The sequence below is a fragment of the Cupriavidus basilensis OR16 genome (assembly GCF_000243095.1).
In the GTDB taxonomy this organism is placed as follows: Bacteria; Pseudomonadota; Gammaproteobacteria; order Burkholderiales; family Burkholderiaceae; genus Cupriavidus; species Cupriavidus basilensis_D.
This window is the reverse complement of the sequence record NZ_AHJE01000045.1, coordinates 1-100,830: the sequence shown is the minus strand read 5'-3', so window position 1 is coordinate 100,830 and position 100,830 is coordinate 1. Positions and strand designations below refer to the sequence as shown.

At 62.8% G+C, this 100,830-nt stretch carries 83 protein-coding genes and 12 pseudogenes; 43 read left to right on the top strand and 52 right to left on the bottom strand.

The window, feature by feature from the left end; all coding sequences use genetic code 11:
* Positions 1-383: pseudogene (locus OR16_RS17740) on the top strand (alpha/beta hydrolase); the annotation flags it as partial.
* 213 nt (positions 384-596) lie between these two features.
* Positions 597-1,628: a phosphate ABC transporter substrate-binding protein PstS gene (pstS, locus tag OR16_RS17735; protein WP_006159322.1), complete on the top strand. Its 1,032-nt coding sequence runs from the start codon at positions 597-599 to the stop codon at positions 1,626-1,628.
* A 41-nt stretch (positions 1,629-1,669) separates the two neighbouring features.
* On the opposite strand, the gene OR16_RS17730 is transcribed toward pstS, so the two are convergent.
* Both OR16_RS17730 and OR16_RS17725 read right to left on the bottom strand, forming a co-directional pair.
* Positions 1,670-1,924, bottom strand: coding sequence for a hypothetical protein (locus OR16_RS17730; protein WP_006159321.1), 255 nt, complete (start codon positions 1,922-1,924; stop codon positions 1,670-1,672).
* A gap of 89 nt (positions 1,925-2,013) precedes the next feature.
* On the bottom strand, positions 2,014-2,820 hold the full coding sequence (locus tag OR16_RS17725) for a CDP-diacylglycerol diphosphatase (protein WP_100227916.1): 807 nt from the start codon (positions 2,818-2,820) through the stop codon (positions 2,014-2,016).
* Positions 2,821-3,331: 511 nt separating this feature from the next.
* On the opposite strand from OR16_RS17725, the gene OR16_RS17720 reads away from it, so the two are divergent.
* The 6 genes and pseudogenes from OR16_RS17720 (at position 3,332) to OR16_RS17705 (ending at position 6,610) form a co-directional block, all read left to right on the top strand.
* Entirely contained in the window at positions 3,332-3,712 is a 381-nt protein-coding gene (locus OR16_RS17720; RefSeq protein WP_006159319.1) for an OsmC family protein, read from the top strand.
* Positions 3,713-3,791: 79 nt separating this feature from the next.
* A pseudogene (locus OR16_RS45945) lies at positions 3,792-4,097 on the top strand (cyclic nucleotide-binding domain-containing protein); the annotation flags it as partial.
* 293 nt (positions 4,098-4,390) lie between these two features.
* Positions 4,391-4,639: pseudogene (locus OR16_RS45940) on the top strand (FAD-dependent oxidoreductase); the annotation flags it as partial.
* Positions 4,636-4,938, top strand: a complete 303-nt coding sequence (locus OR16_RS41435; RefSeq protein WP_006159317.1) for a UBP-type zinc finger domain-containing protein — start codon at positions 4,636-4,638, stop codon at positions 4,936-4,938. The pseudogene OR16_RS45940 and the gene OR16_RS41435, both read left to right, overlap by 4 nt.
* Before the next feature lie 247 nt (positions 4,939-5,185).
* Positions 5,186-5,884, top strand: coding sequence for a hydrolase (locus tag OR16_RS17710; RefSeq protein WP_006159316.1), 699 nt, complete (start codon positions 5,186-5,188; stop codon positions 5,882-5,884).
* Positions 5,885-5,983: 99 nt separating this feature from the next.
* On the top strand, positions 5,984-6,610 hold the full coding sequence (locus tag OR16_RS17705; RefSeq protein WP_006159315.1) for a hydrolase: 627 nt from the start codon (positions 5,984-5,986) through the stop codon (positions 6,608-6,610).
* Positions 6,611-6,767: 157 nt separating this feature from the next.
* On the opposite strand, the gene OR16_RS17700 is transcribed toward OR16_RS17705, so the two are convergent.
* From OR16_RS17700 to OR16_RS17685, 4 genes are all read right to left on the bottom strand, one after another.
* A complete protein-coding gene (locus OR16_RS17700) occupies positions 6,768-7,307 on the bottom strand; it encodes a TlpA disulfide reductase family protein (RefSeq protein WP_043420167.1) in 540 nt (179 codons plus the stop codon).
* Positions 7,297-8,340: a hypothetical protein gene (locus OR16_RS17695; RefSeq protein ID WP_006159313.1), complete on the bottom strand. Its 1,044-nt coding sequence runs from the start codon at positions 8,338-8,340 to the stop codon at positions 7,297-7,299. Before OR16_RS17695 ends, OR16_RS17700 begins: the two co-directional genes overlap by 11 nt.
* A gap of 90 nt (positions 8,341-8,430) precedes the next feature.
* On the bottom strand, positions 8,431-8,814 hold the full coding sequence (locus tag OR16_RS17690) for a DUF2946 family protein (RefSeq protein WP_006159312.1): 384 nt from the start codon (positions 8,812-8,814) through the stop codon (positions 8,431-8,433).
* A gap of 325 nt (positions 8,815-9,139) precedes the next feature.
* Complete coding sequence (locus OR16_RS17685; protein ID WP_006159311.1) at positions 9,140-9,871, bottom strand: hypothetical protein; 732 nt, start codon at positions 9,869-9,871, stop codon at positions 9,140-9,142.
* A gap of 88 nt (positions 9,872-9,959) precedes the next feature.
* Here OR16_RS17685 and OR16_RS17680 point away from each other — a divergent pair, with 88 nt between their 5' ends.
* The gene (locus OR16_RS17680) at positions 9,960-10,568 is read left to right on the top strand and encodes a TetR/AcrR family transcriptional regulator (protein WP_006159310.1); all 609 of its coding nucleotides are present in this window, start codon (positions 9,960-9,962) and stop codon (positions 10,566-10,568) included.
* 109 nt (positions 10,569-10,677) lie between these two features.
* Here OR16_RS17680 and OR16_RS17675 read toward each other — a convergent pair whose 3' ends face one another.
* Positions 10,678-11,592 (bottom strand): LysR family transcriptional regulator, encoded by a 915-nt coding sequence (locus OR16_RS17675; protein WP_050983011.1) that lies wholly within the window; start codon positions 11,590-11,592, stop codon positions 10,678-10,680.
* Between the two features lie 85 nt (positions 11,593-11,677).
* Here OR16_RS17675 and OR16_RS17670 point away from each other — a divergent pair, with 85 nt between their 5' ends.
* The 3 genes from OR16_RS17670 (at position 11,678) to OR16_RS17665 (ending at position 14,138) form a co-directional block, all read left to right on the top strand.
* Positions 11,678-12,595: a hypothetical protein gene (locus OR16_RS17670; RefSeq protein ID WP_050983010.1), complete on the top strand. Its 918-nt coding sequence runs from the start codon at positions 11,678-11,680 to the stop codon at positions 12,593-12,595.
* Positions 12,592-12,846 (top strand): hypothetical protein, encoded by a 255-nt coding sequence (locus tag OR16_RS44885; protein WP_050983009.1) that lies wholly within the window; start codon positions 12,592-12,594, stop codon positions 12,844-12,846. Before OR16_RS17670 ends, OR16_RS44885 begins: the two co-directional genes overlap by 4 nt.
* 89 nt (positions 12,847-12,935) lie before the next feature.
* On the top strand, positions 12,936-14,138 hold the full coding sequence (locus tag OR16_RS17665) for a M20 aminoacylase family protein (RefSeq protein ID WP_006159308.1): 1,203 nt from the start codon (positions 12,936-12,938) through the stop codon (positions 14,136-14,138).
* Between the two features lie 79 nt (positions 14,139-14,217).
* Here OR16_RS17665 and OR16_RS17660 read toward each other — a convergent pair whose 3' ends face one another.
* Together OR16_RS17660 and OR16_RS17655 are read right to left on the bottom strand one after the other, a co-directional pair.
* Positions 14,218-15,210, bottom strand: coding sequence for a virginiamycin B lyase family protein (locus OR16_RS17660; RefSeq protein WP_043420166.1), 993 nt, complete (start codon positions 15,208-15,210; stop codon positions 14,218-14,220).
* A gap of 199 nt (positions 15,211-15,409) precedes the next feature.
* Positions 15,410-16,324, bottom strand: coding sequence for a LysR family transcriptional regulator (locus OR16_RS17655; RefSeq protein ID WP_006159306.1), 915 nt, complete (start codon positions 16,322-16,324; stop codon positions 15,410-15,412).
* A 134-nt stretch (positions 16,325-16,458) separates the two neighbouring features.
* Here OR16_RS17655 and OR16_RS17650 point away from each other — a divergent pair, with 134 nt between their 5' ends.
* The 3 genes from OR16_RS17650 to OR16_RS17640 all read left to right on the top strand — a co-directional run bounded on the left by OR16_RS17650 (position 16,459) and on the right by OR16_RS17640 (position 18,175).
* Positions 16,459-17,088: a glutathione S-transferase family protein gene (locus OR16_RS17650; RefSeq protein WP_006159305.1), complete on the top strand. Its 630-nt coding sequence runs from the start codon at positions 16,459-16,461 to the stop codon at positions 17,086-17,088.
* Between the two features lie 84 nt (positions 17,089-17,172).
* On the top strand, positions 17,173-17,535 hold the full coding sequence (locus tag OR16_RS17645; RefSeq protein ID WP_006159304.1) for a nuclear transport factor 2 family protein: 363 nt from the start codon (positions 17,173-17,175) through the stop codon (positions 17,533-17,535).
* A gap of 160 nt (positions 17,536-17,695) precedes the next feature.
* Positions 17,696-18,175, top strand: a complete 480-nt coding sequence (locus OR16_RS17640; protein WP_006159303.1) for a VOC family protein — start codon at positions 17,696-17,698, stop codon at positions 18,173-18,175.
* Positions 18,176-18,292: 117 nt separating this feature from the next.
* Here the strand turns inward: OR16_RS17640 and OR16_RS17635 are convergent, their stop codons facing one another.
* Positions 18,293-19,042: a carbon-nitrogen hydrolase family protein gene (locus OR16_RS17635; RefSeq protein ID WP_043420165.1), complete on the bottom strand. Its 750-nt coding sequence runs from the start codon at positions 19,040-19,042 to the stop codon at positions 18,293-18,295.
* A 214-nt stretch (positions 19,043-19,256) separates the two neighbouring features.
* Here OR16_RS17635 and OR16_RS44100 point away from each other — a divergent pair, with 214 nt between their 5' ends.
* Positions 19,257-19,418, top strand: coding sequence for a hypothetical protein (locus OR16_RS44100; protein ID WP_158001368.1), 162 nt, complete (start codon positions 19,257-19,259; stop codon positions 19,416-19,418).
* Between the two features lie 248 nt (positions 19,419-19,666).
* Positions 19,667-20,233 (top strand): antibiotic biosynthesis monooxygenase, encoded by a 567-nt coding sequence (locus OR16_RS17630; protein ID WP_006159301.1) that lies wholly within the window; start codon positions 19,667-19,669, stop codon positions 20,231-20,233.
* Here the strand turns inward: OR16_RS17630 and OR16_RS45935 are convergent.
* Positions 20,197-20,412: pseudogene (locus OR16_RS45935) on the bottom strand (transposase); the annotation flags it as partial. The gene OR16_RS17630 and the pseudogene OR16_RS45935 overlap by 37 nt on opposite strands.
* Positions 20,373-20,510: a GntR family transcriptional regulator gene (locus OR16_RS17625; protein ID WP_237717103.1), complete on the bottom strand. Its 138-nt coding sequence runs from the start codon at positions 20,508-20,510 to the stop codon at positions 20,373-20,375. The pseudogene OR16_RS45935 and the gene OR16_RS17625, both read right to left, overlap by 40 nt.
* 624 nt (positions 20,511-21,134) lie before the next feature.
* On the opposite strand from OR16_RS17625, the gene OR16_RS17620 reads away from it, so the two are divergent.
* The 4 genes from OR16_RS17620 to OR16_RS17605 all read left to right on the top strand — a co-directional run bounded on the left by OR16_RS17620 (position 21,135) and on the right by OR16_RS17605 (position 25,200).
* The gene (locus OR16_RS17620; protein ID WP_006159298.1) at positions 21,135-21,677 is read left to right on the top strand and encodes an alpha/beta hydrolase; all 543 of its coding nucleotides are present in this window, start codon (positions 21,135-21,137) and stop codon (positions 21,675-21,677) included.
* A 360-nt stretch (positions 21,678-22,037) separates the two neighbouring features.
* The gene (locus tag OR16_RS17615) at positions 22,038-22,886 is read left to right on the top strand and encodes a DUF3626 domain-containing protein (protein ID WP_050983008.1); all 849 of its coding nucleotides are present in this window, start codon (positions 22,038-22,040) and stop codon (positions 22,884-22,886) included.
* Positions 22,887-23,133: 247 nt separating this feature from the next.
* A complete protein-coding gene (locus OR16_RS17610) occupies positions 23,134-24,009 on the top strand; it encodes a tyrosine-type recombinase/integrase (RefSeq protein WP_006159296.1) in 876 nt (291 codons plus the stop codon).
* Between the two features lie 21 nt (positions 24,010-24,030).
* Complete coding sequence (locus OR16_RS17605) at positions 24,031-25,200, top strand: IS91 family transposase (protein ID WP_043420163.1); 1,170 nt, start codon at positions 24,031-24,033, stop codon at positions 25,198-25,200.
* Between the two features lie 436 nt (positions 25,201-25,636).
* On the opposite strand, the gene OR16_RS17600 is transcribed toward OR16_RS17605, so the two are convergent.
* Positions 25,637-25,930, bottom strand: a complete 294-nt coding sequence (locus tag OR16_RS17600; protein WP_006159294.1) for a DUF1330 domain-containing protein — start codon at positions 25,928-25,930, stop codon at positions 25,637-25,639.
* Positions 25,931-25,994: 64 nt separating this feature from the next.
* Here OR16_RS17600 and OR16_RS41425 point away from each other — a divergent pair, with 64 nt between their 5' ends.
* On the top strand, positions 25,995-26,453 hold the full coding sequence (locus OR16_RS41425) for a MarR family winged helix-turn-helix transcriptional regulator (protein ID WP_081488808.1): 459 nt from the start codon (positions 25,995-25,997) through the stop codon (positions 26,451-26,453).
* A gap of 516 nt (positions 26,454-26,969) precedes the next feature.
* Here OR16_RS41425 and OR16_RS17595 read toward each other — a convergent pair.
* Positions 26,970-27,872, bottom strand: a complete 903-nt coding sequence (locus OR16_RS17595) for a LysR family transcriptional regulator (RefSeq protein ID WP_006159292.1) — start codon at positions 27,870-27,872, stop codon at positions 26,970-26,972.
* Positions 27,873-28,122: 250 nt separating this feature from the next.
* On the opposite strand from OR16_RS17595, the gene OR16_RS17590 reads away from it, so the two are divergent.
* Together OR16_RS17590 and OR16_RS17585 are read left to right on the top strand one after the other, a co-directional pair.
* Complete coding sequence (locus OR16_RS17590; RefSeq protein ID WP_006159291.1) at positions 28,123-28,476, top strand: cyclophilin-like fold protein; 354 nt, start codon at positions 28,123-28,125, stop codon at positions 28,474-28,476.
* Positions 28,477-28,724: 248 nt separating this feature from the next.
* Positions 28,725-29,861 carry an MFS transporter gene (locus OR16_RS17585; RefSeq protein WP_006159290.1) on the top strand — a complete coding sequence of 379 codons (1,137 nt, stop codon included), beginning with the start codon at positions 28,725-28,727 and terminating at the stop codon, positions 29,859-29,861.
* Positions 29,862-30,459: 598 nt separating this feature from the next.
* Here OR16_RS17585 and OR16_RS17580 read toward each other — a convergent pair.
* A complete protein-coding gene (locus OR16_RS17580) occupies positions 30,460-31,503 on the bottom strand; it encodes a YncE family protein (RefSeq protein ID WP_006159289.1) in 1,044 nt (347 codons plus the stop codon).
* A gap of 462 nt (positions 31,504-31,965) precedes the next feature.
* Positions 31,966-32,352 (bottom strand): annotated as a pseudogene (locus OR16_RS17575) (transposase); the annotation flags it as partial.
* 556 nt (positions 32,353-32,908) lie between these two features.
* On the opposite strand from OR16_RS17575, the gene OR16_RS17570 reads away from it, so the two are divergent.
* From OR16_RS17570 to OR16_RS45930, 4 genes and pseudogenes are all read left to right on the top strand, one after another.
* Positions 32,909-33,997 carry a hypothetical protein gene (locus tag OR16_RS17570; protein WP_237717101.1) on the top strand — a complete coding sequence of 363 codons (1,089 nt, stop codon included), beginning with the start codon at positions 32,909-32,911 and terminating at the stop codon, positions 33,995-33,997.
* Positions 33,998-34,052: 55 nt separating this feature from the next.
* Positions 34,053-34,211: pseudogene (locus tag OR16_RS41420) on the top strand (EamA family transporter); the annotation flags it as partial.
* 653 nt (positions 34,212-34,864) lie between these two features.
* The gene (locus OR16_RS17565) at positions 34,865-36,199 is read left to right on the top strand and encodes an HdeD family acid-resistance protein (protein ID WP_006159287.1); all 1,335 of its coding nucleotides are present in this window, start codon (positions 34,865-34,867) and stop codon (positions 36,197-36,199) included.
* 122 nt (positions 36,200-36,321) lie between these two features.
* Positions 36,322-36,450, top strand: a pseudogene (locus tag OR16_RS45930) (VOC family protein); the annotation flags it as partial.
* Between the two features lie 196 nt (positions 36,451-36,646).
* Here OR16_RS45930 and OR16_RS17560 read toward each other — a convergent pair.
* A complete protein-coding gene (locus tag OR16_RS17560; RefSeq protein ID WP_006159286.1) occupies positions 36,647-36,937 on the bottom strand; it encodes a hypothetical protein in 291 nt (96 codons plus the stop codon).
* A 453-nt stretch (positions 36,938-37,390) separates the two neighbouring features.
* On the bottom strand, positions 37,391-37,633 hold the full coding sequence (locus tag OR16_RS17555) for a hypothetical protein (protein ID WP_006159285.1): 243 nt from the start codon (positions 37,631-37,633) through the stop codon (positions 37,391-37,393).
* A 280-nt stretch (positions 37,634-37,913) separates the two neighbouring features.
* Here OR16_RS17555 and OR16_RS17550 point away from each other — a divergent pair, with 280 nt between their 5' ends.
* A complete protein-coding gene (locus OR16_RS17550) occupies positions 37,914-38,567 on the top strand; it encodes a LysE family translocator (RefSeq protein ID WP_006159284.1) in 654 nt (217 codons plus the stop codon).
* Positions 38,568-38,643: 76 nt separating this feature from the next.
* Complete coding sequence (locus OR16_RS17545) at positions 38,644-39,447, top strand: BPL-N domain-containing protein (RefSeq protein WP_006159283.1); 804 nt, start codon at positions 38,644-38,646, stop codon at positions 39,445-39,447.
* Positions 39,448-39,559: 112 nt separating this feature from the next.
* Here the strand turns inward: OR16_RS17545 and OR16_RS17540 are convergent, their stop codons facing one another.
* The 11 genes and pseudogenes from OR16_RS17540 to OR16_RS17485 form a co-directional block, all read right to left on the bottom strand.
* Positions 39,560-40,834, bottom strand: a complete 1,275-nt coding sequence (locus OR16_RS17540) for a type II toxin-antitoxin system HipA family toxin (RefSeq protein WP_006159282.1) — start codon at positions 40,832-40,834, stop codon at positions 39,560-39,562.
* Complete coding sequence (locus tag OR16_RS17535; RefSeq protein WP_006159281.1) at positions 40,831-41,295, bottom strand: helix-turn-helix domain-containing protein; 465 nt, start codon at positions 41,293-41,295, stop codon at positions 40,831-40,833. Before OR16_RS17535 ends, OR16_RS17540 begins: the two co-directional genes overlap by 4 nt.
* A 222-nt stretch (positions 41,296-41,517) precedes the next feature.
* Positions 41,518-42,383: pseudogene (locus OR16_RS17530) on the bottom strand (glutaminase).
* Between the two features lie 58 nt (positions 42,384-42,441).
* Positions 42,442-43,359: pseudogene (locus OR16_RS41410) on the bottom strand (MFS transporter); the annotation flags it as partial.
* A 457-nt stretch (positions 43,360-43,816) separates the two neighbouring features.
* Positions 43,817-45,230 (bottom strand): annotated as a pseudogene (locus OR16_RS17515) (isocitrate lyase).
* A 538-nt stretch (positions 45,231-45,768) separates the two neighbouring features.
* Positions 45,769-46,146, bottom strand: a complete 378-nt coding sequence (locus OR16_RS17510) for a hypothetical protein (protein WP_006159278.1) — start codon at positions 46,144-46,146, stop codon at positions 45,769-45,771.
* Positions 46,147-46,564: 418 nt separating this feature from the next.
* The gene (locus tag OR16_RS17505) at positions 46,565-46,918 is read right to left on the bottom strand and encodes a nuclear transport factor 2 family protein (RefSeq protein ID WP_006159277.1); all 354 of its coding nucleotides are present in this window, start codon (positions 46,916-46,918) and stop codon (positions 46,565-46,567) included.
* A 137-nt stretch (positions 46,919-47,055) separates the two neighbouring features.
* On the bottom strand, positions 47,056-47,733 hold the full coding sequence (locus OR16_RS17500; protein ID WP_006159276.1) for an NAD(P)H-binding protein: 678 nt from the start codon (positions 47,731-47,733) through the stop codon (positions 47,056-47,058).
* Positions 47,734-47,913: 180 nt separating this feature from the next.
* Positions 47,914-49,341, bottom strand: coding sequence for an aldehyde dehydrogenase family protein (locus tag OR16_RS17495; RefSeq protein WP_043420153.1), 1,428 nt, complete (start codon positions 49,339-49,341; stop codon positions 47,914-47,916).
* 126 nt (positions 49,342-49,467) lie between these two features.
* Positions 49,468-50,037, bottom strand: coding sequence for a TetR/AcrR family transcriptional regulator (locus OR16_RS17490; protein ID WP_043420152.1), 570 nt, complete (start codon positions 50,035-50,037; stop codon positions 49,468-49,470).
* Positions 50,038-50,400: 363 nt separating this feature from the next.
* Complete coding sequence (locus tag OR16_RS17485; RefSeq protein WP_006159273.1) at positions 50,401-50,694, bottom strand: DUF1330 domain-containing protein; 294 nt, start codon at positions 50,692-50,694, stop codon at positions 50,401-50,403.
* A gap of 65 nt (positions 50,695-50,759) precedes the next feature.
* Between OR16_RS17485 and OR16_RS17480 the strand changes: the two genes are divergently transcribed.
* Both OR16_RS17480 and OR16_RS17475 read left to right on the top strand, forming a co-directional pair.
* On the top strand, positions 50,760-51,218 hold the full coding sequence (locus tag OR16_RS17480; RefSeq protein WP_043420189.1) for a MarR family winged helix-turn-helix transcriptional regulator: 459 nt from the start codon (positions 50,760-50,762) through the stop codon (positions 51,216-51,218).
* Between the two features lie 378 nt (positions 51,219-51,596).
* Positions 51,597-53,183, top strand: a complete 1,587-nt coding sequence (locus OR16_RS17475) for a hypothetical protein (protein ID WP_006159271.1) — start codon at positions 51,597-51,599, stop codon at positions 53,181-53,183.
* A gap of 50 nt (positions 53,184-53,233) precedes the next feature.
* On the opposite strand, the gene OR16_RS17470 is transcribed toward OR16_RS17475, so the two are convergent.
* The gene (locus OR16_RS17470; RefSeq protein WP_006159270.1) at positions 53,234-54,136 is read right to left on the bottom strand and encodes a LysR substrate-binding domain-containing protein; all 903 of its coding nucleotides are present in this window, start codon (positions 54,134-54,136) and stop codon (positions 53,234-53,236) included.
* Between the two features lie 136 nt (positions 54,137-54,272).
* Between OR16_RS17470 and OR16_RS17465 the strand changes: the two genes are divergently transcribed.
* Genes OR16_RS17465 through OR16_RS17455 form a run of 3 tightly spaced genes read left to right on the top strand, consistent with a single transcriptional unit; the run spans position 54,273 to position 56,906 of the window.
* Positions 54,273-54,800, top strand: coding sequence for a cysteine dioxygenase family protein (locus tag OR16_RS17465; RefSeq protein WP_006159269.1), 528 nt, complete (start codon positions 54,273-54,275; stop codon positions 54,798-54,800).
* Between the two features lie 38 nt (positions 54,801-54,838).
* Positions 54,839-55,849 (top strand): uroporphyrinogen decarboxylase family protein, encoded by a 1,011-nt coding sequence (locus OR16_RS17460; RefSeq protein WP_006159268.1) that lies wholly within the window; start codon positions 54,839-54,841, stop codon positions 55,847-55,849.
* Positions 55,842-56,906, top strand: a complete 1,065-nt coding sequence (locus OR16_RS17455) for a Bug family tripartite tricarboxylate transporter substrate binding protein (protein ID WP_237717100.1) — start codon at positions 55,842-55,844, stop codon at positions 56,904-56,906. The genes OR16_RS17460 and OR16_RS17455 overlap by 8 nt, the downstream gene beginning before the upstream one ends.
* Before the next feature lie 182 nt (positions 56,907-57,088).
* Here the strand turns inward: OR16_RS17455 and OR16_RS17450 are convergent, their stop codons facing one another.
* Together OR16_RS17450 and OR16_RS17445 are read right to left on the bottom strand one after the other, a co-directional pair.
* Positions 57,089-57,781, bottom strand: coding sequence for an LrgB family protein (locus OR16_RS17450; protein ID WP_006159266.1), 693 nt, complete (start codon positions 57,779-57,781; stop codon positions 57,089-57,091).
* Positions 57,774-58,244 (bottom strand): CidA/LrgA family protein, encoded by a 471-nt coding sequence (locus tag OR16_RS17445; RefSeq protein WP_043420150.1) that lies wholly within the window; start codon positions 58,242-58,244, stop codon positions 57,774-57,776. Before OR16_RS17445 ends, OR16_RS17450 begins: the two co-directional genes overlap by 8 nt.
* Positions 58,245-58,400: 156 nt before the next feature.
* Here OR16_RS17445 and OR16_RS17440 point away from each other — a divergent pair, with 156 nt between their 5' ends.
* Both OR16_RS17440 and OR16_RS17435 read left to right on the top strand, forming a co-directional pair.
* Entirely contained in the window at positions 58,401-59,297 is an 897-nt protein-coding gene (locus OR16_RS17440; RefSeq protein WP_006159264.1) for a LysR family transcriptional regulator, read from the top strand.
* A gap of 48 nt (positions 59,298-59,345) precedes the next feature.
* Entirely contained in the window at positions 59,346-59,858 is a 513-nt protein-coding gene (locus OR16_RS17435) for a GrpB family protein (protein WP_006159263.1), read from the top strand.
* Between the two features lie 157 nt (positions 59,859-60,015).
* Here the strand turns inward: OR16_RS17435 and OR16_RS17430 are convergent, their stop codons facing one another.
* The 15 genes from OR16_RS17430 to OR16_RS17395 form a co-directional block, all read right to left on the bottom strand.
* Positions 60,016-60,444, bottom strand: coding sequence for an NUDIX hydrolase (locus tag OR16_RS17430; RefSeq protein ID WP_006159262.1), 429 nt, complete (start codon positions 60,442-60,444; stop codon positions 60,016-60,018).
* A gap of 601 nt (positions 60,445-61,045) precedes the next feature.
* Positions 61,046-61,495 (bottom strand): hypothetical protein, encoded by a 450-nt coding sequence (locus tag OR16_RS43555; RefSeq protein WP_141639885.1) that lies wholly within the window; start codon positions 61,493-61,495, stop codon positions 61,046-61,048.
* A gap of 162 nt (positions 61,496-61,657) precedes the next feature.
* Positions 61,658-63,430: a ShlB/FhaC/HecB family hemolysin secretion/activation protein gene (locus tag OR16_RS17425; RefSeq protein ID WP_043420149.1), complete on the bottom strand. Its 1,773-nt coding sequence runs from the start codon at positions 63,428-63,430 to the stop codon at positions 61,658-61,660.
* A gap of 71 nt (positions 63,431-63,501) precedes the next feature.
* A complete protein-coding gene (locus OR16_RS17420; RefSeq protein ID WP_141639884.1) occupies positions 63,502-63,990 on the bottom strand; it encodes a hypothetical protein in 489 nt (162 codons plus the stop codon).
* A gap of 173 nt (positions 63,991-64,163) precedes the next feature.
* Positions 64,164-64,808, bottom strand: a complete 645-nt coding sequence (locus OR16_RS39825) for a hypothetical protein (RefSeq protein ID WP_237717099.1) — start codon at positions 64,806-64,808, stop codon at positions 64,164-64,166.
* 141 nt (positions 64,809-64,949) lie between these two features.
* Entirely contained in the window at positions 64,950-65,231 is a 282-nt protein-coding gene (locus OR16_RS48285) for an Imm42 family immunity protein (RefSeq protein WP_158001367.1), read from the bottom strand.
* 35 nt (positions 65,232-65,266) lie between these two features.
* The gene (locus tag OR16_RS48280) at positions 65,267-65,458 is read right to left on the bottom strand and encodes an Imm42 family immunity protein (RefSeq protein ID WP_423739663.1); all 192 of its coding nucleotides are present in this window, start codon (positions 65,456-65,458) and stop codon (positions 65,267-65,269) included.
* Between the two features lie 233 nt (positions 65,459-65,691).
* Entirely contained in the window at positions 65,692-66,012 is a 321-nt protein-coding gene (locus OR16_RS44880; RefSeq protein WP_202801086.1) for a hypothetical protein, read from the bottom strand.
* Between the two features lie 143 nt (positions 66,013-66,155).
* Positions 66,156-66,611, bottom strand: coding sequence for a hypothetical protein (locus tag OR16_RS43545; protein WP_006159258.1), 456 nt, complete (start codon positions 66,609-66,611; stop codon positions 66,156-66,158).
* A gap of 200 nt (positions 66,612-66,811) precedes the next feature.
* On the bottom strand, positions 66,812-67,225 hold the full coding sequence (locus OR16_RS43540) for a hypothetical protein (protein WP_141639882.1): 414 nt from the start codon (positions 67,223-67,225) through the stop codon (positions 66,812-66,814).
* A 644-nt stretch (positions 67,226-67,869) separates the two neighbouring features.
* Positions 67,870-68,187, bottom strand: coding sequence for a hypothetical protein (locus OR16_RS17410; protein ID WP_043420148.1), 318 nt, complete (start codon positions 68,185-68,187; stop codon positions 67,870-67,872).
* A gap of 173 nt (positions 68,188-68,360) precedes the next feature.
* Complete coding sequence (locus tag OR16_RS44600; RefSeq protein WP_006159257.1) at positions 68,361-73,247, bottom strand: hemagglutinin repeat-containing protein; 4,887 nt, start codon at positions 73,245-73,247, stop codon at positions 68,361-68,363.
* Complete coding sequence (locus OR16_RS47310) at positions 73,181-79,054, bottom strand: filamentous hemagglutinin N-terminal domain-containing protein (protein ID WP_006159256.1); 5,874 nt, start codon at positions 79,052-79,054, stop codon at positions 73,181-73,183. The genes OR16_RS44600 and OR16_RS47310 overlap by 67 nt, the downstream gene beginning before the upstream one ends.
* A 456-nt stretch (positions 79,055-79,510) precedes the next feature.
* The gene (locus tag OR16_RS17400) at positions 79,511-80,530 is read right to left on the bottom strand and encodes a M20/M25/M40 family metallo-hydrolase (protein ID WP_006159255.1); all 1,020 of its coding nucleotides are present in this window, start codon (positions 80,528-80,530) and stop codon (positions 79,511-79,513) included.
* Positions 80,531-80,676: 146 nt separating this feature from the next.
* Positions 80,677-81,936, bottom strand: coding sequence for a M20/M25/M40 family metallo-hydrolase (locus OR16_RS17395; protein ID WP_006159254.1), 1,260 nt, complete (start codon positions 81,934-81,936; stop codon positions 80,677-80,679).
* Between the two features lie 207 nt (positions 81,937-82,143).
* Between OR16_RS17395 and OR16_RS17390 the strand changes: the two genes are divergently transcribed.
* A complete protein-coding gene (locus OR16_RS17390) occupies positions 82,144-83,190 on the top strand; it encodes a GlxA family transcriptional regulator (RefSeq protein WP_006159253.1) in 1,047 nt (348 codons plus the stop codon).
* A 60-nt stretch (positions 83,191-83,250) separates the two neighbouring features.
* On the opposite strand, the gene OR16_RS17385 is transcribed toward OR16_RS17390, so the two are convergent.
* Together OR16_RS17385 and OR16_RS17380 are read right to left on the bottom strand one after the other, a co-directional pair.
* On the bottom strand, positions 83,251-83,982 hold the full coding sequence (locus tag OR16_RS17385; protein WP_043420180.1) for a BON domain-containing protein: 732 nt from the start codon (positions 83,980-83,982) through the stop codon (positions 83,251-83,253).
* A 181-nt stretch (positions 83,983-84,163) separates the two neighbouring features.
* Positions 84,164-84,589: an OsmC family protein gene (locus OR16_RS17380; RefSeq protein WP_006159251.1), complete on the bottom strand. Its 426-nt coding sequence runs from the start codon at positions 84,587-84,589 to the stop codon at positions 84,164-84,166.
* A 457-nt stretch (positions 84,590-85,046) separates the two neighbouring features.
* Here OR16_RS17380 and OR16_RS17375 point away from each other — a divergent pair, with 457 nt between their 5' ends.
* From OR16_RS17375 to OR16_RS17350, 5 genes are all read left to right on the top strand, one after another.
* Positions 85,047-86,132 (top strand): calcium:proton antiporter, encoded by a 1,086-nt coding sequence (locus tag OR16_RS17375; protein ID WP_006159250.1) that lies wholly within the window; start codon positions 85,047-85,049, stop codon positions 86,130-86,132.
* Between the two features lie 119 nt (positions 86,133-86,251).
* Complete coding sequence (locus tag OR16_RS17370) at positions 86,252-87,481, top strand: FAD-dependent oxidoreductase (RefSeq protein ID WP_158001366.1); 1,230 nt, start codon at positions 86,252-86,254, stop codon at positions 87,479-87,481.
* Positions 87,482-87,550: 69 nt separating this feature from the next.
* Positions 87,551-88,474: a LysR family transcriptional regulator gene (locus tag OR16_RS17365; RefSeq protein ID WP_006159248.1), complete on the top strand. Its 924-nt coding sequence runs from the start codon at positions 87,551-87,553 to the stop codon at positions 88,472-88,474.
* A gap of 391 nt (positions 88,475-88,865) precedes the next feature.
* Positions 88,866-89,939: a porin gene (locus OR16_RS17355; protein WP_043420176.1), complete on the top strand. Its 1,074-nt coding sequence runs from the start codon at positions 88,866-88,868 to the stop codon at positions 89,937-89,939.
* A 274-nt stretch (positions 89,940-90,213) separates the two neighbouring features.
* The gene (locus OR16_RS17350; protein ID WP_063709596.1) at positions 90,214-90,876 is read left to right on the top strand and encodes a uracil-DNA glycosylase family protein; all 663 of its coding nucleotides are present in this window, start codon (positions 90,214-90,216) and stop codon (positions 90,874-90,876) included.
* Between the two features lie 109 nt (positions 90,877-90,985).
* Here the strand turns inward: OR16_RS17350 and phaP are convergent, their stop codons facing one another.
* The 3 genes and pseudogenes from phaP to OR16_RS45920 form a co-directional block, all read right to left on the bottom strand.
* Positions 90,986-91,489: a TIGR01841 family phasin gene (gene phaP / locus OR16_RS17345; RefSeq protein WP_006159243.1), complete on the bottom strand. Its 504-nt coding sequence runs from the start codon at positions 91,487-91,489 to the stop codon at positions 90,986-90,988.
* A gap of 193 nt (positions 91,490-91,682) precedes the next feature.
* Positions 91,683-100,093: pseudogene (locus OR16_RS17340) on the bottom strand (GH36-type glycosyl hydrolase domain-containing protein).
* Between the two features lie 138 nt (positions 100,094-100,231).
* A pseudogene (locus OR16_RS45920) lies at positions 100,232-100,330 on the bottom strand (DUF3309 family protein); the annotation flags it as partial.
* Positions 100,331-100,830: the final 500 nt, after the last annotated feature.

Sequence of the window (100,830 nt, the reverse complement as noted above, 5' to 3'; positions counted from 1 at the left end):
GGCTGGTCGGCACCAGCCGCGGCACCCAGTCGGTGGCGGCCACCGCTATCCGGCTGGCGGACGGTGGCGGCCCCGACGGCATCGTGCTGACCGCCACCATCCTGCGCGACGATCGCGGCCAACAAGTGCCGGCGATGGACCTCGAGAAACTCTCGATACCCGTGCTCGTCGTCCATCACGAACAGGACGGCTGCAAGCAGTGCCCGTACGGCGAGGTGCAAGGACTGATGGACAAGCTCGCCAAAACCCCCAAGGCCGGACTGATCCACTTCGCTGGCGGCAGGAATGTGGGCGATCCGTGCGAGGCCATGGCATATCACGGGTTCAACGGGATCGAGCCACAAGTGGTGCAGGCCGTGGCACGCTGGATAGCCGAAAAATAGGGCCCCGGCAAGCCATCATGACAACGCGGCGACGCCCCCATGACAGAACGGTGACGCACCGTTGCCCGCGCCATCGCAATGGCAAAAAAACGCCTTGCTGGTTACAAGGCTGCGAGTGCTAGGATAGGAAAAAGGCCTCCCCGGCGGACCGCGCTGCGGATGCGCTACGTGCAGGACATGCGCTCCTCACTGACAAGCCTGAGAGGTTGCAAAATGGCTCCGATCCTCTTCTGGCAGAACGTGAAGCGCCACGCCACGCTCGCCTGCCTGCTCGCTGGCTGTGCGCTGTCCGCGCATGCTGGCGATATCACCGGCGCAGGCTCCACCTTCGTCTACCCCCTGCTGGTCAAATGGGCCGCCACCTACTACACCAAGACCGGCCTGGAGGTGAACTACCAGCCCACCGGCTCGGGCAATGGCATCCGGCAGATCAAGGCCGCCAATGTCACCTTCGGCGCCTCCGACATGCCGCTCAAGCCGGACGAATTACGCGCCGCCGGGCTGGTCCAGTTTCCGCTGGTAGTTGGCGGCGTAGTGCCCATTGTCAATCTGGATGGCGTGGCCGCGGGCCAGGTCCGTTTTACGGGCAAGGTGCTGGCGGATATCTACCTGGGCAAGATCGCCAACTGGGATGACCCCGCCATCAGCGGGATCAACCCCGGCATCCAATTCCCCAATCAGAAGATCCTGGTCGTGCATCGCAGCGACAGTTCCGGCACGACCTTCAACTGGGCCGACTACCTGTCCAAGGTCAGCGACGAATGGAAAGGCAGCGTGGGCGCGGGCACCACCGTCAAATGGCCGGCAGGCGTCGGCGCCAATGGCAACGAGGGCGTGGCCACCTACATCAAGAATGTCAAAGGGGCCATTGGCTATGTCGAGTTGACTTACGCGCTGCAACGCAAGCTGCCCTACACATCCGTGCGAAACCGGGAGGGTGCGTTTGTCGAGCCGGCACGGGAGAGCTTCAGCGCAGCGGTGGCGTCAGCGGACTGGAGCCAGCACTCCGACTTCTATCAAGTCATCACCGACGCGCCCGGCGCGCGAGCGTGGCCAATCACCGGCGCCGTGTTCGTCATCATGCCCAAGGACCCGAAAAATGCCGCCAACTCCAAGGCAGCACTCGCGTTTTTCCGGTGGGCACTGAATGACGGGCAGGCTGATGCCGCGGCAGAGCACTACGTGGCACTGCCACCCGGGCTGGTCAAGCAGATCGAAGCCTACTGGGGAGAAAACCTGAAGTGAATGCGGCAAGCCCGACGCTGCGACGGGTTCCTGGTTTCCGCTCAATGCTCCGTACCGGGGGCGTGGGCGCTCCAGTCAATATGGTCCGAGAGATAGTGCCTGTAGGCGTACTCGACATCGGCGTCGGCATCCTCATGGGCCTGGAGCGGATTGTCCCTGCACATGGGGCAAGTGTGGCGAGATGACGCTTGCGTTTGCGCCCCCTCCGTCATGGTCACAAACCCTCTGTAGCGCCCCCAGGGGAGCTCCTCAACAGAAGTGACGAGAAACAGATCGCCGCGCTGATACGTTGCCATGGCTGCACTCCTGCTTGCTGAACGGGGAAATCCATTCTAGCAACGGTTCCCGCGAGCGCAACCCCGGATTAGCGGCAGCGCAGCCGATGTTACTCGCGCGCCGCCGGCGTGTCCTCAGGCGCCAGCTTGCACTGGCGATCCAGGAAATCGCTGGCATGGCCATTACTGCCTGCCTCGCGATCAACTGGCTGGTCCACGATGACAAAACCGCTGGTGCCCGCAGCATCCGGCACATAGGTGACGAACACGCCCCGGTCCGGCACGACGGGCGCCGCGTCGCCAAGACGATGCTTGATTAGCAGGAATGGATTCACAGACATCGATGCCTCGGGAGACGGCACGAAGATGGCCTGCACCGGCTTGCCCATGAACCGCAGCGCCGTCCAGGTGGTCCCGATGCGCGCATTGGCGCCGGAGACAAAATCCCTGGCATCACGACTGATGCAGTCCAGATGGATATGCATCTGCTCCTGGCTGCGCGACGCCTTTGCATTGATCGCCAGCCCCAGGATGGCGTCGGGCAACGGCCGCCCGCGCGCCTGCCCGACAAACTGCCTCGCGTCCCAGCCAAATGCCCACGGGTTCGGCCCGCCGTCCTCCCACACGCCACGCTCCTCCACGCCGGTCACGCGGTGATCCGGGATGACGAGAAAATGCGAGCGGCCAATGGCATCCTTGTAGAGCACCAAGCCTTTTGCACGATCCACCACCGCGCAATCCGGATGATGCGGCGCACCAGGCGCCAGGCAACGCGCCTGCACATTGCGCCACAGCCCATCCTTGGCAAACAGCGAGAGGAAACCGGCGTCCGCATCGCCCCAGGCACTCGGCGCCATGCATAGCGCCAGCAGCATGGCCGATATCCGCGCCGTGGCACTCGAAACAAAATGAGCCATCAACCTATCCACATCAGTCGGCATGGCCCTCATTGTGCCGGACAAGGATGGCAAGACGAAGGCGCGCCGGTGAGACCGGGGGTGTTTCTCTGCTATCCAGGCCACCAGCAGATCATGCCGAAGTTGCGCGCGTTCATCGATCATCTTAAGAGCCGCACGGCAGGCGATGGCAAGACCCGGGCACAAGCTGACGCGAGGCGCGCCGGGCCGCGAAAAAAAGGGGGATAGCCTGCGTGAATGCCATGCATGGGACCGCGTTCGACTCGTCCCTGCTTGATTCACCCTGCGAGCTACCAGATTCGTGAGACGGAAGTTCAGCTCCAACCAAGACAAGACGAGCGTTAATGCGTTGAGAACCGATAGCGACGGAACGTCGTCGCGGCGAGATGCCGCCGAGCCAATCGACCATACCAAAGGAAGATTGGTATATCAGACGCTTTGCGAAGATACTCCAGCAGAACCAGCTCATCCAACATCCCACATCCCGCATCGTGCAGTGGAGACAGGAACCATGACACACGGCACCGCACAGATTGGATCGACGCCCTATCGCACGAACATCGTCGTCTCCGGCCACGCGATCACGGCCGATGAACCCCGCGCTCGCGGCGGGCAAGGGGCTGGACCGGCCCCTTACGATTTATTGCTTGCAAGCCTGGGAGCGTGCACCGCCATCACGCTCAAGATGTATGCCGAACGCAAAGGTTGGGCCCTTGAGTCGCTCGATGTCTCCCTGCGGTTAGTCGGCACGGACGAGTGGCGCATCGAGCGGACGCTTGTCATCAAGGGCCTGGAGGACAGCCAGAAAGCGCGTCTGGCGGAAATTGCCGAGCGCACGCCCATAACGAAAACGTTGAGATCCGGGTTGCCGATCGAAACTCGCCTCGCGTGACGCTGATCTGCTTCACACGAAGCTGACGGCTCCTGGCAATGAATCTACCGGACGCCGCACGCGATAGGAAAACGCGCATATGATCCAGCAGCACGCAGACGGTGTCGGAGAGCGCAGGCACCAGATTTTCCCCGTCCTGACACCGATCCAGGTTGAGGCGGCGCGCCGGTTCGCAAGCGCTCCGCCGCGGTATTTTGCGGCGGGTGAGATTGTCTTCGCCACGGCCGACAGGAATGTGCCCGTCTGGCTCGTGCTGGATGGCTCGATCGACGTTCTGCGCCGGGATGGCCTTGACGAGAAAGCGCCAATCACCACCCATCGCGCAGGGCAGTTCACGGGAGAAGTCAGCCAGATTGACGGCCGTACGTCGCTCGCCTCGGCGCGAGCCGGTCGTGACGGCGCTACCCTGCTTCCATTCGATCCGCCGTATTTGCGAGCTCTGATGATCGGATCGGCGGAGGTCGGTGAGATCGTCATGCGCGCGCTGATCTTGCGCCGTGTCAGACTGATCGAACACGGCGGCTCGGGCACGATCCTGATTGGTGCGCCAGATGACGCGCATCTTCTGCGCCTCCAAGGCTTCCTGACCCGCAGCGGCTCCCAACCACGTCATGGATCCCAAAGTGGATGGTGGGGGCCGCAGCTTTATCGAGCGGATGGCGCTTCTCCCCGGCGACCCTGTTCCTGTTCATCGGAGCGACGCCGCATACCCGCTGGCTCAACGACTCGATTGCGACGGATGACAAGGGCTTCATTCTCACTGGCGCATCGGACGCATCGCTCGAGACCAGCATGCCTGGCGTCTATGCAATCGGCGACGTCCGCGCCGGCTCGACCAAGCGAGTTGCCGCCGCAGTCGGCGATGGAGCCGCGGCCATCGCCCAAATCCACAATTACCTCAGCAGACTGTCAAAGGAAGTCGCATGAAGACCTGTGACCATACAGATACGATCCGCGATGTCGTGCCAAGCGCTCTGGGTTGCGAAGAGTGCCTCAAGGTGGGCAGCCCGTGGGTGCATCTTCGGCTGTGCCGAAGCTGCGGTCACGTTGGCTGCTGTGACAACTCTCCCCTCAAGCATGCCCGCGCGCATTTCAAGGAAACCGCGCATCCAATCATTGAGGGATATGACCCCCCTGAAGGATGGGGTTGGTGCTACGTCGACCGGGAAGAGATCGCGCTCCCAAACCAGATTCCGCAGCGAGGACCCATCCCACGGTTCGTCTGACGGAGCGCCAATTGGGCTTGTAAGAACGCGTAGGTCTAGCAGGTGCTCAGCCCTATCCCTCACCGGCCTCCGGAGTGTCCGCTTGGTGAATTTATATATTCAAAATATTTGAATAATGTGTCCTCTAATCGATCACTTTAAGCAAAACTATCGCCGCTATAGTTCCGTCCATGGCATCGCAACAACAAATTGACGCCGCCAAACAACATCAACCGAATTGAATTACCTTGAAGAGAGAGAGAACACCATGTCCAACGCCAAGCTCGAAGTCCTGACCCCGCACAACAGCCAGCTCATCTTCATCGACCATCAGCCCCAGATGGCCTTCGGAGTCCAGTCGATGGACCGCCAGGCCATGAAGAACAACGTGGTGGGCCTGGCCAAGGCGGCCAAGATCTTCGACATCCCGACCACCATCACCACGGTCGAGTCTGACTCGTTCTCGGGCTATACCTACCCCGAACTGCTCGACGTGTTCCCGGGCAAGCAGACGCTCGAGCGCACCTCGATGAACTCGTGGGACGACCAGAAGGTGCGCGACGCGCTGGCCGCCAATGGCCGCAAGAAGGTGATCGTCGCCGGCCTGTGGACCGAAGTCTGCAACACCACGTTCGCGCTGTGCGCGATGCTCGAAGGCAACTACGAGATCTACATGGTGGCCGACGCCTCGGGCGGCACCAGCAAGGAAGCGCACGACTACGCGATGCAGCGCATGGTGCAGGCCGGCGTGGTGCCGGTGACCTGGCAGCAGGTGCTGCTGGAATGGCAGCGCGACTGGAAGAACCGTGACACGTACGACGCGGTGATGAAGGTGGCCAAGGAACACTCGGGGGCTTACGGCATGGGCGTGGACTACGCCTACACGATGGTCCACAAGGCCGAGCAGCGCACCGCCACAAAGCACGAGTCGCTGGCGCCGGTCCATGCACAGGTGATCGAGCGCTAAACCTGCAGGCATCCTCACTGGCACGCTAGCGGTAGGCGGATTGATCGCAGACCGCGGCATGAAACAAGATCGCGGTCTCAAATGAACAAGAGAACTCCCATGTCCAAACTACCGTTGCTCGACCCCGCCGATTGTGCATTGATCCTCGTTGACGAACAGGCCGGCCTCGCGTTCGCCGCGGGTTCCCAGGACCCCCAGATTCTGCGCAGCAATGGCCTTGCGGTCGCGAAGACGGCGGTCGCCTTTGACTTGCCGGTTGTGGTCTCCACGTCAGCCTCGAAGGTGTACAGCGGCCCATTGATGCCGGCTTTTAGAGATGTGCTGCCAAACGTCACGCCGATTGAACGCCACAACATGAACCTTTGGGAAGACGATGCAGTGCGCGGCGCGATTACGGCTACCGGAAAGCGTACGCTGATCATCGCGGGCATGCTGACGGAGGCCTGCGTGAGCTTCCCGGTTCTTTCTGCGCTGTCCGAGGGATATCAGGTATACGTCGCGGCCGACGCTTGCGGTGGGCTGACACCAACAAGCCATGATCTTGCGTTGCGACGGATGGCTTCTGCGGGCGCAGTCATGACTTCCTGGCTCCAACTCCTTCTCGAATTCCAGAGGGACTGGACCCGTCATGACACCTATGAGAAGGCTCGCTCGATCGTGGTCGAGCATGGTGGCGGGTATGGCACGGGCCTCGCCTATGCGCGTGACATGATTAAGCCGGCATGAACGTCCTCAATGCAGGCGCTTAACGCGCTGTGAGCTGCCCGCTTATTGATCGACTTTCCGAGTCCGTCGGGAAAGGGCCCACTTATGCCGGGAGCGTGGTCGCGACAGGGATGAACCCTGTTTGGCTGGACGGCAAAAAGAAGCCGGCTCTGCCCAGTTACCGCTTCAGCAAAGGCGTGACGACCTGCTCCAGCCGCTCGGCTGTCCAGGCCGGGCTGGCATCATCCCAACCGTTATCGGCGAGCATCCCCGCGCGGTCGATGGTGAAGTTCACTGGAAGACGCCAGACCCGGCCGTAGCCGCCCGCGTAGGCACTACCCAGGAGCCCTACCGGAAAGGCGAGGCTGGCAGCCATCTTGCGCACGTCGGCGAGCGAGTCCGGCGTGTCCAGGCTGAAGCCGAGCACGGTCAGCCCCTCGCCGGCGTGAGCCGCCGCATAGGCCGACAAGACAGGAAGCTCCGTGTGGCATGGGCCGCACCATGTCGCCCAGAACGTGAGCACCACTACCCGGCCTTGCAGGCTCCGCGTATCGATGGTGCGCCCGTCGAGCGTGCGCAGCACCAGCGGCGGCGCAGGCCGCCCCACCGCCAGGCTCTCCGCGCTCGCCGATGTGTGCCAGCCAACAAGTGACGGTCCACAGGCAAGCGTGGCGGCCTTCCGGATCCAGTCGCGACGAGACGTGAGGTCAGAACGCATAGGACACCCCCAAGTTGCCAGTCCAGCGAGGGAAGAGTTGATACCCCTGAAGATTGCTATAGATTGACTTCTGCACAAACGCGTACAGGTGCACATGCTCGCTCACGGCGACGGTAACCCCGGGGCTCAGGTAGAGCACGCTACCTCCCGTACTGATGGTATCGGCAAGTGCACCCTGGTCTGCGCTCTTGTGGGTGAAATTGAACTGCAGTTGGGGCACCACCTTTGGGTTGGCCACGTAGCGCAGGCCGGTGCTTACGGTCAGGAGATTGCCGGGACGATAGTCCGCATTGACGTCGTGCAGCCGTTGCATCACCGCCGCCTGGAATTGGCCATTGATGAAGGCGTCGAAATTCTGGCTGACCGGCTGGTAATAGTACGCGCCAAGAATCAGGTCGGTGCTGCCGGTACCGGGCTGCAGGCTGGCGTCGAGCGCCTGGCCCGCTGCCGCATTCGGGCCTGACGAGAAGAACACCGGGCTGCGCCCCACAGTGGCGCCGGTGGCAACATTCTGGCCTCCGTAGGCGCCCGTGGGCAGCTTCACGCCCAGTTGCACCCCCAGGTTTCGGGTGGGCAGGAAACCCTGGTAGGTGCCGATGAGCTTGATATCGCCCAGGCCACTGGCGGTCACACCACTCACGTTGTCAGGCGTGAGTTGGTCGGAGGTCGCGTTGCCGTACGTGGTGTGGCTGCGGTCGATGATGGGGACGATCGTGCTGAAGTTCCAACTACTATTCGGGCTGTAGCTCAGGCCCAGGTTGTAGTAACGGTTGATTGTCTGCTTCTCCACCTCCTGGTTGCCACCAACGTCGTTGATGGCGGCAGCCTGCGTGGCGGGGACGGATCCGGTCCCATGGCGCAGTTGGTTCTGGTTGATGAAGCTGTAGTCGAAGCTGATGCGCCAGCCCGGCATTGCAGAGTAGCCCATGGCGGCATCGGCGCTGAGTGAGCAGCCGCAGGTGGCGCAGGCGAACGCAAACGGGGGAAGCAGCAAGGCGGCACCTGCGGTGCCGGCGCGAACGATCGGATTCATGGTGTTCAGGGCAATACGGGGGCGGACCGGTGGTCCGCCCGTGGCATGGGCGCGCGCCCGTGGAGCGCGCGGGCGATCAAGCGAAGCCGATCATGCCAAGGGCGGCGCTCGGGCCGTCGCGCGAAGAATGCCCGGAGGCCGATAGGCATCCGGCTGCGACACCGGCCGCACAAGGCCAAGCTGCCTCAGGTGAGGCTGAAAGACAAACGGCACGTGCGGTATTGCAACGGTGCTGCCGAGGGCCGCGCAGACCAGGCAGCAGAGGGAGTCGTCGAGGCTCTGGTGATTGCCAGGGGCGTCCTGATCGAGGGACGTTTGATCGTCTACCGAGACGACACGTATGCCGCTGGCACTACAGATCGAGTGATCTACCATTCCCCCGGCCGCTTGCCCGTGGGCCATCGGCGGCCATGGCGAGTGCAACGCCATGCCCAGCAGCGCGAGCCAGAAGACGAGCCGACGGGTGAAGGACATGTCGCGTCGTGAAAATGGGTGGCTGATTATAGTGGCGAGCCGCCGCCTGAAAGGACGTCTTGGGCTTGACTCAGCTAGACCGGGATGTGACACCGCGTCGCACCCACTGCCGCCGGAGCGGCATTTGCGCCGGATGTCATCGCAAATGGCCCCTGCCCCTGTCCATTCATATTGTCAGCTTACGCCGCATCTCCCCGCACTCTGTGCGCTACGCCACGCTCTTCCAAGAAGCCAGCCGCGCTGTCACCCGTCGTCGTTTCGCCCATTAAGCCACCCGTGCGGCGCGCGCTGTAATACCGCACGCCGGTCGCATCCCCGGATGCCGTCAGTTCCTGTACGGCTGCGACACAGGTTGAGCCTGCTCGCTGGCTGCACCAGAACGCCGCAGCCGCTGAAAGATCAGAAGATGCGAGTGCGCGAGCAACGGCACGATGAAGCATGGGATAAGAATCCAGGGCAACATCGTCATCGGATCGCTGTTTGCACCCTGACTCCCCAAACCAAAGGGAACGCCTGGAGCAGAAGCCGCGCCCAGCGCAATGGCGTCCGCCAGATCGAACAGCCCCAGCGCATTCCAGACCAGCGTTACGGTGCGCCACGCCGGCGCCCTGGTTGCGGCCAGATACGCGACAGGCAGCGCGGTGGCACCGATCAGCATATCTCCCCAGCCCGCGGCGGGTGCGAATGGCGCGGGTAGCCGGCCTTCCCAAAAGAGCAGAACAAAGAACACGCCGAGCAAGCGCATTGCGTGCACGCCGATCAGTACCGGCAAGGGAATCGCGCCAAGTGCTTCGCCGAGCATGCCTGTCCGCATACTGAAATACGAAAACACCGCAAGCGGCAGCAAGACCGCGATGCCCAATCCCGCAGGTCCAATGCCGTGCGCTGCGCCAAGGACGCCGGTCGCGCCACACGCCACCACCAGCGCAAACCACGCGCCAATGACGCCGGCCACGGCCCCCCGTCGCCCGTTGCTGAACGCAAGCCAATGGATGTAGACAAAGACCACGAGCGCTGAAGCTGCCCCCAAGGCAACCGCGCCAATCAAGTCAATCATGGCACACCTCCGTCCAACAATATGATGCCGGTCATATTGACAAAATATGTTGCCGATCATATTTTGTCAATAAAACCAGGAGGAATTCATGCCGTGGAGTGAAGACCACAAGCAGGCCACGCGGGAGCGGATCGTTGCCGCTGCGGCCAGTGCAATCCGCGAGCGCGGCCCCGACGGTGTTAGCGTGGCAGCCATCATGAAAAGTGCGGGCCTGACGCACGGGGGCTTCTACGCGCACTTTGCATCGAAGGAGGCGCTCATCGCCGAGGCGCTTGCGCACGCGACAGCCGAAACATTCGCCTTTCTCGAGAGAACCGCCGCGGATGCAGCGGACGGGCAGCCCCCAGGGCTGGTGGAAATTGCCGACGCCTACCTCAGCACCGTTCACTGCGAGCACCCCGAGCGGGGCTGTGTGCTTGCCGCGTGCGGCACGGAGCTCGCGCGGAATGAGGACGTGGTGCGCACCACCTGCAGCGAAAACGTTAGCGCCTATTTGCAGTGGCTCGGGCAGCGCAGTCAAGCCGCGCAACCCAACGCACGGACATGCGAGGCAACGGGTGCGCTCGCGGCGATGGTCGGCGGAATGATCCTCGCGCGCGCCACGGAAGACCCGGCGCAAGCACGTGAGATCCTGGCTGCGGTGCGGTCTTTCGTGCGAGGCGCGTTGAAGAATGGCGACGGTCCGGAATCGGCCTGATTTGCTGACATTCGGGCCGCCCTTCCCGATCATCAGGCCGGCTCCTTGCACTTGTGCAGTTTGCGCAGTTTGTGCATCCAGCGAAGCTCGGGCTTGCCGGCCTTGCCTGCTAGACGGAGGACATCAGGCGCACTATCTCCTTCCACAGGAAGTTGGCCGCAGGACTCAGTTTTCGTCCCACGCGCGTTGCCACATAGCGATCGAACGTATTGGCGATCGGATGTTGAAGCGGCACCGCCACCACGAGTCCGGCGTCGACTTTTTCCTTTGCCGCCCACTTCGTCATGAACGCAATGCCCAGCCCTTGCGCAGCGAGCGACGATGCAACGGTAAAGAGATCACAGGTGAATGTCGGCGTGATACTCAGGTCGGCGTCCCAGAACATGGCATTCACGTAGCCCTGCACCGCGAACTTGCCCGACATGAAAATGAGCGGATCGTGCACCAGATCTTCGATGCGCACGGAGGTTCTCGAAGCTAGCGGATGGCCGACAGGCACGATCGCGCACAACGGTTCGCGCTGGAACAAGCGGGCATTCAGGAGCGGATCGCGCGAGGTACCGATCGAGACGCAGATGTCGGCCTCATCGTCCCGAACCATGCGAATCAAATCCGGCAATGCGCCCGTGCGGATATCAATGGCGATATCCGGGTACTTTTGATGGAAACGTGTGATCACCACTGAGATCAGGCTCCCGACCAGCCCCTCACCAGCCGCCAACGTGACGTGCCCGCGTCGGAGGTCGCGATACTCGGCGAGCTGTGCGCGAAAGCGCTTTGCATGACGCTCCCGCTCCTGGCCGTACTCGACGGCGGCAAGCCCCACTTGCGTGAGCGAGATACTTCGCCCTCGCCGCGACACCAGCGACAGTCTCAGGTGACGTTCCGTCGATGCGATCTGCCGGCTGATGGTTGAAACGTTCACGCCCAGAGACTCGGCGGCCTGCCGCATTCCCCCATGTTTTGCCACCGCTCCCAGGTACTCGAGCGTGCGCTCGCTGATCCCCTCGCCCTCTGTCGGCATGCGCGCCTCCTGTTGCATCCAATGCAACATTTTCGCACATTCGGATGTCAGCTTTTACCTCCGTTTCTGGCACATACTCCGAGGCATGGTACTGCTGCTCGCGGCGATCGCCACATGGATCATTCCCGCCGGTGAATTCGACCGTGTGGTCAAGAATGGCATCAGCTTCGTGGTTCCCAATAGCCTCAAGCGCGTTCCGCAGAACGGCATCGGTCTCGGGGCGGTCTTCCTGGCAATCGCGAAAGGCATGATCGCCTCGGCGCCGATCATCTTCCTGATTCTGTTTACCGGCGGTGCACTGGCCGTGCTGGAGAAAACCGGCGCGGTAAAGGCCGCACTCGGTCGCATCGGCGCCGGATCCAATGCGCAGGATGTCTCGGTCATTCTCACCGTCTGCATCATCTTCTCGCTGTTGGGGACCGTGGGCGTAGTCACCAATTCGGTGGTGGCGTTCGTGCCGCTGGGCCTCCTGATCGCGCGTTCGTTGCGCCTGCCCGCCGTCTTCGGCGTGGCCTTCATCTACCTGGGGACATATTCGGGTTTCAACAGTGCCGTTCTCAATCCGGCGACAACGGGCATATCGCAACGCCTGGCGGAATTGCCCATGTTCTCCGGGATCGGGTTTCGCGCCGTGGTGTACGCCCTCTTTGTCATTGCGACGATGGGATTCCTCATTCTCAAGGTCCGGGCATATCGGCGGAATCCGCTTGCGCCGAGATTCCTGATCGCCGATGAGGAGGCCATCACGACTGTGCCGGTGGAAAGCACCACACGGCTGACGTGGCGGCAGATCGCCGCGATCACCTTATCCACCGTCGCGCTCTGTACCTTTGTCTTCGGCGCCATAGAACTGCACTGGGGCGAGGTCGAGATGATCTCGATGTTCATGATCATCGCCATTGGCTCGGGTCTGATCTGCAGAGTGCGGCCCACCTGGGGGGGGTACGGGAAAACTGATCCGACGTTGCGATCTCGTCAGGGTCGGGGGAGTCGGCGGCATTGATCCCCATTTTCGCGCCGCTGGGAGACGCCCTTCACCTGACGCGCCAGGTCACCGTGCAAGCCGTTCTCCTGGGCGAAGGGATCATGAATTGCTTCAATCCAACGTCCGGGGTCTTGATGGCCGTGCTCGCGACCGCGCGGATTCCCTACGGACAATGGGTGCGATTCGTCATGCCGCTCATCCTGCTGTGGGGCGTCGTCTGCATTGGCGCATTGATAGTCGGTGTCCTTATTCATTGGGGACCGTTCTGAGCCGTCGCAGCTCGCCCCGCGTCGACGCAAGGACAGCCCATGGCGCCGCGCAACCGTCGTCCTCAACCCATCGTTCGTAGAGACTCTCAATGCCGTTCAAGCTTTTTACATCCCTGACCGATATGGCGCCGCATGAGCCGGATCTCGCACGCTTGCGCTATCAATTGCACTGCAACCCGGAACTGGCTTTCAGCGAGAACGAGACCTCGGATCTCGTGGCCGAGCGGCTGCAAGCCTACGGTTTTCAGGTTCACAGGCATATCGCGAAGACGGGGCTGGTCGGAACGCTCACGGTAGGCAACGGTCGCCGCACGATCGGCATCCGGGCCGATCTCGACGCGTTGCCGATTCATGAAGCGAACACCTTCGCACACGCGAGCAGGAATCCCGGGAAAATGCATGCGTGTGGCCATGATGGCCACACGGCAATGCTACTGGGCGCGGCGAAGCATCTCGCGCAAACGCGGCGGTTTGACGGCACGGTGAACCTGATCTTTCAGCCGGCGGAAGAACGCGGGTTCGACAGCGGCGCCAAGCTGATGGTTGCCGAGGGGCTTTTCGAGCGGTTCCCATGCGACGCCGTCTTTGCCTTGCATAACCACCCGGGCAAGCCAGCCGGCACGTTCATGTTTCGCTCGGGCGCATTCATGGCGGCAGGCGATCGCGTATATATCAAGATCGTCGGCCAGGGCGGGCATGCGGCCAGGCCGCATCTCGCCCACGATCCCATCGTCGCCGCATCCAGCATTGTGATGGGGTTGCAGACCATTATTGCGCGAAACGTCGACCCGACGAAGGCGGCCGTGATCACGGTCGGGAAAATCGCGGGGGGAGAAGCCCCCAACGTTATCCCCGGCCAGGTCGAGCTGAGCTTGAGCGTACGATCGTTTGACCCGGCCGTTCGAGCCTTGCTGAAGGACAGGATCGTCGCGCTCGTGAATGCCCAAGCCAAGAGCTTCGAAGTCGACGCGATCATCGACTATGTCGAAGGGTACCCGGTTGTCAGCAATACCGACGAAGAGACGCGCTTCGCCATCGAGGTCGCCAGGGAGCTGGTAGGGAGCGACGCAGTGAACGACAACATGGAAATGCTCATGGGCAGCGAGGATTTCGCCTATATGCTGCAAGCGCGTCCGGGTTGTTTTCTGCGCATCGGGAACGGTCCTGCCGATCATGGACGGGGCCTGCATAGTCCGCACTACGACTTCAACAATCAGAACCTTACGGTAGGCGCTGCGTTCTGGTCCCGGCTCGTTGAGCGCTATCTCGACCCGGATCGCTCGACGACCTGACGATCACCCCGCGCTCTCAGGTTATAGCCGCTGACCGCCGGACCGAGTTTGGTCGGTTGCAGATAATGTCGGTTCGCGACTACTCCCGCGCCCCCTCCTTGAAACGATAGACGACCAACTGGTCAGTCCCCGACTCAGCCGTCCAGACTTCGCCCGGGCGGCCGAGCATTTGCCGCACGTTGGCGTGCGGCCGCGAACTGGTGAAGCGCTCAAAGCGACCAGTTTGCGGATCGAAGCGCAAGACGGCATTCGCGCCCCAGTCGCTTAGCCACACTTTGTCTCGTTCATCGACATACACGGCATAAGCGTGAGGGCCGTCACCGGGCAGGCGCCACTCGCGCCAGCGCTCGGTGGCTGGATCGTAGGCGCCAAGCTTGCCGGCGGTCCATTCGCTGACCCACAAGGTGCCTTTGGAGTCCGACCAGATGCGGCGTGGGCCCGCGTACGGCGTGGGCGGCACGATGACATGCGCGGCGCCGGTAGCCTTATCGATGCGGGCAATATAGTTGCCAGCCAGTGAAGCGTAATAGACATCGCCGCCTGGTGTGATGGTGATGCCGTATGGCCCCGCCCCATTAGGGGCATCAAAAATACGTATGCGGCCTATGGGGTCGAGTTCCCCGTAAACGCCGTTTTGCCCGGTAAACCAAAGGTGCCCCTGCGCGTCGAACACGGCGGTGTTCAAATTGGCATTCGGGTGCCCGGCTGGGAGGGGGAATCGCTTCAAGGCGCGCGTGGCGGGGTCGACTCGTACGATTGCGTTCTGGCCACCGTCCGTGATCCAGGCCGCTCCGTCCGGCCCGACGATGACGCCGTGCGGCGCGGCATCGCGACCGAGCGGGATGTGCGTGGTCTTGCCGGTCGCCGGATCCAGCCGCCCGAGCGCGCCAAGTGGCTGGGCCGTGTACCACACGGAGCCATCCTGGGCGGGCGCTACGTCATGGGGATGCGCGCCGGCCGGCACCGCGTAGCTCTGGATGCGCACCGATGCGGCCCCCTGGGCGCCAGCCAGAGAGGCAACTCCAGCCAGAACGCACGCAGCGAGTACCGTTGAGAGAGCCGGTGCGCGCATTGCCGCCTCCTTCCTGATGACGCCTTATTATAGTTTTTGCACGGTCCGGTAAGCGCCCGTGCCCAATGATCCGTCTTCAGCAAGCGGACTGCCCAAAGGCCGTCGCTCACGCAATCAAGGGTGGCAAGGTGCTGCTCGACTTGCGCACATCGAACTAGATGTCTCCCAAGTGCCGTGCTCCTGGACACGCATCACGCCATCACTTTGCGCGCCAATCTGCCGTGGTCAGCTTGGCGATGAAGAAGTCGGCCAGCGCGCTAACCTTTGCCGGTCGCGCACGGGCAGTGGGCGTGACGAAATAAAGCCCGCCTTCGGGCAAGCGCCAGTCAGTCAAGATCGGTTCAAGTTGATTGTCGGAAAAATACTGCGTCGCAACAAACTCAGGGATCTCAGTGATGGCAAGTCCCGCGAGGACAGCGGGCAGCAAAGCTTCCACGCTCGTTCCTCGCAACGCCCCGCTTGGTGCAACCGCGCATTCCTCGCCACTTTCGTGGGTAAAGCGCCAAACATCGCGCTTACTCCTGTTCATGTAAGTAAGACACTGGTGGGCGCTCAGATCTTGCGGGTGCTGCGGACGACCATAGCGAGCCAGGTAGGCGGGGGATGCCACGACAAACCGACGCACATGTGCAATGTGACGCGCGACGAGCGATGAATCTTCCATGATGGCGATGCGCAGGGCGGCATCGAAGCCTTCGCCAATCAGATCGGCATGGGCATCCGTGAGATGAAGATCCACGGAAATATCCGGGTAGGTCCGGAAGAACTCGGGCAACAGCGGGGCTACCCACCGAGCGCCAAAAGTGAACGGCGCAGCGAGCTTGACCAGACCGCGCGGTCGGCTTGACGTCTCACGGGCGAAATCCTCGGCCTCCTCGGCATCGGCATAGATTTTCGCCGCTCGTTCGGCGAGTGTGTGGCCATAGTCCGTGAGTGCCAGTCTTCGGGAGGTACGGTTGAACAGCCGGCCCCCGAGCCGCTCTTCAAGGCGGGTAACGGCCCGAGAGACAGTGGCGACCGAGACACCCATGGCCGTGGCCGCCGCAGCGAACGAGCCTTCTTCGGCGACCTTCGCGAACATCGCTAGCCCTTCGAAATCCGGGAGCTTTGACATCGACAATCCTGCAACGATGGTTTTCAATCATTTCTATTTCAAAAAATAGCATACCGCCATAAATTTGTCTTACCCCACTGGGATCCCGGAGCGGCTTGGGCCGCTCCAGTCCGCCACAAGGAAAAAATACGACAATGATTGAAGTTCTCGCATTCCCCACGCCCAACAGCGTCAAAGTCCCGATCGCATTGGAAGAGATGGGGCTCGACTATCGGCTCGTTCCCGTCAACCTGCGCCAGGGCGAGCAGAGGACCGACGCCTTCAAGGCGATGAATCCCAACGCGAAAGTCCCCGTTCTCATCGACCGCTCCGTTCTCGGAGACGGCGATGTGGTCCTCAGCGAATCCGCCGCGATCCTGGTCTACCTTGCTGAGAAGACCGGACAACTTCTTCCGAAGAATGGCCCCCGCCGGGGCAAGGTCTTCGAGCAACTCTTCTTCCACGCGTCCGGCCTTAGCCCTGCGTTCCTCCAAGCGTTTCTGGTCGCGAATCAGTCGTCGCCCCAACCCGAGGCCCAAGCGCGCGCGCTATCGGAGGTTGAGCGGGCACTGGGCGTGCTCAATCACGGCCTTCAGCATCAACCGTACGTCGCAGGTGACGCCTACAGCATTGCGGACATCGCCCATTTCGGGTGGGTGTGGCGCCATCAGGCCGTCGGCGCGACCCTCGACAAGTTCCCATTCGTCGCGCGATGGTACGCCGAGATCTCGGCTCGACCTGCCGTCGCCAGAGGCATCGAAAAGACCTTGGCGCTTGCTCAGTAATCCGACCACCGCGTCGCTGTAGCTAGCATCGATCTACAGTGATAGGCGGTTGATAGACAACTACCTGCCTGAAGGAGGCAACCCATGTCCAACAGCATTTCAACACTACTGAGGCGCAATCTCGACGTCTTCGGTGAGAGCGATCCCGCGCGTCGGCGCGCGGTCATCGATGAAATCTTCATCGAGGATTGCGTATTCCATGACCCCAACACCGGCATCTTCCGCGGCCGTAACGAGATCGATCGAATCGCGGGCGAGATCAAGGCAACCCACCCTGACTTCCAGTACCAGCCAATCGCCGAGCCCGAAGTGTTGGGCGATGGCGGGCGGATCCGATGGGTATCCGGCCGTCCAGGCGAGGCTCCCGCTTACGCTGGAACTGACTTCATCATTGCCCGCGAAGGCCGCATAGCCGCCGTTTATCTCTTCTTCGACCCGCTGCCCTGAACGGGTCGCCACCGCGCTGGCTCACTCGGATCGACGAAGTGATTCCTCCCGGGCCGCGCGAGGTGGAGAAGCTGGTTGCGTTTCCGAGGCTATGATGTCAACGATTGGAGTTATCCTGACGGTGGCGGATGCCGGTGCTCAACTCTTCAGGAGACTCGAAATGACCAGCAAGAACACGATCTGTTTGTGGTACGAAGCCGACGCCGTTGACGCCGCAAACTTCTATGCCGAAACATTCCCCGACAGCGCTGTCGGCGCCGTCCACCGCGCACCGGGCGACTATCCCGACGGCAAGCAAGGCGATGTCCTGACGGTTGAGTTCACCGTCGTCGGCATCCCTTGCCTCGGGCTGAACGGCGGCCCGCATTTCAAGCACAACGAGGCCTTCTCTTTTCAAATCGCAACGGACGACCAGGCCGAAACCGACCGCTTGTGGAACGCAATCGTCGGCAATGGCGGCCAGGAAAGCGCATGCGGCTGGTGCAAGGACCGATGGGGATTGTCATGGCAGATCACCCCGCGCGCCCTCATCGCGGCAATATCCGACCCCGATCGCGCGGCGGCCAAGCGCGCATTCGAAGCGATGATGACCATGACGAAGATCGACATCGCCGCGATAGAGGCGGCACGGCTGGGCTGAAACCTATCCGCAGGTTGATGGAACGCGTCCCGGACGTCCTTTGCTGTTCAGGTCTGAGGGGATGGCTGACCGATTGGTTCTGGTTGTGGGTTCAACCGGTCGAGTCATTCGAATGTTTCATCGCAGCGAAACGACTTCACCGTGCCAGCCGACGTCCGTCCTGCTTGCGATCACCAGCGCGGCGCCAGGTCCGTCGGCAGCGACGATGCGGCTACCTTTCTCGTCCCAAAATGCACTTTTGCCTATCGGCGACCATCCGCCGGTATCTCCGCCGTGGTTGGCCATCAGCACGGCGAAACGATGCTGTGTTGCATATTGCTGAAGCAATGCGGTGTCTGTCGCATAGCCGTTCGCGGTGATCAGAGCGCCCACCGCATACAGGTTCGCGCCCGTGGCGGACGCCTGAGCCGCATGCTCCAAATGGCCCGTGTCCGCGCAAACGGCGAGCGCGATGATTTCGCCATCGACGGAAAATGGCGGCCCGCCCGATCCGGGCACAAACGTCGTGTCTTCTCCTGGATGCAGGTATTGCTTGGTATAGCTGGAGATTTTGCCGTTCGACGTCAACGTCAGCGCCCCGATTCGTACCCCGTCGCCGAAACGCAAGGGAGCGCCCACAACGGCGGTCAGCCTGCTTCGAACGCATTCGTCCCGGAGTGGTATGAGGCGTGTGTCGTCGTCGTGGATCGCCACTTCCTTCGCAAGGCTGCTTTCGTATCCAGTCAGGGAAAGCTCGGGAAACACGACGAGGCGCGCGTGCCTCACGGCAGCCTCGCGTAGAAACGCCAGATGCAATTCGACGTTTCGCCTGACGTCACCGGGAACAGAAATGGATTGGGCTGCAGCTACAGCGAATGGTCCGGGCATCGTAGGATTCCAATCGGCAAATTTGGACAGGACATCGGGAAATACGACACGGTGTTCGTCGTATCACATTGCCCCTTGTCTCGCAGGCCCCCAAGGCGGCAACGCAATGCAACCAAACCAAAGTGTGGAGATTGTCGAGGATTTCCACTCGGATGTCGAATGATCGAATTGGAGGTCAGACATCTCAAGGGATAGCGTTCCATCCCAACCGCCCTTGAAGAAGGCGCCAGCCGAGAGGAGGCGACATTGGCTGATCCGCGAGCGCGTTCTGGCCGGCAGTCTCTACGCCACGCGGCTGCAGACACCACACCTGTCACACAAGGTGTGGCTGGCGGCGGATGCGCTGGCCGAAGCCTTGCCCGCGCGCATGGATTGACTTGCCGCTTGTGCTGCGCCGTCTCTGTGTACCCGTTGACTTTGCGCATCCCGAGATGCCGCCGGGCCGTCCGACCATACCAAAGGATGATTGGTATATCAGACCCTTTGCGAAGATACTCCAGCAGAACCAGCGCATCCACCGACATGAACGTCCTCAATGCAGGCGCTTAACGCTCCGTGAGCTGCCAGGCTATTGATCTGTTTTCCGAGTCCGTTAGAAAAGGGCCCACTTATGCCGGGAGCACGATGAACCCGACCACCTTCAATCCGCAGGAAATTGTGACGAGCATCATTGTCCACGAGGTCGAACCCGGCGCCGCCGAGCAGTACGAAACGTGGCTCGCGGACATCCGGGCCGCATGCTCCAAGTTTTCCGGCTACCTGAACACCGATGTGATCCGTCCGGTCGGCACGAGCCGCGAGTATGCGAGCATCGTCCGCTTCGCCGACTTCAAAAGCCTCAACGCCTGGATGGAGTCTGATGTGCGCCGCCAACATATTGAGAGAATGCGGCCATCGCTGCGGCAAGGCGACCGATACGAGATCAGGACTGGCCTCGATTTCTGGTTCGCGCCAAAGAACGCGCCGGTCAAGATCCCGACCGCTTGGAAGCAGTGGCTCATCACGTGGAGCGCCATCCTGCCGCTCAGCATCGTCGTACCATGGGGCGTCGTGCCGGCGCTCACGCGCCTCGGCTTCGCCCATGACTCGTTCATCGACAAGGCAGCCGTGACGGCGGCAATCGTGTTTCTGATGGTTTACGTGGTGATGCCGCGCTACACACGGCTCGTTGCGCACTGGCTGTTCAAATGACCAGTGCGTACTCCGGTCAGACCTCGTAACCGCAAGCGCTCCAGCTTCAGGATCCGTTTCAGATAAGCGAATTACATCTCGATCTTCTTTCGCTCCCGGCGTGATCGCCTGCACTCCGGTGTCACCGCGAGCTTCCGTGCTACATCACGCGCGTTCTCATGGACACTGCGGGCGAGCTTTGCACCAAACCCTCCGCTTCCAGATCGGCCAATGCGCGCCGCACTGCAATGCGCGGCACGCAAAATACGGCACACAACCCCTCTTCCTTCGGGATCATCGCTCCCGTGCGGCACTGACCGCGGACGATCTGATCAGGCAGCACGGTGAACATCCGGCGGTGCAAAGACGTGCCAAGGCTACGTGCTAGCGCACTCTAGTTCGCATTCGATGTCGTTTGTAGCGAATCTCCCTTGCCGGCAGGCGCTTAGCCTAACTTCCACTTGTTGTTCTACATATATGATATCATAATAACATTATAACATTAACTGGGGCGACGGCTTGAGCCGGGTATCCACGTAGATAGACGGAGACACCAAGACCGATCAGACGCTGTCCGCGGCCGCGTAGACGCAAGCCACCGGCGCTCGTATCAGTGCCGGCGAGCTGGCCGCCAGAATCGACCGCCTCCCAGCGACGCGCAGCATTTGGAGTCTGGTGTTGTTATTGTTGCTAGGTGCCTACCTTGAGTTCTATGAACTCTTCACCACTATTATCAAGAGCGGCGTGCAGAACGCCACCACGGAGGGCTTCTTCACCTTCATCCGAGTAGTAAATCCGGCGTAGTCACGCCGGCTGATGACGTACCTTAGTCCACTCACCTTTAGGAGCGAAATCATGAAAATCTCCTCGCATGCCATCCGCGCCGCTATGGTCGCCTTCTCTGCAGCGGCTTTGAGCTCGCATGCAGCGGCCGCTGCGCCCGTCAAGAACATCGTGCTGGTTCGTCGGCCACAGCTACGGCGGCGCCGTCATTACCGAAGCCGGTAACCACGACAAGGTCGCCGGCCTCGTCTACGTGGCCGCATTCCAGCCTGACACGGGGGAGAGCCCGCTCGACCTGACCAAGAAGATGCCGCCCGCCACCCAGGCCATCAAACCGACACCCGATGGCTACCTGCACTTTGACCCGGCTCTCTTCCATGCAGACTTTGCGGCCGACGTGCCCGCCGCCGAAGTCAAGTTTATGGCGATCTCGCAGGTGATACCGGCTGCGCAGTCATTTGGGGTGCCGATCACGCACGCAGCCTGGAGAACGAAGCCGAGCTGGGCGGTCGTTGCTACTGCAGACCGCGCGATCAATCCTGATCTGGAACGCTTCATGACCTCGCGCGCCGGCAGCAAGACGATCGAGATCAAGAACTCCAGCCACGTCGCTTATATTTCGCATCCTGCCGAAGTGGCGAAGCTCATCGAGCTGGCCGCGAAGCATTCCGGCAAGGATTGAAGGGACGCGAGGAGCCGCCTCAGACCGGAGAACTGGTCTGGATGGCACGAATCGCCAATTCGAAAGTAGCCTGATGCATCCCATTGCGGATGCTCGGGTTGCTTCCGATCTTCTCCCTCTATGAATCGCGTCATCCGATCCTCCTCTGAATGCGTTAATCTAGTTTAGGCAATCGGGTCGTCGTGGCAACACATACAAGAAGATATTGATGACTACATGGCCTCCTTGGGACCTTGGTCAGCCGAGGAGGCCATTGAATACCTACGGGAAGAATATCCTGGCCTTTCGCCGGATCCCGCAGATCAAGTCAGGGCAGCCGTCGGGTCGCTTCCCGCAAATGTTCAGGTTCAGTTTCGACTCATGACAGACACTTCTATCGAACAAGTTGTGCAGCATATCCGGGAACGATCGGATGGTCTGCCACTGCGCGAATTGACAGGCGTTACGCTGAACTTTCATCCAGACACGGCAGTTGATGGGATAACGACCATCGAAGCAATTGCACGCGACGGCATATACCGCTCGCAGTTCGAAACGGGTTCGAGTAATGGCGGTATGACCGCTTATCCGGGCGGCGACCGCTGGAATTGGGAGAGCCGCATATTCGGCGGGGCTTACGATCAGGCAGATGTGGCGCTACGTCCGAAATACGGAGCGCTGAACTACCGAGCCGAACCTGTAGGAGGCTCCCCGCGTTTCGGTTCGTGCCATCTTCGATTACGTCCTCACGTACTTTCCCGAACGACATTTTGTTACCCTGACAGCGTCCAAAACCCAAGGGATTTTGGTGTTAGCGATCGCATGTCGCTGATCGAGTTGGCGAAGGCGAACGTCCCAAATCTGGATGATGTACTCGACAACTATATCGAAGCGCATGTGCACGGGACACTACAGGTCAGCGCGGATGTCGAGGCGATTGTACTGGACCCCTGCTATCGTGATACCGCCGTCGAGCGAGCGGCTCTCACTCTCGGATGCATACTTGAGTGGCACGACGGATTCCGATTGTCTCTCGACCACCTTGGCAGCTGCGCACAGTTTCGCGGTCCAACTGTCGCCGAAGCGATTTCGAGGATCAGCATCGACGGCGTTGTCACTCCCCTGGAGATAGGTACCGCCCGGGATGTCGTGCTTGACTATCAGATGGCCAAGTGGGTCTGGCACTGCGTTGCCCGATTTGGCCGGATTGCGAGCGTAAGTGACAACTGATGGGAATATTCAAACGTTGGTGTTTTTTCATGACGTCTGCGTGTTAGTTTCCCCATCCCAACTCCGTGTAGCTCCCTTTTTCAGACATTCGTGCGGGCAGTCGCGACTGGCTTGTTATGGCCGGCGGACTAAACCGCTCGCGCGGTAGGGGCTACGGCCATACGGTGGCGGTCAGGGAGAGGCCGGTCACAAGGTTCTATGTTGGCGAATGAGGCAATCCGCCTCGTTCTTCAACAGGAGCCGAATCATGACCTCCTTACCGGCAAACGCCAGTCCACTGCGCCAGCGCATGATCGACGACATGCGCATGCGCCAGCTCTCGCCGAAGACGCAGGACACCTATCTGCACATCGTGCGCGAATTTGCCCGGTTTCTCGGGCGCTCACCTGACACCACCACCGTCGAGGACCTGCGGCGCTACCAACTGCATCTCGTCGATCACGGCACATCGCCTGTGTCACTGAACCACGCGATCACCGGCCTGAAGTTCTTCTTCGAGGTCACGCTCGACCGGCCTGAGCTGATGGTCAGGATGCACCCGGTGCGCGTGCCCCGCACATTACCCGTCGTGCTCAGCCCCGATGAAGTGCGGCGGCTCATCGAGGCGGCCGGCAACCTCAAGCACCAGACCGCGCTGTCGGTCGCCTACGGCGCCGGTCTGCGCGCCAGCGAAGTGGTGGCCCTGAAGGTGTCTGACATCGACAGCCAGCGCATGACGCTGCGCATCGAGCAGGGCAAGGGCCACCGCGACCGCTACGCCATGCTTTCCCCAGTGCTGCTCGAGCGCCTGCGCGTCTGGTGGCACGTGGCCCGGGCCCAAGGCAAGATGCTGGATGGCGGGTGGCTGTTTCCCGGGCTCGATCCCGTCGACGCGCTCAGCACTCGGCAACTGAACCGCGCCATCCACGCCGCCGCCGAAGCTGCGCACATCGACAAGCGCGTGTCCATGCACACCCTGCGGCATAGTTTTGCCACCCACCTGCTCGAACAGAAGGTGGACATCCGCGTGATCCAGGTGCTGCTCGGCCATGCGAAGCTCGAGAACACCGCGCTCTACGTGCAGGTGGCCACCGACCTGCTGCACGAGGTCACCAGCCCGCTGGACCGCCTGCCTCCCGAGTAAGCCCACGCGCTGCAGCACCTCATGCTGGAGGTTGCGGACATCTTCCGGAGCCACGGACCAGCGTGGCGAGCAACGACACACCTGAGCCTGGGGCAGTTGAAGGTCATGTCGGCCATCGAACAGTGCCGCACGGCGGCGCTGGGCGGGCATGTGCTGCGCTGTTCAGGTTGCGAGCGCATCGAGGTCGCCTTCAACTCCTGCCGCAACCGCCATTGCACGAAGTGCCAGGCCAGTGCCGCCCACCGTTGGCTCGAGGCGCGCCAGGCCGACCTGCTGCCCGTCGAGTACTACCACGTGGTGTTCACGCTGCCTGCACCGGTCGGCGCGATCGCCTGGTACAACAAGACGGTGATCTACGGGCTGCTGTTCGACATTGCCGCCGAAACACTCCGTACCATCGCCGCGGATCCAAGGCACTTGGGTGCCCAGATTGGCGCCACGCTCGTGCTGCACACCTGGGGCTCGGCGCTTACGCATCATCCGCACGTGCACGGCATCATCCCAGGCGGGGGCCTGTCGCCCGATGGTGAGCGGTGGATCGCATGCCGGACCGGCTTCTTCCTGCCCGTGCGTGTCCTGTCGCGTCTGTTCCGGCGCCGCTTCCTCGAAGCGCTCGAATCCGCTCACCAGCGTGGCCAGTTGCAGTTCTTCGGCGAATACACGGAGCTTGCCAATGCGGCTACCTTTGCACGGTGGCTTGCGCCGCTGCGCACCTGCGAGTGGGTCGTCTACGCCAAGCGTCCCTTTGCCGGACCAGACACCGTACTTGAATATCTCTCACGCTACACACACCGGGTGGCGATCTCCAACCAGCGCCTGGTCGCCTTCGATGAACGCGGTGTCACCTTCCGCTGGAAGGACTACCGCGCAAAGGGACGCACCCGCCACAAGATCATGACGCTCGAAACCGGCGAGTTCATGCGCCGCTTCCTGCTCCATGTGCTGCCCGCCGGCTTCCATCGCATCCGGCACTACGGCCTGCTCGCCAACCCGGTGCGCCGCGCCAGTCTCGCGAAGGCCCGTGAACTGCTGGACGTCATGCCTGAGCCCGACACCCAGCCCGACGATCCCGGGGTTGCTATCCCTGCGGTCTTCGTCTGCCGGCACTGCGGTGCGCCGATGATCGTCATCGAGATCCTGGAACGCACTGCGCCCATTCGCGCACCACCCAAGCGGCGAGGCCAGACATGAGCACCACGCTTTCTGGACGGGCAAATCGACCGTCGGCTTTGCGGCAACGCGGCCTACGAGTGGACGTTTGCACTTGCCGCTTCGCGCAGCCCCTCGCACGTCCGCTTCATCCTCACGATCGCGCGACTGGACCGCCTCGTCACCGCACCAGGTTCTATCCAGCATCCCATTTGACTGCGCATCCTCCAGCACCGCTGGGCATCCCGGCCTATCAATCGCCATAGCCCCCAACACTCCGACCGCCTCGGAGCACTCCGCGGTTTCCTCCATCGAGGCTTGTTCGACGCCTGCCAGTAACGCGCGGTGGCACACTCACATTCCTGCGGGTGACGGCAGGCATCGAACAACCCTAAACGGGAGGCGACCTCTGCCAGTGCCGGGCCGGTCGACTCGTCGCGACCCATTCCGGACCATCACGCCCTCCGAAAGCGGTCACTCACGAGTGCATTTCGACTATGAACATGCGCGCTTGCTGGGCTTCCCGACGTTCGGCCTTGATCGGCGCATACCTCTCGGAATTGTAGAAGGCTAGCGCTTGGGCGAGAGTCGGAAACTCAAACACGCCGGCCATCGGCAGCGGCACCTCATCCCCTTCTAGAATCTGCGCAACAGGACCGAAATGTAGAATCCGCCCGCCCGCCTCTTTTAGCGCCGCCTGAAAGCGCGGAGCGAGCGCGGCCTGCTTGGCGGAGTCGATGACGCGTAGATTGACGTGTACGTATGCCGGCATTGTGCCTCCTCTTAATAATGCATATACACTATTATGCTAGGATGGGGTTGTCAAGGAGGTAGACGTGAACGGTTTTGATCCAGAATCTTTGAAGGGTGTCGCAGCGGAGTGTCCGGGCTTCCAGGCTCGTGCAACGGCGCGTGCACTCACGCGATATTACAATGCCTGCTTCAAGCCGCTCGGGCTGACGGCCGAGCAATTTAGCCTCTTGGTTGGGATCGGTGCGACCGAGGGGGCGACGCTCGTCGAGCTTGCGGATAGGGCTGGGGTCGATCCGACTACCCTCAGCCGAAATGTTCAGAATCTGGAGAGCCGAGATTTGGTCCGCGCTGAAGGCGGGCGTGGCCGCGCTGGAAAGCGGCTAGCTCTGACGCCATCTGGGCGTCGACTCGTGGTCGATGCGTTCCCGGTGTGGAATTGGGCCAAGGCGGAACTCGCCCGTCGCATGGGCGACGAAGAACTTCGTTCGGCAAGGCAGGCAATGGCGGAACTGGCCGAGGCCGCAGAATCCTCATGTACATAAAATGACATTTGTGGGACAAGGCTCGAGATAACCTCAGAAAGGCTAGTCAACGAAAATTCGCGTACGTGCGGTGATCCTGGATTGTGCACTGTGTTAGGTACCGTTTTTTGTCCGAAATAGACGCCACCAACGAACGCTATGGAGAACATTTCGCGCTTTACAGCTATGACCGCTCGTGGCCGGTTGCGACGGCCAGGATTGAGGGGCGGTCGGCCGTAGCCGACCCAACTCGGCCGTTGGGACTGCGAGGCTGCAATGTCTGCTCTCTGACTTGAACTGCCGTTGAACGGTTACCGACTTGAGATGCGAGAAGGCCCAGGGCCGCAACGCTACTGCTGAACAACCGATCCAATCCCTTAGGAAGCGGTTACGCACCCAATCCACCAGGAAGTCGCTGCTGCAACGAATCCGTCAACGGCCGATGGCATAAGCACTGCCTAACACTCATGCCAGCCATGCCGCTACGCGCTGCGACTGCGCGTAGCGGTTGGGAGGGCTAGAGGGCGGCAGAGGGTACTAGCGTCCAACTCCACTAAAACGCAATGCTTGCACTACCAGCGAAAATGCGGGCGATGGTTGACGCCGGCTTGGGTAGTACAGGTGGTAGCCTTCAAATTTCGGGCACCAGTCCTCCAGCACGCGCGTGAGCCGGCCAGCGTCGATGTGCGGCTGCAGTTCATCTTCTGGCAGTAGAGCTATACCCAATCCGGCGAGCGCCGCGTCCACCTGCGGCTGCGTGGTGTTGAAGATCAGCGGGCCCTCTACACGCACATTGACCCTCCGGCCACGGCGCTCGAAGTCCCAGACGTACAGCCCTCCGGAAGTGGGCATACGCTGATTGATGCACTGGTGCGCCATGAGATCATTCGGCGTCTTCGGAATGGGGTGGGTAGCAAAATAGCCCGGCGATGCCACCACTGCCAGGCGCAGAGGTGGCCCGATGGGCACTGCGATCATGTCCTTGTCGATGGTCTTGCCCAACCGCACGCCTGCGTCGAAGCGATCTGCCACGATGTCGCGCAGGCCGTAGTTGACGTCGAACTCCAGCCTGATGTCCGGGTACTCGCGCAGTAGTGGGGTGAGTTTGGGCAGCAACACGCTGTGCAGCACGTAGTCGCCACAGGTGATACGCACCGTGCCCGCGGGCTTGTCGCGCAACGCCGTCAATTCGTCCAACTCTGCGTCGATTTCGTCCAAGCGATGGCCAATGGCGTTCAGCAAACGCTCTCCGGCTGCCGTGGGCGAAACGCTGCGCGTCGTGCGCATGAGCAATCGGATCTGAAGCCGTGTCTCCAGGCCGCTGATGGCCTGACTTAGCGCCGATTGCGTAACGCCCAGCAATGCGGCAGCACGGGTAAAGCTGCCTTCCCGCGCCACTGTGACGAAGGACAGGAGATCGTTGAGGTTGCGCCTGACCATGATCCAGCCTCCAAAGAACTATTGATTAGCCTACCTTATATAATCTTTAAGTATTCATTAGCTCATTAGCTAGTCAAGCGAAAGCTCATTTGCCAAGATTCATGGCATGAAAAAGCTCGCTCCTCTCCCTGGGTGCCGGTTGCGGCTTGGAATGCTGATGTTGCTTGCCAGCTCGCGCCTAGGGCTGACTGCATGCTCCCCGGGTCATTCAGTAGCCCGGCCATCGGCCGCGCCCTCGAAGGAGTTCTCGATGAAGATTCGTTTGACCGTCGATGGCCAAAGCGCCACCGCCACGCTGTACGACAACGCCACGGCGCGCGATTTCGCGGCGCTACTTCCGCTGTCTCTCACGATGGTGGACTACGCCACCATCGAGCGCGTGTCCAACCTGCCGCGCAAGCTGTCTACGCAGGGTGCGCCGGACGGCATGGCGCCTGTGGCCGGTGAACTGACCCACTACGCGCCCTGGGGAAACCTGGCGATTTTTATCCAAGGCCGCACCTACTCGCGAAGCCTTCTGCCGCTGGGCAAAGTGGACGAGGGCTTATCCGTTCTGGCCAAGCCCGGGCTATACAAGGTGCGGATCGAGCGCGTCGAGGACTGATACCTCAGATCGCACAACCGGCAAATACAGCAGCAACTGGAGACCTTGGCGTCCCTCGGTCTCCTTCGGCGACTGACACCCATCGTCATACCGCTTCCGCCCTGACTTCCAGGCACAGCATTGCTCGTCCATATCAAGACATAACCGAATATTCCATGACTGTCCAAGTATCCGCCGACTCCATAGGCGACACTGACACTCCGCGTGAAACCAGGGAGCCATCCGCCTCCTGGAGCGGCGTTTTCGCTATGTCGATCTGCGCGTTTGCGCTGGTCGCTTCGGAGTTCATGCCCGTTAGCTTACTCACGCCGATGGCTGCCGACTTGCATATCACCGAAGGCATGGCGGGGCAAGGCATCGCCATCTCAGGCGCGTTTGCCGTGGTGACGAGCCTGTTCATCGCGGCGCTGGCCGGCAGCCTGAATCGCAAGACGCTCCTGCTGGCGCTGACAGCGGCGATGGGCCTGTCCGGCGCCATCGTCGCGCTGGCGCCGAACTACTTCACCTATCTGCTGGGCCGGGCGCTGATTGGCGTGGTCATCGGCGGCTTCTGGTCCCTGTCGGCAGCCACGGCCATCCGGCTGGTGCCGACGCCTCAGGTGCCACGCGCCCTGGCAATCCTAAATGGGGGTAATGCGCTGGCCACGGTGGTGGCTGCGCCGCTGGGCGCCTACCTCGGTGCCGTCATCGGCTGGCGCGGCGCCTTCCTGTGCCTGGTGCCGGTGGCACTGATCACGCTGGTCTGGCAGTGGCGCACGCTGCCTTCCATGCAGGCCCCGGCACGCACGACAGGCGCTGGCAATGCCCTCCGGATCTTCGGGCTGTTCAAGCGTCGCGGTGTCGCCTTGGGCATGGCGGCCAGCAGCCTGTTCTTCATGGGGCAGTTCGCACTGTTCACCTACGTGCGGCCATTCCTGGAGAGGGTGACGCGGGTGCAGGTGCCCACGCTCTCGCTCATCCTGCTGGCGATTGGCGCCGCGGGCTTTATTGGCACCATGCTCATTGGCAAGGCGCTAGAGCGGGGCTTCTACCAGACGCTGATTGCCATCCCGCTGGTGATGGCCGTCGTCGCCGCAGCCTTGATCGCCTTCGGCGGCTGGATGGCAGTAGTCGTCGCGCTGCTGGCGCTGTGGGGCCTGACGGGCACCGCCGCGCCTGTGGGCTGGTGGGCATGGGTGGCCAGGACTTTCCCGCATGACGCCGAGGCCGGCGGCGGCCTGCTGGTGGCGGTCGTGCAGATGGCCATCGCGCTAGGCTCCACTGTGGGGGGGCTGCTGTTCGACCACAGCGGCTACCAAAGCACGTTCGTGGCGAGCGCGGCACTGCTATTGGTGGCAGCCACCCTGACCGTTCTGACGGCGCGCATGGGAGAGACGCAAGCCTAAAAAAATCGCTCACCACGTCATAAAAGAAGTGATATGGCAGAAGAAGACGTTCTGTCTTGCATCTATCGAAGCGACGGAGCGGATACCATTGTGAACAGGAGCCGACACACGAGCTAAGGCGCGCTCCCATCGTTTGTGCCCGACGCGGAGCAGTCAATCGAATTGCTGAGTCGTCGCGACGTTGGAGGCCGCTCCATCCGTCTTCGTATGCGAAGCGGTCCTTTCCGGCTCGGCGCGCAATGTCGCAAACTGGCCGGCAAGCGACCTGTGCCGCCACTGGCCGGTCGGCGCTTTCCGATCCGCAACGAACATTGCGATTCACCGAAACCGGCCATTTGCCATAGTCGGCTAACCGTGCGTGAATGTTCGGCGCCTTGGATCCCCGCAGTCAGAAATACCGTGACACTCGCGCACCTAACGAAGGCAGCGAAGGAGCGAGTTGTGCACCTGACAGGCGCTGCGACCAAGCGGTGGGGGCAAATCTTCGATTTCATTGATTGTGCAACGCGCCTAACGTGCTGAAGAGTCGCCGCCCCCAATGAGCCCGGAAACTGTGCAGCTACAGATCGGCCAGTCGCGGCGCCTTATTACACAGGCATCACTTCTGCGGCCTGCCGACCCTGCCGTTGCACCATTGATCGCCAACGGCGACTAGCCTTCCTTTCGCGAACTTAATTTCCAGCATCTTTTCGCTTTCAAGCGCCCGCCCTTTTTCGTCGGTCAGACCGGCGATGACCTGCTTGCTGGCGATATCGATCACGTCGCCACTTGACGGGTACATGCGTCTTCCGTCGATGCTGCAACTGAGCCAACCGACGGAGGTTCGTGTGCCGATGGACGTCTCGTATTTGGGCGGCATGCTCTTCGCGTCGAAGACGTGCACGAAGGGGTTCTCGTCGGCAACCCATACCTCCCGTTCATCCGGCGTGAGCGCCACGCCGTGCGTGCATGCGCCCTTGTGATCGGGATGATTCGTGAGACATGGGAACTGATTCGGCACCCTCACTTCGGCGATGACCTTGCCGGTTCTGAGGTCGCCGACTGCGACGCCGAGCAGGCCGTTCACGCTGGCGAAAACAAGTGTCTCTGTGCCATTGATCACGATCGGTCGAACGCGCGCGCTGAACGGGCCGATCTCGCCGACGATCTGAGCGCGTCTCGCATCCGCGACGAAGATAGTTGGACTCTCCGGCACCAGATAGACGCGATCGCCTCTTGGGGAGAAAACCGTATTGTGGCTGCGTGCCGCGGCTGGAAGCACCGTGATCAGTTGACCGTTCAGGGCGCTGACGACATTCCAGGCGGGACGATCCAGAGCCGGCACATAGAGAACCTGGTTATCGGGAGAGATGTCCGGCCGGTCGCAGCACCAGCCGTCATATGCCTGCATCCACAACAACTTATCCGCCTCGAGATCGAGTGCGATCAACCGGTTGGTCTCGGCGACGTAGAGAATCCGCGTCGCCATGCTTGCGACGATGCCCTTGGCGAGCTCTGGCGGGCGGCCTCGTAGGGTGGGGAGCGAGATACGCTTGACGAATTTGAATCCATGATCGACGTCGAACACGACTATCCCATCGCCACCCTTGTCAAAATGGTTGCCGACGCCGGGCACGGCGGCATAGAGGTAGGTTCCGTCCATTACGGCCGGAGAATTCTCTTGGGCGTGGGTTGTAGGCGCCGCTATGGCGAAAGCTAGGGCCGCCCCCGTTGCCAGTCGATACGCATGTTGGGACCATGAGTGCGACATGGGGCCAAATAGATTGCGCAAGTGGTTTCCCTCTTGATCAGCTTTCGCTGTTCTGCGTCTCGGCCTCCCGACTACTTGGGGCCGATGGTCAAATATGTTTGGGCGCGTGGCGTCGCGCGCCGCTTATCAAGCAAGTATAGTTCCCATTTAGATAATTCATTGTTTTGGGGGGAATATGGGGTTGGGCAGGTAGTGAGGACTGAAAAATCCACCGATTACGTTTCAGAATTGATACGTTTTGCCGCAAAGGGTGAATCTGCCAATCCGAGGCGGTCAGGAAAAGGATGCCGTCGTACCCCAGCCCCAGCGCAAAGCCTCACCACACCTGGCGGCCCGCTGACGTAGTAACTCGCTTCATACGCCATCGCGCGCCGAGCGCGGCGCCACAAGTGTCTGACATTGCGGTCTCTTTTCCGGTGGAGCCATCATTGGCGCGCCGCCGTGCCGACAGATAAACGGGGTGGGCGCGACCGGTGCTATGTCGTCATGCGGTGAGCTGACTGCGGGCGTGACGTTGAGCAGCTCGCGTGCTTTGGCAACGTTCTCGCGACGCACCGGATTGGCGAGCAGGCCGTAGTGACGAATGCGGTGAAATCCGTGGGGCAGAACGTGCAAGAGAAAGCGCCGCATGAACTCCGCGGCCTCGAGCGTCATCGGCTTGTAACGCGTGCGTCCCTTCTCCCGGTAGTCCTTCCAGCGGAAGGTCACGCCGCGTTCATCGAGGGCGACCAGGCGCTGGCTTCGTGAATGTCAGCGCGGCGCTCGAAGCGAATGCGAAGACGATGGAAATTGTGGAGCCATGCATTCCTGAAACTTGGCTGCTCTCTCAATGGTCTCTAGGAAGGCGATTAAGACTCGAGATTCGGTGGCCTGGATCAAGTGCAGCATCGCTGGCTCCCGTATGTATCCATCCAGCGGCGAGGTTATCGACACAACTTCGAAGAGAATCTTGACGGTATTGAGCGACGCGACCACCCACGACCCACCGCAAGTGGGAGCGAGGAGCCACCGGACGCATGTTCCCAAGAGGTGTCAGGACAACAGAACGCAAGTGACAACCACTGTTCCAACCGTGAAACAGTTTCGGCTCGAAGTCACCTTCCTTCAAGGGGTGTGAAGCCACTAGCCCTTCTCGTATCAACACTTAACGGTGCATGGTACGAGTTTTGCATTGGGATGTGACCGCCGATGCGCGGGCTGGCGATCCATGCTTGAGCCGACGTAAGTCATACCATGCCGGGTTCGAATGCCGACCGTAAAAATAATTCAGAAACGTGTGGTGAGAGAAAGGAAGGCTATGATGAAACCGTTACGCCATCGGCTCTTCGGCCTGCTCCTATTCATTGCCTGCCTTCCTGTGTCCGCATCTGCGCAATCGCTCTCGCTTGGAAAAGGCGATCTGCGGGTGATGACCTATAACGCGGACGAAGGCACGGATTACCAGGAAGTGGCACGGGCATCGGGATTGCAGGAGTTCCTCGTCGCCGTGGGGCAGACCATCACCCAGGTGCGCGCGACCAATCCCCCCGAGCGCATGCACGCGCTGGCGAAGCAGATCATCGCTGCCGGCCCTGCGCTGGTAAGCCTGCAGGAACTGGACCAGTGGTCCTCCGGGCCATTTGATCAAGCCACCTCGACGTGCGGGCCGGTCACGCGGGAGTTCGACATGTTGCCGGAACTGCTCAATGCGCTGGCCGCCCAGGGAGCCCACTATCAGGTCGCCGTGCAGGCACAGCAATATGCGTTTCCGCCGACGCCGGGACTAATATTGCCCTCCACGTTTCTGTGTGTGCAGGTCATTAATCAGATAGCGATTCTCGCCCGCACCGATCTCGATCCGTCGCTTTTCCAATGGAGCAATCCACTGTCGGCGCAGTTCGCGAACAGTGTTTTCTTGCCCACGCCGATCGGGACCGTGCCGCTGCCCAGGGCCTGGGTTTCCGTGGACGCCAAATTCCACGACAAGGCGTTCCGCTTCATTGGCACACATCTCGAATCGGCGGTCCCGTATATTCGTGAGCTTCAAGGCGCCGAATTGCGCGCCGGTCCGGCAAAAACGGTGCTGCCGGTGATCCTGGCCATGGATTCTAATGCGCAAGCCGCCCCGCCGCCGCAGGACGTCACATACACGGATTTCGTTTCTGCTGGCTATCAGGATGCGTGGTCGGTGACTTACCCCTTCCTTGCCGGATTCACGTGCTGCCAGGCGCAACTCGTGAACAACCCTCTGTCCCAGCTATCCCAGAGAACTGACCTGATACTGATTCTAGGCAATATCGAGGTACAAACGATCGCCTTGTTCGGCGCGAATCAGGCAAGCAGAACCGCGAGTGGCCTGTGGCCGTCGGATCATGCAGGGGTTGCGGCGCAATTGGTGGGGGAATGAGGTGGCTCCGTTGAGTAGGGCGATCTAGATTGTTGACACTGATCAGATTTTGATCGGCGTATCACGCGCGGCGAATGTTCTCTATTTGACTCCAGCGGTGGCGACAGCGTTGTCGACATGGTTCACGGGCGAGCGACCAGGCATCGCGACGTTGTGCGGCGGCCTGATGGCGATTGCCGGTGCGGTGTTCGTGGCGTTGCGTGGGCGCCAGTAAGTTCGACTCAAGACGCGGGGCGAATCACGAAGGTGCCGAATGCCGCGAGCGGGAATCCCTCCCCCGGATCTATCGCGACACGCAGCTTACTACCGAACGGATGCAACAAGGGCATTCCTCAATAGTTTTGTTCTCGCGCGATTGTCAACGATTTAGCGGCCGATGTCGAAGGACCGTTCCTGGCCGGGAAGCGACCTCGGCCTGCCGCTACCCATATATCCCGCAATTCGCGGATTCTCCTTGATTCGCCGGGTGCAGCGATCTTTGAGCGTGAGCCTGTGCTTGCAGACAGAGGGGCACGTCCACCGCTTGGCAATGCCGATGGGTCAAGACCGCAATGGTCGCGATCCGATCACATGTCCGAGGCTGTGCCTGTTTCGGACGCTTGCCACCGTGCGCAGACCGTGCCGCACCCGATCGATCACCCTCTCCTCGCGTCGCATGGCATAACGACGTGTGCCGACCATGAGAATTCCGGCGCGTTCTCCACCCGGTGCGGATGGCCGTCCGGCAGGAGTCGTTGTCGCCCAATACCCTGGCGCCATTTATACGGCGATTGACGACAATCGGAATGCGGCTGCCAGAGCCCATGGACCGGCAATCCGACAGTAGAATTCGACTAACATTCCGTTGAGACGATCTGGAGATTGCCGATGGTTCGCCTGCTGATGCTTCTGCTTGGCGTGGATTACTTGCGTAAGCGATGGCGCGCACTGGCTTGGGCCGGCGCCATCAGCGTGATCACGGGAGGTGCGCTGATTATCGATGCACTTGATGGCCGGCTCGATTTCCCGATTGAACCGTTTGCATGGCTGCTGCTGCTCGAAGGGCTGGCTACCATGGCGGTGGCGTGGACCGGAATGGGCGGCCAGCGCACACTGCGCTATGTCAAGGGTATGGCGTTCAGCGTGGCGGCGAGCCTCGTGCTGGCCAGCCATCACCATGGCCACATGGTCCTGTCGCTGCTGTTCGGTCTGCTGTTTCTGGCCGACGGGCTGCTGCAGGTGGCATCGGCACGCGTGGTGCGCTTTCGTACCTGGCGGCTGGCGATGGCCGGCGGTATCGTCGAGATTGCAGTAGCGATCTTCTTTATCCAGCCCTACCCTACGCACTACGCGGGCACCGTGCCTTACTGCGTGGGCCTTGGGCTGATCTTCGGTGGCTGGAACATGCTGCTGCTCGCATCGCGCGTGCGCAGGCTGGCCGGAAATCCGGAACTGCGTGGCACATCGGAAGCCGGCTCTGCCGATGATGCGGACCAGCGACTCACGACATGGAGCGGCCCGCCCGCAGCCGACGAACACGCGCTGACCGTGCACGTCTGGACGCCGGTGGGATCGGCAAAGACCGAAGCGCGCCGCCAGCCGATCATCGACCGCTATATCGCCGCGGTGGACCGAAATGGCGTGATTTCCACCGGCCACGCGGCACTGGAATCGCCAGAAGGCGTCTACATCAGCCTCTACCCGGCGGTCGAGATCGACCGCGCGCCCGACGACTTCACCCGACTGCTGCGCGCCACGCGCGAGAACGACGTGCCTGGCACTTTCCAAGCCGACTATCCCACCGAATCGAAGGCGTGGTGTCCGTCGACGGTGCAGGTGCGCATCCGCAACTACGACGCGCAGCGCCTGCGCGAATTCTGGGATGCCTATCAGCGTGACACCACATACAACCTGACCCACCGCAACTGCTCAAGTACAGTGGCACGGGCGCTCGATGCCGCGCTGGAAGGCGCCGGCGCGCGCGTTTGGGCGCGGCTGGACGGGTGGTGGCCGTTGTTCCGCCTGGTACTGACTCCTGAACTGTGGGTTGCGGCGCATCTACGCAAGCGCGCCGCGACGATGGCGTGGACGCCGGGCCTGACCCTCGACTACGCGCGCGCCATGAGCATGCTGGCCGATCCACGTCCCTTCGCCTGGGCCACGTTCATCGGCACACTGAAGCGGCGCAGTTCCGCCAGCCCAGCGGACGATCGAGATGCCTAGGAGCTTGCGACGGCAGAGCCAAGGTTTGCCATTCGACTCCGGAAGCAATGTGTCGTGGGACGCCAGCCCAATAGCAATGCTCAAGAGTTTCGAGCGATAGCCCCGGAAGCAGATCAAGTGCCGCGGATGGTTCGTGTGAGGGAGCGCCCGCCTTGAGACCTCAGTATCACCCACACTACTACGGCGCCTACTTTCGAGACCCCGAGGGAAACAAGATCTGTGTTTGTTGTCACGATCCGGTGCCGGCATAGCACGGACACTCGATCGCGAAACACGCGCTTCGTCCGTACGAACTGGAATGCTCTTCTTGCCCGGCCAGCGACATCAAAGCGAACACGCAATGTCAGCACTCAGCAAGCGCCAGTGATTCGGCCTCGCCCGCCAGCCCTTTCCCGGCTGTAGGGCGAGGCCCGATCAGCTAGCCTTCAATGCTTAGCGCATCCACCGTCATCCGTCGGCGCCCTTCCCCTCATCGTCCAGCGCTGCCAACTCGCTCAGCACGAGCGTTTCATGCGCGAGCACAGCCGCCAACGAAAGGAGATGGCCTTGTGTTTCTTCGGTGATGTTGCAGAAGGTGCCGCCGGCAGCGTTCTCGACAGCAACCGATAGCAGCGCGTTGAGTTGCGCGGTTTTCTCGGCGGCGAGGCTTAGCGGGCTTTCTGAGGGGGCGTGCGCGGTGAGGAAAGTGTCGCGGCCTGAGCGTTGGGCGGTGATGTTGTATTGCGGATATTTATACATCGGGCGCCCTCCACAGGGAGGCGCGCAGGCGCAGGCAGATGACTGGGAGCTTGGGAAAAACGCTTTGCCCGGAACGGGCGAGCGAAGACTGGGGCATGGGTGTGCCTCCTTTTTCACGCGGATTCGACTCCGCCCACCCCGCTGCTAATCGGGGTGGGCGGGCGCAAGGCGAGGTTAGCAGACCGGGAAAAAGGAACCGGCGAGCCCGAAGGCTCCCCCGCCCAGGCCCGCCCGTAGGGGCGCACAAAGGCATGACGGACAAAAAAAGCCGCCTGATGGCGGATTGTCCACCTTTTTCCGCGGGCTGCTAAACCCGGTCGCTGTGGTTGCAACGACCTGCGCAGTATAACGGCACAGAGTACGCCCCAAACCACCCGCTACAAAAAGTCACACTGCCACGCGATCAGCCGACAAAAAGCACCAAATCAACGCTTTCCAACCTTCAACCGCGCCCTACGCCAGCCGCTTGGCCAGTTCCGCACCATGGGCAAAACCTGCTGTTTCCGCGGCTTCCGCCGTGTGGAAAAGGTCCGTCACCTTGGAGGATTCCAGCAGCGTCCCGGCGGCCCGGATGTTCGTGCCCGGGCGGCATACCCGAACCGTGTATTCCCAGACGGTGGGCGTTCTCGGCCGCACCTGCACTTGCACTTCATGGGTCTCGAAGACCCGCTTCTTCCACGCGTATTCTTTGATCATGGCTGTCCCCGCATTTATTGGAGAACCGCAACCTGGCCGGGCGAACGCTAATCATCCAAGCGTGCATCGCAAGCGCCAAAACGGTTGCGGGCTTCCGTTGCGTTCCAGCTGTCATCGTATCAAACCGGGCGATGTTTGCTCATCTCGTGCAATCCCGGCTTGCACTTTTGCGAATTGCTCGACACATGGCGCTGCAATGCCGCAGATGCCCGGCACTGGACAATCTCCCGGCGGGCAATCATCCTATGTCACCCGCCTGCTCGCCCAGCCAGATTGCATCATGACGCTCCCTACCCTGCTCCTGTTCGTCTTTGCGTCGGCCGTGACCATTGCCACGCCCGGCCCGACGGTCCTGCTCGCCCTGAACAACGGCTCCAGGCATGGCGTACGCAAGGCGTGCTGGGGCATGGCCGGGGCTCTCGCCGCCGACATCCTCCTGATCGTCACCGTGGCCGCCGGGCTTGGGGCGGTCATCGCCGCGTCCGAGGTTGCCTTCGAGGCGATCAAGTGGTTTGGCGCCGCCTACCTGGCCTATGTGGGGTGGAAGATGCTGCGGGCCGGCAAAGCGCCGGATACGGTACCCGATGTGCCGGCGGATTCCGCTGCCGCGTCCCTACCGGCCGCCGCACGCGGCGGTGCCCTGTGCTCGCGCAGCTTCCTGGTGGCGGCGACCAATCCCAAGGCACTGCTATTCATCTCGGCGTTCCTGCCGCAGTTCATCGATACCGGCGCGCCGTTGCTGCCGCAATATGCGATCCTGACGCTGACCCAATGCCTGTTGAACCTGGCCGTGATGCTGGTGTACGCGGTGCTGGGCGCACGCATCGTGCACGCCTTCCGTGGTGACGGCATGCGCTGGCTCAACCGGTTGTCGGGCGGTACGCTGATTGCGCTGGCGGGCGGGCTGGCGTTTTACCGGCGCGCGCAAGCCTGAGGCTGCGCCATAGCACCACCACAGCACCACCCCCGCACCACGGCCGCACTTTCGCGCTGAAACGCAACGAGCCATCATGCCGAAGCCCCAGATCCTGACCTATATCGACACCGGCACCTCGGACGGGACCTCGCGCCTGATGCGCACGATCGGGCAACAGCTGCTTCCCGGCGAGTACGAGATCCGGGCGGTCATGGCCGACGACATCCGGCAGGATGCGACGCTGTTCGATGACGCCGTCATGTTCGTCATGCCGGGCGGTGCGGACCTGCCTTACTGCGCCGCCTTGAACGGCGAGCCCAACGCGCGCATCCGGCGCTTTGTTGAAGAAGGCGGCGCCTACCTGGGCATTTGCGCGGGTGCGTACTACGCCTGCCGTGAGCTCGCATTCCATGCCGGTACCCCGGGCGCCATCTGCGGCCCGCGCGAACTGCGCTTCGTGGATGCCGTCGCGGTAGGCTCGTTGCCCGAGCTCACCGGGGGCATCGCCTATGACGCAACGCCGCGGAGCACCGCGGCTGCGGAAATACGGACGACCCATAGCCTGACCGCCGCGCCTATGACGCTTTACGCGCACTACCACGGCGGCTGCCGCTTTGATTTTGGCGATGCAACCAACCACGCGGCGCAGATCCTGGCCGTGTACACGGGCATGGAAGGCACCCCGCCGGCCATCGTGAGCGCTCCCGTGGGCAAGGGCTGCGCAATCCTGACGGGTATCCACCTGGAAATCTCGGATCGCGAGTGCAAGGACGCCTTGCTCGGACACAGCGACAAGGCGGCGCACATGCACGTTTGCCGCAAGCTGGCGCAGACGGCGGAGGCCCGGCTGGCGGTGTTCCGTCACTTGCTGGCTCACGCGGGGCTGATGCTGGGCTGAGTGGCTGAGTGGCCGATAGCGATATCCCACGTCGCACCTGGAGAATCTCAGGCCCGCAACCGACGGTTTTCCGGCTCCGGGGCTCCTCGATCCAAGCGGTGTCGCGCCCTGCCTACCGCTGCGCCAGGCGAAAGGCAGAGGCCATATTGTCTTGTTCCCGCTGCGACAGTTGTAATCCGTTCGCAGCAATCCGCCACTGACCGACAACGCTCTTGAAGTCCTCGATGATTTCATCGGCATCGGATATGGAAACTCGGAAATACCCGGCCACCTCCCGCGCAAGCTCCAGGTCCAGCGCGTTGTCAGCGTGCGTGATGTTCAGCGTCAGGCCATCGGCGATGGCAACAGGGTTCATGTCATAGGCTTCAGATAGCCGCCACCCCTTTCCTGGCATCAGGATGAATCCATGATTGCGCAGATGGTCGTCGGTATTGGAGACAAGGATGTTGAAGACGATGCGTGACCAAAGCTCGCGCAGGTCCTTGCTGGGCTGCGCGCCATGCCGGATGATCACTTCGGCCAATTCCAGATAGCTAGCGCCGGCGGCAGCATCGTCACCATCGACCCGACCGGTCATGGTCATGGCGGAAGCGAAATGAAGTCTCCGGCCAGCACTGGTGCGATCGAAGCGCTTGACCATGAAGCAGTGGTGGTCGCTTGCGAAGCGCTGCGCCATCCCTTTCGCTACCCGCAACTCGCTGGCTGTAGCCAGGGCATTCACGACCATCTCCCATGCACCAACGTCATGCTCATCACCGGTGCTCGGGAATTTTGCGATCCAGAGGCTGCCATCGCTGTCGGCAACGCTGGCCTTTGGGCGCGCGCCGCCCAGAGAGCCCCCTGGGGCAATGAGCATCCGTAGCCATGCTCGGCCATCCACCGATGTGTTGTCCGGATCCGACTCGATAGCACGGCTTGCGCGCTCCAGATCGCGAAGCTCGGTGAACGGCGGGGCCGCAATACCATCGCGATTATCGAGAAAGCTTCCTTCATCGTTCAGCCGGTATCGAAGCGCACCGACCCGATAGCGGTCGTGCACGCCGAGCAGGTAGTCGGACTCAAAGAGCCTGGCGCCCTTGGGGAAGATGCCGTCGCGAACATCGCGTTCGAGCCGGCGCCTCATCAACACGCGCCCCCATCTATCGGGACACGAATCTGCAAATACCCCGAACTTGTCCTGATGTTCTCCTGGAAACTGTGGGCCAGAATAGAGTCCGATGCGTGGATCAATCAGAAGGCGCCCCAACGCTGGATCCGCCAAGGCCGCCGGATCGTACTCGAACTCGAACAGCTCCGCTGCCCTTGCCTTCCTGGCATGCAACCAGCCAAGGCGCTTGGCGGCTTCCAGGCCATCCCAGTCAGCGTAGACCCCTATCATCTTGCTCATCGCTCGTGACCCTCGCGCGCTGACTTTTTTCTCCTTGGGGAGATCAAGGCAGCCAAGGACTCACTGTTGACGGGAAGAGGTGTCGCCGTCTCAACTGGCCGCCTGTCCTCTGAAGGGGCAACTGTTTCGTCGCGCGGCAAGCGAGACGCTGCAGCGCGCCCGCTGGACGTACGCCCCAGCAAACGGGAGTCTTGCAGGCCTCTGCCGATCTCGTCCGTATCTGCGATCTTGGCCAGGTCGTTCTCAACGCCCAGAACCTGCATCACCGAAAGATAGGCGCCGATCGTGACGCCCGAGCCACCGGCCTCGAGAGATCGCAATGTCATCTGCGACATCCCGGCTCGCTCGGCTACCTGCTTGGCCGTCAGTTTTCTCCGCAGGCGAGCGAGCTTGAGCCGTTCGCCGAATTCAACAAGCAAACGCTGGGCTGAGGGAAGGAGTGGCGCGGTTTTCTTCGCCATGATGGCAATATTTCTACATATCCCGGTTAATTATGTAAAAATAATAGCACTTTTTGGAAAGGATGCAATAACACAGGTGCGTTGACCGTCCTGCTTCCGCAGTGTGCAGTAGCGCAGGAATAATTGTATTTATAGCGCTTGAGTCACATTAAGTCTGTTACGGCAATCAATCATCTGCTGTAACGGAGGACCGACTCGATGGCGGTCCCTGCCTATCCCTAGTCAAAAAATCGAATGCCCGCTCAGCGTGGTCAGCCACTCCAACGCCTGCACGCCGGCCAGCGAGTTTCCGCTATGGTCCACGATGCCGCCGCCCACGCCGCTCTTGGCCGGCAACCCACCCGATAGACAAAATCGCCCGCGGCATCATAGGTGCCGCAGGTCAGCATCAGGGCCGACAGGCGCTTGGTGGGGCTGGCGTCCAGCACGCGCTCGCCACTCCACGGCACCACCCCGCCATGCGCCAGGAACAGCGCCGCGCGCGCCAGGTCCTCGCAGCTCATGGTGATGGCGCATTGGCGGCAATAGGCTTCGATGACCTTGTCCACCGGCATCTCAAGCCGGCCAAAGTCCTTCATGAAATACGCCATGGCGCGATTGCGGTCCGCGTGCTCGCGCTCGGACTGGGCCACGCGCGGGTCGTAGTCGATCGCCGGGTTGCCGCTGAGCCGGCGCAGGAACTGCACCATCGCGGTTTCGGCCTGCACGAAGCGGCTGCACAGCACGTCGGTCACCACCAGCGCGCCGGCATTGATAAACGGATTGCGCGGCTTGCCTTGCTCGTACTCCAGTTGCACCAGCGAGTTGAAGGCATTGCCGGAGGGCTCGCGCCCCACACGCTGCCATAGGTCCTCGCCCAGCAGCTGGAACGCCAGCGTGCAGGCAAACAGCTTGGAGATGCTCTGGATGGAAAACGGCACCGCGGCGTCTCCCACGCAGTGGCTGCGGCCATCGGCAAACACCAGCGCCATGCCGAAATGCGTGGCGGGTACCTTGCCAAGCTCGGGGATGTAGTCCGCTACGCGCCCTTGGGTGAGCAAGGGCGCGATGTCGCGGTGGATGCGTTGGAGGATGTGTGCGTAGTCCATGCGGGGCCCGAAGAAACGTTGCTGGCAACATCCTACAGCCCGACGGGCCCCGCCGGAACACCACGGCAAAGCTCACCATGCCCCACACAAACAGCGTAAACAGCGTCGGCACCGGAAAATGGCTGGTCCACGAAAACACCAGTTGCACCACCGCCACCGCAGCCAGCAAGCTGGCTAGCGCGGGCATCAGCTTCCAGTCGGCCAGCTTGCCGCCGGCCAGGCCGCCCACCGTGATGCCGGCCCCGAACAGCAGCAGCACCATGCTCTCCTGTTGCGCGGTGAAGCCCGTTACGTCGCGCAAGATATAGGCGATGTAGGTGAACACGGTGAACATGCTGACCGATGCCAGCGTGCTGATCAGCAGCGCCAGCTGCACCTGCGCCGCGCCAATGGAGCGGAACTCGCGCAGGATGCTGCCGGCCTGCATCGGGATGGCCTTGGGCAACCAAGCCACCAGCGCGGCCGCTGCGGCCACGCCGATCACGGTGACGGCCCAGAATGTGGAGCGCCAGCCCATCAGGTGCCCAAAGGCGGTGCCAAACGGCACGCCCAGCACGTTGGCCACCGTCAGCCCGGTGAACATCAACGCCACCGCCTGCGCGCGCTTCTCGCGCGGGACCAGCTCCGCGGCCACTACCGCGCCGATGCCGAAGAACGCCGCGTGGCAGAACGCCGTGACCACGCGCGCGGCCATCAGCAATGCATAGTTGGGCGCCAGTGCGCACAGCGCATTGCCGACGATGAACAGGCCCATCAGCCCCACCAGCGCGGTCTTGCGCGGCCACTTGTTGGTCAGGATGGCCAGGATGGGCGCGCCCACGGCCACGCCGATGGCATAGCCCGAGACCAGCATGCCGGCGGCCGGCGCGGAAACGCCGAGATCGGCGGCGACATCGGGCAGCAGCCCCATGATGACGAATTCGGTGGTGCCAATGCCAAAGGCCGCGGCAGCCAGCGCGAGAAGCGGTAATCGCATGATGTTGTTATTGAAAAACGAGAGAGAGATCGGTGAAGCTCGCGGGGGCGGTGCGCACGCCCGGCGAAGAGGAAGGCCGCGCACGCCGAGGCGGAAGAACAGCTAGCCACGTGCAGATGCACAGCGCATTGCAGCGCACCGGCACCATCGCGCAAGTGCGGCATTTTGCGCCAAATTCGCGATGCGCGTTGGCGGGTGGGTTAAAGACCCTGCACGTGGGGCGGTTGGAAAGGCGCAGGCTACGCAGTACTACGCAAGTCCGCTCAAGGTGTCGCGCCCCTCTGAGCTATGAACGGGCAACCCCTTGCAAGCCTCCTAGCAGGCCAAAATCTCTTGCAGCAGTTGCCACTGTTCGAGTGGCGTGCCGGCGAAAGGCCCCCCCCCGCGCTATGTCGCCGGACAAAAAAAACGCCAACCCGTTTTGGGTTGGCGCTAAGTTTGGGGCGTACTACTGGTATCAGAACTGGTTCATGGTGTTGTCTTTACCTGCCGCTTTCAGGGCGGCTTCGCCGCTGAAATACTCCTTGTGGTCGTCGCCGATGTCCGAGCCGGACATGTTCTGGTGCTTGACGCAGGCGATGCCCTGACGGATTTCCTTGCGCTGCACGCCAGCCACATAACCCAGCATGCCCTGGTCGCCGAAGTATTCCTTGGCCAGGTTGTCGGTCGACAGTGCGGCAGTGTGGTAGGTCGGCAGCGTAATCAGATGGTGGAAGATGCCTGCTTCGCGCGACGAGTCGGCCTGGAAGGTCCGGATCTTTTCGTCGGCAAGCTTCGCCAGTTCGGTCTGATCGTATTCCACGCTCATCAGCTGGGCGCGCTCGTATGCCGACACATCCTTGCCCGCGGCCTTCATCGCGTCATACACCTGCTGGCGGAAATTCAGGGTCCAGTTGAAGGATGGGCTGTTGTTGTACACCAGCTTGGCGTTCGGGATGACCTTGCGAATCTCGCTGACCATGCCGCCGATCTGGGCGATATGCGGCTTTTCGGTCTCGATCCACAGCAGGTCGGCGCCGTTTTGCAGTGCGGTGACGCAGTCCAGTACGCAGCGCGCTTCGCCCGTGCCGGCGCGGAACTGGAACAGGGCCCAGCGAGTCGGTACGGGCCACGATGATGCCGTCGTCCACGCCCAGTTCCAGGAAGGCGTAGCGGATGGCGCGGATCTTGGCCAGGAAGTCCTCGTGCGGCACGGTGACCTTGCCATCCTGGTGGCCGCACTGCTTCTCGTCGGACACCTGGTTTTCGATCTGGATGCAGCATGCGCCCGCTTCGATGAACTGCTTGGCCAGCAGGTACGTTGCTTCGGCGTTGCCGAAACCCGCGTCGATGTCCGCGATGATGGGCACAACGTGGGTGACGTGGTTGTCGATTTTTTCCTGGATGGCGGCCTTGGCAGGTCCTTGGGCAGCATCCAGTTCGCGGAACAGGCCGCCCAGTTCACGGGCGTCGGCCTGGCGCAGGAAGGTGTACAGCTCGCGGATCAGCGCGCTGACGGAGGTTTTCTCGTGCATCGACTGGTCCGGCAGCGGGCCGAACTCGGAGCGCAGCGCGGCCACCATCCAGCCGGACAGGTAAAGGTAGCGGCGGTCGGTGCTGTTGAAGTGCTTCTTGATGGAGATCATTTTCTGCTGGCCGATGAAACCGTGCCAGCAACCCAGCGACTGGGTGTACTTGGACGGGTCGGCATCGTAGGCGGCCATGTCGGCGCGCATGATCTTGGCGGTGTACTTGGCGATGTCCAGGCCCGTCTTGAACTTGTTCTGGGCACGCATGCGCGCGGCATACTCGGGGCTGATAGCATTCCATGCGCTGCCGTGGTTCTCTTTCAAACCAGCAACTGCCTTGATGTCGTCTTGATACTGGGCCATACGATGTTCCTAAGCGCGATTGAAGAAAGGGTTGCGTGTACCGCTACGGATGTCGAAGCAAGCAGCGTGGAATCATTGTATGGCGCTTTTGTCGTATCACGGCGAAGTCTTATATAAGACATAAGAGTTGGTTTATCCTTATTTTTCAATGAGATAGATGCTGAATTTCGTGATGTGGAACGCGTTTTCGAGAACCGAAAACAAAACACTGCGGAAATTCTGCGTGCATTCCACAATGTGAAAAGCGCTTTCAGTTGCTAGAAGTAAAGGCAAGCGCAGATGGCAGATGGCAGATGGCTTGAGCAACGAGAGTTGGGGGGATTTTGTAGACCTCCGCGAGTGAGCACCCCAATCACGTCTGTACCTGTCACATGTGCTCATCGGGTGGCCTACTGCCCGAGCTCTTGGGCAAGCCCGATGAGAATTCCTTCGGGGCCCCGGATGTAGCAGAGCCGAGTCCAACGTTAAACAGGCCGAACGGAAGAGAGCGTGACAGTTGGCCTAATCGAACTGGCAGACGATGGACTCGGCACCTTGGTCATCTCATCGTGTGGATCGGCAAGAGCTTTGCCGCGCCGACGCAGGAACCGGACTTATTTGCTGTGCTCCGGCTCTTGATTGCGGCCAGCATTATTTCTCTTCTCGCATCGATGGGGTAACTAATCCAGGCTTGCGGGATAGGGACGTCACCAGGCCACGAATCCCGGCCGTAGCAGGACTGAGCTGCCTCAGAAAGCGGCCACAGGGCGAAGCTGTTTGCCCCTTTCAGAGCCTCCGTATGCAGGTAGCCGCCTTTCTCCTCATGGAAGGGGATACCGAAGGCCTGACTGTACAGCTTGCGGCTTGCCTCCGATTCACGAACGATCGGGCCAAAGCCTGCGATGAACATGACTGTGGTATTTGCTATCCCCTCCATGGCTTCTCCTTTTCCGCAGGAACGAGCGGTTTGGCCCGGAAGCAATGGCCACGAGTACGGGATGCGATCGGGTGGGTGACCGCAATGGCCGACTACCTGACGAGCATGACTGTCCACGCCGATCGAATTTTGACCTAGCGTAGAGGCCGGCTTATAGGTAGGACCGGTCATGGATCAGTGTAGGTCTGTTTCGGTTGGCTTGTACCCGCTTCCCCCGCGCGGCGAACGGCGGCCAGGCGACCGTAGATGGCCGGCAAGCCTTCGAACTTCAGTTTGCTCTGCCATCTCCAGGGCGTCGTCGACGCCGAGCGTGTGAAACTGGAATGGGTCCGACTTCTTCGCCGCCGCAGCTACCGGGACCGGTAGGAAGCCTATGTCTGCCCAGTGCTTCCGAATGCACCTATCCCATCGCCTTCTGTCAGGCACCCATCGGCCGCGTCTCCGTCCAATCCACCATCAGCTTGCGTTCGGCGAAAAGCCACTTGCCGTCCTGCTTGACGAAACTGTCCAGGTAGCGGATGTGGGCGACCATCAAGGTCCTCTTGCCGTCTTCGACCGATACGTGGTGGGCAATGCAATAGCTCAATCCCGTGGCCCGGTCCCCCGTCAGCTCCACGGCGCTCTGGCCATTGAAGTGCATCGTTGCCTGATACGTGTTGAGGTTGTCGAACACCGGAGCCAGGGACGTGCGGCCCTGGAGCGTGTAAGAAGGCTCCGAAGCGCGACTATCCATGTACACGATGAACACCGTGTCTTCGGTGAAGAGCGCCATCTGACCTTCAGCATTGCGCGTAATCCGCACAGGTTGCGTAGGCGTCGACCAGTTCGCGGATGGACAGGCGGTCGGCCAGTTCACCGAGCGAGATAGGCATGTGAGTTCCCATGGCAGTGTCCTTCAGGTATTGAGGATCAGTTTGCAGGCTGCCGCGCAGCGGCATTGATCGCGGCGCCATCGAGGACGGCTTCTGCCCCTCCGTGGCGCGCCAAGTTCAGCATGGCCAGACCAAGCTTCTCGGTCGTTGTCATCGAGCCGGCCCGCAGCCGGAAGACCAATTTCAGCAGCGGGCCAAACACGTCGTAAAACATCCGGTAGCTGCGCGTCTTGGACTTGATGCCGTCCAGCGGAAGGATGACACCGGGTCTGACCATGAAGGCAGCCTTGAAGGGCATCCGGAGCAGCGCGTTCTCGGTCGCACCTTTCACTCGGGCCCACATGGTCTTGCCCTGCTCGGTACTGTCGGTACCCGTGCCCGACACGTATATGAAGCTCATCCCGGGGTTGAGACGCAGAAGCGTTGCCGCAGCGGACACGGTCAGGTCGTAGGTGAGGTGACGGTACTGCTCCTCGCTCATGCCGGCCGAACTCACGCCCAGGCAAAAGAAGCAGGCATCCAGTCCGCCGAGTTGAGCTTCCAACGGCTTCAGGTCGAAGAGATCCCGTTGCACGAGTTGGACCAGCTTGGGGTGTTGCTGATCGACCTGCGTCCTGGCAACGGAGACGACCCTTTGCACTGATGGATCTTTCAGGCACTCGCGCAACACGCCCTGGCCCACCATGCCGCTGGCGCCGAAGAGAACTACATTCATCGATGTGCTCCTTGATTCTTGCTGGACGAATGCCAGTCGCTGATCGGATTCATTCGGCCGGCCATGCCGGGGCATTTCCGCCGGCGTCGCCGTAGATGATGGAGGTATTCGACACCTTGCGTGCCAGCAGACGGGTCGCCGACAGGCGAGCGCCCGCGGATGCCCGTCTGCACGCGTGGGTCAACCGAGAATGGCCTTGGCCTCGATGAAAGCTTCGATGCCGTACTTGCCGTATTCACGGCCCAGGCCGGAGGCTTTGAATCCGCCCCAAGGCGCATCAGGGTCATCGGCCATGTTGTTGATGCAGACGCGGCCTGTACGCAGTTGCGAGGCAATCCGACGTGCACGGGCCTCGTCGGCTCCAATGACCGCGGCGTGCAGTCCATACGGTGAGTCGTTGGCGATGTTAACGGCTTCCTCGTCGGTGTCGTAGCTGATGACGCTCAACACTGGGCCGAAGATCTCCTCTCGCGCAATCGTCATGTCGTTCGTCACGTTCACGAATACCGTCGGCTTGACGAAGAAACCGGCTTCCAGTCCCTCTGGGTGCCCCTCTCCGCCGACAAGCAGCTCGGCGCCTTCCTCAATGCCCTTGCGAATGTAGGACTGCACCCGCTCGTACTGCTTTTGCGAGACCATGGGTCCAATTGCCGTCTTGGGATCGGCGGGGTCGCCGACGGCAAAACCTGGCATCGTCTCGCGGATAGCCTTCTTCACTTCTTCCAGGCGGCTCCGAGGCACGAGCAGCCGAGTGCCGGCGGCGCAGGCTTGGCCGCTGTTCAGGAAGGCCATGATGAGCGCAGAGGGAATGGCCTGGTCGAGCTTGGCGTCGTCAAGCAAAACCGTGGGCGACTTCCCGCCCAGTTCGAGCGTCACACGCTTCATCGTCGCGGCGCCGTCTCGCATGATGCTTTGGCCGACGGCCGCCGAACCCGTGAAGGAAATCTTCGCGACGTCGGGATTTTGCACCAGTTCGGCGCCTACAGTCTGGCCGGCTCCGGTCACCACATTGAAGACCCCCTTGGGAAGACCGGCTTCGTGGATTGCCTCGACGAGCACCCGGGTCTGGATGGCGCTCATCTCGCTGGGCTTGAGAACCACGGTGCAGCCCGCCGCGACGGCGGAAGCAAGCTTCAGGCAAATGAACAGGGAGTTCGCGTTCCACGCCGTAATGAGGCCCGCCACACCGACCGGTTCCATAGTCACCGAAGTCGTATTCCATTGCTCAGTCCACTGGATCTCTCCGATCCCCTTTTCAGCAGCGAGGAATGCGTTCACGCCAGTCTCGACGATCGGCTTGGCGAACACCACGACACCCCCGTACTCTTGGACCATGGCCTCCGTCAGCTCGTCGACGTGCGCGTTCACTGCGTTGTGCAGGCGGCGCAGCAGTGCTGCTCGCCCTTGCGGCGTCGTTCGGCTAAAGCTCGCGAAGGCCTGCTTGGCTGCCTCGATGGCGCGCTTGGCATCCACTGCGTCGCCCAGCGTGGCCTGACCGATGAGCTGGCCAGTCGTCGGGCTGATGATGTCCATCACGTCTTGTCCATGCGACGCGACGAATTCACCGTTGATGTAGTGGGTAGTAATAGACCGATGGGTTGTAGACATGATTGTGTCCTTTGAAATGCGCCGGTGTCGCCGACCGAACATGGAGAAACGAGCGCCCGAGCGCCGGCGCCCTATCTTTCGCGGCTTTAAATGAGCAAGTACGCGCTCATTTAAAGCTGAAATTTTTTAAGTGCTGATTGCCTTCCAAACCGTGATGAAGCCCAGATTTCGTCGATGTTCGGCGTCCCGCGGTCGCTTGTCAACAAAATCGATCGTCGCGTCAGCGATGCTCTCCATGACCGCCCAGACAAACTCCGGCGGCGCGCTAACTACTGCCTTAGAGCGAATCGCATCTTCCATCATCTGATACACGTCCCGAAAGGGCTCGAGCGCTTGCTTCTGAGTCTCCTCGAGGACGACTCCCGATGCTGACAAGCGTGCAACGGCAGATCTCATGGTCGGGTTCTCCAACCCCCATCCCACGTAGCGTTGGAATACATGTTGCATGCGCAACTGCACGCTGGTTTGATGCGGGTAGTCTGGCATCATGACGTCAGCCAAGCTTCGCTTCAGATGGCGGTACAGCTCCTGGAATAGCCCTTCTTTGTTCTCGAAATATGTGAAGAGGGATCCCTCGGCTACACCAGCGCGTCGCGCGATGCCTGCGGTGGTTGCCATCACACCTTGTTCGGCAACGATTTCCGTTGCGGCCAGCAGTAAGGCGAGGCGCTTCTCTGGGCTCAAAGGGCGGGCCATGGACTTAGATATAAATGAGCGATTGAACGCTCAATTATAAATTTCGGACCGACGGTGTCAAGTTCAGACTCGCCTGGGGGCTCTACTCGGCGGCCGACCCGAACTGCGGAGGTTATCGTCAGCGTTGAGCGGCTGCTTCCGTTCTGCGGCAGGCTCGTTCACACGCCGTTGTTCTAGCGACTTGAAGACGAGCGCTGTACGAATGTCGCGTCCTACTGGGGCATGCCGGCGTAGCCACGACCATGAGCTACACGCGCGTCCTCGTCGGCGGCAGCTTCTGGCCGACAGGCGGCGGTCGTGACCGAAGGGCGACCGGCAGTAGCCGACCCATTCCGGACCGTCACGCCTTCCGAAAGCGGTCACTCACGAGTGCGTTTCGACTATGAACATGCGCGCTTGCTGGGCTTCCTGACGTTCGGCCTTGATCGGCGCATACCTCTCGGAATTGTAGAAGGCTAGCGCTTGGGCGAGAGTCGGAAACTCAAACACGCCGGCCATCGGCAGCGGCACCTCATCCCCTTCTAGAATCTGCGCTACAGGACCGAAATGTAGAATCCGCCCGCCCGCCTCTTTTAGCGCCGCCTGAAAGCGCGGAGCGAGCGCGGCCTGCTTGGCGGAGTCGATGACGCGTAGATTGACGTGTACGTATGCCGGCATTCTGCCTCCTCCTAATAATGCATATACACTATTATGCTAGGATGGGGGTTGTCAAGGAGGTAGACGTGAACGGTTTTGATCCAGAATCTTTGAAGGGTGTCGCAGCGGAGTGTCCGGGCTTCCAGGCTCGTGCAACGGCGCGTGCACTCACGCGATATTACAATGCCTGCTTCAAGCCGCTCGGGCTGACGGCCGAGCAATTTAGCCTCTTGGTTGGGATCGGTGCGACCGAGGGGGCGACGCTCGTCGAGCTTGCGGATAGGGCTGGGGTCGATCCGACTACCCTCAGCCGAAATGTTCAGAATCTGGAGAGCCGAGATTTGGTCCGCGCTGAAGGCGGACGTGGCCGCGCTGGAAAGCGGCTAGCGCTGACGACATCTGGGCGTCGACTCGTGGTCGATGCGTTCCCGGTGTGGAATTGGGCCAAGGCGGAACTCGCCCGTCGCATGGGTGACGAAGAACTTCGTTCGGTAAGGCAGGCAATGGCGGAGCTGGCCGAGGCCGCAGAATCCTCATGTACGTAATATGACCTTTGTGGGACGAAGCTCGAGATAACTTCAGAAAGGCTAGTCGACGAGAATTCGCGTACGTGCGGCGATCCTGGATTCGGCACCGCATTGGGCACCGTTTTTTTCCGAAATAGACGCCCCCAACGACAGCTATGGAGAACATTTCGCGCTTTACGGCTATGACCGCTCGTGGCCGGGAAGGGACCGCTGCCGCTCGCCTCTCGGTCGCCCCTTCCCGACCCATTTTCGCCGTTCCGCGGCCAGGTGTGCGCTTGACACTTAGGCCTACGGAACAAAGCTGCCTGCGTTTTCCGCGCGAGTTGCGAGCGCTGGGACAGCTCAGATGAATCGTCTAAAATATCGATTATCGTCGTGACGATCGGAAGGATCCTCATGCGCACTCGGAACGTTGCCGGCATCGTGGCCACGGCGCTGCTCTTGGGATCGGCTTCGGTGCTCGCCGACGAACATGGACACGAGGCAAGCACCGGCCAGCTCGGCAAAGTCAGCTTCCCAACCTCGTGCGACCCGAAGGTCCAGCCACTGTTCGAGCGTGGCGTCGCGCTGCTGCACTCGTTCTGGTTCACCGAGGCGGGCAAGACCTTCGCGGCGGTCATCGACCAGGATCCGGGCTGTGCGATCGCCGACTGGGGGATCGCCGTCAATCTGTTGGGCAATTCCCTCGCAGGCCCGCCACCGCAGCGCGATGCCCAGGAGGCGTCGGAAGCGCTTGCCAAGGCTCGTGCGGTCGGGGCAAAGACCCAACGCGAGCGTGACTGGATCGACGCGATCGGCGCGTATTACCGTGACTACGACAAGGTGCCCCTCGGCGCCAGGCTTTTGGCCTACGCCGACGCCATGCAACGGATGACGCAGCGCTATCCGGAGGACGACGAAGTCTGGATCTACTACGCGCTCTCCCTGCAGGCTGCCGCCCCACCAACGGACCGAACCTATGCCAACCAGCGAAAGTCCGCTGAGATTTTGGAGAGGCTGTTCGCGAAGAACCCGCAGCATCCCGGCGCCGCGCATTACCTGATCCATGCCTACGACTATCCGCCTCTTGCGGAAAAGGGTCTCGCCGCGGCCAACAAGTACGCCATTATTGCTCCCGCGTCGCCACACGCGCGGCACATGCCGTCGCACATCTACACGATGCTCGGGCGATGGGAGCAATCGATCACCTCCAACCTGAGTGCGCTTGAGGTCCAGCCAGATTACTACCACGCGTTGGACTTCGTGGTCTATGCGCGTCTGCAGTTGTCGCAGGACGTGAAGGCACGTGCCTTGATCGACCAGGGGGTGGCCGACGCCTTGGAGAAGCCGCCAACCTTGAAGGGCAACAAGAACTCGGTTGCGGCGATGCCGGCGCGCTATGCGCTTGAGCGCGCAGACTGGAAGGGCGCCGCCGCTCTGCCCGTCACCTCGAACAACTGGGCGTACGCGGATTCGATCACGCGCTTTGCGCGCGGTCTCGGGATGGCGCGCAGCGGCGATCCGACCAGCGCAAGGCAGGAGATTGACGCAATGAAGCGTTTGCGCCAGGACCTTGAGAGAGCGAATGAATCGTACTGGGTAGGACGAACCGAAGAAGAGATTACCGCTGTTGCGGCGTGGATCGCGCTGGCCGAAGGCAACCGCGCGCAGGCGGAGCAATTGATGCGAGCAGCCGCAGACGGCGAGGACGCCAGCATCAAGAACGTGGCTATGGAGAACCGGCTCTGCCCGATGCGGGAGTTGCTTGCCGACTTGTTGTTCGAGGAAGGAAAGCCGGGCCAAGCCCTTCATGAATACGAGTCGGCGTTACGGGAATATCCGAATCGCTATCGCGGGCTGTATGGCGCGGCGCGTGCAGCGGAAGCTGCCGGGCAGCGCGAGATAGCGACCGACTATTACAGGCGACTCCTTGCGCTCGCGAAGAATGCAGACAGCGCGCGACCCGAGACTGCGGCCGCCAAAGCGTATCTCGCGGCGCACTAAATGCGTTCCAGCACGGGCCTAAGTTGCTGAAGATACTGCGGCTGGGCAGCTTATTGCGCCGGAGCGTCAGCCTGCTGGCCCAACTGCCTCAGCAGGGCACCCACATAAGCTGCGGAAGCAGCCGCGTTTCGCCGCGTGCATAGCTTTAGTGGCCGAACCGCCCACTTTTCGCGCAGCGCCAAGACGCGCACGCCGTCGCAGTTGATCGACTGCAGCACCGAGCGCGGCACCATCCCGACCCCCGCCCCCGAGCGCACCATTGCCACCACCGCTGCGAACCCGGACACCTGGATGCGTACGTCCATGTGGTGTCCCAGAGCTGCGGCCTTGCCCACCATGAAGGTATGAATGGCCGCCCCACTTTGCAGGCTGACAAAGGGACGGCTCAGACAGTCCAAAAATGCTACCGACTGGCGCGCGGCCAGCGGGTCACCCTCAGGAACCACCATGACGACTTCATCCTGACGGTACGGCAGGAACACGAGTTCGGGATGCTCGTCATCCCATGTGACTACGCCGACGTCGGCCCGCCCTTCGGCCACGGCGGCCACGATGTTGTGGCTGAGACGCTCGTCCAGGGAGATACGTACTTCCGGGTAGTCGCGCAGGAAGGTCTGCAGATCCCCCGGCAAGAACGAAGCGATCGCACTGCTGTTGGCAAAGATCGTGACCTGCGCCCGGACACCTTCGGCATAAGGTGCCAGGTTGGCGTGCATCTGCTCCAGCTCGGCAAGGCAGCGGCGGCAGTGCTCCAGCATGACCTGGCCAGCGCGTGTCAGTGAAACGCCGCGCGCCTCCCGCACGAACAGCCGGGTGCCCAGCGCTTGCTCCAACTGCTTGATGCGCAGGCTGGCCGACGAGGGCGCCAGGAAGCATGTGGCGCCGCCTCGCGACACGTTGCCGGCGTCGGCCACTGCCACGAACAGTTTCAGGTCTATCAGGCTGTAGTGCATGAGGTTTTGTATTTTACAAAAGCTGTTTTCCAAACATCTCGTTTGTTCTGCATTTCACTAAGTGAAAGACTAAGCGCCTGCAATGCCTTGTGTCATAGATTTTGTGAAAAACGAACTGTTACTGGGAAAAACCCCTATGTGCTTGACTTTGGAAACCGACAATCTGGCCGCGTTGACCCGCGTGATCGACGCCGCAATGGCCTTGCCGCCGGATCGTTTGCCCGGCGCGGTGCAACACGCCTTGCAGGCGGCTTTCGCCGACGGTAACTGGCTAACGCCAGCGCAGTGCCAGCCGGACCCGCAGCGCTATGCGCGCCACGTACTGCAGGCCGACCCGCAGGGTCGCTATACGGTAGTGGCGCTGGTGTGGCAGGCCGGGCAGTTCAGCCCGGTGCACGCGCACCACACCTGGTGTGCGCTGACGGTGGTTCAGGGGGAACTCCAAGAGCACTACTACGCCTGCGACCGCCAGAGCCTGCGCGCCACACCGCTTCACTGGCAGCCGCGCGCCGTCGGCGCGGGCAGCAGCGGGACGGACGGCCTGGACCAGGTCCATCGGCTGGGCAACGCTGGCGGCGAAACGGCGATTTCCGTCCACGTGTACGGCGTGGAGGCCGCACGCGTGGCCACCGGCGTAAACCGAGTCCTCGCGCTGGCCTCGTGAATCCGCCGAATTCCGCAAACATCGAAGCGAGCAAACACATGCAGACCATGAATCATTGGCAGCGCATTGAAGCCGCCCTGTTGGGCGACGCCACCGACCGTACTCCCGTTGCGTTGTGGCGCCACTTTCCGGAGGACGACCTAGACGTGGACAAACTTGTGCGGCACACACTGGAGTGGCAGCGAAAATGGGATTTTGACCTGGTCAAATTCATGCCACCCGGCACATACGGCGTCGAAGACTGGGGCGCTGTCACGGCATACCAGGGCAGCGCCAACGGCGCGCGCGCGGTGGTGGCGCCACCAGTGCGAACAACGGAGGATTGGCTTCGAATCCGGCCGTTGGATGTGAAACTGGGCTCCTATGGCCGTCAGAACGAGGCGTTACGCGCCGCTGCACGGTCCTTGCGCGGCGCGGTACCCATTCTGCAAACCGTGTTCAGCCCACTAACCACGGCGCGCAAGTTGAGTACGGACAGGCTATTTGCTGACCTGCGCTGCGAGCCGGATGCGCTTGAGGCGGCGCTGCGGGTAATCACGGACACCACGATCCAGTTCGCGTTGGACTCGCTGGAGGCCGGCGCGCACGGCGTGTTCTTCGCAACGCAACTGGCGTCGAGCCGCATGCTAACGACCCAAGAGTATGAGCGATTCGGGCGCCGCTACGATCTGGAGGTGCTCGCTGCGCTGCGTGGCCACGCACAACTCAACATGTTGCACGCGCACGGCGACGACATCATGTTCGATCTTCTTGCGACGTATCCGGTCGACATGTTTAATTGGCACGACCGCCTGACCCAGCCAGGGCTGGAGGCGGCGGCGGCGCGCTTCACGCGCCTGCTGGTGGGTGGGTTGAACGAGCACGACACCTTGCTTCACGGAAGCGAGCAGGATATTGCGGATGAGGTGCACAACGCAATAGCGCAAACGGACGGCCGCCGCCTGATGGTTGGCCCGGGCTGTGTTCTGCCAGTTGCAACGTCGGACACGGCGATACGCGCCGTGTTCCGGGCCGCGCGAGCGCCGCAGGAGCAAGCCCTGTATGCTTGACGCCGCCGCGAGCCGGCACCAACCAAGAATAGGGCGGCGCCCAATTGCCGCCTACAAAGATCAAGGAGACAACATGCGTCACACCCTGGCCTGCCTGGCCGCTGCGGCGGCCCTGGTTCCATGTCTGCTGTCGTCCGCCGTGGCGGCGGACTGGCCCGACCCGTCCAAGCCCGTGCAGATCATCGTGCCCGCGCCGGGCGGTGGCGGAACGGCTGACACCCTGGCACGTGTGCTAGCGGAGCAATTGCACAAGCAACTCCACGCCACAGTCATCATTGAGAGCCGTGGCGGTGCCAACGGCAATATCGGTGTAGGGATGGCCGCCGGGGCCGTACCGGATGGGTACAAGTTCCTGTTTTCGTGGGCAGGCACGCTGGCGGTAAATCCCAGCTTGTATGCCAAGCTTCCGTTCGATTCGCAAAAGAGCTTCACACCGGTGGCGCTGGTGGCCGATGTGCCCAATATCCTGGTGGTCAACAAGAGCCTGCCGGTCAAGAACCTGTCCGAATTCATTGCGTTTGCCAAGGCCAACCCCGACAAGCTGAATTACGGCTCCACGGGCAACGGCAGTTCCATGCACGTGGCCGGCGAACTCTTCATGCGCGAGACCGGCACCCGCCTGATACACGTGCCGTACAGTTCCCCCGGACAGGCCACCACCAATCTCCTCGCCGACGATATCCAGGCCATGTTCCAACTAGTGCCTGGCATCCTCGGGCAGATCAAAAGCGGCAAGGTGCGCGCGCTGGCCGTCATGTCGAACCAGCGTTCGCCGGCCCTGCCCGATGTGCCGACCACTGCCGAGCTTGGCCACCCCAAGCTGATGTCCTCGACCTGGTTCGCGATGCTCGCGCCCCGCAACACACCGGAACCCATCGTGATGCACATGAACGCGGCGCTGAACGAAGTGCTGCGCGACCCGGAGGTGATCCGCAAGTTCACTGAGATGGGAGCAACGCCGTTGGGCGGCACGCCGCAGCAACTGTCTGCGCACTTGGCCGCCGAACTCGTGAAGTGGCGAACGGTGGTGAGCCAGGCGAGTATCAAGATACAGTAGGCGCGCGCCCAGGTATCGACCCGCATCCTGGGCCCCACCCCTTGTGCTGGCCTGGCTATCCTAAGCCCGCAATCTCGCAAGCGTGGGGTGCACGGATCTCGAGGAGGCTGCGAGCGTGCCTGAGCTTTTTGCCCACCACGTAGGCCGAATACCCGCGTGCAGACCGCCTCTCATCATCGGGATCAAAAGAACACGCTGCGAATCAGCGGCGCGGCCAGCACGCTGACCAGCCCCGCGATCATCATCACCAGCGACGCCACCACGCCCTGCACTTCGCCAAGCTGCCGCGCCTTTGCCGTGCCCGCGCCATGCGCCGCGGCGCCGAAGATCGCCCCTTGCGCCAGCCGGCTGCGCACCGAGGGCAGGCAAGCCAGCACGGTCTCGCCGATCGCCATGCCGGTCAGCCCGGTAATGACCACAAAGATCGCGGCAAGATCCGGTGGCCCGCCCAGCGCGCGCACCGCATCCACGGCAAACGGCGTGGTCACCGAGCGCACAGCCAGCCCCTTTTGCAACATCACCGACAAGCCAAAGCCACGCGCCAGCCAGACCGAGCTCAGCACCGAGGTCAGCACCGCCGCCAGCACGCCAACCGAAATCGACAACCAATGCTGGCGCACCAGCGCACGGTGATCGTAGATCGGCAGCGCGAAGGCGATGGTAGCCGGGCCAAGCAGCCACATCAGCCAGCGCGTGTCGGCGATATAGTCGCGATACGGGATATGCGCGGCCAGCACCAGCACGATCAGCACCATGGGCGTGGCCAGCAACGGCATCAGCCACAGCCGCGCGCGGCGCGCATAGAGACGCTTGTTGAAGTAGTAGAACGCAACGGTAGCCACCAGGCTCAGCGCTGCCAGCACGGTGTCATGCATGATGCGGCTGCCCCGTGCGGCGCGCCAGCCGCTGCTCCAGCCGGACCACCTGCTCCACCACCAGCGCCGTCACCACCATCACCGCCAGCGTGCTCAAGGCAATCACCGCGCAGATCCGCCAGCCCTGATGCCGGACCAGCTCGGGATACTGCACCACCGCCAGCACCGCCGGGATAAAGAACAACAACATCTCGCCCAGCAGCCAGTCCGCCCCGCGGCGCACCCAGCCACCGCGCACCGCCCCGCTGAACAACAGCGCGGCCAACGCCAGGAGCCCGATCAAACCGGCGGGCAATGGCAACCCCAGGCGCCCGCGCAGCCAGTCGGCCAGCAGCCACAAGGCCGACAGCGCCACGACCTGGGCCAGCGCGATGGCGCCAGCGCGCAGGCGAGCACCAGCCGGCGGCGGCGAGGTAGCGGACGTGGTGGAAACAGGAGAAGTGACAGGAACAGCGCGTGGCATCGGAGCATTCAAGCTATGGCGCCACGCAAGGCGTGGCAGTGACGCTAGTGTACGAAGCGCACTTCGATATATAAAATGAATATAAATTATTGATTCGATGCCAGATTGGAATGGCAAGCCGTGATTGCCCACGCACGCCACTTCGGAGGAGCCCACATGGATATCCGCGCCCTGCGCTATTTCGTTGAAGTTGTCCGCCAGAACGGCTTTACCCGCGCCGCAGAAGCCCTGCATGTGACCCAACCGACGATCAGCAAGATGGTCAAGAGCCTGGAAGACGAACTCGGCGGCCCCCTGCTGCTGCGCGAAGGCCGCACGGTACAGCTCACCGACGCCGGCGAAGTCGTCTTCGCCCGCAGCCAGTCCGTGCTGGCCGAAGTGGCACGGCTGCGCCAGGAAGTGGCCGAAGTCGACGGCATGGCGCGCGGCGAGCTCAAGGTAGGCATCCCACCCATGGCTGGCCGCTACCTCGCCCCGGTGATCGGCGCCTATCGCCGCCAGTACCCCGGGGTAAAGCTGCGACTAAGCGAGCAAGGCGGCCGCGCGCTGGAAGAAGGCGTAGCCACGGGCCAGCTCGACCTCGGCGTTACGGTGCTCCCCGCCGCCGTGGCGGGCCTGGCCAGCCTCACCGTAACCCGCCAGGCACTGGTCGCGGTGTTTCCCGCCGAACGCGCGCCACGCCGCGCCGGCGCGGTCCGGCTAGCGGACCTCGCCACCCTGCCCTTCGTGATGTACGAGGACGACTTCGTGCTGTATCGCGTCATCCTGGACGCCTGCGAGGCCACCGGCTATACGCCGCAGATTGCCGGGCAAAGCCGGCATTGGGACTTTATCGGCGAGCTGGTCGCGGCCGATGTGGGCGTGGCCATACTGCCTGCGCCGATTGCCGGGCAGTTGGATCCAGAGCGGGTAGCGATCCGGCCGCTGGTTGCGCCTGCGCTGGTGTGGGAGCTGGGGCTGGTCTGGCGGGAGGGGTATTTGTCGCGGGCGGCGCGGGCCTGGCTGGTTGGTTGTGAGGAGGCTTTTGGGGCGGAGCAAAAGGATGACTTATGATGACGCCCGGCTCGCCCCTAGCGGGCGCGAATACTACCAATAGACACAATGGCGCTCACCAGCAAAATCTCCCACTATGACAGCAGATGGCCGGCTCTTTTCGTCACCGAGAAGGAACGTATAGCGAAGGGCTTTGGCGCCGAACTTGTCGATATTTATCACGTCGGAAGCACCGCCGTTCCAGGACTCGCGGCCAAGCCTGAGATCGACCTCTTGGTTGAGATCTCAGCGCATCGCAACGAACCAGCCCGAGACAACTTCATGAGCGCACTGGGTTACGTTCGGGGAAGCGATCTTTCAGCAGGGCACCATTTCTATCGCCGCGATGTTGATGGGGTGCGAACGCACAAGGTGCACGTATGTATTAGTGGCCACTGGCAGATTGAGAGAATGCTCCGATTTCGCGATCTTCTCAGGAGCGATCCTGTTATTCGACAGCAGTATCAGGATTTGAAATTTGAGCTCGAAGCAAACAACCGCGATGGCATCGCCGAGTACCTTGCGAAGAAGGCCCCCTTTATTGACGCCTTGATGGGATCGCGTGCGAGTTCAGCAAAGTGATAAAAACAGAGGCACCGGTCGTGTGCTGCCGGAACGACAGTTTACTTCTGTAGCAGACGCTAACGGGACATTCCGTCTTCACCAGCGTCGTTAGCAAAGGTACTTTACAACCGCGGAATCGAGGACAGCACCCTCGCCATACGGGCATGCGGATCACTCACACCGACCTGGTTAGCGCTTCGATTCGCCTACGAGCCTCGCGCAAAGCCGATTGAAAGAGGGGGTGGCATTGTTCGGGCAAGTCCCACTGCAGCGGTTGCCAATAAAACTCGAACATGTGGCCGCCGTCGTCGCTTGTCTCGAAGGTCCACGCGTCAGGAAACTCCGCCCCCGACTCGCATAGCCGGAAAGACCAGATTTGTTCCTGATAGGAAGCGTTCCAAAGACCGAGATCCGCAACCACGTGAGCGTCGCAAATCCCTGACTCTTCACAGAGCTCCCGGATTGCCGCCTCCGAAGGAGACTCATCCCGTTCAATAGTGCCCTTGACCAACTGGTAGCCTGCGGCGGGATGTTTGAATGCGAGGATATGTACGATATCGTGACGACTGCGCAAAATAATCGGGCACGCTTTTATGGCGGTCATGTGGCTCCTTGAACGGACTCCAACATAAATACTCAGTCCTCTGCGTAAATGATGTGGATTAACACCATGATCCATACACGGCTATTTTTCCGAAAGTACCGCCTTCAAATGCTCAACCAATCCACGCAGATCTGCGTAGGCCAATCGCCCGAAGTCTGGATAGTGTTCCTCCACATACTGATCCGCAGTAATTCCCGCCTCTCGCGCCGTCGCGGACATATCCATAGCCAGTCTTGGGCAAATCATCCAATTGGTGGTGCCCGGAAACGAGTCCCGAGAACGGCCCAGCATTATCCACTTAACACTCCCCTCAAACTCACCCACAGCCAACCTTATTTTCGATATTACCTCCGGATCTTCAACTATAAATCTAAAACTGGCAAAAGGCGGAATCTTCGATTGGTCTTCATATATTGGATCTTGGTCTTTGAATTTGAAAATCGGATATATAGACTAAAATCTACTCCAAGCGAGCGGACCGATCTCCTCAATAAAACAAAGTAATTCTCGCCCCTCCCTTGTTTCGTCGGATTCCATTAATGCAGCCTTATTAGTTTGTTAGACTTTTAACCTCACCCCCACAAAATCACCCCCTCCGCTTTCACCCCCTATAACCAGCAACACAAAAAATCAATTCATTAGCCCCATCATACTCAGCAAAATGCGAATATTCCGGAATAAATTCCCCATCCCGAATATTCAAACCGAACAGATATCTTCGGCCCGGCGCCTTCCAAAATGCGTGATCTACGTTATACATCGCAAATTGAGTTTCACAGGCGATGCAAGGCTCGCCAAATGAAAACCAGAAAACGACGTATGAGTCGTTATTGATATTCGTCCCTGATAGCCATTCAGACAAAATCACGCCGGAAGATGATGGCAACTCCTTTCGCAACCCGTCGATTCGTGCCCAATTCAGCCCGCTTCCATTGGCGCCCCAGGGAAGCCCTTCCACAAATCGACCGAACTGATCACCAATCTCAATGGGAACAATGATTGCACGACCAATATTCAACAAATCTTGTATATGTGACTCATAAATATACATGATTATTTCCCTGTATTTTTAAATAAATTGCAATCCCGTTCGATCCAAAAGATCCCGCCCGGCTTGCACCAGTACATCCTGGCCGCCGATGTGCCCGCCCAGGTCGTGTACGTCTTGCAGCACAAGGATCACGGTGGTGCCGATGGCATCGCCAATGCCGCACTAATACTGATAAACAAGCTGAAACCCCGCCGTCACCCCTGCCGTATGGAACGCCGCCGGCTTATACACCGGCGTCCCCAGGAACAAGTCATACGACACCGCCCCCAGCTTCGACCCCAACCCACCCCTTAACCCAATCACCACACCCGCCAGCTGCGTACCCACCAGCCCCTGGGTAGACGGCCCAAACACCCGCCCATAGTCCAGCCCCGCGTACAGCGCCTGCCCGCTCCCGCCCAGCGGCGCCTGTAGCTCATTACGCCAGTAGAAGCCCCGCTCCCCCGCCAGCAGGCTTTCGCCATCGAAGCCGCGCACGGTGTATCGGCTGCCGATGGTCAGCGCGTCGATATAGAACAGGCGGTCATTGGTGAACTGCCCACGGATGGTGGTGACATAGCGCAGCGATTGCTCGGCCAGCTTGAACGGCACCGACAGGTTGGCATCCAGCACGGCCATGCGGTAGCGCCAGGTGGGGCCGCCCAGCTCGGCCAGCGTATCGGGCTGCGCGCCGAGGCCGGCCACGCCCTGGCGGTAGGCCAGGCTGCCGTCGAACTGCGCCGCGCCGAAGTAGTGGCGATCGGTGATGCCCACCTCCACCACCGTGTTGTTGCGCCGCTGCTGCTCGATCTCCGTATCCTCGATAAAGCTCTTGCCAAAGCGCTTGGACAGCCGGAACTGCAGGCCCAGCACATCGTTCTGGCTGCGGCTAAGCACCCGCTGCAGCTTGAAATCCACCGTCTGCGAATTGCCGCTGGAGACAAAGGTCTGGTTGACCCCGGCGATCTGCTGGTAATAGGTGCTGGAATACGCCGACACCGTGCCGGTCCAGTAGCCCCACGGCACCGAGTAGAAACCGTTCCAGCCATGCGTGCCATGGCGCCGGTCGCCAAAGGCCAGATCCTGGCTGTAGCCCACGTTGAACAAGTCATTCAGGCCCAGCGGATTGTCAATGCCCACGCTCAGGTTGCCCTGCAGCTTGCCGGTGGAGCGCGTTCCGGAGTTGTCCATCGACGCCACCACCGTCCACGGCTTGGTCCGCTTGGCCGCGATCACCACATCGCTCTGGCCGGGCACGCTGGTGGGCACAACCTGCATGTCCACATCCTGGCTGGTCACGCGCTTCATCTGCTCCAGGCCCTGCTCCAGGTCCCGCAGGTTCAGCAGATCGCCGGGGCGTGCCGGAAACGCGCTCTTCCACGTGCCCCGGAGATCCGGCTCGGCAAAGCGCAACTGCCCGATCACGCCAGGTATCAGCGCCATGCGCAGCGTGCCGGTGCTTAGGTCCTGCTCAGGCAGCAATACGCGCGTGGTCACATAGCCCCGGCCAAGGATGACGTGCGACACGCCCTTGGCTAGCATATCCACGCCCTGCTTGCCGATGCAGGCACCCTGGTAGTGATCCAGCCACGCACGGGCAAAGGCGAACGGATCCTGCGGCAAAGCGGACGCACCGCGCGCATGCAGCGCAAGTGGCAACTCCGCCGGCACTTCGAGCACAAAGCGCTCGATGCGAAAGCACGGCTGCTCAACCGGCAACGCGGGAAACCCCTCCGCCGCCGGCTGCGCTGCGCGCACGCCCGGCGCCTGGACGGCCTGGGCGCGCTCGCGGGCTTCCTGCTGCTGGCGCACGCGCTGTTCCTGTTCGGCGCCGGAGAGGATGGCGGCCTGACCTGGATTTGCGGGAGGCACCTGGGCACGCAATGACGTACTGGTGTAACCCGCACCGCCTGCCACCGAAAGCATGGTGGCAATCAATCTTCTTTTGATCTGCATGAAAGCTCGTATTGACGTGACCAAGCGTCACTTCATGTTCGGCACCCGCGCGCGGCAAACCGCCCACGCCATTAATCGAAGCCAATGCAGGTAAAACCCCGCTGACGCGGCTCGACCCGCTTGATCGGGACCGGCTTGACATCGGCCTCGTCCGTTTCATCGAACACCGCGATATGGCAGTAAGGCTTGTTCGCGCTCACCGCCTGCTTCCAGATGGACACCTTCGCCGATTCCTCATCCGGCCCCGGCCTGCCATGCGCGACGTACTTGTGACCTGCCTCCGGCTTGAACCGGACCATATCGCGACAGCGATGGATGCCGGAGGCACCGTCAATCGCGATCACCAGCGGACGGCCGGCGCGCACTTTCATGTTCGGCGCCGCGGACTGCGTGTTTAGGATGGCGTCACCCTGGTAGCAGCCCTTCTGGTTTACCTGCGGGATGGTCATGCTGAAACCGCCTGTGCCGTAAAGCTCGGCAGACGGATCATCGGGGCCGAGCGGCGGCGCGAGCGTGGAAACCGATGCGCAGCCGGCGAGCTGGGCTAGCAGCGCGAGCATGGCGAAGCGAGAGAGTTGACCCATATGGCTACTTCTTTATATTTGCTTGCTGGTAACGCCGGGAAAAGCAATCCCGGATACGACGTCCGGCCAAGGTGTCGCGCGCGCTGCGTCAAGCACAACGCCTGCGACCCCAGCCGGACAAGGAAACAATGGCAGCGGGTTACTCCACGCTAGCCGGAGCGACCGCAGGGGCCGGCGCAGCTTCTGCCACCGGCTCGGCCCTTGATCACATAGGACGGATCGCCAACCCAACGCCCCAGATCCTTCCCGATAGCAACAGCGGTACGGTCCAGGATGGAGCACGTCCCCTTGAAACCACCCCACATCCCGCCCACCGACCACCGGTTGATCTTGGTATTGCGGATGACCTTGCCGCCTTCAAGTAGATCGGCAGTCACGGTGATAGCTTTAGGGCCAGTCCAGGCACCGCCACCAACACCAAGGATGTGGGTGATCTGCAGCCGGAGCACCTGCGCACCGTTGGCATCGCCCGTGGACGCGACCGTGCCGTCGCCCGTCTTGTTCCGCTTGCGCAGTACATCGCCGACGCGGGTGGTCAGCATGTTCTCGATCTGGCATTCGGACTTGACCTGGTCGACTACGCTGGCGCCGGCGGCGTAGGTGACTGGGGTTTCCAGGAGAACTGGGCTGGCTGCAAAAGCAGTGGTGGTGGAAAGGAAAAGACCGATTAAAAACAGATTTTTCATGATTTTATTTTTAGGGAAAATTAAACCGATTACAATTTTATTTACCGACGACCAATAACAATCGACGCACTCAATGATCCGCACACCGGAAAAGGCGAAACTACGCACCAAAAACTCCACATACCTCATCTACGCCCAGATTTCACTATCAATCATCCTTCATTGACTTTCTTATCTCCACACCAACAACAATGCGCTAATTTATATTTATTTATCATTAAAAATAAATAACAAATAAATATAAACTATTTATTTCCAAACCCCCAACCATTCATCACGCACCGAGAATAGGCTATAAATCACCTTCAAAACTGTACCTTTGGCCACAAATTTCTCGCAAACACTGCATCCAAAATCAGTCGTGTAGATCAAACGATTATTATTTCCGTCCAGAAACAAATATATCCAACATCCTTCATCAGCAATCTCAATAGGCGTAAGGTCAATGCCGACGACGGGCCCGGACCACTCGACTGTGTTCGGGATTTGCCCCGGAAACTCACCTCCGCGAGACCAAATCGCCTCCTGCATCAACGATTTCGCGTCTCGCCCTCGGACATCCACTTTCAGGCGGGCAAAGCAGTCTCCCATTGCGTTACCATTTGGTGAATCGCAGCGGATATTGTTATTGTCTGCACAACGCTAGGAATTAGCCGTGACTCTATTGCCAGTAGAAACAAGCCATTCTTAATAGTAGCCGTGGACCAATCCGGAACCACCTCGTATATCACTGCAAACTCCTGCGGGTCACCGAACATCATACTCACATCCCCTTCCCAAGTTACCGAACGGCGCTACTATCAATGCGATTAAATATTTTTCCGACAGCGGATCCTTCGCCGACACAATCAGACCAACCTGCGGAATTCATGATTAATAATAATATTTACGCCAAAGAATTCCTGATAGCTTCTGCGCGCCGCCTAGCTTTGTTAGCCCTCCCTGGGAGATTCCAATCCTCGCTCGAACCTGGATCTCATAAAACTCCCACTTAATCACCGGATAAAATATTTTTTAGCTCTTTGGCGGAGTACTCTTCCTGACCAGTTAGTGCGCCAGAATCATTGCAGACAATAGAATCGGCGTAACTAGGCGAGGCATCCTCTCCGATAGCCTTGGCTTTTCGTGCCGCTTCGAGCCAGTCTTTCCAGGCTGCGGGATCAGCCGGTCCATGCCCGCCCTCCCACACCTGCCAGGAGAGGGACCCAAGCATTCCCCCGAGCTCATCCGATTTTGTCAACTCGTATTCATGTTCAAGAAAATAGAACATTGCACGATATGCTTGCTCAATGGTCAAATCTGACTCGTTCATTATCTCCATCCTCAGTAACCAGGTGACTGGAACTATTCAGGCAGCATTCTCCGCACTTTGCACGGGCGTCAAAAATTAGACCACCCGGCCGAGCGCTCGCCTCCGCGTCCATCAAACAATATAACGAGGAAACTACCTTACAGTTATTCACCGGAAAATACTGATCGAACGTGTGAGACCAACCCCAAAAGATCAGCGTAGGCTATCGGCCCAAACTCCGGATAGTTCAGTGCCATATATTGACCAGCCACCATGCCAGCATCGAGAGCGATTTTCCGAGATTCAGATGTTCTCTTTGGATAGATAACCCAGTTTGTTGTTCCCGGAAACATATCTCGCGAGTGTCCTTCCATGACCCACTCAATCTCTCCGCTGTACGTTTCTACCGCGAATCTAAGTCTATGAATTACTTCCGGATCTTCATTCTCAAATCGAAAGCTAGTATAAGGCGGCATCGCCGACCTATCTTCCATTTTCGGTTGCTGACCTCTAAATTGGATTTCTGGATATCTAGATTCAGTTTTTTGCCAAGCGAGCCGACCGAATTTTTCAATAAAATCAAGCAACTCCCGTCCTTGCTTTGCATCGTCGGATCCCATTACTGCAGCCCCATTAACTTGTTAGAAATGGTTATCCCGCCGGGATCAATACTCCGCCCCCAATGGATTGGATTTTGCCGAAATACGAGAATCACAGCATTGAATTTACCCGACCACTCTCGAAAGTAATACACGACTCTCCGGCGTATCAGCGAAATACCCTTCACGCACCTCAATCCAGGCTTCGGAAAATCTCCGACTTAATAACTAGATAAAATGGTCTTTAGCTCCTCAACTGAGCATTCATCCTGACCAGTTAGTGCACCTGAATCATTGTAGACAATAGAATCGGCGTAACTACATAGTGCGTATGCAACAACGCCTGCAAAACCCCATTCCCCTCTTGTTGTTACACCAGCCAACCACGTCCATTTATCATCCCCCGTGACATCGGGAGTTGTCTCACAAAACGAAACCCAGCACTTCTCACCAGAATCAATGCCCTTTACGAAAACGAAGCAATATTTCCAGCTCTTATCAATATATGACGATTTACTGCTGTATATATTTGGCACCGATCCCCCAACACCGGAGAATCCGGAGGTAATAAAATTAATAATCTCGTTGAGCCCCGATGGAACAGCATGAAGGGGAACAAAAATACTATTTTCCATACCGGCCACCTTTCACACCTGACATTCTTGATCACATGACGTGCAGTTACTCGAACTAGTTCAATTTCGATTCGATCATGAGCAATGCGATAAAATCATCAAATTCTGGCTCCGACGTTCCATCGCTGCAACGAAATTTAATTATTTCTGCATTGCCCTCGACAATCATGCCAGCGTTACCGATCCAAGCCTGAATCACCCCGTCAACTCGCCACACATTCCAAGCCTTCAAGACTGTGTCCGAGGCACCTGAAATCTCCAGATCAACAACATCCGGACAGGTGTCTGCTCATAGAACGATATCTTTCTGCCTCTGGCCTGCGACGGTGATGCAACCACGATCAACCTTTAGTCTAAGTCCTTGAACTGGACTATTCTTGGCTGATACTCGCTCCACACCGACGTGCCATTTCCCCGCCGCCAGAGGGAGCCGATGCATCGGCACCACGGACGCATCATCGAGAATTACTGGCTGACCTTGGGACTCTTGAAATAACTGGGCAAGTGTTTTTGAAGGCATAGATCCTGGGATACTGTAGGTCATATACATCCATCTCCGCTTCGGTTTCAACTCACCTTCAATGATGACCGCCGCACCGAATAAGTCAGCATTTCCCTAGGCACAGTTCCTTTTGCACCAAGCACTAACCCCTAAACGGATCAAACAAAATGCTTTTCTCCAAAGAGCGCGCCTCAAGAATCTTTTTCAGCATTAAATCAATAAATCCAGAAGCAGATGGATTTATTCTAACGACTTCAATTAACTCATGAGCAAGCGACTCGATTACATCACCAGAAATCAGATCATAGTCATCGAAGCTCAAGCTCGAAAGAATAGGAAATTCCTCAGAATCTAATGCGAATAAAAAATTTGCCATATCCATTGGTATTTCGAGCCTACTCAAAGCTCCATCTTTTCCTGTGGCTGCCAGATCTTTATCCCAAACAGTTAAATAATACATAGCCTAAAAAGTTTTCCCTGGAAATGCGTTGACCAAATTTCCTTTTGAATCAGTAATAACCGTCATGAAATTCGTCGACTGCCCCCCAACTTTGGCATCAATACCGACTGGTCGCCCCAAATCAACTGTTCGAATGAAGTTACCAGATGTTGGTGATTGATATGCCGGCGTTTTCACAACCAACGGGTCGGTGATTGATATGCCGGCGTTTTCACAACCAACGGGTCTTGTAAAACAACCTTCAATTCATCCTTAGAAATCGTGAATGCAGATTTATTTGGCCCCCAATCACCGCCATGCTTCGCCCATGCATATTCAAGCCCACTACTTTTAACAGCTGCATCGCCCGTCCGCACGTTGATTCGAGATGCAACGACACCTTGCGCTGCATTGAAACCATCAGTTGCACCTCCAGCTCCAACTACGGGCTGGCTCCCTTTTGCACCAGTGATCCCTACGCCCTTTCCGAGGGCTGCCGCCTTTGCGGCCTCCTCCGCCGCCGTTGTCGCTGTCTTGACTACCCCAACTGGTCCACCAAACGGCAAATACGTAACCAACTCACCACCGATTCGCCCAATTTCCTTGGCGTCTCCCCTCTCGTAAGCCGAGGCCAGTCTCTCTCTCTGCTCAGCCGTAGCACTACTGATCAACGCCTCCCAGGCTGTCGGATTCGCCAGAAGCCGCCCCAGGCCATCAATTGTGCCTCGCAACTCTTCACCCGCCTTCTGGTCACCCATCCCCGAGGCCACCACGGTTCCCGCCAGCTTTGCCATGTCGGCGAGCCCCTGGGCGATTGCATGCCCGGCGCCGGTAGCGGTGCCAACAAGGCGATCAACCTTCGACATCGTTCCCGCCGCCTGCGCCTCTGTATTCATGGCAAGCAGAATGTAGTCGACTGGGCTCACGCCGAATGCACCGAAGGTGTCGTTCCGCTTACGAAGTATCTCGGCCTGGGCGGAGCGAACCTCTTGTTGCAAACCTGTGCAAACCGCGCTGCTGCTCCCCGCGCAGGCCGACAGAGCTGCATCACGCTGCTTGTCTAGTGCAGAGAGGCGGTCACGTTCCTGGCAAGCTTCTGCGTTACCGCTTGCCGTGCAGGATTGATTTGCCTTCGTGAAATCAAGTATCTCTTGGTGCTTCAGATAGTTGTTTTCCGTGGCAACCTTGCCAACACTACCGCCCGAAGCCAAGTCAGAGCTGGATCCACCGGCAGCACCGCCTGCTAAGCTGCCAACGATCATGCCCGCAAGCTGCACCAGCGCCTTTCTGTCTTCTACGCTGACGCCTTCCATACCAAGCAGTTGAGCGCCAAATGACTCCACTGCCAGCTTGGCGGCCGCACCGCCTGCTGCGCCAGCCGCAAAGTCGCCGCCGATCGCCATTGACATAAGACCGCCCAGTAGGCCGTGCACGGCCACTTTGGTCGCCGTGGGCTGGCCCTTGAGAAGGTCTCCTGCTTTGTCATAAACCATCGGCGCCAACTGCTGCACCAGTTCGGCCCGGACCTTGTTCTCCTCCTGCTGCTCCTTTACCTTCTTCGCATCAAAGATCTTATCGATAGCCTGATTAGCGCCATCCGTATCCCGATTCAAGCTGGCAAGCGTTTCGTCCACAGTCTTGCCAGTCTTCTCCTTCTGCGCCTCGGCATTGGTGATAGTGACCGTGCCATTGGCAACGGCGCTCTTGGTAGTGCCGGCGGCATCGCCTTCGATTGCCTTTTGCGCATTCCCCGCCGCCGTGGACGCAAGGGTGTTCACGCTGTTCTTCAGCAGGCTCTGACCACTGTCGAAGCTAGCTGCAATGGTCGACGAACCACTGCTGTACTCCGCCTTGTTCTCAATATCACTGGTAGTCAGCGTGCCGGTGGTGAGGCTGTTCTTGCCAGCGTTAGCTGTGCTGGCCAGCACCGCGCCCTTCAGGTCCGTGTTCTCCTTGACGCTGACCTGGAACCCGCCACCGCCCGCGTAGATGCCGCTTTGCTCCCTGACCGAGTTGTAGGTGCTGTCGGTGTTGCCGCTCGATACGCTTACGCTGCCGCTGACCGTGGTGCCGTAGCAGATCGGGGGCACGCACAGGCTGGCCTGGAAGCCGGATGACGATTCGCTGCTGTGGTAGTTGTCGGTGTCTTGCCGGCTTTCGACATTGAGGTTGCGCCCTACGTCTGCTCGCACGGTGTCGCCGATGACTTGCGCGCCCTTGAGGTTGGTGTCGCGCCCGCTGGTGATGGTGAGCTTTTCGCTGGCGCTGACGTGGCTGTTGTGGTTGGTGACGGAGTCGCCGTCGCCCTTGGCCTTGTTCTGGCTGGCGGCGAGTTCGAGCGTGAAGCCGTTTTGCTGTCCGCCGAGTGCAAGGCCCACGCCGATGCTGGCGTTGCTGCCGCTGCTCTTGCTGTTTTGGCTGGCGGTGTCCTGCGCGCTTTCCAGGTTGACGTCGCGGGCGGCGCTGAGGGTGATGGTCTTGCCGTCGATCTGTACCCCGCGCCCGGTGATGTCGCCATCGGTGGCGTAGCCGTTGGCGTCCTTGCCGCCGGCGCCGGCGGCGACGATGGTGACGGCGTTGCCGGCCTTGATGGTGGTGCCTTGGCTGGCGCTGGCCTGGCTGCGGGATTCGGACTCCGAGCTGCCGCCGCCGATGCTGACGGCGGCTTTGATCAGCGCGGTGCCGCCCGTTCCGCCGCTGGCGAGGTCCCGGACGGTGCTGACGCCGTTGGCGACGGCGAGCGCGGCCTGCGCCGCGTAGAGCCCGCGCAGGCGGTCGTTCTTGCTGTCTTCCATGCCGCGGGCGGCGTTCTCGATGGTTTGCGCGGCGGTCACGGCGTAGCCGGACAGGGCGAGGGTGACGCCGTACTGGCTGGTTTTGTCGACCTGGTGGCTGTTGGCGGTGTCCTTGCCGGGGTCAAGCACCACGTTCTTGCCGATCAGCGTGACGTCTTTCCCGGCGGCGATGTCGGCGCCGCGTGCGGTGAGGTCGTCCTTGGCGCTGATGGTGACGTTGCCGTTCTGGCTGACCACCTGGCTGCGGATGGTGTTCTCGGTGGTCTGCGCCGTGTCCAGATGGTGGGACTCGGTGCGGATGCCGACGGTGCCGGTGTAGCCGGTGCCGCCCAGGTCGCCGATCTGGCGGCTGCTGCTGTCGGTGCGCTTGGTCTTGCTGTCCTGGCCGGAGAAGATGTCGACCTTGCCTTGCAGCGCGGCCAGGGTGAGGTCGCCTTCGGCGGACAGGCCGCTGCCGGCGATGGTGATGTCGCCGCTGCGGGCCTTGACGGCGACGGTGTTGCCGGTGACCACCGTGGCGTTTTGCCGGGCGGCGCTGGCGTCGCCGCTGGCGCTGGCCTTCTGGTTGCCGTACGGCAGCATGGTGACGCCGCCGTTGTTGGGGCCGCCGCCGACAAAGCGGCCGATGTCGCCAAGCGAGGGCGCGGCGGTGCTCAGGCTCCAGCCGCTGCTGCTGGAGCCGGTGGTTTCGCGGTAGCTGTCGGTGGAGGCTTGCAGCAGGACGTCGCGCTGGGCGTCGAGGATGGCGGCGGCGCCGGCGCTGACGGTGCTGCCGGCGATCAGGATATTGCCGTCGGTGGCTTTGCCGTTGGCGTCCTTGTCGCCGCTGCCGGTGGCGCGCAGGCGGATATCGCCGGCGCCGGTGAGCTGGCTGCCCCGCTGGGAGATCGATTCGGTCTCCACCTGGCTGCTGCTGCGGTTGCTGCCAAAGGTGATGCCAACCTGCGGCGCGGTGAAGGCGGCGGCGCCGAGTTCATTGAGCGTTTGCTTGGTGCGGGTGACGGCGCTGGGGTTGCGCTGGATGTCCTGGAGGTTGCGCACCGTGTCGAGCGGCGTGCCGGTTAGCGCCATGGACAGGCCGCTGGAGCGGTTGCTCTGGCTGCTTTCCTGGGTGATGTGGTCCACGCCGGCCAGCACGGCGATGTTCTGTGCCTGGATGTCGATATGGCCAGCGCTGGCGTTGCCGTCCTTGCGCCCGGCGATCAGGTCGCTGCCGAGGATGGTGGCGTCGCCCCCGGCGCTGATGGTGACATTGCCGTTGGTGGCGCCCACCGTGCTGCGCGCGTCGCTCTGGGTGACGGCAACGGCGTGGCCGGCGCTGTTGGCCTGGTTGCTGCCTATCGAGACCCCGATGCCACCCTTGCCGGCAAAGGCGGAGAGGCCGGAGGACTTCTGCTCGTGCGCGTAGCTTTCTTCCCGGGTGTTCTTGCCGGCGGTGATCAGCACATTGCCTTTGGTGGCGGCCAGGGAGACGCCGTCGGTGGCGGCGATGCCGCTCTGGCGCACGGTGAGGTCGTTGCCGGCGGTCACGCGCACGCTGTCGCCGCTGACCAGGCTGCCTACGCCAAGGTCGGCATGGCTGCTGGTCTGGTCGTGGCTGGAGCTGCGCGAGAGCAGGCCGCTGCTTCTGCTGCGGCTGTCGTAGCTGGCGTCGTGCACTTCCCGGGCTTCGCCGATGGTGATGTCCTGGGTGGCGACGATGCTGACGCGGGAGCCGGTCGTGTCGGGCTTGCCGGCGCTGACTTCCGAGCCGGTCAGCGTGACGCTGCCCTTGCCTGTGCCAGCACCTGCAACGGGCGCGGCGGTGATGCCGTTGGCTTGCAGCAGGCCGGCTGCCAGCGCGGCTTGCCCGGCCGCCAGGGTGGCGCTGGTGCCGCCTTGCACGGTGCTGCCGCGCACGGTTTCGTCATAGGCGGCCTGCGTGTAGGACGCGCCCTTGCCGCCCAGCGAGCCTTCGCTGTGGGCGGTGGTGTCCTTCGCGGCCGTGACGGTGAGATCCCGCCCGGCGATCAGGGACACATCGCCGCCCGCTCCCACGCTGGACCCCGCCAGCGCGGCATCGCGCCCGGCCACCGCCACCACATTGCCGCCTGCCTGCACCGTGCTGCCTGCCACCGTGCTGGTCTTGTCGTGGGAATAGCTCTGCCCGCCGCGCGAGACCGTGTCCTGCGTGGTGCCGAGGGTGACCGCGCCAACGGTGAGATCGCGTCCGGCGCCGATCAGTGCGCCCTTGCCGGCTTCGAGCACGGCGCCGCTGAGGGTAACGTCGCGCCCGGCCAGCACCACGGCATTACCGGTTGCCGAAATGGCACCGCGGCCACGCCCGTGGCGCCCGCGCTGTAGCCGTTGGGGCCGATGGTGCGGACTTCGGTAATTGTCTGCGTTTCATTGACTACATCCCGCCCGGCTTGCACCAGCACGTCCAGGCCGCCGATGCGCCCGCCCAGGTTGCGTACGTCCTGCAGCGCCTGGACCACGGTGGTTCCGGTGGTGTCGCCGATCGCGCCGCGGTTGACGATGTTATTGCCGAGCACCTGCGTGGCGACGTCGCCGACGATGCGACCGCTGTTGTTCACGTTGCCGCTGGCATTGAGGGCCACGCTGTTGCCGGTGACCAGCGCGCCGGTGCTGTTGAGGTCGACGGCGTTGGACTGCGCCAGGTAGACCTTGGGCACCAGCACGGACTGGTGCGTGCCGTCGGGCAGCGCCACGTCTTGCGCTACCAGCCAGACCATGTCGGTGGTGAGCTGGCGCATCTGGTCGTCGGACAGGCCTACGCCGGGGGACAGGCCGAAGGATTTGGCGTAGGTCACGCCGCTGTTCATCAGCGCCTGGTATTCCTTTAGCTGGTCGGTGTAGCCGGCCAGGAAGGTACGGCCGGTTAGTGCCGTGACCTGGTCGCGGACGAGCTTTTCTTCATAGAAGCCGTCGCCGAGGCGCTTTTGCACTTGTTGCGGGTCCAGGCCGAGCGCGCCCAGCATGTAGTCGCTGGAGAGGAAGGTCTTGTACTGGGTGAAGCGTGAATCGGTCTCGATCAGGTAGGGCGTGGCCGGGGCCGGGCGCAGCGTGAACAGGCCGTTGACGGGCAGCGTCAGGTTGGGGATGCCGCCGGCGGCGGTGCCGAGCGTCTGCGGGCGGCTGGTGGTGCCGGTGGCGGCTGCGACGGCGCCGGCGCCGAGGGTTGGCGCGGCGCCGGCGTTGCCCGCGACACTGCCAAGCTGGGTGCCGGAGGCGCTGCCGCCCGCCACGCCGCTGCCGGTGACGGTCTGGCCGACGCGGTTGACGGAGCCGACGGTGATGTCCTGCGCGGTGGTCTGCACCGCCTGGTTGGCGGTGGCAAGGGCCGGCAGCGCGCCTACCGTGGTGGGCGCCTGGGGCGTGGCCGGATACGGCACCGTTTGCTCGTCGCTGTTGCCGCCGGATTTCTGGTGCCAGTAGAACGTGGATGTGTCGGTGGTGCTGACCGTCTGCTGGAGCACCGTGCCGACGTCCTGTACCCCGCCGCCGGCGGCGCGCCGGATCAGGCTGCCGCCGGCAGCCATGATGGACGACTGGTTCAGGATGCCGCCGTCGTCGCTGTTGATGCGGATGGTGCCCTGGGCCTGGACCTTGGCCGCGGGGGTCGCGCTGACCAGGCGATCCGTGGCGACGGTGGTGACGGTGGTGCGGGAGACCTCGTTGTAGTCGTGCACGTCCGGGCCGAGGTCGTAGCGCACGCGCACCTGGTCCGGGCGGAGATGCTTGGCCGGATCCCAGTCGGGCCAGAAGGTGATCCTGTAGGTGGACCCGGTGTCCTGGATGTCCTGGTAGTACTGGGTTGGGTTGGTGGCAAACGGGCGCCCGCCCGGGCCGCCTCCACCGGTGCAGCCGTTGTCGCCGCACATCGGGTTGTCGTTGCCGACGTAGGTCTCGAAGGGCGGCTCCGTGAAGGAAAGCGTCTTGGCCGCAGTATTGAGATTGACCACGGTGGATTTTGGCACTTCCAGGGTGACCGGGTCGCGCAGCGCGTTGACCATGTCCCCGCTGATGCCTGCCGCCGTAAAGCGCCACTTCCATCCGGGGAACGTGGCACTCGTGTGACCGTTGGTTTCTCCGTCACCCAGCCCAGCGACCCAGAGCGACAGCGTCTGCGTGCTCGTCTGCGGCGTGCCGGGTTCGGTCACGATGCTGGTCCGCGTGTTGTTGACCGTGCGCGCGGCGATGTCGATGTCGCCGTCCGCTTCGATCGTTGCCGAGCGGTTGTTGAGCACGCCGACCTGGTTGGCCAGCATGCCGGTATCCGGGTCGCGTGTGCCGTCGCGGGCGATCTGGAGGTTGCCGGCGCTGTAGATCAGCGCGCCGTCCAGGTTGGAGACGGAACTGGACGCGTAGAGCTTGAGGTCCTGCGCGGCGGCGATGACGGCGGCCGGGCCGGTGTTGATCACGTCCGCTGCCTGCACCTGCACGGTGTTGCCGATCACCGCGCCGGTGTTGGCCAGCGTGCCGCTGATGGTGTTGACGGCGTTGCCTTCGATGCGTCCGGCGTTGGTGATGGTGCCGTCGGCCTGGACGGTGGTGGCCTGCGAGTTGATGCTGGCGCCGGCGGCGTTGCTCACGTTGGCGCCGTGCACGGCCAGGCTGCCGCCGGCCGCCAGCGTGCCGGTGTTGGTTACCGCGCCGCTGGCACGGAGTTGCAGGTCGCCGTCGGCGCGTAGCTTGTTGGCGGCGTCGTTGAGGTAGTCGCCCGCTACGTTGAGCGAGAGGTTGCGCCCCGCTGTCATCTCGCCGCTGCCGCTGACGGTGCCGCCGCGGCTGGAGACGCCCACGTCCTGGTTGGCGCGTACCGCGCCGCCCTGGTTGGTCATGGCGGCCAGGGTGAGCTGCACGTCGGTGCCGCCGAGCACGTTGCCGCCGTCATTGGCGAGCGTGGTGCTGGCCTGGTTGAGTGCCAGGCCCTTGGCGCCGTAGATCCTGCCGCCGCGATTGTCCACGCTGCGGGTCACGCCCAGCGTGAGCGCGCCGGCCGAGGCGATCTGCGCGCCGGTTGCGTTGACGAGATCGGTGGCGGCGAGGGTCACGTCGCCGTTGCCGCCCAGCGTGCCGCCGGTGTTGTCCAGCGCGCCGGCGGCGGTGACGGTGGTGGCGCCGTCGCCCGCGTTGGCAAGCCGCCCGCCGCGGTTGTCGATGCCGGACGCGGAGACGGTGGCCTTGCCGTGCGCCCCGTTGGCCGTGAGCATGCCGCCGGCATTGCTGAGCGTGCCATCGGCGGCGACAGACAAATCGCCGCTGGTCTGCGCCGTGCCGCCGGTGTTGTCCAACTGGCCCTGGCTGGTGAGCGACAGCCCGGACTGGCCGTAGAGCGTGCCCTGGCGGTTGACCAGGTCCGCGCCCGTGCTGACCTGCGCTGTGCCTTGCGCGGACAGGTTGCCCCGGGTGTTGTCCAGCGAAACCGCCTGCACGGCGAGCGTGCCGTTGCCCTGGATGGCGCCGGCTGTATTGCCCAGCGCGCCCCGGCTCGTCAGTGTCAGGGCGCCGTCGCCGGCGTGCGCGATGCGCCCGCCGTCATTGGCCAGCGACTGCGCATCCACCGTCAGGTTCTTGCCGTTGGTGGCCAGCGTGCCCGCCGTGTTGTCGACGGCGCCACCGGCGTTGATAACGGTGTCGGCCTTGCCGAACTGGTTGATGGCGCCGCCACGGTTGGACAAATCGCCCGTGGTGCGGATGCCGACCTGGTCGCCCTCGATACGGCCGGCAGCGTTGTCCAGCCGTGCCGCCGAGAGATCGACCACGCCGCCCGACAGGGTGCCCTGGCGGTTGCTTGCCGCGCCGGCAACGGTCGTGGTGAGGGCTTCGCCCGCCGTGACGCTGCCCTGGTCGTTATCCAGCGACTGCGCATCCAGGTTGGCATCGCCCTTGGCGGTGATCTGGCCGTGGTTGGCCAGCTTGTCCGCAACCAGCGCCACCTTGCCGTTGCCGCCGATCCAGCCCGCATTGGTGTTGACCAACGCCTGCTGCGCCTGGACGCGGGTCAATCCGTCGCCCGCATTGACGATGCGCCCGGCGGTGTTGTCCACGCTGGCGGCGGCGAGCGACAGCGCGCCGTGCGTGCCGGCGGCTTCGATCCGGCCTCGCGTGTTGGTCACCGCGCCCGCGGCCCGCGCGTCCAGCGTGCCGTTGGTCTGGATGGTGCCCGCGGCATTGCCCAGCGCGCCACCGCTGGTCAATGCCAGCGTGCCGTCGCCCGCGTGCGCGACGCGGCCGCTGTCGTTGGACAGCGATTGCGCGTCCACCGTCAGGTTCTTCCCGTTGGTGGCCAGCGTGCCCGAGGTATTGTCCAGGACGCCGCCCGCGCTGATGCGGGTGTCGGCTTTGCCAAGCTGGTTGATCGCACCGCTCCGGTTGGCCAGGTCGCCTGCCGTGCGGATGCTGACCAGGTCGCCCTCGATGCGGCCCGCGGTGTTGTCGAGCAAGCCGGCGTTGACGGCGAGCGCACCACTCGCCTGCAGCTCGCCTTGCTGATTGTTGACGGCGCCGGCCGAGCGCAGCGTGGCTGCGCCTTGCGCCAGCATCTGTCCGCCCTGGTTGGAAATGCTGGCGGCCGTGATGGTGGTGGTGCCCTGGCTGGCCAGTTGCCCCCGGTCATTGACGAGTGCCCCGCTGGCATTGGCGCTCAGCGCCCCGCCAGCGTTGCTGCTGGCGCCGCTCAGGTTGATATCGCCCGCGCTGGCGGTGAGGCTGAGATTGCCCAGCGCCGCGCTCTGGCTGCCCGCGAGCTGCAGCGCCGTGCCCTGCAGGCTGGCATTGCCGCCCGCGAGGTGCTTGCCGCTGGCTGACAGCGTGCCGGCCGCGACCACGCTCAGGTCCGCCTGCTGGCCGACCGATCCGTCGCCGTTGACGCCCGCGCCGAAGGTGCCGCTGGAGACGACGCTGCCCGCGTTGACGCGCAAGGCTTGTTGCGCCGCCAGCGTGCCGCTGTTGCCAAGCGCGCCGGCGGTATCGAGCGTCACCGCCTGCGCGCCGTAGGTGGTGCCGCTGTTCTCCACGCCGTCGCGCGCGGCGATGGCGAGGTTGCCGGTGGCGCTGGTCTTGCCGGCGAGCGTGAGCCGGCCTTGCGCGCTGAGCGTCAGCTCGCCGGCCTGCGCGGCCAGCACGCCGCGGTGGCTCACGCCCACGCCGGCCTCGGTGCCGACCAGCAGGATCTTGTTGGCGTACATGCCGCCGAGCTGGCTCACGTCGATGCCGATGCCCGGCGCGGGGCCGGTGCCGGCAATGGGCGTGGCGGCCAGCGTGGCGCGGTCTACCTGGTTGGCGCCGGCGATGACATTGAGGTTGTTGGCATAGATGGCCGCGTTGGCGGTGACGCTGCGGGCGATCAGGTCTACCTGGTCGACATTGCCGGCATTCAGCCCGGCGCCCTGCACCGAGATCTGGCCGCCGGTGACGCGGAAGGCGTCGAGGCTGCCGGTGCCGCCGTACACGGGCACGCCGGTGGTCAGCGTGGCGCGGCTGGTGTTGATGAAGCCGCCGCCATCTACCATGATGCCGTTGGGATTGGCCACCACCACTTCGGCCCGGCCACCGGCCACTTCCAGGTAGCCACGCAGCTGGCTGGGCAGCGCGCTGGTGACCTGGTTGACGATGATGCGCGCGTTCTGGCCCGGCAGCAGGTTGGGGTTGCCGTTGACGAAACCGGCTTGCTGGGTCGAGACGATAGTGGGCGAGTTGTTGAGGATCGCGCCGCCCCTGGCTACGTCGAACTGCGTGTAGGCGTTGGTGGACACGCCCGCGCCCGAGGGGCGCGTGATGTTGACTTGCGCAAGGCCGTTGCTGGTCTGGATCACGCCGGGACGGTTGGCGCCGGCATTGGGGTCCGCCACGATCTGGGCCGTGGCCGGGGCAGCCAGCCCAAGCAGCGCAAAGAGCGCGAGCGGCATGGCTGGCAGCGCCGCCGCCGTCGATGCGACGCGCGTTGTGCCCTGCCCTGCGCCGCGGCTGCGCCGTATCGCGCGCGCGCCGCCCTGCTGGCCTTTGCCGAGGCTGGTGGCCGATTCTTCAACGGCGACCAGCATCGCGCGATGCCTGCTATAGACCAGACGGAAACTGCCCTTGTTCATGATTGGATCGCCCCATAATTAGCGGCGCATTTTTGATGAATGGCATCTTGACGGAATGACTGAGGACAATCGTCATTCCCTTTGAATTGACTTACATTATTTAATCATGCCGACGATGCGGTCAATCAGACATGCAATAGGAAAATGGATAATGCAGACGTGCAATGGCGAGATTGCCCACCGCCAATCCACGGCTGCAAGCGGCATAGCGGGAGATGGGGCAGCGCGGGCCGGCGTTGACCTACTGAAGGGGGATTGAAAGACAGGCGCGCGGCGTGTTATTAGCGCCGGGATAAATAACAACGCCTAGGATTTGTCCTATCCTAGGCGCTTAAATAAATAGGATTTGTTTGAAATTAATGAATCATATCTAGGACGGAACCTAGGATATCCCTATTAACGGCAGATATCCACGATCTTTTAGCGCGGAATGTAGCGTACAAGCCGGGCGCGGCATCAGCTACGCCCGATTTCCTGCAGGATGCGCGTGAGCAGGTAGAGCCGCGGCACGATGGAATCGATCTCGATGTACTCATCGCGCGCGTGGTAGCCAAAGCCGGCCAGGCCGAAGCTCTCCACGACCACGGCTTTGCCCGAGCGTCCCGCGAAGCCCGCATCGGTGGCACCGCCGGTGCCCTCGGCCAGCGCCAGTTGGCGGCCATCGAGCTCGGCGTAGATGGCTTGCGCGCGATGCGCCAGCTCGCGCCCGCGCGCGTTGGCGACAAACGGCGGCCGGCCGGTTTCCATGGTTACCGTGGTTTGGGTGTCGGGGACGAGCTTGCCTTCGTCGACCTTCTTTTGCAGCGCGGCCTGCAGCGTCTCGGGGCCGCCCTTGACCGTCGCGCGCACGTCGCCGATGGCGGTGGCGCGCTCGGGAATCTGGTTGCGGACCTCGCCGGCCTGCGCGGTGGTCCAGTTGAGCTGGGTACCCGGCACGGACTTGGCCACGTCGCGCGTTTGCTGCAGCTGGTAGGCCAGCTCGATCAGCGCGTTGCGGCCCAGCTCCGGGGCCGCCTGGAGGATGGCCAGCGCGTGCAGGATCACCGCGATGCCGCCTTTATCGTCGGCGATGCCGGGCCCGTAGAGCCGGTTGCCGTCCTGCTTGATGGGCTGCGTGGCCAGTGTGTTGGCCGGATACACGGTGTCCATATGCGCGATCAGCATGATGCGGCGCTTGCCGGTGCCGGTCAGCGTGCCCTTGACCATGATGCCCGGGCCTTTGGTGACGGCGATGCGCTCGGTGCGGGCACCCAGTGTTGCCAGCCGGCCTTCGGTGTAGGTGGCCATCTGCGCCAGGCCGGCCGCGTTGGCGCTGCCGGACTCGATCGACACCATCTCCTTGAGCGACTGGATCACCGATGGCTCGGCAGTGCGCGCGGCGGCCAGCAATTGGGCATCGGCGGCGTGGGCGCTGCCGGTGGCAAGGATCAGGGTGGCGATGGCAGCCTGGGTCAACCGGCGCAGGGAGGAATGCATGGCGTCTCCTGTTGAGGATGTTGTCGTGGTGATGGCAGGCGGGGATGCCTGGCGGGTGATGCTAGCGCGAGCGCGCGGCAGCGCAAGGGCGCTGCCGCGTGCCGCTTTCAGGCTCGCTTTCAGGGCGGCCGTCTGGCCGGTGCGCCTTAGTTGCGCCCGATTTCCTGCAGGATGCGCGACATCAGGTAGAGCCGCGGCACGATCGAATCGATCTCAATGTATTCGTCGCGGGCGTGATAGCCGAAGCCCGCCAGGCCGAAGCTCTCCAGCACCGTGGCCTTGCCCGAGCGCGCGGCGAAGCCGGCGTCGGTGCCGCCGCCGGTCTGCGGCACCAGCGTCAGCTCGCGGTCGATTTCCTTGTAGATGGCCTGGGCGCGCGCCGCCAGCGCGTGGCTGCGCGCGTCGCTCACGTACGGCGGACGCCCGGAGAGGACCTTCACCGTGGTTTCGGTATCGGGAACCAGCTTGCTCGACCTGACCTTGGCTTGCAGCGCGGCTTGCAGCTTGTCCTGCGCGTCGGGCTGGGTCAGGCGCACATCGCCCACGGCGCTGGCCTTCTCGGTGATCTGGTTCAGCGGGCCGTTGGTGTTGGCCTGGGTCCAGATCAGCGCCGCGCCCGGCACGTCCTTGGCCACGTCGCGCGTTTGCAGCATCTGGTAAGAGAGTTCATAGAGCGCGTTGCGGCCCAGCTCCGGCGCGGCGCCCGCATGCGCGGCGCGGCCCTTCACGTCCAGCGTGGCCGTGGCAACGCCCGCCGCGGCCAGCAGCAGCGGCTGGCCCTTCATGACCACCGAGCCCGCGGACGGCTCGCAGGACAGCACCACGTCGTGCTGCTCGGCCAGCTTGGCGATGGTGTCGCCGGAGCCCAGCGAGCCCACTTCCTCGTCCGGGTTGAACAGCACGGTGATCTGCGCATAATCCTTCCAGCCGGCCGCCTGGAGGATGGCCAGCGTATGCAGGATGACCGCGATGCCGCCCTTGTCATCAGCGATGCCGGGGCCGTACAGGCGGTTGCCGTCCAGCTTGATCGGCTGGGTGGCCAGCGTGTTGGGCCCGTAGACCGTGTCCATATGCGCGATCAGCATGATGCGGCGCTTGCCGGTGCCGGTCAGCGTGCCCTGGACCATCGTGCCAGGGCCCTGCGTCACGGCGATGCGCTCGGTGGCCGCGCCGAGCGCCTTGAGGCGTGCTTCCGTGAAGCTGGCCATTTGGGCCAGGCCGGCGGCGTTGGTGCTGCCGGACTCGATCGACACCATGTCCTTGAGCGACTGGATCAGCGCGGGCTCGGCCGCGCGGGCGGCGTCCAGCAGTTGCGTGTCCGCGGCGCGGGCGCTGCCGGCTGCCCCGCATGCCAGCGCGAGCGCTGCCACAGCGGTCTGGGTGAGTCGGCGCAGGGATGGCTGCATGAAGTCTCCTGTTGCTTGCATCGTTATTGTGGTTGGGGCGGTTGCCCGCCGAGCGACGATGCTAGCCCTTGCGCGCGCGGCAAGGTAGGATCAATCCCGCCAATCGGAATGCCAATCCCGCCATGCCCCGCTCTTCCGCCACTACCGCCACCGCCACCACCACCACCACCACCGCCCTGCCCCGAGCCGCCCGCCGCCAGCCGCCCCGTGCCGCTGCATGTGCGTCTGCTGTGGTTGCCGCAGGCCATGCCGGGCATGCTGTTCGGCGCGCTGGATGTGCTGCGCGCCGCGGCCGGGGTGGCCCGGCTGCAACGCCCGGATGCGGACCGCGACCTGAGCTGGACCGTGATTGGCCCCTCAGGCCGCGCGCTGGCCCTGCCCGCCCTGGGGCTGGAACCCGCGCGGCGGCGGCGCGCCAAGGAGGATGGCAATGCGCTGGTGGTGGTGCCGGGCGTGCTTGCGCGCAATGCCCCGCACCTGGGCGAGATCCTGGGCGGCTCGGGCCAGGCCCTGCGCTTGCTGGAGCGGCACGCGCAGGCGGGCGGATGGATCGCGGCGGGCGCGAGCGGCATCGCCTTTCCCGCGGAGCTTGGCCTGCTGGATGGCGCGCGCATGGGTGCGCCGTGGACCTTCCAGAGCTGGATGGCCAAGCGCTATCCGCGCTGCGATTTTTCCGCCAGCGAGCCCATGGGCTTGCATCAGCGCGTGTTTGGCTGCGTGGCGCCGGCGCTGCAAACGGAGTTCATGCTGCGCGTGCTGGGGCACCTGCATGACCCGGACCTGGCGCAGACCTGCTCGCGCATGCTGCTGTACCAGGCGGAGCGCCAGCAGCTCACGCCGGAGCTGGTGTCGCAGCGCTGGCTCAGCAAAACCGCCGACAGCCCCGTCTACCGCGCCATGCAGTGGCTGCAGGCGAACGTCGATGCGCCGTACCGGCTGGCGCTGGTGGCGCAAGCGGCCGCCGTGAGCGAGCGGACCTTGCTGCGGCATTTCCGGCAGGTCAGCGGCATGACGCCGCTGGAATACCTGCACGGGCTGCGCGTGGAGCGTGCCAAGACCCTGCTGGAGGTGACGCTGCATGGCTCGCAGGCCGTGGCCGAAGCCTGCGGCTACAGTGACGCGGCGGCGTTCAGGCGGCTGTTCCAGCGTGCCACGGGGATGTCGATGTCGAGCTACCGGGCGCGCTTTGCGCTGCGCTCGCAGCGGCGCTACTGGCGCGTGGAGGACATGCCGCGCCCCGCGGGCACGGCATGATCCGATCCAGCTCTCTGAACTTGCAAACTTGCGAACCCGCCTTGGCAGTGGCGCTTGGTCTTAGTTGCTCAGCACGATGCGGTTGACCACGTCCTCGACGCCATGCACGTACCAGGCATCGCGCTCGGCCTGGCGTTTGCCGGCTTCGGTGGCGGCATAGCCTTCGAGCGTGACCACGCGGTCCTTGGTCTGCACGCGGATGCGATCGGCGTCGACGAACTGGTCGGTCTCCAGCACCAGCTTCAGCGCTTCCGTGACTTCGTCGTCGCGGTCGGTCTCGGCCGGGGCCACTACCAGCTCGTTGACCACGCAGCGGCAACCGCGCGACCACCACGCCAGCACGCCCGCCAAACGCATGTGCGACAGGCTGATCACGTGGCCGCGCAGGGTCACCACGCCGTCGACGACCTCGACGGCGATCTCGCCGCTGGACTCGCCAACGGCTTCGCGCACGGGTTCGATCCGCCCCTTGGTATGGGCACAGATGCGGCAATTGCGGAAGTCGATCGCCTGCAGCAGCCGTACGCAGACCGAATTGCGCAGTTCGCTGTCACCCACCGCCGCGCCGCCATCGGCAACGCGCAGGTGATCGATCACCGCGGACACACCGTCGACACGGCGTACCGACGCGGCAACGCGGCTCTTGTCGACAATATCGGGGACTTCGCCTTCGAGAATCAGCGCGCCGTCGCTCAGGCGCAGGTGGATGGTGGGATGGATGGAATGGCTGTGGAAAGGCACGTGGGCGATGGCCGCCCTAGCCTGAGTCAGGACTGCTTCACTGCTATGCATGATGTCTGCCTTATCTTGGAAGGTCTGGATATAGGAGACGCGTTCAGTCCGTTGAACGCCCGCGCGGTCCCGCGCCAGGTGCGGCGCGGGACGGCGAATCTTCATTATAGGTAGCCAGGATGGCCGCGCCCGACCTAATGACCGGATGCGGGCCCGGGGTCTACGCGCGCCGTGCGCCGGATCAGGTTTCCACCTTGGCCTCCATGGTGATCTCCGCCTTAAGCAGCTTCGACACCGGGCAGCCGGCCTTGGCCCCTAGCAGGCATTGCTCTACCGCCGCCTTGTCGGCCCCGGGCACGCGCACCGTCACGTCCAGGTGCACGGCAGTGATGGTGAAGCCGCCACCGTCCTTGTCGAGCGTGACCGTGGCCTTGGTGGCAATGCTCTCGGCGACCATCTTGGCCTCGCCCAGGATCAAGGACAGCGCCATGGAGAAGCACCCCGCATGGGCCGCCCCGATAAGTTCTTCGGGGTTGGTGCCGGGCCCGCCCTCGAAGCGGGCCTTGAAGCCGTAGGGCGCATCCTTGAGCACGCCGCTCTCCGCCGAGATGCTGCCCTGGCCGTCCTTGATGCCGCCTTGCCATTTAGCCGATCCGTACTTCTTCATGAGCGTTCTCCTTGGTCGAAACGGGGAAGGCGCGGCGCTCGCCGTGCCGGTAAACGGACGCTTGCTGCTCGTCCGGAGATGCTTGTGTGGCTCTGGTACGGCGCTGGAATGGCTTGGGAATGGCCCAGGAATGGCCCCACGCGTTCAATGCTTCTGGCTCAACGGCCTCCAAAACTTAGGACAAAACCTCGAAATTCCATCCAACTCCAGCAAATCCACCATCAATTTCTCGCAATTTGTGCGAATTCCAGGGAACCGAACCCGGATGCGACTGCCTTACTTGCGCGATGCCGCCAGAGCGGATGCTGCCGCCACAAGTTGAACCACAATAGGATGCCAAGCGGAAAACGGCCAGCAAGCCTGCCGCGCGGCGGCACTTTCTCGTCGGTCCTGACGCGCTGTACCCATCACAATCAAGTAGAAACCAGATATTTCATTTATTAGAAAGGGAGAACGGATGCCATTGACGTCGAACAAATTGCCTGCCTGGACCTTATGGCTGCCGCTGGCAGCCTGGGCCATCCTCGGGGCAGGCATGGCGGCGCCCGGTCAGGCGCTGCTGCTGGTGCTGGCCGGCCTGGCCCTCGCGGGCTCGGTGTTTGCGGCGGTGCACCACGCCGAGGTGGTCGCGCATAAGGTGGGCGAGCCCTTTGGCACGCTGGTGCTGGCGATTGCCGTGACCGTGATCGAAGTGGCGCTGATCGTTTCCGTGATGCTGTCCGCTGGCCCCGAGAAGGCCGGGCTGGCGCGCGATACCGTGTTTGCCGCGGCCATGCTGGTGTGCAACGGCATCGTGGGGATTTGCCTGTTGGTGGGTGGCCTGCGCCATCGCGAGCAGGCTTTCCAGGCGCCGGGCGCCACTGCCGCGCTGGCCGTGCTGGCCGCCCTTGCCGTGCTCACCATGGTGCTGCCTAACTACACGAGCGCAATCCCCGGGCCGGTGCTGTCGCAATCGCAACTGGCCTTTGCTGGCATTGCCTCGCTGGTGCTCTACGGCAGCTTTGTGTTTGTGCAGACGGTGCGCCATCGGGACTACTTCCTGGTGGAAGGCACCTCGGACGAGAGCGTGCACGCGCCGCCGCCGCCCGTGAAGATCGCGCTCGCCAGCGGCGGCATGCTGCTGGTGTGCCTGGTGGCGGTGGTTGGCCTGGCCAAGCTGCTGTCGCCCACGGTGGAAGCCGCGGTAGCGAGTGCCGGCGCCCCGCCGGCCGTGGTTGGCATCGTGATTGCCGCGCTGGTGCTGCTGCCCGAGGGCCTGGCCGCGTTGCGCGCCGCGCGCGCCGACCGCCTGCAGACCAGCATGAACCTGGCGCTGGGTTCCGCGCTGGCCAGCATCGGGCTGACCATTCCCACCGTGGCCGCGGTCTTTATCGCGGTAGGCAAGCCGCTGACGCTGGGCCTGGGCCCGACGGAAACCGTGCTGCTTGCATTGACCTTGCTGGTCAGCACGCTGACGCTGCACTCGGGGCGCACGACCATGCTGCAAGGCGTGGTGCACCTGGTCATCCTGGCGGCGTACCTGTTCCTGTCGGTCGTGCCCTAAGGTGCCGGGGCCCGGCGGGGCGACATCAGGCCCCGCCCGCCGAGCGCACACATTGCGCGCTCGCCATGAGACCAAATCGGTGCTGGTTGCGTGCGGTGCTTTTGCGCACACTGGCGCCCATGACGCCCAGGACCCCCACCCAACGCATTGTCATCGTCGGTGCCGGCGTGGCCGGCAGCATCATGGCCCGCGCGCTGGCCAGGCAAGCCGGCCTTGAGGTCACCTGCCTGGAGCAGGTTGCGCCGGATGACCATGCCAGCGCCGGGCTGGTGATCGGCCCGAACGCCATCAAGGCCTTGCACCTGCGCGATCCGCTGCTGGCCAGCGCCATCGGCGAGGCTGGCCTGCCCTGGGATCACTGGCGTGTGTCGCTGTGCAGCGGCGAAGTGCTGCTGGACCTGCCGCTGACGCGCGTGGCGGATCACGGCGGCGTGCGCATCCTGCGCGCCACGCTGTACCGCGTGCTGCGCGGGGCCGCCGCGGGCACCATCCGCTATCGTTGCAAGCTGCTTGAGTGCGGGGCCAGCCCGCAGGATCCGGCGCGCAGCTATGTGGTCTGGGAACAGGATGGCCGCCAATGCCGGCTTGACGATATCGACCTGCTGATCGCGGCCGATGGCCGTGACTCTCCCATCCGGAGCGCGTTTGGCGGCCAGCCGGAAGTGCACCAGGTTGGTGCCCTGCTATTGCGCCTGCTGGTGCCCGACGCCGGGGCCGGCCGGATCGACGACTACGAGCAATGGTGCAACGGCCCCAACCGCTTGCTGGCCTTCCGCTTGCCGCACGGGCAGATCAATATCGCCGGCAGCCTGCCGCTCCGCCCCGACAACGCAACGCCGCACGTGGGCATCGGCCCGCAGGCGCTGCGCGCTGCCTACACGCCCACGCACGCCAGGCCGGGGCCGCAGGCAGGCTGGCTGATTGATACGCTCTGCGCCAATGTGGATGCCATCTGCTGGTACCGCATGCAAGCACCCGGCATCCGCTTTGCCGAGCCGCGGGCGCAGGTGATGTACCTGGGCGACAGCGCCCACGCCATGGCGCCGCCCTTGGGCCAGGGCGTGGCGCAGGCGATCGAGGACGCCTGCAGCGCCGCCGAGCTGATTGCCACCTCGCTGGCCGGGGGCGAGACCAGCCCGCGCGCGTGGCTGGCAACGTTTGAAGCCGCCCGGCTTGAACGCCTGCGCTTTGTGATGTCGGTCGCCCCGCACGCCGCGGGCCTGATGCTGGGCGGCGCCACGGAGCAAGAACGGGCGTCGGCGCTGGCCGCGCTGCGCCAGCTCTACTGCCAGGTCGCGCTGCCCCGCCATGGCGTCGGTCCTGGCGCCGGGACCGGGCTGCCCGCGTAGCCTCGGCGTGCGCACGATCCTTGCTAGTGAGAGCGGATCGTTCTCACTAGCGCCCGAGCGCACGCCGCCATGCTCCACCCGCCTCGCCTCTATCTCTATCTTGACGCCGTGGCCCGCCATGGGTCGATCCGCAAGGCCGCCGAGCAACTCCACGTCGCCTCCACCGCGCTCAACCGAAAGATCCTGGAGGTGGAGCAGGATATCGGCACGGCGTTGTTCGAGCGCCTGCCTCGCGGCGTGCGGCTGACCGCCGCCGGCGAGGTGCTGATCGCTACCGTGCGCCGCAGCTTGGCCGATCTCGACTCGGCCGCCGCGCAAATGGAGCAGTTGCGCGGGCTGGTGCGGGGCACCGTGCGCATGGCGACCGTGGAATCGGTCGCTACCGATTTCCTGCCAGAAGTCATCGGCCGTTACCAGTCCACCCATCGCGGCGTGCAGTTTCGTGTGACGGTGGGCAACTCCGGCGACCTGCTGGCCGCGCTCAAGGAGGACGAGGCCGACCTGCTGCTGGCGCACGACCCGCCGCCCACGGCCTTCCTGCACGAACTGGCAGTGTCCGCGCAGCCCTTCTGCGCGATGATGCGCCCGGACCATCCGCTGGCCGGCCGGCACACGCTGCGCTTATCCGACTGCCAGCCTTATCCCGTCGCCCTCGGGCCGGAGAGTTTTGGCAGCAGGCGGCTGATCGAGGCGATCTGCGCGCGCAATCGCTTGTCGTTGCGGGTCATGCTGGAGGCCACCACGGTGGAGATGCTGAAGAGCTTTGCGCGCCAGACCGGGGCGATCTGCTTCCAGTTCCAGGCCGGCACGCTGCGCGAGACGCGCCAGGGCACGCTGATTGCCGTGCCCCTGTCCGACCCCGAGCTGTGCGGCGGCCGGCTGGTGCTGGGCGCCCGCAAGGGCCGCAGCCTGCCACCGGCGGCGGCGGCATTTGCCGAGCATCTGAAGGCCGCGCTGACCGGCCTGCACCAGCCGTTGGCCCAGGCCGCCTGATGCGTGGCGAGTGCACACAATTTGCGCGCGCCATGAGAAGAAATAAGTGCTGGTTGTATGCAATCGAATTGCCGCAAACTGCATCCATCGCAGTCATGCCAAGCAATTTCACCGCGCAGTTCCGGATACCCACGAAAGCAAGATGAGAATCAACGATCCCGCCATCCTCGCCCAGGTTGAAGCCGCCTTCTGGCAGGTGGTGGCCGCGCATGTGCGCTGCGCAGCAAGCATGAGCCAGCGGCGCTAGGGTACCGGCGCATCCCTGCGCCAGGCATTTCAAGAGCAAGCGTTTTTAATTAACCGGGGCTTGTCCCCGGAGGGGCGTTGTCGTGCCCCACGAATGCGACAGAGCCAGCAACGATAGAAAACGGGGTCAACCATGGAGGTCTTTATGCAACAAACGTTCAAGCCGGTCGTGAAACTGGCAGTCATGGCCGCAGCCTTGATCTGCGGCAATGCCATGGCGCAATCCAGCGTCACGCTTTACGGGATGGTCGACGCCTATGTCGGCGCCACCAAGGCCGGCGGCGCTGACCGCGCCTATGGCGTCAACAGCGGCGGCATGCAAACCTCGTACTTCGGCATCAAGGGGAGCGAGGATCTGGGCACCGGCCTGAAGGCCATCTTCGACCTGAACGGCTTCCTGCGCCCGGATACCGGCAAGCAGGGCCGCTTCGACGGCGACGCGCTGTTCACCCGCAACGCCTACGTCGGCCTGCAGAGCGCGACGCTCGGCACGGTGAAGCTCGGCCGCAACACCACGCCCTACTTCATCTCGACCATCCTGTTCAACCCGCTGGTCGACTCCTATGTGTTCTCGCCGGCGATCTTCCACACCTACTTCTCGGCCAGCAATGGCCGCGTGTACGACCCGGGCATCATCGGCGACTCGGGCTGGAGCAATTCGGTGGTCTATTCCACGCCGAACTTTAGCGGCCTGACCGCCAATGCAATCTACTCGTTCGGCGAGCAGGCAGGCAGCGTGGGCAAGAACAAGTGGGGCGGCAACGTGCTCTACTTCAACGGCAACTTCGGCGCCACCGTCGCCTTCCAGCAGGTCAAGTTCAACAGCACCCCGGGCGACGTGACCTCGCCCACGGCGCTGGCTGGCTTCGACAAGCAGAACGCCGTGCAGGTCGGTGTGAGCTACGACTTCAAGGTGGTCAAGCTGTTCGCGCAGGGCCAGTACATCAAGAGCGACGTCAACAGCGCCACGGGCGACATCAAGCACACCAACGGCCAGGTCGGCGCCTCGATCCCGGTGGGTAACGGCAACGTGCTGGTCTCTTATGCCTACGACAAGACCAAGAACAGTGTCGCGGACTTCAAGCGCAACACGGCCGGCCTCGCCTATGACTACAACCTGTCCAAGCGCACCGACGTGTATGCCGCGTACTTCTACGACAAGCTGAGCGCCCAGTCGCACGGCGACAGCTTTGGCGTGGGCGTGCGTCACCGCTTCTGATTGGAAGTGGTACGCGGGTGGGCTGTGCTTCGGTGCGGCCCACTTGCGCGATCTGGAAGAGCTTCATAGCCGCCCCCCACCCTTTGTCGTCAGCGTGCCCGCCCTTTGCGCACCTGCCTCGTTTGGCAAACCTCGCCGAACTGCATACACTGGGCGCCATGGGCACGACTACGATCCACATTTCCCTTCCGGACGCGTTATCTCGCCCGCAAACGCAATTTCCTGAAATCCGCAGGGTAGTGCAAACACAACATCCCATTCACGTTTGCCGGGCATGAAGCGCCTCCTTCCCGTAACCCCCGTAACTCCCGTAGCTGTCTCCGCCTCGGGCGATGAGAGCAAGGCCGACCTCGACACCCTGCTGACCCAGGTACGCGCCTGTCGTCTCTGCGAAGCGCATCTCCCGCTTGGTCCCCGCCCGGTAGTACAAGCTGCCACAAGCGCCCGCATCCTGATTGTCGGCCAGGCGCCGGGCACGCGCGTACATGCCAGCGGCATTCCCTGGGACGATCCCAGCGGTGACCGGCTGCGTGAATGGATGGGGATTGACAAGACGGTGTTCTACGACGCCGAGCGCATCGCCATCATCCCGATGGGACTGTGCTATCCGGGCCGTGGCGCCAGCGGCGACCTGCCGCCGCGCAAGGAGTGCGCGCCGTTGTGGATGGATGCCTTGCTGGCACGTCTGCCGGAGATCGAGCTGACCTTGCTGGTCGGACAGTATGCGCAGCGGCGTTTCCTGGGCGCGGCGGCGCGCGGTGGCGTGACGCCTACCGTGGCCGGCTTTGCCGCGCATGGGCCGCGCTTTATTCCGCTGCCGCACCCGTCGCCGCGCAACCAGGGTTGGTTCAAGCACAACGACTGGTTTGCGCGGGACTTGCTGCCGGTGCTGCGCCAGCGCGTAGAGGCCGTTCTGCGGGCACCACGCGCTGGCTGACGCGGGCTTGGCTCACGGGCAGCGCCTGCGCCGCAAAAAAAAAACTGCGCCACACGGGCGCAGTTTTTTTGATACCGGCTTTTGCTTTGCAGCGGCCAGCGGTGCCGCCTTACTTGGCAGCCATGGCGGGCATGACCTTCTCGATGGCGTCGCGCATCGGCTTCATGGCCGTTTCATAGGCGGCGACCCAGCTCGGGGCATTGGTGCCGGCGGCGGGGAACGCACCGCCCGCGTTCGACATCAGGTTCTGGCCGAACGAAGCCATGGCTTCCTGCGTCTGCGCGGCGTAGGTGCTCATCTGGCGCTGGGCTTCCTGCGCGAACTCGGCGCCGGTGCTGGTGAAGATTTCGTTCATGTGGCCGGCGTAGGCATTCACCTTCTGGGCAAACCCATTCGCCAGTTCCGGCTTGAGGCCGGACATGCCGGCGCCAACCGGCTGCTGGCTGGCTTCGCGTACGTAGTTCGTGGTATCCGCCAGGCTTGCCTTGACGGCCTGCAGGTTCAGCGCGCTGATCTTTTCCGCGCCGCGGGCCAGGGGGCCGACGAGTGCGAGAAACAGGTCCAGGTTAGCTTGCTGAACGCCGAAAAACTGGGCTTGGGTGGGATGTGCCATGAAGTAGTCTCCTGGGGATGATCCAACGCTGCGAAGAGGGTTCCGTGAGCGGCATCATCGTTTTGCTGCAACGCAGCAATTGAGCACATCATAAGCTTATTTCCTGCGGAGTCAAGGGAATCAAGTAAAGAGTTTTCGGCGGCAATATGCCCGCCAAGCCCCTCCTGATGCCCTTGAGGCGCTTTGGCCTGTTTCACCCTGGCTCCACCGCGGGTGTGATGCAAAGCAGCAACCGGTGCCTGCCGTCATCGATCGGCACGCGCGTCCCGCCTCCCGCGCAAGGCACCGCCAGCCCATCGAGCATGGCATGCGCGCTGACTGCGCCCGGCGCCAGCGTCTCCACCCGGATGTCGTAATGGCACGCGCCCAGGTGTACCGTTGCGTCGAACCCAGGCCACGCCGCTGGAATACTCGGCGCGACGATCAGCCAGGCCCCTTCCCGGCGCAGGCCAAGGATGCCTTCCACCCCGGCGCGATACATCCAGCCGGCCGCGCCGGTGTACCAGGTCCACCCGCCACGCCCGATGTGGGGCGCCACCGAGTACACGTCGGCCGCGACCACGTAGGGCTCGACCTTGTAGCGCTGGACGCCCGCGGCCGTGCTGGCGTGGTGGATCGGGTTGAGCATCGAGAACAGGTCAACGGCCTTTGCACCTGCGCCGAGCCGGGCAAAGGCAAGGACCGACCACATCGCGGCGTGGCTATATTGCCCGCCGTTCTCGCGCACGCCCGGGGGATAGCCTTCGATGTAGCCGGGATCCAGCGACGCGCCATCGAAGGGCGGCGCGAACAGCAGCGCCAGGCCATCGTCGCGACGCACCAGGTGCTCGGCCATCGATGCCATGGCGGTGGCCGCGCGCACTGGGTCCCCTGCGCCCGACAGCACTGCCCAGGACTGGGCAATGGCATCGATCCGGCAGGCCGGGCTGCTCTTAGAACCCAGCCAGCTGCCGTCATCGAAGGTGGCCCGGCGATACCACTCGCCGTCCCACCCGTCGCGCTCCAATGCCTCGCCCAGCATTGCCGCATGGGCACGCCAGTGCGCTGCCCGGGCGGCATCGCGCACCTCGGCAAGCGGTGCGAAGAGCGCGATCGTGCGCATCAGCAACCAGCCAAGCCACACGCTCTCACCCTTGCCTCCGGCGCCGACCCGGCTCATGCCGTCGTTCCAGTCGCCGCCGCCGATCAGTGGCAACCCGTGCTCACCGGTCAATGTGAGGCATCGCTCGATGCCGCGCGCGCAATGCTCGAACAGCGAGCCCGAGGCCTCCCCGGCCATCGGCTGGAAGAAGGCATCATGCTCGTCGGCGCCGAGTAGCGGCCCTTCGAGGAAGGACACTGTCTCATCCAGTACCGCCGCATCGCCCGAGCCGGCAATGTAGGTCGCGGTGGCAAAGGCCAGCCAGACGCAATCGTCGGAGATGCGCGTGCGCACGCCCTGCCCGGTATGCGGCAGCCACCAATGCTGGACGTCGCCTTCGGCAAACTGCCTGGCGGCGGCGCGCAGCAGGTGCTGGCGCGTAGCAGCGGGCCTGGCGAAGGTGAGCGCCATGGTGTCCTGCAACTGATCGCGAAAGCCATAAGCGCCGCTCGCCTGGTAAAAGGCGGAGCGCGCCCAGATGCGGCAGGCCAGGGTCTGGTACAGCAGCCAGCCATTGAGCATGATGTCCATCGCCCGGTCTGGCGTCCTGACCTGCACGGCGCCAAGCAGGCTATCCCAGTGCCCGGTCACGGCATCGAGCACGGCGTCGAGATCGGCGGCACGATAGCGGGCAATCAGCGCCCTCGCCGCCTCGGCCGAGCCGCACTCGCCGAGAAATGCGACGATGTCGAGCGTCTCGCCCGCGGCAAGTTCCACGAAGCACTGCACCGCGGCGCACGGATCCAGGCCCGCGCCCACCGCGCCGGACAACGGCGTCGTGCCAAGCAAGGCCGCCGGCGCCTCGACGCCGCCGCTGTAGCCGAGGAATTCGGTGCGGTCGGCGGTCCAGGCCGTTTGCCTGCCGTTGAGATCGGCAAAGGCAACGCGGCCGGGGAAGGCGGTGCTCCACGGATTGCGCGCCAGCACCGCCCCGGTGGCGTCGTCGCGCTCGGTCACGATGAACGGTGCCGATGCGCCCCGCGATGTGCCGAGTACCCACTCCACGTAAGCGGTGACGGAAAGCCGGCGGCGCACGGCAGACAGGTTGCTCAACGTCAGCCGTGAAATCTTGATCGGGTCTTCCAGCGGGACGAACTGCAGCAACTCAACCGCGATGCCATTTGCCTGGTGGGCAAAGCGGCTGTAGCCATGGCCGTGACGGGCCGTGTACGTGCCTGTGTCGCGGATAGGCTGCGCGGTCGGACACCAGACTTCGAGGCTGTCTTCGTCACGGATATAGAACGCTTCGCCGGCCGGATCCAGCACCGGGTCGTTGGACCAGGGCGTGAGCTGGTTTTCGCGGCTGCTCTCGGCCCAAGTGTAGCCGCTGCCCTGTGCCGAGGCGTGGAAGCCAAAGTTGGGATTGGCGATCACGTTGATCCATGGAGCGGGCGTGGTGGCGGCGCCCTCGAGCACGATCACATACTCCCGCCCGTCCTTGTCGAAGCCACCGAGGCCGTTGAAAAATTCGAGCGCCGGCTTGGCCGGCCCTTGCATTGGCACCGGCCGTGGTGACGCGCGGCGGCGTACGGGCGCGGCGCGCTGCGGCGCCCGGGGCAGCCGGCCGAGTTGTTCGGCGAGGCCCCCCCGGCGCGCGGACAGCACGACGCGGGCCACCGACAAGAGCAAGGCGCGGGCCTCTACGTGCATCAGATCGGCCCGCAGCGTATAGACCGTGCCTTGGGCGAGCTCATCGCCAAGGCGAGGCCGCGACTGGCTGCTGCGCACAGCGGTCTCGATGGCGATCTGCAGGTCCTGCGTATAAGACGCCGTGCGCTCGTTGACGATGACCAGGTCCACGCCAAGCCGCTTCATGCGCCAGTACTCATGCGCGCGCAGCAACTGGCGCACTTGCGCCATATCCTCGATCTCGTCGATGCTCAGCAGCACGATGGGCAAGTCGCCGGAGATGGCGTGCGGCCAGAGCCCTGACTGCGAGCCCGCGCCGCGGGCAATGGCCTCCGGGGTAGCCCATGATGCTTGTCGATCAGATCCAGCAGCGCGGCGCGCGAGGGCGCCACCAGTGTCCAGAATGCGATGCGCGCGACACCGCCCGGCGCGACCCGCACGCGCTGCCTGAGCGAGAAGATGGCGTCGAGCACCGTGCCCGTGGTGTTGGAGAGCGGAGTTCCATACCGCACGCCGTTCGATATCCTTCCCGTTTTCCCCTGCGCCAGGAAGCGCGCCCGGTCGGTCTCGTATTGCGGATCCGCCACCGCTTCGCCTTCGACGACCGCGAAGTGGGCGGCCCATATCGTGGGCTCCGTGGGCGAGCGCGGGCGGCGCGTGGCAACCAGCGCGCCGAACTCGGCCAGGTATTCGGTTTCGACAAACAGCTTGGAGAAGGCCGGATGCGCGACGTCGGCCGCCGGCACGGTCAGCACCAGCTCCGCATACGAGGTCAGTTCGATCTCGCGCGCGCGCCGTCCGCTGTTGGCCAGCGAGACTCGCCGCACTTCCCCGTCGTCCTCGCCGGAGACCAGGATGGAGAGCGTGGTGACCAGGCTGCCATCGCGGCGGATGAACTCCGCGTGGTCTTCGGCGAAGACCACTTCGCTGCCCTGCTCGCCATCGTCCGTGTCGCCGCCGGCAAACTGCGCGCCGGCCGGCCAGACGGCGCGGCTCTGCGTATCGCGCAGGAAGATAAAGCTGCCAGCGTCATCGCGGGTTGCATCCTCGCGCCACCGCGTCACGGCCAGATCGCGCCAGCGGCTGTAGCCCGCGCCGGCCGCGGTCAGCATCACCGCGTAGCGCCCATTCGACAGCAGATGCGTGACGGGTGCACCAGGCGCATAGCCCGCAAGCCTGCGTACCGTGGAATCCTCGCTGCCGGACTCCATCGAGGAAGCTTTCACCTCTTCGGCGCGGGGATGTGCAATGGCGACGTTGCGCGGCATGCGCTCCTGCAGCAAGAGCTCGGTGGCCTGGATCATCGGCTCGCGGTGAAAGCGCTCCCGCATCTGGCCGCCGTGCAGGGTATTGGCAATCGCCACGATGGTCATGCCCTGGTGGTGGGCCATGTAGCTGCGGATGATGGCGAATTCCTCATCCTCGGGCAGCCGGGACCGGGTGAAATCGATGGCCTCGTAGAAACCGAAGCGCCCCTTTGCCCCCATCTGCGCGAGACGCGCGAAGTTTTGCTGCGCGCCCTGCGGATCTACCATGGTGGCAAGGCCGCTCGCATAGGGTGCGATCACGACATTGTCGGAGAGCCCGCGTTTCAGGCCCAGGCCTGGCACGCCGAAGTTGGAGTACTGGTAGGTGAACTCCATGTCGCGCGCGTTGTAGGCCGACTCGGATACGCCCCATGGCACGCCCAGCGCGCGGCCGTAGCCTTGCTGGCGCTCCACCACCAGCCGGTTCGTCTGCTCGAGCAGGCTACCCGCCGGCGCGCGCATGATCAGCGACGGCATCAGGTACTCGAACATCGACCCGGACCATGAAATCAGCGCAGACCCATTGCCCAGCGGCGTGGCCGTGCGCCCAAGGCGGAACCAGTGGCGTGTCGACACATCGCCCTTGGCGATGGCAAACAGGCTGGCAAGACGGGCCTCCGACGCGAGCAGGTCATAGCAACTGACATCGAGCCGGTTGTCGTCCAGCGAGTAGCCGATCGAAAGCAGCTTGCGCTCTTCGTCAAAGAGAAACGCGAAGTCCATCGACAGCGCCATGTCGCGCGCAACGGCAGCCAGCGCTTGCAGGCGCGCGCCGAGCAGGTCCGGCGCTTCGATGCGTTCGACCCGGTCTTGCTCATGCTCGGCCACGGCCTTGCGTAGCGCTTGCACCCAGAACGCCAGGTCGCCAAGGCCGTCGTCGTCGCTGGCGGGCAGGATGTCTCGGGCAATCGCGCCGGCTTTCTCCGTCAACCGCTTGAGCGCGGGCATCAGCATGGCCATGGCCTGCGTGCCGTTGAGCTGGGTTTCGACCTGTTCCAGCAATTCGCCGAGCTTACCGGCACGCTCGCCGCCCGCCAGCGCCAGCCCGGCAATGGCCTCGCGCGCCAGCGTGACGGTATCCATCATGCCGAGCCGGAAATCCGGCGTCACCTCGGCATGGGTCCATTCTTCACAGGCATTGGCCAGCGCTATCAGGTGGCCGGCCAGGTTGCCGCTGTCGACCGATGAGACGTAGGCAGGCGTCAGGGCGCGCAGATCCTGCGTGCCATACCAGTTGTAGAAGTGGCCATGGCAGCGCTGCAGCTTTTGCATGGCGGCGAAGGCCGCTTCCAGCCGTTCTGCCGTCGCCGCCGTGCCGCTCCAGCCAAAGTCGCGTGCGGCAATGGTGGAGAGCAGGTACAGGCCGATGTTGGTGGGCGAGGTCCGGTGCGCAATGACCGGCCTCGGGCGCTCCTGGAAATTGTCGGGCGGCAGCATGTTGTCCGCCGGCGTGACCATGGTTTCGAAAAAGCGCCAGGTGCGGCGCGCGGTCAAGCGCAACTCGCGCGTGTCCGCGTCCGACACCACCAGCCGCCTTGCCACCTTAGGCGCCCGGCTTGCCCACAGCGCGAGCACGGGCGCGGCGAGCCAGAGTAATCCAAGGGGCAGCACGAGTGGCCAGGACGCAGGCGCGACTGCCAGCGTGCCCGCCAGCAGCGCCAGCGTCAGCAACAGGCCGCCCGCCATCTGCCGGTAAGAGCCCGCCAGGTCGAGCCGGGGGCTGGTCATGGACTGGGCGGCCGTGGTCCACTCCAGCAGGTGGCGACGCGAAAAACGCAGCCGCACCAGCGTGCGCGCGATGGCGTCGCTCATGCGCCAGGCCACGTCGGGCAGGAACGCCAGCGTCAGCAGCACCTGCGCCACGGCGGCACGCAGGTCGCCCCACAGCATCCCCACGTGGTTGCGCAGCCGGATGCCGGCACGATGGGGAATGACGGAAAACACACCGGGCAGGAAGCCGGGAATCGCCATGGCCGCCAGCAACAGCAGCGTGCCGCGCAAAGCAGCGCCCGGTGGCAGCAGCCAGCACGCGCCAAAGCACAGCAGCAGCGATGGCGCGAGCACCGAGCGCCGCAGGTTGTCCAGCATCTTCCAGCGGCCGAGCATCGGCACCGCCTCGCTGCCTTTTCGGCCGCGCAAGATCCAGTCAAGGAGCTGCCAGTCGCCGCGCGTCCAGCGATGCTGGCGCTTGGCCGCAACGTCATAGCGAGCGGGAAAATCCTCGACGACTTCGATGTCCGAGGCCAGCCCGGCGCGGGCAAACGTGCCCTCGAACAAATCATGGCTGAGCACCGCATTCTCCGGCACGCGGCCGTGCAGCGCGGCCTCGAAGGCATCCACGTCATAGATACCCTTGCCGGTATAGGAACCCTCACCAAAGATATCCTGGTACACGTCCGACGCGGCCGCCGCATAGGGATCGATGCCGCCGGGCGCCGAGAAGATGCGCTGATAGAACGAACCCTCGCTCCCCACCGGCAGGGATGGCGTGACGCGCGGCTGCAGGATCGCGTAGCCGCCAATGACACGCTGCTGCTTGTTGTCGAACCTTGGCCGGTTCAGCGGGTGAGCCATCTTGCCGATCAGCCGCAGTGCCGCATCGCGCGGCAAGCGCGTGTCGGCATCGAGCGTGATCACGTAGCGCACATCGGGCGGTACCTGGGGCGGGCGGCCGCCGACAGGAGCAAAGCTGGTGTCCGTGGCCCCGCGCAGCAAGCGGTTGAGTTCCTGGAGCTTGCCGCGCTTGCGCTCCCATCCCATCCATTTGCCTTCCCCTGCGTTGAATACGCGGTGCCGGTGCAGCAACAGGAAGCGGTCGCCGGCGGGACCTGGGCCGTAGCGGCGATTGAGCTCGCCGATGGCTTCGGCAGCCACCGCCAGCAGGGCCGCGTCGTCCGGCATGACTTCCTGGTCGGCGTCGGTGCCATCGGTGAGCAGCGCGAAGGTCAGGTCGCCACCCGCGCCGGCGAGGTGGTGCACCTCCAGGCGCTCGATCTGCTCGCGCAGGCTGGATTCGCCCGATAGCAGCGTGGGCACGGCCACCAGCGTGCGCAGCGCTGGCGGCACGCCCGCCGTGAGCTCAAGTCCCGGCAGGATGGTGGCGCCAAAGAGCCAGGCGATGCCGCGATTGACCACCGCCGTTGCCACCTCGCTGGCCGGCACGAAGCCCAGCAATCCGACCAGCGCAAGCCAGCCGCCGGAGAGCGCCGGCGTGGCCGCCGCCGCAAGCAACCAGAGCGATCCGCCGAGCAGCGCGAGGGTGACCAGCAGGATGGCGCCCACATAGCCGCCAATACCTAGCGCGATATTGAGGCGGGAAAGCCGCAGCCGCGCCGGGGCGCGGAAGCCGATCACGCGCTCGAACGCGCGCCGGCCCTCCGCGATCAGGTGATATCCCGGGTCCCCGACGCGCTCCGCCTGCGCCGCATCGGCGGTGCCGGCCGCCAATGCGCGCGCCGTGGCCAGCGCGAGATCGGCGATCTCCAGTTCCGAGGCCGGCGAGCCCCTGGCAAGTTGCTCGATGGCGCTACGGTAGAGATTGCGGGTGGGGAAATCCATTTGGGCATAGCCGCAGCCATCGCGCAAACGCGCGTCAACCAGGCTCACGCTCTCGAACAATTCGGCCCAGTCGATATCGGAAATCAAGCGCATGCTGGTGATGACATTGCGCACGGTCACGTTGGACGCGCCCTGGCGCTGCTGAGCGTGCCGCACCACGCCCTCGATGGACGCACCCTGCCGCCCGAGCCGCTCTTCCAGCCAGCCAAGGGTTGGCGTGGTCCGTGGGTCCTGGTCCCGCAGGCGCTTGGCCAGCTGCGCGGCGAACAGCTCCGACAAGGGCGAGGCCGCGCGCGAGGCGATATCCGTGTCGAGCGCCGACCTGGCGCAGCCCGACTTGAGCAACTGCTGCGAGAGGTTGTCAGCGTCGGCGCGGGCGCTGCGCCCGGCGGTCATCTGCTCGGCCAGGCGGCGCAGGTTCTCGATCAGCACGATGCGCAGCGTAATGGCCACCGCCCACAATTCGCCGATGGTCAGCGGCTGCACACGCTGGTATGCAGCAATGAAGCGCCGCAGGGTGTCCGGGTCGATATGGCTATCGGTATGCGCAACAAAGGCCCAGGCAAGGCCAAATACGCGGGGATAGCCGGCGAATGGCCCCTCGCTGAGCTTGGGCAACTGGCGATAGTAGCCGGGCGGCAGGTCATCGCGGATCTCGCGGATCTGCGCTTCCACCAGATGGTAGTTGTCCAGCAGCCACTCGGCCGCGGGCACCACGGCCCTGCCGCTTTCCAGCTCCGCCGCGCTGGCGCGATAGGCCGCAAGCAATACCTCGGCGTTGTCGTTGAGGCGGCTGCGCAGCGTGCGCACGCGCGGCGGCTTGGAGGTCACGGGCTGTGCCGCGGCAAGGCTTTGCGCATGCTGCTCCAGCCGCTCGATGCCGAACAGTTCCTCCCGGACTGGCGCCTTGCTGTCCCACGGCGACGGGGTGGATGTGTACTCGAACGTACGGCCTAGCACTGAATACATGGGCGCCTTGATTGCCAACGGGGATCGGGAGACGGGTTCGCCTCCTTAAAAACGGCTGGCCGGCAAGCCTGAAGCTTGCCGGCCATCACGCGCTCGCTGCGCGGACTGTCGCGCCAAGGCGAGCTCTCTCGCCCAAAAGCGGCCCATCAGTACCAGCACAAGCACCACGATCCGCAGCAGGCCCAGCCCGCCGCTGGGCACATAGCCCCAGGAACGGCTATGCGGCCAGGCCGGCATGCACCGCGAAGTTCGCCGCGCCGTTTGGCATGGACCCGACCGCTACCGGCACGTTGGCATGGATGGCGTGCGGTGTCGGTACGACGATGGACAATTGGCGCCCATTCCTGGCATTGAACGGCACAGGGGTGGAAGGAAGCAGGAAGCGTGGGGAGCATGACAGCCATGGTGGCCTTGAGGCCAGCGGGAAGGCAGCATGCTTGGGGGAAGAACTGAACCAGGGGCAGGGCCGCAGGCGGAAAGTCGTGGGTGCGACTGAGGGTCAGGTCCAGACAGCCGGCCGCGCGTATTCGCAGCGCCGCTGTGGGCGCATCTTCGCATACTCCCGCCCTGAACCCTTCTTATATTTCCAGCGGCAACAATTCCCCGTGCGGAGATGGCGGCAAATTGTGACTCATAGAGCATAATGAGACCAATAAGGCATATATAGAATGTTTGCTGGCCTCCAGACCCAGCAATTTTTGCGCGCCACCAAGCAGTACGCCGCGCCCTGTTTCCGA

Bases quoted from the DNA above. Each gene is read 5' to 3' on its own strand.
- OR16_RS17685 (WP_006159311.1), bottom strand. From the start codon at position 9,871: ATGATTGACTTGATTGGCGCGGTTGCCTTGGGGGCAGCTTCAGCGCTC.
- OR16_RS17435 (WP_006159263.1), top strand. From the start codon at position 59,346: ATGGCGCTCACCAGCAAAATCTCCCACTATGACAGCAGATGGCCGGCT.
- OR16_RS17595 (WP_006159292.1), bottom strand. From the start codon at position 27,872: ATGGTCAGGCGCAACCTCAACGATCTCCTGTCCTTCGTCACAGTGGCG.
- OR16_RS17450 (WP_006159266.1), bottom strand. From the start codon at position 57,781: ATGCATGACACCGTGCTGGCAGCGCTGAGCCTGGTGGCTACCGTTGCG.
- OR16_RS17705 (WP_006159315.1), top strand. From the start codon at position 5,984: ATGTCCAAACTACCGTTGCTCGACCCCGCCGATTGTGCATTGATCCTC.
- OR16_RS17635 (WP_043420165.1), bottom strand. From the start codon at position 19,042: ATGCCCGGACCATTCGCTGTAGCTGCAGCCCAATCCATTTCTGTTCCC.
- OR16_RS47310 (WP_006159256.1), bottom strand. From the start codon at position 79,054: ATGAACAAGGGCAGTTTCCGTCTGGTCTATAGCAGGCATCGCGCGATG.
- OR16_RS43540 (WP_141639882.1), bottom strand. From the start codon at position 67,225: ATGGAAAATAGTATTTTTGTTCCCCTTCATGCTGTTCCATCGGGGCTC.
- OR16_RS17580 (WP_006159289.1), bottom strand. From the start codon at position 31,503: ATGGACGGAACCTACCTCTATGCCGCCGTGCCCGGCGTCGGCAACCAT.
- OR16_RS17540 (WP_006159282.1), bottom strand. From the start codon at position 40,834: ATGAGCAAGATGATAGGGGTCTACGCTGACTGGGATGGCCTGGAAGCC.
- OR16_RS17545 (WP_006159283.1), top strand. From the start codon at position 38,644: ATGCCGAAGCCCCAGATCCTGACCTATATCGACACCGGCACCTCGGAC.
- OR16_RS17670 (WP_050983010.1), top strand. From the start codon at position 11,678: ATGGTACTGCTGCTCGCGGCGATCGCCACATGGATCATTCCCGCCGGT.
- OR16_RS17400 (WP_006159255.1), bottom strand. From the start codon at position 80,530: ATGCATTCCTCCCTGCGCCGGTTGACCCAGGCTGCCATCGCCACCCTG.
- OR16_RS17550 (WP_006159284.1), top strand. From the start codon at position 37,914: ATGACGCTCCCTACCCTGCTCCTGTTCGTCTTTGCGTCGGCCGTGACC.
- OR16_RS17490 (WP_043420152.1), bottom strand. From the start codon at position 50,037: ATGGCCCGCCCTTTGAGCCCAGAGAAGCGCCTCGCCTTACTGCTGGCC.
- OR16_RS17660 (WP_043420166.1), bottom strand. From the start codon at position 15,210: ATGCGCGCACCGGCTCTCTCAACGGTACTCGCTGCGTGCGTTCTGGCT.
- OR16_RS17420 (WP_141639884.1), bottom strand. From the start codon at position 63,990: ATGCTCGCGCTGCTAGCCCAGCTCGCCGGCTGCGCATCGGTTTCCACG.
- OR16_RS17590 (WP_006159291.1), top strand. From the start codon at position 28,123: ATGAAGATTCGTTTGACCGTCGATGGCCAAAGCGCCACCGCCACGCTG.
- OR16_RS17485 (WP_006159273.1), bottom strand. From the start codon at position 50,694: ATGCCGGCATACGTACACGTCAATCTACGCGTCATCGACTCCGCCAAG.
- OR16_RS17730 (WP_006159321.1), bottom strand. From the start codon at position 1,924: ATGGCAACGTATCAGCGCGGCGATCTGTTTCTCGTCACTTCTGTTGAG.
- OR16_RS17375 (WP_006159250.1), top strand. From the start codon at position 85,047: ATGCCATTGACGTCGAACAAATTGCCTGCCTGGACCTTATGGCTGCCG.
- OR16_RS17565 (WP_006159287.1), top strand. From the start codon at position 34,865: ATGGTTCGCCTGCTGATGCTTCTGCTTGGCGTGGATTACTTGCGTAAG.
- OR16_RS48285 (WP_158001367.1), bottom strand. From the start codon at position 65,231: ATGCAGGAGGCGATTTGGTCTCGCGGAGGTGAGTTTCCGGGGCAAATC.
- OR16_RS17560 (WP_006159286.1), bottom strand. From the start codon at position 36,937: ATGTATAAATATCCGCAATACAACATCACCGCCCAACGCTCAGGCCGC.
- OR16_RS41435 (WP_006159317.1), top strand. From the start codon at position 4,636: ATGAAGACCTGTGACCATACAGATACGATCCGCGATGTCGTGCCAAGC.
- OR16_RS17650 (WP_006159305.1), top strand. From the start codon at position 16,459: ATGATTGAAGTTCTCGCATTCCCCACGCCCAACAGCGTCAAAGTCCCG.
- OR16_RS17645 (WP_006159304.1), top strand. From the start codon at position 17,173: ATGTCCAACAGCATTTCAACACTACTGAGGCGCAATCTCGACGTCTTC.
- OR16_RS17355 (WP_043420176.1), top strand. From the start codon at position 88,866: ATGCAACAAACGTTCAAGCCGGTCGTGAAACTGGCAGTCATGGCCGCA.
- OR16_RS17725 (WP_100227916.1), bottom strand. From the start codon at position 2,820: ATGGCTCATTTTGTTTCGAGTGCCACGGCGCGGATATCGGCCATGCTG.
- OR16_RS17370 (WP_158001366.1), top strand. From the start codon at position 86,252: ATGACGCCCAGGACCCCCACCCAACGCATTGTCATCGTCGGTGCCGGC.
- phaP (WP_006159243.1), bottom strand. From the start codon at position 91,489: ATGGCACATCCCACCCAAGCCCAGTTTTTCGGCGTTCAGCAAGCTAAC.
- OR16_RS17465 (WP_006159269.1), top strand. From the start codon at position 54,273: ATGTGCTTGACTTTGGAAACCGACAATCTGGCCGCGTTGACCCGCGTG.
- OR16_RS17445 (WP_043420150.1), bottom strand. From the start codon at position 58,244: ATGCCACGCGCTGTTCCTGTCACTTCTCCTGTTTCCACCACGTCCGCT.
- pstS (WP_006159322.1), top strand. From the start codon at position 597: ATGGCTCCGATCCTCTTCTGGCAGAACGTGAAGCGCCACGCCACGCTC.
- OR16_RS17510 (WP_006159278.1), bottom strand. From the start codon at position 46,146: ATGGAGGGGATAGCAAATACCACAGTCATGTTCATCGCAGGCTTTGGC.
- OR16_RS17655 (WP_006159306.1), bottom strand. From the start codon at position 16,324: ATGTCAAAGCTCCCGGATTTCGAAGGGCTAGCGATGTTCGCGAAGGTC.
- OR16_RS17640 (WP_006159303.1), top strand. From the start codon at position 17,696: ATGACCAGCAAGAACACGATCTGTTTGTGGTACGAAGCCGACGCCGTT.
- OR16_RS17475 (WP_006159271.1), top strand. From the start codon at position 51,597: ATGCGCACTCGGAACGTTGCCGGCATCGTGGCCACGGCGCTGCTCTTG.
- OR16_RS17505 (WP_006159277.1), bottom strand. From the start codon at position 46,918: ATGGCGCTCTTCACCGAAGACACGGTGTTCATCGTGTACATGGATAGT.
- OR16_RS17365 (WP_006159248.1), top strand. From the start codon at position 87,551: ATGCTCCACCCGCCTCGCCTCTATCTCTATCTTGACGCCGTGGCCCGC.
- OR16_RS17425 (WP_043420149.1), bottom strand. From the start codon at position 63,430: ATGCAGATCAAAAGAAGATTGATTGCCACCATGCTTTCGGTGGCAGGC.
- OR16_RS17455 (WP_237717100.1), top strand. From the start codon at position 55,842: ATGCTTGACGCCGCCGCGAGCCGGCACCAACCAAGAATAGGGCGGCGC.
- OR16_RS17605 (WP_043420163.1), top strand. From the start codon at position 24,031: ATGCTGGAGGTTGCGGACATCTTCCGGAGCCACGGACCAGCGTGGCGA.
- OR16_RS17395 (WP_006159254.1), bottom strand. From the start codon at position 81,936: ATGCAGCCATCCCTGCGCCGACTCACCCAGACCGCTGTGGCAGCGCTC.
- OR16_RS17700 (WP_043420167.1), bottom strand. From the start codon at position 7,307: ATGCGTTCTGACCTCACGTCTCGTCGCGACTGGATCCGGAAGGCCGCC.
- OR16_RS17600 (WP_006159294.1), bottom strand. From the start codon at position 25,930: ATGCCGGCATACGTACACGTCAATCTACGCGTCATCGACTCCGCCAAG.
- OR16_RS17570 (WP_237717101.1), top strand. From the start codon at position 32,909: ATGATGAAACCGTTACGCCATCGGCTCTTCGGCCTGCTCCTATTCATT.
- OR16_RS17585 (WP_006159290.1), top strand. From the start codon at position 28,725: ATGTCGATCTGCGCGTTTGCGCTGGTCGCTTCGGAGTTCATGCCCGTT.
- OR16_RS17710 (WP_006159316.1), top strand. From the start codon at position 5,186: ATGTCCAACGCCAAGCTCGAAGTCCTGACCCCGCACAACAGCCAGCTC.
- OR16_RS17535 (WP_006159281.1), bottom strand. From the start codon at position 41,295: ATGGCGAAGAAAACCGCGCCACTCCTTCCCTCAGCCCAGCGTTTGCTT.
- OR16_RS17410 (WP_043420148.1), bottom strand. From the start codon at position 68,187: ATGTATTATTTAACTGTTTGGGATAAAGATCTGGCAGCCACAGGAAAA.
- OR16_RS17680 (WP_006159310.1), top strand. From the start codon at position 9,960: ATGCCGTGGAGTGAAGACCACAAGCAGGCCACGCGGGAGCGGATCGTT.
- OR16_RS17675 (WP_050983011.1), bottom strand. From the start codon at position 11,592: ATGCCGACAGAGGGCGAGGGGATCAGCGAGCGCACGCTCGAGTACCTG.
- OR16_RS17610 (WP_006159296.1), top strand. From the start codon at position 23,134: ATGACCTCCTTACCGGCAAACGCCAGTCCACTGCGCCAGCGCATGATC.
- OR16_RS43545 (WP_006159258.1), bottom strand. From the start codon at position 66,611: ATGGGATCCGACGATGCAAAGCAAGGACGGGAGTTGCTTGATTTTATT.
- OR16_RS17440 (WP_006159264.1), top strand. From the start codon at position 58,401: ATGGATATCCGCGCCCTGCGCTATTTCGTTGAAGTTGTCCGCCAGAAC.
- OR16_RS17665 (WP_006159308.1), top strand. From the start codon at position 12,936: ATGCCGTTCAAGCTTTTTACATCCCTGACCGATATGGCGCCGCATGAG.
- OR16_RS17695 (WP_006159313.1), bottom strand. From the start codon at position 8,340: ATGAATCCGATCGTTCGCGCCGGCACCGCAGGTGCCGCCTTGCTGCTT.
- OR16_RS17495 (WP_043420153.1), bottom strand. From the start codon at position 49,341: ATGTCTACAACCCATCGGTCTATTACTACCCACTACATCAACGGTGAA.
- OR16_RS17500 (WP_006159276.1), bottom strand. From the start codon at position 47,733: ATGAATGTAGTTCTCTTCGGCGCCAGCGGCATGGTGGGCCAGGGCGTG.
- OR16_RS48280 (WP_423739663.1), bottom strand. From the start codon at position 65,458: ATGTTCGGTGACCCGCAGGAGTTTGCAGTGATATACGAGGTGGTTCCG.
- OR16_RS17690 (WP_006159312.1), bottom strand. From the start codon at position 8,814: ATGTCCTTCACCCGTCGGCTCGTCTTCTGGCTCGCGCTGCTGGGCATG.
- OR16_RS44880 (WP_202801086.1), bottom strand. From the start codon at position 66,012: ATGAACGAGTCAGATTTGACCATTGAGCAAGCATATCGTGCAATGTTC.
- OR16_RS17385 (WP_043420180.1), bottom strand. From the start codon at position 83,982: ATGCATAGCAGTGAAGCAGTCCTGACTCAGGCTAGGGCGGCCATCGCC.
- OR16_RS17620 (WP_006159298.1), top strand. From the start codon at position 21,135: ATGCAGCGGCCGCTGCGCCCGTCAAGAACATCGTGCTGGTTCGTCGGC.
- OR16_RS17615 (WP_050983008.1), top strand. From the start codon at position 22,038: ATGACAGACACTTCTATCGAACAAGTTGTGCAGCATATCCGGGAACGA.
- OR16_RS17350 (WP_063709596.1), top strand. From the start codon at position 90,214: ATGAAGCGCCTCCTTCCCGTAACCCCCGTAACTCCCGTAGCTGTCTCC.
- OR16_RS17630 (WP_006159301.1), top strand. From the start codon at position 19,667: ATGAACCCGACCACCTTCAATCCGCAGGAAATTGTGACGAGCATCATT.
- OR16_RS43555 (WP_141639885.1), bottom strand. From the start codon at position 61,495: ATGTATATTTATGAGTCACATATACAAGATTTGTTGAATATTGGTCGT.
- OR16_RS17625 (WP_237717103.1), bottom strand. From the start codon at position 20,510: ATGATCCCGAAGGAAGAGGGGTTGTGTGCCGTATTTTGCGTGCCGCGC.
- OR16_RS17470 (WP_006159270.1), bottom strand. From the start codon at position 54,136: ATGCACTACAGCCTGATAGACCTGAAACTGTTCGTGGCAGTGGCCGAC.
- OR16_RS17720 (WP_006159319.1), top strand. From the start codon at position 3,332: ATGACACACGGCACCGCACAGATTGGATCGACGCCCTATCGCACGAAC.
- OR16_RS17430 (WP_006159262.1), bottom strand. From the start codon at position 60,444: ATGACCGCCATAAAAGCGTGCCCGATTATTTTGCGCAGTCGTCACGAT.
- OR16_RS17460 (WP_006159268.1), top strand. From the start codon at position 54,839: ATGCAGACCATGAATCATTGGCAGCGCATTGAAGCCGCCCTGTTGGGC.
- OR16_RS17555 (WP_006159285.1), bottom strand. From the start codon at position 37,633: ATGATCAAAGAATACGCGTGGAAGAAGCGGGTCTTCGAGACCCATGAA.
- OR16_RS17380 (WP_006159251.1), bottom strand. From the start codon at position 84,589: ATGAAGAAGTACGGATCGGCTAAATGGCAAGGCGGCATCAAGGACGGC.